This window comes from Rhizobium sp. BK529, assembly GCF_014194105.1.
In the GTDB taxonomy this organism is placed as follows: domain Bacteria; phylum Pseudomonadota; class Alphaproteobacteria; order Rhizobiales; family Rhizobiaceae; genus Rhizobium.
Window position 1 is genome coordinate 1,449,851 of sequence record NZ_JACIAU010000001.1, and the last position, 113,971, is coordinate 1,563,821.

Here is a 113,971-nt window from a genome sequence, read left to right on the forward strand (position 1 = left end):
GTCGAAAACCGCAAATATCCTGTTCGCAGTCGAACTCGACCGGCGCCTCAAGGAGCGCGGCATCCGTGCGACGGCACTGCATCCCGGCGGCATCCATACCGAACTCGGCCGCCACCTTGACCCCACCATGATCGAGGGCATGATGGCACAGATCAACGCGGCCCTTGCCGCCGAAGGCAAGCCGCCTTTCGAGTGGAAGACGGTACCGCAGGGCGCGGCAACTTCGGTCTGGGCCGGTTTTGTTGCCCCGGCAGACGAGGTCGGCGGCAAATATTGCGAGAACTGCCACGTCTCTGAAGTAACGGACGCGGAAATCAGCCCGATTTCCGAGGGCGTGCGTCCCTATGCGCTCGATCCCGAGACGGCGAAGGCATTGTGGGTCAAGAGCGAAAATATGGTCGGCGAGCGCTTCTAAGTTGCGAACCGGCATGCTTCAGCGTTGAAGAAGAGCAGGGGGACCGGAAAACTGGTGCCCCTGCCGAGGAATTGAACCTGGATCGGCTGCAAACCAGACAGCTGCTCTTGCGTTGAGCTACGAGGGGCGTGATGTCTCTATGGCAGAAATGACGCTCGCAAGCGAGCGAAGCTTCGATCGACGGTTAGGGGGTAAGGTTAACCTCTGCTGCAACAAGGCTGATGAAGGAGAAGGGCGCCCAGTACAGGGGCAGGCAACCCTTCTCCATGCTGGCTGTGCAGCATCCAGCAAAGCTACTTACGCGGCGGAGCCGAAATAGTTCACCGGCCCTCGTAGAATCTCGAAAAAATCTGCCTGCATTCCGTCATTGCCACCATTGCGGGCGTGTGGCCATTCAGCTCTTGATATCGAGGCCTGCTTCAACTGCTGCCGCGATGAATGCCCTGCGTGCATCTTCGCCGGTGCGCTTGCCCTTGATGACATCGGCGCAGACCAGCAGCGCCTGGTCGAGCGCGGCGCCATCCTCGATCGGCCAATCCTCGATCATCGCCCAAGACGCAGCCTGGGTGGTATCGATTGTCACATACCGGCCGGGCTCGTCGAGGGCAACGAGCACAGGTTTCGACCAGGGCGCCTGCATTCTTGCTTCGCTTTGATCCTGGGTCATGGGGTTTCCTCTTGCATTCTCTATCAGAATTAGAAAGCCCCTCCCATGATGGAAGGGGCTCGGATTGCTCAGCCGTTGGGCTTGGCCCGATGGTTACTCGGCAGCCTCGGCATAAGCCTCGACCGGCGGGCAGGTGCAGATCAGGTTGCGGTCGCCATAGACGTTGTCAACGCGGTTGACCGGCGACCAGTACTTGTCCACACGGAAAGCGCCGGGCGGGAAGCAGGCCTGCTCGCGCGAATAGGGGCGATCCCATTCGCCGACGAGGTCTTCGACCGTATGCGGGGCGTTCTTCAGCGGGTTGTTCAGCTTGTCCGAACGGCCTTCCTCGATGTCGCGGGCTTCCTGACGGATCGCCAGCATCGCCTCGCAGAAGCGGTCGAGTTCGGCCTTGGTTTCGGACTCGGTCGGCTCGATCATCAGCGTCCCCGCAACCGGCCAGCTCATGGTCGGCGCATGGAACCCGCAGTCGATCAGACGCTTGGCGACGTCATCGACGGTGACGCCGGCGCTGTCGACCAGCGGGCGGGTATCGATGATGCATTCATGTGCCACGCGGCCGGCAGCCGACTTGTAGAGCACGTCGTAGGCGCCCTTGAGGCGGGCAGCGATGTAGTTGGCATTCAGGATCGCCACCTTCGTTGCCTGCGTCAGGCCTTCGCCGCCCATCATCAGGCAGTAGCTCCAGGAGATCGGCAGGATGGAAGCCGAGCCGAAGGCTGCCGCGGAAACCGCACCCGAACGGCCGTCCGTTTCCGGATGGCCGGGCAGGTAAGGTGCCAGATGCGACTTGACGCCGATCGGGCCCATGCCGGGACCGCCTCCGCCATGCGGGATGCAGAAAGTCTTGTGCAGGTTGAGGTGCGAGACGTCGGAGCCAATGTCACCGGGGCGAGACAGGCCAACCATGGCGTTCATGTTGGCGCCGTCGAGATAGACCTGGCCACCATGCTTATGCACGAGGTCGCAGATTTCCTTGACCGTTTCCTCGAACACGCCGTGCGTCGAGGGATAGGTGATCATGCAACAGGAGAGATTATCCGCATACTGCTCGGACTTGGCGCGGAAATCGTCGAGGTCGATATCACCGTTTTCACGCACCTTGACGACAACCACCTTCATGCCGACCATCTGAGCAGACGCCGGGTTGGTGCCATGCGCCGAGGTCGGAATGAGGCAAACGTCGCGGTGCCCCTGGCCGTTGGCAATGTGGTAATTGCGGATGGTCAAGAGGCCAGCATATTCGCCCTGCGCGCCGGAGTTCGGCTGCATCGAGAAAGCGTCGTAGCCGGTGACGGCGCAGAGCTTTTCCGTGAGATCATCGATCATTTCACGGTAGCCGAGCGCTTGGTCGGCTGGCACGAACGGATGGATGTCGGAAAATTCCGGCCAGGTGATCGGCAGCATTTCGGCTGTCGCGTTCAGCTTCATCGTGCAGGAGCCGAGCGGGATCATGGAGCGGTCGAGCGCCAGATCGCGGTCGGAGAGCCGGCGGATGTAGCGGGTCATTTCGCTTTCGGCGCGGTTCATATGGAAGATCGGATGCGTCAGGTATTCGCTGGTGCGCAGCAGATCCTTCGGCAGACGATAGGACGGTTCGAAATCGGCGATCTGGAAATTGCCGCCGAAGGCGCGCCAGACGGCTTCCAGCGTTGCCGGACGCGTACGCTCGTCGAGCGACATGCCGATCTTCGTCTCGCCCACCTTGCGCAGGTTCACACCTTCGGCGACGGCCGCGCGCAGGATCAGGCCCTGCATGTGGCCAACATCGACGGTGATCGTGTCGAAGAAGGTTTCCGGCTCGACCTTGTAGCCAAGCTTTTCCAGTCCCTTGGCCATCAGCACGGCCTTCTGGTGGACCTGCTGAGCGATCGCCTTGATGCCCTTGGGACCATGGAAGACGGCGTACATAGAGGCCATGACGGCGAGCAGGACCTGCGCGGTGCAGATGTTCGACGTCGCTTTTTCGCGGCGGATATGCTGCTCGCGCGTCTGCAGCGACAGGCGGTAGGCACGGTTGCCGCGGGCATCGACAGAGACGCCGACGAGACGGCCGGGCATGGAGCGCTTGATAGCATCCTTGACCGACATATAGGCCGCATGCGGGCCACCGTAGCCGACCGGAACGCCGAAGCGCTGCGAGGAACCGATGGCGATATCGGCGCCCATTTCGCCCGGCGACTTCAGCAGCGTGAGCGACAGGATATCGGCAGCGACAACGGCGATCGCACCCGTCTGGTGCAGGCGGGAAATCAGGCCAGTATAATCATGCACATGACCGTGCGTGCCCGGATACTGGAAGATCGCGCCGAAGACGTCGACAGGATCAAGATCGGTGAAGGGATTGCCGACGATAACCGTCCAGCCGAGCGGTTCGGCGCGGGTGCGGATCAGCGCAATCGTCTGCGGATGACAGTCGGCGTCGACAAAGAAGGACTTTGCCTTCGACTTGGCGACGCGTTCCGCCATGGCCATCGCTTCGGCAGCAGCCGTCGCCTCATCGAGCAGCGAGGCGTTCGCGACATCGAGGCCCGTCAGGTCGCAGATCATCGTCTGGTAGTTCAGGAGCGCTTCGAGACGCCCCTGCGAGATTTCCGGCTGGTAGGGCGTGTAGGCCGTGTACCAGGCCGGGTTTTCCAGGATGTTGCGCTGGATGACCGGCGGCGTGATCGTGCCGTAATAGCCCTGGCCGATCAGCGAGGTCAGAACCTTGTTCTTGTTGGCAGTTTCCCGCAGCTTGTCGAGCGCCTCGCGCTCCGTCATCGGCGCGCCCCAGAGGAGCGGCGCCTTCTGGCGGATGGCAGGCGGCACAGTTGCATCGATCAGCGCATCGAGGCTCTTGTAGCCGATGACACCGAGCATATCCGACATTTCAGACGGCGAGGGGCCGATATGACGACGGTTGGCGAAGTCATAGGGCTGATAGTCGGTGAACTGGAATTCGGTAGGCGTCGTCATTACGCAGTGAGCTCCTTATAGGCCGCTTCATCGAGCAGGCCGTCGATATCGGAGAGGTTCTTCAGCTTGAGCTTGAAGAACCAGCCGGCGCCCTGCGGATCCGAATTGACGAGCGAGGGATCGGCAACGATCGCCGGATTGACTTCGACGATCTCGCCGTCGAGCGGGCAGTAAACTTCCGAGGCAGCCTTGACGGATTCGACGGTCGCCGCATCGTCATTCTTGGAGAAGGTGGCGCCGACCTCAGGCAATTCCACGAAAACGAGGTCGCCGAGCTGCTCGACAGCGTAGGTGGTGATGCCGACGGTCGCGACGTCGCCTTCGAGCTTCAGCCATTCATGTTCCTGGGTAAACTTCAGCATGGAAAAATCCTCTCGCAATTAAGGTCAGCGTTTGTAGGTCGGCGTGATGAACGGAAGGGCAGAGACCGTCACGGGCAGGTACTTGCCGCGCACTTCGGCATAGATCTGCGTTCCGGGTGCGGCGTGAGAAACCGGCACATAGCCCATGGCGACGGGACCTTCGACGGAGGGACCGAAACCGCCCGAGGTGACTTCGCCGATCTCGGTCTTGCCCTCGGCGTCGGCATAGAGCTTGGCGTGGCCGCGCACCGGCGCCTTACCCTCGGGCTTCAGGCCGACACGCTTGCGGGAAGCGCCCTTGTCCAGTTCGCCAAGAATGCGTTCGGCACCCGGAAAACCACCGGCGCGGGCACCGCCGGTGCGGCGAGCCTTCTGCATGCCCCATTCGATGGCGGCTTCAACCGGCGAGGTCGTCGTATCGATATCATTTCCATAGAGGCAGAGGCCGGCTTCGAGGCGCAGCGAATCACGGGCGCCGAGGCCGATCGGCTCGACATCGGGATGCTCGAGCAACCGGTTGGTGACATCTACGGCCTTGTCGGCGGGAATGGAGATTTCAAAACCATCTTCGCCGGAATAGCCCGAGCGCGAGACGAGACAGGAAACATCGTGCAGGCGGCAGTGGCGCACATCCATGAATTTCATGGCAGCGACATCGGCCCAGAGTTCGGCCAGCGCTTCCACCGCGCGCGGCCCCTGAAGGGCGATCAGCGCGCGGTCGAGGACGGTGATATCGCAGGTGTCGGAGATATGCTTCTGCAGATGCGCGACGTCCTGCTCTTTGCAGGCGGCGTTGACGACGACGAAAAGATGCTCGTCGAGATGGGTGATCATCAGATCGTCGAGGATGCCGCCATTCTCGTCCGTGAAGTAACCGTAGCGCTGACGGCCTTCGGCAAGACCCAGGATATCGACCGGCACAAGGCTCTCAAGCGCAAGAGCTGCATCTTCATACTTACCGGACTTCGCCTTGATGACGACCTGACCCATATGGGAGACATCGAAAAGACCAGCAGCGTTGCGGGTCTGCAGGTGCTCCTTCATGACGCCGGCCGGATATTGTACCGGCATGTCGTAACCTGCGAACGGCACCATGCGGGCGCCGAGCGACAGGTGAAGCGCATGAAGCGGGGTTTTCTTAAGGGCAGCAGTATCGTCCAAACGACGCCTCCGGGGTTTGCGCCGGAAATCCGGCGCGGGCTCAAAACTGAAGGCGCGGCTGCGCCTTGTCTCCTTGAGCCCCCTCTGTCCCTGTGCCTGAGATTGTTATCCCTTCGGCGGACGTTCCGAGAACGTCTCTCTCCAGAGTTCCGTCTGCCCCTTGTGGTCCTTTTGCCTGAGAGTTTCCGGGGCGGTTGCTCCTTCGGCACCGGTATCGCGAACCGGCTTCTCCCAACAAGGTTGCGGCAATTATCCGGGGGCAGCGGGCCTTGGCAAGCGAAATGTCGCGACCGTACAAATTTTTGTCGCGGCTCAAAGAAGCCGGTTGCGATCAGCGGCAAATGGGCTTTTGCATTTGCGGGCAAAATTGGCTAACGCGGCGCAGAGCGAGGAGATATTTGGATGAAGATTGCCAGAACGTTCGGTTTTACTGCCCTATTTTGCGTTTGCGGCTTTGCCGGATCCGCGCTTGCCCAGGACCATCACAACATGCAGGGCATGGACATGGGCAATATGGGCTCCATGAACATACCCATGGGTGGCGACGTGGTGAAGCTCGGCGATCTCGAAATCTCCGGCGGTTTCGCCAAGGCGATGCTGCCCGGCCAGCCCGTTGGCGGTGGCGGCTTCACGGTAAAGAACAACGGTTCGGCCGATGACCATCTGGTTTCGGTCACGTCGCCTATGTCAGGCGAAGTGCAGATCCATGAAATGGCGATGCAGGACAATGTGATGAAGATGCGCCAGTTGAAGGACGGTATCGTCGTTCCCGCCGGCCAGACCGTCGAACTTGCGTCCGGAAACCTGCATTTGATGTTCCTCCAGGTAAAATCGCCCTTCAAGCAGGGCGACAAGGTGCCGGTTACGCTGACTTTCGAAAAGGCGGGCAAGGTCGATCTGGTGCTGAACGTGCTGTCGGCGCAGGGCAAATAAAAGCGCCAGACAAAAAGCCCGCGGCATCGCGCGGCTTTGCTCCTCTGAGCAGGAACTAGCTCTCAGACGTCTTCGTAGGACTGAAGGGCCTGCTTCAAGCCCGCCTGCGGCTGGTGAAAGCCCTTGGTCATGAGATCGAGTGCCACTTCGGTATTCTGGATGACGCTGGTAGGTTCTTCCGGATCTTCGCCGCTCTGATTGAGCTGGCGGTCCGCCAGCTTGCGGGCCTCGCGCGCAGCCGTGCCGGTCGCCACACGCTGAGGAATGCGCAGGGACTCGAAAGCGAGGGCGGCAGTGCTCGCGGATATGGAAGCAAGTTGTGTCATGGGGCTGTCATACCGCCACAACCCTCGTGTTCCGCTTAAGAAAATCCTTCATATTTTACTGGATGGTAAGAATTCCACAGACGCGATTCTCGGCGGTTTCACCACCTTCTCCGCTTTCTCGCTGGATGCGATCTCGCTCTTCGAGCGCGGCGATGTTTTTGCCGGCGGTACCTATTGCCATAGGCGTTGGGTTTTCGATGGCGGCCGTCATGGCCGGCCTCGACCTGATGCGCGTATTGCTCTGAATTCGATTCCGATTTCCGTTTTCTGAAAAATGCTCTAAAGGCAGCGGCAAGAGAGGCGCTGGCTTTGATCGCGCCCGTATTTTCCGAAAGTATTCCATGGCAGGCATAGAACACATCAAGGTGGATCCCGACGAAGCGGGCATGCGGCTCGACCGCTGGTTCAAGATCCATTATCCGGGTCTGGGCTTCGGCCAGCTTCAGAAGCTCTTGCGCTCCGGCCAGGTTCGCGTCGACGGCGGACGGGTCAAAACCGATGCGCGCGTCCAGCCCGGCCAGATGGTGCGCGTGCCGCCGCTCGATGTCGACTCCAAGGTCAAATCCGGCCCGATCGCCGGCAGGGATCTCAAACATTCCGGTGATGCCGAACTTCTCGCGCGCATGGTGCTGCATGAGGATGCCAAGGTGATCGTGCTCAACAAGCCGGCCGGCCTTGCGGTGCAGGGCGGCTCAGGCGTGGCGCGCCATATCGACCAGATGCTGGAAGCATGGACCAGCCCCAAGGGCGAGAAGCCCCGGCTCGTTCACCGCCTCGACCGCGATACGTCGGGAGTGCTCGTCATTGCCCGCACACGCGGTGCGGCCCAGAAACTGACCGCCGCCTTCCGTGAGCGCGACACCAAGAAGACCTATTGGTCGCTGGTGAAGGGCGTGCCACGCAAGCGTGAAGACAAGATCTCGACCTGGCTCGTCAAGGAACAGACGGCTGACGGCGACCGCATGCGGATTGCCAAACACGGTGAGGACGGCGCTGATCATGCGGTGTCCTATTACCGCATTATCGAGACGGCGGCCCAGCGTCTCGCCTGGCTGGAGATGGAGCCCTATACGGGCCGCACGCACCAGCTGCGCGTCCATGCGCTGCATATCGGCCATCCGATTATCGGCGATCCCAAATATTTCGACGAGGATCCGAACTGGGATTTTCCCGGCGGCATCCAAAAGCGGCTGCATCTGCACGCCCGCCATATCGACATCCCCCATCCCTCCGGCGGGCGCCTGCGCGTCACCGCGCCTCTGCCGCCGCATATGGTGCAGAGCTGGAACCTGCTCGGTTTCGATGAGAATTCCGCCCCGATCCTGGATGACGAAGAATGAAACTTGCGCTTTTTGATTGCGACGGCACGCTGGTCGACAGTGCCGGGCTGATCCACGAAACCATGCGCCGCACGTTTGCGAAATTCGGGAAAGCGGAACCGCGGTTCGAAGACACAAAGGCGATTATCGGCCTGACGCTCGATATCGCGATTGCCCGCATGCAGGGCAGGCCACATGTCGAGCAAGAAGATATCGACATGACGGCACATTACAAATCGCTGTTCACGGTCGTGCGTCAGGATCTCGATTACCGGGAACCGCTGTTTCCCGGCATCCGCGAGATGATCGACGCGATCAGCGGGCGTGAGGATCTGCTGATCGGCGCCGTGACCGGCAAATCCCGGCGAGGGCTGAAGCTGGTGATGGAGACGCACGGTTTCGACAAGCATTTCATCGTCGCGCGCACCGCCGACGATTGCCCCTCCAAGCCCCATCCGGCCATGGTGAGGGAATGCTGCGACGAAACCGGCATGAATGCGGTCGATGCCATTGTCATTGGCGACGCGGTTTACGATATGCAAATGGCAAAGGCTGCCGGCGCCAAGGCGATCGGCGTTGCCTGGGGCTATGCCAGCGTGGATGAGCTGATCGCCAACGGCGCCGATGCGATCGCCTACCATCCAAATGAGATATTGCGCCATTTTTCCTGAGGTGAGCCCATGCGCGACCTGCTGAACGACCTTTCCGAAGATCTGAGCCATCCCGATCCTGTGCGCCGCGCGCAGATCCAGATGAAGAAACCGCTGCCGAAGCGTTTCTATCAGACGGTTTCCGTGGCTCCGCACGAGGAAGGCTTCGCCATTGCGCTCGATGGCAAGGCCGTGCGCACGCCCGCAAGGCAAGTGCTGGCCGTGCCGAATGAGGCACTGGCAAAGCTTATCGCCACCGAATGGGATGCGCAGGCTGAGGTGATCGACCCGACGCTGATGCCGGTCACGCGCCTCGTCAATACGGCGATCGACGGCGTGGCGACCGACACGCAGGCCGTGTTCGAAGACATCCTGCGCTTCTCCTCGAGCGATCTGCTCTGCTACCGCGCCGATAGTCCGCAAGAGCTGGTAGAGCGGCAGACCGAGCGCTGGGATCCGGTGCTCGACTGGGCGGCAGCCGATCTCGGTGCGCGCTTCATCCTCGTCGAAGGCGTCATGCATCACGAGCAGCCGCGTGAGGCGATCGCCGCCTTCGGCTCAGCGCTGCGCAGGCATGATAGCGCCCTCGAGCTTGCATCTCTCCATACGGTGACAACGCTGACCGGTTCGGCACTTCTGGCGCTCGCGATCGCCGAAGGGCAGATCACGCCTGCAGAAGCCTGGTCGCTCGCTCATCTCGACGAAGACTGGACCATCGAGCACTGGGGAAGCGACGAAGAAGCCGAGCAGCGCCGCGCCAAGCGTTTTGAAGATTTCAAAGCAGCAACGGATGTTTTTTTCGCGCTAAGGGCCTGAATCATATTGCTTTGATGGGCTTTATGACGAAATCTGCGATTCCAGACGGGATATGCAGGAATTTGGAATGAACTGGCCGAGGTCGAGATTTTGCCTGATAGCGCTTGTTTGCGTGGCGCTGACGGCCTGCGCCAACCTTATGCCGAAGAAGCAGGAAAAGCCCGTATATGACGTGCGCAGCGCCGTCGTGCTATCCAGCACGACGATGTCGGCAGAGTTGCTCTCCGGCATCAGCGACCGCGTCAACGCCGCCATCCGTGCCACAGTCCGCACGACCGAATTGCCGCGGGTGGTGCTGACCATCCGCATTGTTTCCGTCCAGAAGGGGCTCGGCTTCCAGAAAGACCGCAACGTCGCGAAGGTCAGCATCGATGCCGCTTCCGTGGAGGACGGATCCGTCATCGCCGTCACCTCCTTCGAAGTCACAAGCTTGACCGCCGATCCTAATCTGGCAGATGAGATTCTGGCGGAAGATATCGCAGCGCGCATACGCTCCGCCTTCGCACTCAGCGGACGGTAGCTTTATTCTTCCGGACGCGAAAACCGCTGCACACTTTGCCGGAATTGCTACATACCGCGGAAAGCGGCGAGGGGAGATCATGAAGGACATTCTGGAAGAGCTCGAACGCCGCCGTGATATCGCCCGTCTCGGTGGCGGGCAGGCACGTATCGACGCGCAACACCAGCGCGGCAAGCTGACGGCGCGCGAACGCATCGATCTCTTCCTCGACGAAGGCTCCTTTGAGGAGTTCGACATGTTCGTCGAGCACCGCTCCACCGATTTCGGCATGGACAAGAGCCGCATTGCCGGCGATGGCGTGGTGACCGGCTGGGGCACCGTCAACGGCCGCACCGTCTTCGTCTTCGCCAAGGATTTCACCGTCTTCGGCGGTTCGCTCTCGGAAGCTCATGCCGAGAAGATCATCAAGGTGCAGGATATGGCGCTGAAGAACCGTGCGCCGATCATCGGCATTTACGATGCGGGCGGGGCGCGTATTCAGGAAGGTGTGGCGGCGCTTGGCGGTTATGCAGAAGTCTTCCAGCGCAATGTGCTGGCCTCAGGTGTTGTTCCGCAGATCTCCGTGATCATGGGGCCGTGTGCCGGCGGCGACGTCTATTCACCCGCGATGACGGATTTCATCTTCATGGTGCGTGATACGTCCTACATGTTCGTCACCGGTCCCGACGTGGTGAAGACCGTCACCAACGAGACGGTGACCTCAGAGGAGCTTGGCGGCGCGGTGGTTCATACAACGCGTTCGTCGATCGCCGACGGCGCCTATGACAATGATGTCGATACGCTCCTGCAGGTGCGCCGGCTTGTGGATTTCCTGCCGCAATCCAACACGTCGCCGGTGCCCGAGATCGAATGTTACCAGTCGGTGACTGACGCCGATAATTCGCTGGATACGCTGATCCCGGCCAATGCCAACAAGCCTTACGACATCAAGGAACTGATCCAGAAGGTTGCGGACGAGGGGGATTTCTTCGAGATCCAGGCGAGCTTTGCCAAGAATATCGTCTGCGGCTTCGGGCGCATCGAAGGCTCCACGGTCGGTTTCGTCGCCAACCAACCGATGGTGCTCGCTGGCGTGCTCGACAGCGACGCTTCCCGGAAAGCTGCACGCTTCGTGCGCTTCTGCGACTGCTTCAACATTCCGATCGTCACCTTCGTCGATGTGCCGGGCTTCTTGCCGGGTACGGCGCAGGAATATGGCGGCCTTATCAAGCATGGGGCCAAGCTGCTGTTTGCTTATGCAGAGGCGACGGTGCCGAAGCTGACAGTCATCACCCGCAAGGCCTTCGGCGGCGCCTATGACGTGATGGCCTCGAAACATCTGCGCGGTGACCTGAATTATGCTTGGCCGACGGCGCAGATCGCCGTCATGGGCGCCAAAGGTGCGGTCGAGATCATCTTCCGCAAGGACATTGCCGATCCCGAGAAGATTGCCGCTCACACGAAAATGTACGAGGACCGCTTCCTGTCGCCCTTTGTGGCCGCCGAACGCGGTTATGTCGATGAAGTGATCATGCCGCATTCGACGCGCCGGCGACTGGCGCGTGGCCTGAAGATGCTGAAGAACAAGGATCTCAGCAATCCCTGGAAGAAGCACGACAACATTCCGCTCTGAGCGAATAACTGTCTCTTCAGGTGTTTGCCCACTGTCGAAGTTGTGAACACCTGTCAGCAATCCGTGTCTTCAATCCCCCCTGGAGACGCGGTAACGCTCGGCAGTACATCCTTAAGGAGAGTCTTAATGTCCACTTTCGAGCGTCTTTCTGCCTACCGCCCCTATGGTCTGGCCGCTCTCAGAATCATGACCGCGCTTCTGTTCATCGAGCACGGTATGATGAAGCTTTTCGGCTTTCCGGCCGCCCAGGGCGATGGTCCGCTGCCCACACTGTTCGTGGTTGCGGGATTACTGGAACTCGTCGGCGGCCTTCTGGTGCTGATCGGTTTCGCAACGCGACCGGTGGCCTTCCTGCTGGCCGGTGAAATGGCGATAGCCTATTTCATGGCACATATGCCACGCAGCTTCTTCCCGGCGATCAACCAGGGCGATGCCGCCATCCTGTTCTGCTTCGTCTTCCTCTACATATTCTTTGCGGGCGCAGGTGCATGGTCTGTCGACAATAGAAACGCGGCGGCCTAAAGCATCTCAGAGACAAAAGGGGCTGCGGGTTCAGCGCCCGCAGCCTTTTCATTCAGATTGCGCCTTGTCAGGCCGTCAGTTTGAGGCCGGCAATACCGGCGACGATCAGCGTTATGCAGATCAGGCGGGAGGCGCTCGTTGCGTCCCCCAGAAGCCAGACGCCAAGCAGCACGGTACCGACCGTGCCGATACCGGTCCAAATCGCATAAGCGGTGCCAATCGGCAGGGTTTTGACGGCAAGACCAAGCAGCACGACACTCACCACCATCGAAACGACCGTGAGGATCGTCGGCATCGGGCGGGTGAAACCATCGGTATATTTCAGACCGATTGCCCAACCGCATTCAAAAAGGCCAGCGAGAAAAAGCAGGAACCAGGCCATCATACTCTCCTTGTTAAGAGCGAGGCCGTCCCCGCGACTTTTGCGACCCGGAACGCCCGAGCGCCGCAGTCGTCTGCGTCACAGCTCATATGGACGAGGGAACGGCTCACTTCAAGCTAGGAATTGGCATGGCTGCCATGCCACCCGATTTCCGCTTGAGGCTCAGGCGCTTTTCGCCCTGCGGCAGAGACGATCGAAGGTTTCGAGGAAACGTGAGCGATCCTTCGGGCTGAAGGCGGCATTGTAGCCCTTGCTCTCGCCGGTTTCGCGCAGGTGCGCACCGAGATCGCGCATGGCACTTGCCATGCCGATAGTAGTCTCATCGAAGACGCGACCAGTCGGACCTGTGACGAAGGAGCCCTTGGCGACGCAGCGAACCGCGAGGGGCACGTCGGCGGTTACGACCACGTCTGTCGGGCCGGTATGTTCGGCAATCCAGTTGTCGGCGGCGTCGAAAGCGTTAGAGACGATAACGTTGTGCACCATCGGATCGCGGGAGGGACGCAGGCCTGAATTGGCGACGAAAGTCACTTCCATGCCGAGACGTTCGGCCACTTTCAGGATTTCAGGCTTTACAGGGCAGGCGTCGGCATCGACATAGATCATGGCGATATCCTCACGCTGGCTGGGTAGCCAGCTGGCGAACCATGTCGATATGGGGAATGCCGTCTTCCAGATATTCCTCCGAGGTTTTGACGAAGCCGAAAGATTCGTAGAAGCGGCGCAGATGCGCCTGTGCCGACAACGCAATGGAATTGGCCGGGAAGAACTTTTCGCAGGCTGCGATCGATTCCTTCATCAACGCCTCGCCGAGCCGCTTGCCGCGATGGGCAGGTGAGACGACGACGCGGCCGATCTTTACCGGATGCTCGACGCTGTAGGGCTTCAGGAGCCGCGTCGAGCCGATCAGTTCGTCACCGTCCATGAGCCGCAGATGCAGGGCATCGATATCCTTGCCGTCGAGTTCCGGATAGGGGCAGTTCTGCTCGACGACGAAGACGTCCACGCGCATCCGCAAGAGATCGTAGAGCTCCCGTGCGGAGAGCTCATCGAGGCTTTTGAGATCGGCCGTGTAGGCAACAGCAGCCATCAATAGAGGACCACACTGCGGATGCTCTTGCCGGAATGCATGAGTTCGAAGCCTTCGTTGATCTTTTCGAGCGGCATGGTGTGGGTGATCATCGGATCGATCTGGATCTTGCCCTCCATGTACCAGTCGACGATCTTCGGCACATCGGTGCGGCCGCGCGCACCGCCGAAGGCCGTGCCCATCCAGGTGCGGCCGGTGACGAGCTGGAACGGACGGGTGGAGATTTCCTGGCCGGCGCCGGCGACGCCGATGATGACCGACTTGCCCCAGCCGCGGTGGCTGGCTTCCAGCGCCTGGCGCATGACCTTGGTATTGCCCGTGCAGTCGAACGTGTAATCGGCGCCGCCGATCTGGTCGGCACCACGCTTGGTCATGTTGACGAGATAGGGGACGATATCGGCACCGACTTCGGACGGATTGACGAAATGCGTCATGCCAAAACGTTCGCCCCAAGCCTTCTTGTCGTTGTTGAGATCGACGCCGATGATCATATCGGCGCCTGCAAGCTTCAGGCCCTGAATGACGTTGAGGCCGATGCCGCCGAGACCGAAGACGATCGCCGTCGCGCCCATTTCGACCTTGGCCGTATTGATGACGGCGCCGATACCGGTCGTGACACCACAGCCGATGTAGCAAATCTTGTCGAACGGCGCGTCCGGATTGACCTTAGCGACGGCAATCTCCGGCAGAACCGTGAAATTGGCGAAAGTCGAGCAGCCCATATAGTGGTGGATCTTGTCCTTGCCGATCGAGAATCGCGAGGTGCCGTCCGGCATGACGCCTTGGCCCTGGGTCGAGCGAATGGCGGTGCAGAGATTGGTTTTGCGCGACAGGCAGGAGGGGCATTCGCGGCATTCCGGCGTGTAGAGCGGAATGACATGGTCGCCCTTCTTCACCGACGTGACGCCCGGGCCGACATCGACGACGATGCCCGCGCCCTCATGACCAAGGATCGCCGGAAAGAGACCTTCGGGATCGGCACCGGAGAGGGTGAAATCATCGGTGTGGCAGATGCCGGTCGCCTTGACCTCGATCAGCACTTCGCCGGCCTTGGGGCCGTCAAGCTGAACGGTCATAACCTCGAGCGGTTTTCCTGCCTGAACGGCAACGGCGGCGCGAACATCCATCTTCGATCTCCTCATGATTTGTGAGCGCGACTTTTGCACGCTCCGCGAGGACGGCTCAAGGGGAAAAAGCCTCAGGCAAATTCCATGATGACGGCATCGACGGCGAGGCTCTCGCCGGGAGCGGCCTTGATCTTCCCGACAACGAGGTCGCGCTCGGCGCGCAGCACGTTTTCCATCTTCATGGCTTCAACGACGGCGAGCGTTTCGCCCGCTTTGACCTCCTGGCCTTCTCCGACCGCAATCGAGACGACGAGGCCGGGCATGGGGCAGAGCAAGAGCTTGGACGTATCGGGTGGCAGCTTGACGGGCATCAGGCGATCAAGCTCGGCATGACGGGGCGTAAAGACGCGCGCCTTGACAGAGAGGCCCTGCCAGTCAATGCGCAGACCGTTCAGGATCGGACGGATCTGCGCCGTTACCTGTCGGCTGGCGATTCTGCCGTGCCAGACCGCATCCCCCGGTCTCCAGTCGGTGATAACGGTTTCCGTGCGGCCGCCGACTTCCATTTCCATCTCGAAAGGAATGGTGACGAGGCCATCGACCAGCTTCACCGGAACATAGTCGCTGCCGAGCTTAACGACCCATTCTTCGCGTAGGGGGCCGTTCGGATGGCGCAGGCGATCGGCGAAGCCTTCACGCCTGATGGTATCGATCAGGGAGCAGGACAGCGCGATGGCAGCAAGGGCTGCTTCTTCCGAGGCGTCAGGCGCCATCGGGGCGAAACCGTCTGGATATTCCTCTGATATGAAGCCGGTGGAGAGACGACCTTCGCGCCAGCGCGGATGTTTCATCAGTGCTGCGAGGAAGGGAACATTGTGCTCAATGCCATCGACGACGAAAGCGTCGAGCGCCTGTCCCATGGCCTCCACTGCCTGCAACCGGCTCGGAGCCCAGGTGCAGAGTTTGGCGATCATCGGGTCGTAATACATGGAGATTTCCGCACCTTCGAAGACGCCGGTATCGTTGCGGATGACCACATCGCCGTTGCGGCCTTCCGCCGGCGGGCGGTAACGCGTCAGACGGCCGATCGAGGGCAGAAAGTTGCGGTAGGGATCTTCCGCATAGAGACGGCTCTCGATCGCCCAGCCGTTCAGCCTGATATCCTTCTGAGCGAAGGGTAGCGGCTCGCCGGCGGCGACGCGGATCATCTGCTCAACGAGATCGATGCCGGTCACGAGTTCCGTCACCGGGTGCTCGACCTGCAGGCGGGTGTTCATTTCGAGGAAATAGAAATTGCGGTCGCGGTCGACGATGAACTCCACCGTGCCGGCGCTCTGATAGTCGACGGCCTTCGCCAGCGCCACGGACTGTTCGCCCATGGCGGCGCGCGTCTTCTCGTCGAGGAAGGGCGAGGGTGCTTCTTCTGCCACCTTTTGGTTCCGGCGCTGTATGGAGCATTCGCGCTCGCCAAGATAGACGACATTGCCGTGAGCATCCGCCAGCACCTGGATTTCGATATGGCGCGGATCGACGATATATTTCTCGATAAAGACGCGGTCGTCGCCAAAGGAGCTTTTCGCTTCCGAGCGGGCCCGGTCAAAACCATCACGCACTTCCGCTTCGTTCCAGGCAATGCGCATGCCCTTGCCGCCGCCGCCGGCAGATGCCTTGATCATCACGGGATAGCCGATCTCGGCGGCGATCTTTTCGGCATGAATGGCATCTTCGATCACACCGAGATAGCCGGGCACGGTCGAAACCTTGGCAGCGTTGGCGAATTTCTTCGATTCGATCTTGTCGCCCATCGCCGTGATCGCCTTGGGCTTCGGGCCGATGAAGATGATTCCTTCCTTCTCGAGCGCCTCACAGAAGGAAGCACGCTCGGACAGGAAGCCATAGCCGGGATGAACGGCTTCGGCGCCGGTCTGCTTGCAGGCGGCAATGATCTTGTCGGCAACGAGATAGCTTTCGGCAGCAGGCGCTGGACCGATATGGACGGCCTCATCGGCCATTTCGACATGCAGGGCATCCCGATCCGCATCAGAATAGACCGCAACGGTGGCAATGCCCATGCGGCGCGCGGTTTTGATCACGCGACAGGCAATCTCGCCGCGATTTGCGATCAGGATTTTCTTGAACATCGAGACTCCACCCAGGAAATGCGTTCCGGAGTTTTACGCATAAAAAGCCGGAACGTACAATTGGCTTGAAGAATCAGAGGGGTCTGGAGGCTCGACCGGTCAGGCAACAGCTGCAGCGACGACCGGCTCTTCGTCAATGATGCGCAGCCAGCGGCTCCGCCTCGGCTGGGCATAATCCCGGAGTTCGACCGCAGCCATGATCTCGCCCCAGCGCTGATGATTGGCGCCGGGCTGGGTTTCTGCCTCGATGCGCTGCAGGACGCCGTATTCGACCGGCGATACGCCGATAATGCCGCCTTCGCTGACGCTTCTCAAAACCCGCATGACGTAATCCACGTCCTGCCGCGTAATGTTCTTGCGGTCGGTGGCGCGGGTCAGCCTGTAACCGCCGATATTCTCCGATAGCGCCAGGCGGAGCTGGTCGAGTGCCAGTGCCCGGAGTTCGTCGGGAACATGGGCGGACAGCTCCATGACGTGCAGGATGAGCTCGAGTTCGAGGACGGAGTTGACGACGCCGTCAGTCGTGAACATGCGCATGATCCACGCGACATTGATCTCGTCCAGCGAGCCCTGCGGATAGGTGTAATCGACGATGAAGCCTGCCAGTTGTTCGACGAAGAACGTGTTCCATTCGGAGCATTTTTCGGGGCAGGAATTATTGAGCGCCAACATCACCACGACATGATCGGAAGTCCGGATTCCCTCCGGGAAGGTGTGTTTGCGCAAAAGCACGATGTCTTCGGCCGTCAGCCGATGCTTCCCGGCAATGACACACGCCGGAAACGCGAGACGGAACTCACTCATGTTTTATCTCCAGACTTCATCATGAAGCCGGAAATGGCTTTATCGGCGCCGAATTGAATATCCGTCAAGAAGCAGGGTTAACTGTCGATGCGCCGTTTTGTGTGGATTTTAGCAATCGCGCCTGCAGCCGCTCGCGCCAGATGATGAAAAGGCCGGACGCGACGATGATCGCGATGCCGATCCATTTGGAAACATTTGGAAAATCTCCGAAGAGGGCGTAACCGAGAACGGTTGCCGAGATAATTTCGAAATATTGGAAAGGAGCCAGCAGCGAGAGTGGTGCCAACCGGAAAGCCTTAACAACCAGCATATGTGCATAGCCGGAAATCGTGCCGAGGATCAGCAGCAGGACGAGGCCGAGCCAAGAGGCGGGCAGGGAGGGGGTGAAGTCCGCACTGCCGAGGCTGTTTCCGACGAAAAGCGCTCCGGCCATGAAGATCGTGCCGCCGATGCCCGACATCGTTTGCATCGTCAGCGGCGAATCCGCCTCACCGATCGCGCGGTTCAGAAAGAGATAGAGCGAGAAGAGGAAGGCGCAGAAGACCGGCAGCAGCGCCTTCAGGCCGAAGATCTCGTAGCTCGGCTGAATGACGATCATGGCGCCGCCGAAGCCGACGACGATTGCCATCCAGCGCCGCCAGCCGACCCTGTCACCCAGGAACAGCGCCGAGAGCGCCGTCAGCATGAAGGGCTCGACGAAATAGATGGCGAAAACATCGGCGAGCGGCATGTATTTGACGGCGACGAAGAAGAGCAGGCTGGCTGCGCCATGCAGCGCGCCGCGCAGCAGGTTCATCCACGGGCGCCTAGCCGAGAGCGCCTGCATACCGAACATCGCAAAGAGGATCGGCAGGGTACAGACGAGCTGAAAGAAAAAGCGGTAAAAAGTTACCTGTCCGGGCGACATGCCCTCGAAGGTCGCCATATATTTGGCGATTGCGTCCATCGTTGGCAGGATCGCCATGGCGCCAGCCATGATGGCCATGCCCTGGAGCGGATTCTGGGTGGAGGGAGATTCGGACATGACGGCTGCTTCCCGCGGATGATGTCATCAATCACAGGACGTTCAGCGGATCAAGGCCAGCAATCAGGGACAGTGCGCTCTATCGTTGACGGTTTGCCCGAAGACTTCTTCGAAGGCGGCACGCAGGCGGATATCGGCATCGGCCATCGTCACCAGCAGACCAAGATCGACGAGGCTGGTGACGCCATAGGCCGAGATGCCGCAAGGCACGATGCCGTTGAAATGATCGAGATCAGGATCGACGTTCAGCGACAGGCCGTGGAAGGTCACCCATTTGCGCAAGCGAATGCCAAGAGCAGCGATCTTGTCTTCGGCCATCGTGCCATCAGGCAGCAAGGGCCTTTCCGGCCGACGGACCCAGACACCGACGCGATCCTCACGCCGCTCGCCGCGCACATTCATCGAATCGAGCGTGCGGATGATGACTTCTTCAAGGGCGGCCACGAAGGCACGCACATCTTGCCTTCGGCGCTTCAGATCGAGCATAACATAGGCAACACGCTGGCCGGGACCATGATAGGTATATTCGCCGCCGCGGCCGGTGGCGAAGACCGGGAAACGATCCGGCTGGACGAGATCCTTGGCGTCTGCGCTGGTGCCGGCCGTGTAAAGCGGCGGATGTTCCAGCAGCCAGACGAGCTCATCGCCGCCTTCGGCAATATTGGCGACCTCCCGTTCCATAGTCTCCACCGCTTCCGCATAAGGAATGAGCCCATCGGAGATTCGCCAGCGAACGGGGCGCGAGCCAAGTTTCGGGAGCATGGAGAAATCGAGATCGGTGCGTAGCATGGCAGTCCTTGGCGCCATCATGCGGAGAGGAGGGCCGGGCGCGGGCTTCTATATGGACTTGGGCGAAGAGCGATTCAATCGCTCTTTGCGGCGGGCAGCCATCTCAGATATGCAATCAATCCATGATGAAATGCGGGACGAAGCGGGAGAGGTCCTGCGTGATGGGCGATTTGTCCTCGCGGATGCAGATGCCGCAGGCCTCTCCTGCCACCACCCAGGAACCGACGACGGCATAATCGTCGCCGAATTGCGGAAGCAGACAGGCTTCCTGCACGATATAACCTTCTTCGCCGTATTCACCGTCCACCGCGATCGTCTTTCCCTCCGATGTCAGCGTGACGTTCGCGCCTTCGCGAGACAGGAGCGGTTTTCTTACGGAGTTTTCCAGGCGCTGTGACCGGTGATCGTCAGCGAAATAGGCCGGCAGCAGGTTCGGATGGTTGGGCGCCATTTCCCAGAGGACGGGCAGGAGACCCTTGTTCGACAGTGTCATCTTCCACAGGGGCTCGTGGATCTTCGTGCCCGTGGAGATGAGATGTGCGCCAAAATCCTCGTGGACCATGAATTCCAGCGGATAGAGCTTGAAAAGGTTCTCCATCCGGCGGTCTTCCAGATCGGTGAACCATTTTTCCGGATCGATACCGATCTCTTCCATGTCGAGCAGCACTACTTCGAAGCCCGCCTGGAAGGCGACATCGGCCAGATATTTGGTCGTCAGATAATCTTCCTCGTTGTCGGTGATGCAGCCGAAATGGAAGACGCCGCTGTCGCTGGCATTCTTGAAATACTGGAAGGCACCGATAAGCTTCTCGTGGATGGAGTTGAACTGATCGGTATCGGCGCTAAACCGCCCCAATCGTTTCATGTCCTGAAGCCATTCCCACTGGATCACAGCGCTTTCGAAGAGGGAGGTCGGCGTATCGGCGTTGAATTCGAAAAGCTTCGCCGGGCTCTTGCCATCGTAACGCAGGTCGAAACGACCGTAGATGTCACGGTCGGACCATTTCCAGGATTTCCTGACAGCCTCGTGGAATTCGGTCGGGATCGCCATGCGCGTCATCAATGCGGAATCAGCGCAAATGCGATCGACTGCCTTGTAGCAGAGCTCCAGGATCTCATTGGTCGGATCTTCCAGATCGTCTTCGATCTGAGTGAGCGTGAACTGGTAGGCGTTACACTCGTCCCAATAGAGTTCGCCATACATATGGTGAATGGTGAAATCCAGCGCTTCGAGCTTCTGGATCCAGTCCGGCCTTTCGCCAGTCGCGATACGCTTCATCTTGGAGCCCTCAGGACGCGGAAGAGTGGCGCGTGCCGAAGCCAGAGCGGGCAAGTGTCGTCGTAGTGGCATCAGGCCTGACGAGCGCTCCATTGCCATAAGTCATCTTAAAGCCGCCGACCTTGTTGGTGACCAATACGCCAGCAGCATTGACGAAGCCCGAGACGTGGCTGCTTTCGTAAAGTGCCGATGCCGGTACAGCCGGGTAGTAGACGCCATTGACGTCCTTTTCGGGCTGGCCGATGAGATAGCCTGATTGATAGGGGACGTAATGTCCTCCACCGGCACCATGCATTGAACTTGTCTGCTCACAGTGGCCGGTGCCGAACTCCTCCTCGCAATCCTCGCGGTTCTGATAGGAAGGTGCGTTTTTTAGATGCTCGGCACGGGCAGTCTCGAAGCTGCTCTTGCAATCGTCCGGACCGAACTTGCTATCCTTCAGACACTCGTCAAGCGTCCTATAGGCGGCCGTCTCGGTCTCGCCCATGGAACGCTCGACGAGATAAATCGCGAAAATAAACGTTCCGAGAATGGCGAGCTTCACACCTCCCTTTGTGTATCGGTAGCGATCTTCCGGTGTCATGCGATCCCCAATCGTTAGATGCCATGCAAGTGCGCAGGTAGAGATGAGCGCCAGGCCAAGACGTCCGGCTTGTGTTCGAGTGCGTGAGGAGACTGGATGCCGGCGCGCGTTAGCCGCACAGACCGATGTGGCAGCCGATAGTTCTTCTACCGACCCATCAAAAATTGCTGATCAAAATTATCTTCATGAAAATGAACACCCCTGAACCCTTAACTGTTCCAGTTATGTTCTCAATTCCAGATGCAAGTCAAGCAGGAGATTGCGCATCAGACTTGTGGTCGTTGCGGGAAGGTAACGCTCTGTCATCCGCGATCGACGAAATGAGCGGCAAGGGGGCGCCAAGCGCGTTACGGCTTATGGCAGACAGATCAAGGCCAGAGAACTAAGCGTTTGGCCGAAAAAGAAAAAACCCGCCGAAGCGGGTTTCTTGGTGCGGTCGAGAAGACTCGAACTTCCACGGGTTGCCCCACAGCGACCTCAACGCTGCGCGTCTACCAATTCCGCCACGACCGCATCGTGGTAGGGCCGATTTGCGTCGGCGAGGCAGCATGTAGCAAAAGCCTCAGACGGACACAAGCACGATGTGACAGTTTTTTTTAAATGCTTGATCGAGGTGTGGATTACGCCGTGCGAAGCGTTGAATTTAAAGAGGAAAACCGGAAATCCGAAAAAAGAAAAGGGCCGGAAACCGGCCCTTTCTCAAGGCATGTCAGTGCGTTTCGCGGCAAGCTTCGGTGCGAGTGGCACCGCTGTCGGCACCTTTCTGGCGAGAACCCTTCGGGCCAACCATGCTGTGGCAATCCGGAAGCGGCTTGATGCTGCCGGTTGCGGCGGTGTCGACCTTCGCCGGCTTCGCCATCGCCGTCGGCGCGAAACCATCACTGTCATTCGTATAGTCGCTGGAATAGGCCGGACGTGTCACATGGGTCGGATAGTGAACGGACTTGGATGGTGCGACCGGAGTTTGGTAGAGGCCATCACCGCCGTTGGAATAGTCATCCGAGTATTTCGGCGCGGCAAAAGCAGCACTTGCCATGCTGGCGGCAAATAGGGTGGCAGCGACTGCGAATTTCATGCGCATGGATCTATCTCCTCAATCTGTTGTTGAATTCAACAACGCAGAACCGACCCCCGGCAAGATTGAGTCCGCGCCCCAATTAGGGCAATTTTGAGAGAAAGATGACGGGCAGCGTGCGACGTTTCGTCCGAATAAAATCACATATTTGTCAATGATCTTGAGGGGTTCGTTACCTTAGCCGGCATAGTTAATTGCCTGAGGTTCCGACGCTTTCGCCAAGATTACACATCTGCAATCTTTAATTGATTAACTATTTGTAATTTTACACACTTGGAAACCGGAAAGCAGACGCTTCCCGGGTTTCAAATGTGGCGATTTCGTGTTTTTTGCCTCAATCCTCGTTGGGGATATGGGCGTCGACGCCGGTCACCTCTAGGCGGTTTCGAACATGATGGACCCCGTCCACCGACAGCGCACCGAGTTCGACCTTGCGGGCGATGCCGATCGTCTCTACGGACCCCTCCAGCGTCACGATATGCCCATCGGCATGAACCTCCACACTGTCGATATCGACGTCGGGAATATTTTCCAGATTGTCATGCACGCGCGCTTCGAGCTCGTCGCTGTCATCGCGGTCGATCGTATCCGGCTCGAGTGAATCCTTCAGGCGGTTTTCATTGCCGTCCTCGTCGGTCCCGTCAATGCGAAAACCGCTGTTGCGGTCGCGGTCGAAATTGGCGGCGGTTTCGCCATATGGGCGGTTTTCGCTGCCCGCAGACTTGGCGCCGCTATCATCGGCATAGGGCCAGCCATCGTCCAGATTGCGTTCCTCGAAGTCGCGATAATCCTCTTCGCGAGAGCGCGAGGACTTGTCTTTATTCCCAGGCATTGCGGTCTCCTTCCGGGTTACCGTTCTGCAAGACAAACGCCCGAAGGGTGCTGTTGGTTCGCCCGACGGTGGCCAGGCCTCAGCTTTTCGCCTTTTCCCATTTCCTGATCAGCCGGTCGCGCTTCAGTCGTGACAGGCGCTGCAGCCAGAAAATCCCGTCGAGCTGATCGACCTCGTGCTGGACGCAGATGGCGAGGAAACCGGAAGCCTCTTCCTCGTGCTGTTGGCCGTCGAGGTCCTGATAGCGGAAGCGGATCGCGTTTGGGCGCGTGACCTCGCCCGTGGCGCCCGGCATGGAGACGCTGCCTTCCATATGAACCATCGTCTCGTCCGAAAACCATGTGATCTGCGGATTGACGTAGGTGCGTACGCCGTCCGCCTTGTCGAGCTCCAGCACCGTCAGGCGTTCAAAGACGCCGATATGAGCCGCAGTGATGCCGACGCCGGGCGCTGCACGCATCGTCTGCAGCAGGTCGTCCGCCAGTCGTGACAGAACCGAATCGAATGCCGTCACCGGCGCGCAGAGCGTCTTCAGGCCGGGATGCGGGTAGCGGAGAATCGGGCGGATCGGCACGGGTGAAGTTCCTTTCGACTGATGGCGGCGGAAACTATAGCCGACCACAGACATTGTCATCAGAAAGCACGGGTTTGCGCTTTACGGCAGTAGTGCTTTCGGCTAGCTGGTCGGTGCGGATTCCGGCGGCGCAGGGCAGGGCGGAGTTCGCGTATCCGCTTGTTGACAATGCATTTTCAGCCGACATTCTCGAATGCAGCTCGATAGTCTAAATCAAACTGGGATGCGAGGGCGGCAGATGACGACGACCGACACCGAAGACCGCAATCGCAAACGTCCATCCGACGAAGACGTCGATATCTATAACGAAGACGGCAATGTGCGCAGCGACTTCCTGGCACGGCTCGGTGCAGCCATTGCCGATCGCGACACGCTGTTTCTTCGCCAGAACGTCGCGCGCCTGCACGAATCGGAAATAGGCGACCTGCTCGAATCGATCCAGCCGGATCAACGCCTGGCGCTGGTGCGCCTGCTCGGCGACGATTTCGACATGACGGCGCTGACGGAGGTCGACGAAACGATCCGCCGCGAGATCGTCGACCAGCTGCCGAACGAGCAGATTGCGGCTGCCATCGGCGAACTGGATTCGGACGACGCCGTCTACATTCTCGAAGACCTCGACAAGGAAGACCGGGAAGAGATTCTCGCGCAGCTGCCGTTTACGGAGCGGGTGCGCCTCCGCCGTGCGCTGGATTATCCCGAAAGCTCGGCCGGCCGACGCATGCAAACGGAATTCGTCGCCGTGCCGCCATTCTGGACGGTCGGGCAGACGATCGATTACATGCGCGAGGAAGAGGATCTGCCCTATTCCTTCTCGCGGATCTTCGTCATCGACCCGACCTTCAAGTTGCTCGGCGCTGTCGATCTCGACCAGATCCTGCGCACCAAGCGGCAGACGAAGATCGAAACCATCATGCGGGAAACGAACCATCCGATCCCTGCCGAGATGGACCAGGAAGAGGCCGCCCAGCTCTTCGAACAATACGACCTTCTATCCGCCGCCGTCGTCGACGAGAACGAGCGGCTCGTCGGCGTGCTCACCATCGACGACGTGGTCGACGTGATCCATGAAGAAGCGGATGAGGATATCAAGCGCCTCGGCGGTGTTGGCGACGAAGAACTTTCCGATAACGTCATTTCGACGGTGCGCTCGCGCTTTCTCTGGCTCTTGATCAATCTCGGCACGGCAATGTTATCTGCCAGCGTCATCGGCCTGTTCGACGGCTCTATCGAGAAGATGATCGCGCTTGCGGTGTTGATGCCGATCGTCGCCTCGATGGGCGGCAATGCCGGCACGCAAACGATGACCGTGACGGTGCGCGCGCTCGCGACCCGCGACCTCGACATTTACAACGCTGGCCGCATCATTCGAAGGGAGGCGGGCGTCGGCATTCTGAACGGGATACTCTTCGCCATCCTCCTCGGCGCAATCGCCGGCATCTGGTTCCACAATTACCAGCTTGGTGCGGTCATCGGGGCGGCCATGATCATCAACCTGATGGCGGCAGCGCTTGCCGGCATCCTGCTGCCACTGCTGCTCGATAAGATGGGCGCGGACCCGGCGATCGCCTCGTCTGTCTTCGTCACGACCGTAACAGACTGCACCGGCTTCTTCGCCTTCCTGGGTCTCGCAACCTGGTGGTTCGGCATATGACGGATGGCGAAATTGACTATTACGTAAAAGTCAATATTATGTCAGGCCGATGACGGGGATGAGATACTGGTGAACAAATACTATACCATAACGGAGCTGACGCGCGAATTCGGAGTGTCGACGCGCACGCTTCGCTTCTATGAAGACGAGGGATTGATCCAACCGGAGCGCCGCGGGCGCACACGCCTGTTCCGCCCTGCCGACAGGCGCCTCATTCAGGAAATCCTGCGCGGCCGGCGCATCGGCTTTACCATCGCCGAAATCCGCGAAATCATTCAGGTCTACAAGGAGCCGCCGGGCGAGCTCGGCCAGCTCAAATTGTTGATGAAGCGTGTAGACGAAAAACGCGAAGACCTGCGCCAGAAGCGCAAAGATATCGACGAAACGATCACCGAGCTCGACAATATTGAGGAGGCCTGCCTCGGACGCCTCGCCGAAATCGGTGTTACCACCTGATCATTGCTGGGGCCGCGGTTCAGACTGCGGCGCCGGCTCAGGCTCTATTTGAGCGCTGCACTGGCTGGCAAGCGCCATGATCCGCTCATCATCCGCCTTCACCTGTCCCGCCTGGAACTGCGTGAAGAGCTGCTGCGCCTGCAATTGATCGAGCGTGCACTGGCAGAAGCTGCGGCAGACCGCTTCGCCCTGTTCGACCGTGCAGGACGTGTTGCACTGGCGCAGATAGGTCGCGACCGGATCGGGCTTCGGCGGCGCCACCACGAAGGTCAGGCCATAGGCGACCGTGATCAGCACCGGCTGATGGATAAGATAGAAGGCGAGGCTGTGGCGGCCGAGCCACGCAAGCCATGTGCCACCCGTACCCAATGCGGCGAGACGTTGCGGCAGGCTCGTGAGAAAGGTCAGCCGCGTAAGGACTATGCCGAGGAAGAAGGGCGTCGCCCACGGAAAAAGCGGCACGAAGTCGTTCGACCGGTCGGGCGTCGCCGCAAAACCGAGCCAGGCGAGATATTTCGGATCGAACAGATGAGAATCGAGCACGCCCGGCATCACGAACGTATCGGCGATCCAGCCGACAAGCAGTGCCAGCGTGACGAGCAGCGTCACCGGCAACGGCAGGCGCAGGAAGACCACGCCGATCAGGCTCAGAACCGCGATGGAATGGAGAATGCCGAAATAAATCCATTCGCCGGGCACGAAATACATGGTGGCGGCTGATATCAGCACGGCGGCGCCCGCGATCATCCCGAAACGCTTCCAGAAGGCACGCCAGCGGATTTCCGGCCGGCTTGATAGCACGAGACTGACGCCGACGATGAACAGGAAGGTGGTGGCGATCGCCCGGGCGTAGATCTTCAGCCAGCCGGTCTCGGCCGTTCCGGGCGCGAGGTAGCCCATGAATTCAAGATCCCAGCTGAAATGGTAGGTGGCCATGGCAATGAGGGCCGCGCCGCGCGCCGTATCCACGAGCCCGATACGCGGTGGTTTTGCGTAAGCCGTCGCTTGCGTTGTCGGCGATGTCATTCAAAGTCCCCCCGACAGTTCGTCACCGTCGCTCACCGACGGCTTATCGGGCAGGACAGGAGAAAGATGGAGATTTGGTGGCAGCTGGGGTTCCATGATCGCCAGGCGCTCTGCCGAAAAGAACTGTCTGCGGGTGAGCACGAAGACGACGATCGATGTCGTTCCAATGAAAAAATAGGGATTGATGAACCAGCCGAGATAGCCGATCGACAGGAAGATCGCCCTGAGACCTTCATTGAAATGGCTTCCGGCAAGGACATTCATGCGGATGACACGTTCTGCGGCGCGCTCGGCGGCGATGATGTCCTTGTCAGTATCGTGCATCATCGGTATCGCGCCGAACAGGATGGTGCAATAATTGAACAGACGGTAGGACCAGCCGAATTTGAAGAAGGCATAGCCAAAGAGGGCAGCAAGCCCGCCGACCTTCATTTCGAAGGCGGCATGGCCGCTGTGAAAGACGAAAGGCAGGTCTGCAAAGACCGCATCCACCTTTTCCGTCGCACCGAGCAGGGCAAAACAGCTGCCGATCGCGAAGATGGATGTCGAGGCGAAAAACGCCGTGCCATTCTGCAGCCCGGCCATGATCTGGGTGTCGATCATCTTCAAATCGCGGCGCAGGGAATTATATATCCATTCACGCCGCCGCTGCGCCATGGCATGCGTGAGACTCGTGCGGCCGAAAAAGGTTTGTCCGTGCAGCAGCCACGAATAGCCCATCCAGATAAAGATAAAGAAGGCAAGCGCGATATAGTCCGCCGTCGTCATCATCAGCGAGTCAGTTCCCGTATAAATGCGGCCACTCTACAGATGCGTTCGAATGCTGCAATGACCGGCAAGACGAGAATTGCTGGCAAGACGGGCCGCGTCCAACTAGTGTCCAGCGCTATGTCGCACCGGTTCAAGGTGATGTCGGTCCGCCACGCGGATGCCGAACCGGGTTCGCATAATCTGCATCATCAAGTTTAGAAGGCGCCTCCATGTTTCTTTCGGTATTCGATGTGTTCAAGATCGGTGTCGGGCCGTCGAGCTCGCATACGATGGGGCCGATGACAGCTGCCAACCGGTTCCTCGAGCTCATCCTGTCCAACGAATGGCCGCGCCCTTCCACCGGCGCGCAGGTGGCGGCCATCAACGTCAGCCTGCACGGTTCGCTCGCCCATACGGGTATCGGCCACGGGACGGGCAGGGCGGTCATCCTGGGCCTGATGGGCGAGGCGCCCGATACAGTCGATCCGGATCGCATGGATGCCATTATCGACGAGGTGGAGAAAAGCGGCCGTATCGCACCCGAGGGACATCCGGCCTATCAATTTCAGCCGAAGACGGACCTGTTCTTCGACAAGAAGCAGCCGCTGCCCGGCCATGCGAACGGCATGACCTTCTCCGCCTATGACAAGGACGGCCGGCTGCTCGTCAAGCGCATCTATTATTCCGTCGGCGGAGGCTTCGTCGTCACCGATACGGAACTGGAGCAGATGCGGGCGCGCAAGAAGACGGCGCAGGGCAATTACAAGGTGCCTTACCCCTTCGCCACCGCCAGACAGATGCTTGAAATGGCCGAACGTTCGGGCTTGTCGATCGCGCAGATGAAGCGCGCCAATGAGGAAAGCCAGCGCAGCCGCGAAGAGCTTGATGCCGGTCTCGACCGCATCTGGGAAGCGATGCGGTCGTGTATCGAGCGCGGGCTGAAGGTCGAGGGCATCATGCCTGGCGGTCTCAACGTCAGGCGCCGCGCCAAGCATATTCACGACAAGCTGCAGGAGGAGTGGCGCAGCAACCGCATCAATCCGCTGCTCGCCAATGACTGGCTGAGCGTCTACGCGATGGCCGTCAACGAGGAGAATGCCGCTGGCGGGCGTGTTGTGACGGCGCCGACCAATGGTGCAGCAGGCGTCATTCCGGCGACGATCCGCTATTACGAGCATTTCCATGAGGATTGGGATCAGAAAGGCATCCACGACTATCTGCTGACCGCAGCGGCGATCGGCGGCATTATCAAACACAATGCCTCGATCTCAGGCGCGGAAGTCGGCTGTCAGGGCGAAGTCGGCTCGGCCGCCGCCATGGCAGCCGCCGGCCTTGCAGCCGTCATGGGCGGCACACCGGCGCAGATCGAGAATGCCGCCGAAATCGCACTCGAACACCATCTCGGCATGACCTGCGACCCGGTCGCCGGCCTGGTGCAGGTTCCCTGCATCGAGCGCAATGCGCTGGGGGCGGTCAAGGCAGTCACGGCGGCCTCGCTCGCTGTGAAGGGCGACGGCCAGCATTTCGTGCCGCTCGACGCCTGCATCGAGACGATGCGCCAGACGGGTTATGACATGAGCGAGAAGTACAAGGAAACCTCGACCGGGGGCCTTGCCGTCAACGTCGTCGAATGCTGAGTTTGTGGAAGTATAAAGCTTCTTGCTTGACGCTGCCGGCCAAAAGGATTTCAACGGCAGCATGGCACTAAATCTCATCAAACTCTGCGTCGGCTGCGATTCGATCGAAGACCTGCGTGAATGGGTGGCCGAACGCTCGCTGCGCGCCATTGCCGCCGGACTGGAACCGCACTCGGTCCATACGACGCGCATGGTGCCGAAGCGCGTGGAAGAACTGCTCGACGGCGGTTCGCTCTATTGGGTCATCAAGGGGCAGGTGCAGGCCCGCCAGAAGATTCTCGATATCCAGACATTTACGGATGGAGAGGGGATCGGCCGCTGCCATCTGGTGCTCGGTCCGGAGGTGATCGAAACCTCAGTCCAGCCCAAGCGCGCCTTCCAGGGCTGGCGCTATTATCCCGATGAAGACGTGCCACGTGACCTCGACAGTCTCGGCGCTGGCATTGCAGAAATGCCCGCGGATCTTCGCCGCGAGCTTTCGGAATTGGGATTGCTCTAAAGCCTTTCCTTCACTCTATCGCAGGCGCAGCACGACCGGGGAATTGCCGTCGGGCGACGTGATGTGCAAATGGATATGCGCTTCCGGCTGGGAATAGCGCCAGGCACGTGCGCCGTGGCAAAGCAACAGATTGATGAGATCACGGGTCTTCGGCGATTTCGCCTTCGGGCGCTGCAGGCCGATTTCGGCAAGGCGAAGTGCCGCTTCGTGCAGCGGATGCAGGCCGGAGCGGCCCTTGTTGACCGCCCGGCGCCCGGCAGGCGCATTTGGGACATTCTCGTTGATCGACATCATCTTCCTCGTACGCAATACAAATCGAACTAGGATCGACTGCCGGCGGCGCGAACACCGCAACCGGCAGGCAGGGGCGCCGCCAAATCAGTCATAGGCAGCGCCGGATATCTCATTGGGCAGCCGCCCAGCACTTGACGCCGGCCTTCTTGAGCGCCTTGCACGCGTTGACTGCATCACGCTGGTCCTCAAACCCGCCGAATCGGGCGCGGAAGACCTGGTCGCCGCCATTGGCAAAGGCGACGGCGAAAGGCTTGGCAGCACTCAGTGCTTTGCCGCCCTTGGCCTTGGCGCTCTGCAGAAGATCCATCGCCGATTCACGGCTGGAAGAGACGCCGATCTGGACAACCCAGCCGGATGGCTGCGGCACCTCTCTGGCGGCAACTTCCTTGGCAGGAGCCGGCTTGGTGGAAGCTGTGGTCAGGTCGTCAACCGAGGTGTCGCCCTGTTCCGGCGGCACGTAGGCAGATGCCGACTTCTGAACGGATGCCTGTTCCTGCTGCTTGATCGCCACGGTCTTGACCTTGCTCGGAGACGGCATTGGCTGCGTCAGGAGAGGATTGTCGGTCTTCGGTGCCGCGGTTTCCGCATAGGCAACCTCGGTGTTCGCCGCCTGATAGCGGCGGTCCGGAAGCGGCCCCTTGTGCGGCAGGCCGACATCGGTTGCTGCTGCGGCCGCGACGGGCTGCTGATCGGACGTGATCGTCTTCTTTTCCGCCACTTGGGCAACCTTGGCGGGGGAGACCGGGGCAGGCGTTTCGATCATATCAGGCATCGGCTTCGACTGGGCAACGAGCGTGCCGCCGCTGGTGGAAGCCTTGGGCAGATAGGCGTCGAGCAGCCGGCGCATCTGTGCGTCGCGGGCAGGAGTGGAAGCGCCACCCAGAACCACACCGACGATCGATTTGCCATCGATCTGCAGGGAGCTGACCAGATTGAAGCCGGCAGCGCGTGTATAACCGGTCTTGATGCCATCGACGCCGCGCACGGAGCCGACGAGACGGTTGTGGCTGCGGATCACGCGGTTACCAAACTTGAAGGCACGCGCCGAGAAATAACCGTAATACTGCGGGAAATGCTGACGAAGGGCGATGCCGAGGCGAGCCTGATCGCGTGCCGTCGTCATCTGCGCGGTGTTCGGCAGGCCATTGGCATTGCGATAGGTGGTGCGTGTCATGCCGAGCGCATGCGCCTTTGCGGTCATCATCTGGGCGAAGCGATCTTCCGAGCCGCCGAGCAGTTCACCGAGCGCGGTCGCAGCATCATTGGCCGACAGCGTCACGAGCCCGAGGATACCCTGTTCGACGGTGATCGTGCCGCCGGCGCGAACGCCGAGTTTGGTCGGTGCCTGGGCTGCGGCGTGAGCGGAGAAGGGGACGGGTGTATCAAGACGGATACGACCCTGCTCAAGGGCCTCAAAGGTCATGTAGAGCGTCATCATCTTCGTGAGTGACGCCGGGTATTGAAGACGGTCGGCATTCTCGCTGTAGAGAACATTTCCCGTTCGGGCATCGACGACGATACCGGCATATTTCGGATTCGCCGCTTCCGCTTCGGCATTGACCGAGTCGACCGCGACGATCGCGATAGCCATCGAGAGGATCGTCAGCACCTTTGCGAGGAAACCGGCAGACCACGGCGATGATACGGAGGAAATTGACCTTGACACTATTCCACTCTTCGCTTGCATTTCAGATGTTCGACGGGCTACGCACCCCCTACCGCGTAACCGGCTGTCCCGGAAAACTACAGGTTGGGCGTTACCAATCCGTTTATGATGAATCGTTTCTTCAGACATTGGGCGGGATTTTAGCGGCTGTCGCAGACCGGCTCACGAGCCGGGTTTCCACAAAGGTCCTGATCGCGGCATCAATATGGTCCCAGTCGGCCAAATGACGGCTTGAGAACCGGTAAAGCACACTTAAATCCTTCCCGACCTTGATATCGCGCTGGCAATCTCCGCTGGTCGCCGTTTCCACCGACGAGGGCAGCACGCAGCGCACGACATAATCGACGGCACCTTGACGTGAGGCCGTCAGCAGAACCTCGCCGTTGTAGCCGGCATCGGCACGCAGACGGTGCAGCGTCAGGTCATGCGCAAACGGTTGCGGCGCGCCATCCATGAGATGCGAATAGATCGGCTCGAGCCGGCCCGACATGTCGCGTGACATCGTGCCTTGGGTAATCTGCAGGAAAATCAGATCCGACGATTGGGAGATGTCGTCGAAACGCTGACGCATGTCCTTGCTATAGCCCTGCATTTCCGGCCAGGCGAGGTAAAGATCGACCCGCTCGGCCGCGCCGTCATGCCGTTCGCTGGGGAAGCGAATCGTATTGGCGGGCAGGCCGAGCGTATCGCGGCCGATGATCACCGTGATCCCGGTGGTGTTTTCCGTATTGCCGGCGAGTGAGATGTGACGGCCGAACCATCGCCCGGCAACGCTGATCGCAACCGTCAGCAAAGCCAGAACAGCAATCGTCGCGGTAACACGAAGCAGGAAGCGAGTCGAAAGAAGGGGCTGCTCACCAGGATGGCCCACGGCGGAATGGCTCATCGTCGTCCTCGAATATCGGGCCGCCGTAAGAAAAACGCGAGTCGTCGGTGCCGGTGATGAATCTGGTGAGTATGATGAGATAGCGAGAGTTAATGGGCCGTTAACTCAACCAAAAGGACGTGCCAGAAAAGAAGCGAGCCGTTCCCGGGACAGCGGGAACGGCTCTGGGCACCGGTCGGGACGGGGATGCGGGACGGACCGGGGCCGGTATGCCTGTTACTTGACGCTACCGACAGCGACGGCGCGGCCATCCTGCAGTTTGGTCCAGCGGGCCGGATCGTCGGCGGACTGGCGCTTCAGGTAGGTATATTCGGTATCCGACCACAGCAGCACCTTGTTGCGCATGTTGTCGAGCACGAAGTCGCCATGATCAGTGCGAACCGTCAGTACGGCATGACCTTCGCCATTCGGCTGCAGCACGACGGTCATCAGCGTATCGGACGGCGAGAAGCCGGCATCGATCAGCATCTTGCGCTTCAGAAGCGCGAAATCCTCGCAGTCGCCGGCGGTTTTCGGATAGGCCCAGCGCTCTTCGACACCGTAGATCTCCATGTCCGTCATTGGCTGGATCGTCGAATTGACGGTATAGTTGACCTTGAGAATTTCCTTCCAGCGATCCTCGGTCAGGATAGCCGGGCCGGCATCGCCGCCGGCAAAGGCGCATTCACGCGGATTGGCCTGACAGAATTCATAGTGTCCGATCGGTGGGCTCGCATTGCCGGCAAGCGTCATGCTGGCGGCGGGTGATGCCTGTCCTGCGCCCGCCATTGCCGCTGTCATGCCGAGGGCCAGAAGGCCGCCCTTCAGAAGGTTTCGAATTGACATTATCGTCTCCCCGTTGTGAGGGCGACAATGACACGGACGTTTTTATCTCACGCAAAATTACGCAATCAAATTAATGGCTTAGTTTATTCAAACGCACGATAAACTTGAATCAAATGCATCTCGAATACGCGTTAAATTAAAGACGTATTCGTCTCGAATTCGATTAAAATTGGAGGAACTGGAAAAAGGCTTTCGGGCCGGAAATGGCCAGAAAACGGACAGGCCGTTAACGATTTTCGATAAGTCGTCTAAATTTCGACGATGACCGGCAGCGGGAATGGCAGCTGGGGCAAATCTGACCGAGGCTCACAAGAGCACGGAATCGCTGCTCTGAAAGCCGATTCCGGCTCATGTCCGGATTGGCGGCCGAAAAAATAATTTCGTCACAGATCGCGAAATCTGTTCGTCGCTGCGACAATCGCGGCGGCAATATCGGCATTTGCAGTGGAATGAGCCGCTTTTGGCAGCACCACAAGCTCCGCGCCCGGCCACGCGCGGTCAAGTTCCCATGCGGTGACAAGAGGGGCCTCTATATCGAAACGTCCGTGGATGAGGATCCCCGGAATGCTGGCGAGGCGACCGGCATTCTTCAGCAGTATCCCGTCCTCCAGCCATGCATCCTCCCGGAAATAATGAGTGATGATGCGAGCGCGCGTCAGAAGGTAGCGCGGATCGGACCAGCGCCGCGGCAGGCCGGCAGGATCGGCAAGGAGGATCGTGGCCGCTTCCCATTCATGCCAATCGCGCGCCGCCTTCAGCCGTACCTGCTCATCGGGATCGTTGAGCAGCTGATGGTAGGCGTTCACCCGGTCGAGGTCGCGGAGTTCTGATGGCAGCGCCTCGCCGAAACGATGCCATTCCTCTGGAAAGAGCGGCGCCATGCCACGATAGAGCCAGTCGATTTCGGAGCGCCGTGTCGTGGTGACACCGGCAATGACAATGCCGCTGACATGATCAGGATGGGATTGCGCATAGGCAAGCGCCAGCGTCGAGCCCCAGGAATTGCCGAAGATGGTCCACTTCTCAACGCCGAAGAGGGTTCGCAGTCTCTCAATATCCGCGACGAGATGGTCAGTCGTGTTGCGGGAGAGGTCGGTCGCGGCGTCGGCGGCGTTCGGCAGGCTGCGACCGCAATTGCGCTGATCGAAGAGGACGGTGCGATAGACAGACGGATCGAAGTAACGGCGTGATGCGGTGGAACAGCCGGAACCCGGTCCGCCATGCAGGACGAGCGCAGGCTTGCCCGCGGGATTGCCGCAAGCTTCCCAATAGATGAGGTTGCCGTCCCCGGTATCGAGCAGGCCGTGATCGTAAGGTTCGATTTCAGGAAACAGGACTGACATTGACCGCGCCATTCGTTGAGGCGCGCTGTATCTTTCGAGTTTGTGACGGAGAAATGACGGACGTAGGATTTCAGGTCTCTGCCGTACAGGATGCATGGGCGGCAGGGGCCGATTCCGACCTCCGCGCGGAAATCTCAGGCGAAATGAAATTGACATTTGCCAGGGCGTGTCTGAACTGGCTATGCAGCCTATTCATCCTATGCAGGCCACACAGTATCGGCCGGAAGATCGGCTCCGCTTTCCACGCAAGGGGCGCCTGGAACGATGAAAGCGGCGTTTGTGAATCCGAACGGGCGCACGGCGCTCTGACCGGGAAAGGTGCTGGACTAGAGGAATTCGCGCAATGTTTCGCGCGACTGGACCGACAGGAACTCGATCGCAACGCCTTCCGAGAAGTGGCGGACGACGCGGCCACGCATGTTGCCGAGACGAACGGGCGTGCCGAGCGGCGGACGTACCTCGCAATCGATGGCTGCGCCCGAGAGCGAAAGGTCCATGATGCGGCAGGCATAGCGTGTGCCGTCATCGAGGGTGAGTTCGGTCTTGGTCTCGCGTGGCGTCAGACGATCATGACGGCGATCTTCCGGCAGGCCGAGCTCGTGTTTGTTGGCGAGCCAGGTAAGCTGGGCCGCGAGCTTCTCGCGCTTACGCTCCGTGGCGTTGATCGACATTGTGAAACCACGCATGTCGACCGTCTGCACATGACCTTCGACGCGGCCGAGATGGTCGATATAGGCGACGACGCGTTCGTTGGCGCGCGGGCGGCCGGAGCAGGTGACATACATGTCGCCGGGCGACATATCGATCACCATGCACTCGAATTCCTCGTAGTTCGCAAGCATCAGGCGGCCCTGCATGTTGATGGGCACGCGCTGGAACACTCCCTGTTCAGGGCGCTGCGCAGGTCGGTGCGTCTGAGCGGTCTGGAACGAGTGCATCAAAGGGCTTCTTCATGAAATCGCTATATCCAATCCTTATCCGCAATCCATTAACAGAAGGTTGTAGAAGCCAACCGCGGTATAACCCTAAAGTACTATGGGATACCCAGGCAATTGACCCGAAACGGGACAATCAGCGGGCGTCCGTGCCATGCAGGAAATGCGACATGGCACGCACGACCCGACTGAAAGTACCATGTTTTTCGGCAGTGATTTCGACTGGGCCACGAGGCTCGGCCTGGACCGCGCGGGCGAACATGTCGTGCAGCAGGCGGCTGCGGTCGAGGGCGAGAAGCTCCAGCGGCACGACCTCCAGCCAACTCGCGGCAACGGCAGGCGCGATGGCGCCAAGCAGTCGACCGCAGCCGCCTTCGGGCGAGCGCAACGGCATTAGAATGATCTCGAAGGCCGCGTGATGGCCGGCGATGCTGTAGCCGGTCGCATTGAAAAGCGTCGGGATGGCGTGATCCATGACGCCCGCTGCCGTCCTTTCAATATCCTCCTGCTGACCGTTGGCCCACAAGGCGGAAAAGCGCTCGCTGCCTAGGTCGCGGCCGAAGAGATCGCAGATCTTCGTTCCGGCGAGGCGGAATCGGATATGCCGGTCTGCCTTGGTCTCCAGCATGAAGAGGCTCGACAGGAGATGACGGATCGCGCGGGGCTCGATCTGCGTTTTCAAGGGCGCATCATGTTCACCGCGCAGAGCATTCCAGTAGTCGAAAATATCGATCGTGGTCTGAAGGCGCATGACACTGTCTCATTTCGGTTCATTGGCGGGCGGTTTTCGCCCCTTCACCTTCTACCTTGCGGATTTCATGCCAAATCCGGTGGGTTAAGGTTAAGAAACGGTTCCGCTTGAGCGGAGAGGCCCATCATGAGACTGTCTATTCATGACTTCGAACAGTGAAGTTCTGCACAAGACTGCCAGAGGAAGGATCATCCCTAGAGCGCCGTGCGTCCATTCGGACGCACAAAGGACGCTCTAACTCTCTAAACGGGAGCATCGTGCTTTCCGAAAATCGATTTCGATTTTCGGACCGATGCGGGGGGGAGCCCAGGCACGCCGTCCGGCCAAGTCCGGACGGCTTTTTTTTTGAAGCCCGCTCCTGTATGGCTGAGGCCTCCAACGAGGCGAGAAGCGCATGAACGAAAAGATGTCCGGGCCTGATCAGGCAGTTGAGCCTTCGCGGCCCGAACCGCCGGCCCGGCCGCCGCGCCAGCCGGTCTTCAATCTTCCGCCGCCACTCGTGGCCACGCTGTTGCTTCTGATCCTGATTTATGCCGTGCAATCGCTTCTGCCGGTCGATTGGTTCAACTGGTTCCTGTTCAGCTTCGGCTTCATTCCGCTGCGTTATGCGGTTTCGCTCGCAGAGCAGGGGCCAGAACTCTATTGGACGCCCGTCACCTACTCGCTGCTGCATGGAAGCATCGAGCATATCGTCTTCAACGGGCTCTGGCTGATGGCTTTCGGAGCGCCGGTCGTGCGCCGCATCGGCACGGCGCGTTATATCATCTTCTGGATCCTTTCCTCTGTCGCCTCGGCGGCACTGCATGCGGCCCTGAACTGGGGAAGCGAGGGGCTGCTCATCGGGGCTTCGGGTGTGGTGTCCGGCCTGATGGGTGCGGCCTGCCGCTTTGCCTTCCCCTCCGGCCGTCAGATGTTCGGTCCCGCGCATCTCAATCCACGGCTATCCGTGCTGCAGGCGATGCAGAGCCGCACGGTGATCATCTTCATGCTGTTCTGGCTGGTCGGCAACGCGTTGATCGCCGTCGGCATCCCGCTTGTCGGCGACGGCAGCCAGGAAATCGCCTGGGATGCGCATATCGGTGGTTTCGCCTTCGGCTTCCTCCTCTTTGCGCTCTTCGACCGGAAGCCGCCGGAGGAGCATTTCGAGGTGCCTTTGCCCGGCGACGAGTTGCAATCCTGAGCCAAGAAGTGCACCATTGACCTATTCCGCGATGGGAGGAGAGACCGCCGCGGAGCCTGTGTTTCCGAAGTGCTTCATTTCGCCATGGGAGGTCCAAATGGCCAGTTCCGTCAAAGCAATACTCGATCTGAAAGGTCGCAACGTCGTTACCACCGAGCCGAACACCACGGTCTCGGAAGCGGCAGCGATTCTCAGCAAGAAGAAGATCGGCGCGATCGTCGTTGTCGGCATGGAAAACAAGATTTCCGGCATGTTCACCGAGCGCGATCTCGTGCATGTCATTGCAAAATACGGCAAGGACGGGCTTGACCAGACGCTTTCCTCCGTCATGACCTCGAAGGTGTTGCGCTGCAATGAACAGACCTCGGTCAACGAGCTCATGGAGCTGATGACGAGCAAGCGCTTCCGCCACGTACCGGTCGAAGCCAACGGCAAGCTCGTCGGAATCGTCTCAATCGGTGACGTCGTGAAGTCGCGCATCGCCGAAGTCGAGCGCGAGGCTGAAGATATCAAGGCCTATATCGCAAGCTGAATAACTCGTTGTTCTACGCAATTCCGGACGCAAAACCGCTACACACTTTTGCTGGAATTGCTTGGGCGTCAGGGATGCCTGGCGTAGATTTCCTGCATGCGCTGCAGTTCGGGCAGCCTTGCCCGAGCCTCTTCATAGCCACGTTCGATGGCTTCCCCGGCGCGGTGGAATTCCGACAGGCCGATATCCGACAGGCGCGGCTGCAGCGAAACGTCAGGCGGATCGCCGGCAAGGCGGGCACGCGCAATACGATCCTGAATGATGTTGAAAGCCTGCACCATGACGCCGGTCATGCCGAGCCTTGCAGCATAGGGCGCGTTCTTCTGCTGCTGCACCTCGGCAGGCGAGAGGCTGGCATTGTGGCGCACGACGGCGGAACGGCCGTAGAGATCATAGTTGAGATTGACGGCGACGACGAGCGGCTGTTCGTAGCTGCGGCAGACCGAAACCGGCACGGGATTGACGAGCGCGCCATCGACCAGCGTGCGATTATTGCTGCGGACCGGCTCGAAGATGCCGGGCAGGGCATAGGATGCGCGGATGGCCGTGATCAGCGAGCCGTTGGCGATCCAGACCTCGTGCCCAGTGTTGACTTCGGCGGCGACAGCGACGAAGGGCTGGTCGAGATCCTCGATCGTCAGGCCTTCCAGATGTTCCTGCATGCGCTTGGTCAGCCGCATTCCGCCGAAGAGGCCGGAACCGCCGATCGTCAGATCGAGAAGGCTTGCGATGCGGCGCATGGTGAGCGAACGGGCGAAATCTTCCAGCTCGTCCAGCTTGCCGGCCAGATAACAACCGCCGACGAGCGCGCCGATCGAGGTGCCGGCAATCATGCCGATTTCGATTTTGGCCTCATCGAGCGCGCGCAGCACGCCAATATGTGCCCAGCCGCGTGCAGCCCCGCCGCCGAGCGCCAATGCGAGCTTTGCTTTCTTTTCGGATGGGGATTGAACTGGGGGAATGGCCGTATCCTGAAGCGCTGCCGTGCCGGAACTACCGCCTTCGGCGCTTTGACGGTGCATATTCCAGCCCAGCATGGCGTTCCTCCCTCCCGGCAGAACACTCGGATTGCTAATTAGTCGCCCCGAACCCTTACTAAATTGTACATAGAGGCGACTTGTGTCGCAATAAGGGGCAGGCGGCCGGGATTCGGGCTATTTATCGTAGACATCCTTGGGGTCGAAGTGCAGATCGTCATCGATGATGGTCAGCATCGGCTTTCCATCTTCGAGCGTAATTGTGCGGTAGAAGCAGGAGCGGCGGCCGGTATGACAGGTGGCGTCGTGGCCGGCAACCTCCACCTTGAGCCAGATGGCGTCCTGATCGCAATCCGTACGGATTTCCTTGACGGTCTGGAGATTGCCGGAGGTTTCGCCTTTCTTCCAGATCTTGCCGCGCGAGCGGCTGAAATAGTGGGCGATGCCGGTCTGGATGGTGAGCGCCAAAGCCTGCGCATTCATGTGGGCGACCATAAGGAGTTCGCCGTCGCCGGCATCGGTGACGATAGCCGTAATTAGGCCGCGATCGTCAAAGCGCGGCGTAAAATCGCCGGCATCCTCCAGCTCGGATTTGTCTTCCGACGGCTGATTGAAAATCAATTCACTCATGGCGGCCTTCCTGAGGGAGCCGGTATCAGCGGCCCCTTACCATTGTCATGAATCGGACTTGATCGGCCGGTTCACTCTTGAACGTTCCTGTAAAGGTTGTCGTCAATGTGGTCGAGCCCTGCTTCTGAACGCCGCGCATGGCCATGCACATATGTTCGGCTTCGATCATGACGGCGACGCCGCGCGGACGCAGCGTTTCGTCGATGGCCTTGGCGATCTGCGAAGTCATCGTCTCCTGCGTCTGCAGGCGGCGACCATAGATTTCAACGACGCGGGCAATCTTGGAAAGGCCGAGAACACGACCGTCAGGCATATAGGCGACATGCGCCTTGCCGATGATCGGCACCATGTGATGTTCGCAATGGGAGAAGAAGGGGATATCCTTCACCAGCACCATGTCGTCATAGCCGGCAACCTCTTCGAAGGTCCGGCCGAGCACATCTTCGGGGCTCATTTCGTAACCGGCAAAGAGCTCGCGATAGGCCTTGGCGACACGGGCAGGCGTATCCAGCAGGCCTTCACGTTCCGGATCGTCGCCAGCCCAGCGTAGCAGGACGCGAACGGCATCCTCTGCCTCCTGCTGGGAGGGGCGATTGGTTTCACGGGCGGTCTGCGGAAAATTCTTGACGATGGCGTCCATATTCAATGGTCTCCTGGCCCGCAACGCGGACCGTATTCGGACTAGCCACTGGTACCCCAAGAGGGAATTCTTGCACCTGGCAGGCTCCGGGGCTTTCCAGGCTCCTTCCTCGAACCCTTCCGGCACGGTTTCCCAATCAATCTCATCAGAGGCCATTGCATTTTCATGGCCCTCGAACGACATACATATAGGAAGACGACCCGGCTATGTAAGTATTCTGTCGTGAGACTGTGTGTTTTTTGTTTACACGACAATCACATAGGAATTAGCGTCGTTTCAGGCGTTTTGGAGCCAAATCCGTCATGGATGATATCTATAACAGCAAAATTCTCGAATTTGCCGGCAATATTCCGCTGACTGGAACGCTTGAAGACGCCGATGCGAGCGCACAGGCACATTCCCGTCTCTGCGGCTCGAAAGTACGCATCTGGCTGAAGATGGACGGCGATACGATCAGCGCCTTTTCACATGATGTGAAGGCTTGCGCGCTCGGCCAGGCCTCCTCCTCGATCATGGCCCGCCACGTCGTCGGCGCGACATCAGGCGAAGTGCGCAAGGCGCGCGAAGATATGCTCGCCATGCTGAAAGCAGACGGCGAGGGGCCGGATGGACGATTTGCCGATATGCGCTATCTTCTCCCCGTGCGTGATTACAAGGCGCGTCACGCCTCCACCATGCTGACTTTCGACGCGGTCGTCGACGCCATCGGCCAGATCGAGGCTCGCCGCGCCGAAGCCGTCGAGGCGTGAACCATGTGCGAATTCTGCTTGCTGCGTGAAGAGGAAGAAGAGGGTGGGGCGGCGGCACCAAAGCCTCGTCCAGCGCCGCGGCAGAAATTTTCCCGCAATTACCGCGGACCTTTCCGCAAGACACCGGACCGCCTTTTCGGAATGGGGCTGATTCGTCTCTATCAGCTGACGCTTTCCGGCTTCGTCGGCAACTCCTGCCGGCATATCCCCACCTGTTCCGAATATGGCTATGAGGCTATCGCCCGCCACGGGCTCTGGGCCGGCGGCTGGATGACGCTCTTTCGCGTCGGCCGCTGCTGGCCGGGAGGGACGAGCGGTCTTGACCCAGTTCCTGACAGTCTCGACTTGCGCTTCCGCTGGTTTACGCCCTGGCGCTATTTTGCACTCGGGCGCAAAGCGGGGTAGGTGCCATGACGATACCCGGCGAATACAGGCGTGCCTCCGAAGATTTCGAGCGCTATCTCGACGACGTCAGAAGGCACACGCTGATCGAAAGCCGGAATGTCGTCTATACGATGACGCAGGGTGTCTTCCAAACATTCCGGCGCCGGCTCGATACTGCCGATGCCCTGCGGTTCGCCGACATATTACCTCCGGTGCTGCGTGCAATCTTCGTCGCCGACTGGAATCCTGACGAGACTAAGCATTCCTTTGAAGACCGCGAAATCATGACGCGCGAAGCACAGTCACTGCGCGGTGACCACAACTTTTCTCCCGATACCGCGATACGCGATGTGGCAACGGTTCTACGCAAACATATTGATGCAGCGGCACTGGAACGCCTGCTGAAAACCCTTCCTGAGGGAGCGGAGGAATTCTGGCGGCCATGAGCACCTTTATCGCACTTCTGCACAGTATTGTCCTGACATCCGAGCGTCGCGTGATCATGGAGGATCTGCGAAAGCTTGCCGAAGGACTCGGCTATCGTGAGCCGCGCACGCTGGTCTCGACCGGCAATCTCGTCTTCGAGGCGGATGAGGTGCGGCCACATGAAGTCGAAGAACGCCTCGAGGAGGCCTTCGAGGAAAAGTTCGGCAAGCATGTCGATATCATCGTGCGCAGCGAATGCACATGGATGGCCCTATGCAGCGCCAATCCGTTCAAGGACGGCAAGGGCGACCAGGTGATCGTGCGCGTCAACAGACTGCCGATCGATCCGCAAAAAGTCGAAGCGCTGAAGCCGCTTCTTTCCGAAGGGCAGCGGATGGAGTTGATCGGCTGCGATCTCTGGATTGATTTCCACGGCAAACCGAGCCAATCGAAGCTGCTGTCAGCACTTAGCACCAAACGCATGGGTGTCGGCACGCTGCGCAACTGGAACACGGTGCGCGGGCTTTTCGAAATGGTGGTCTAGCGCCTTTTCCTTTACTCAGGCACCAAATATCAGTATCAGGCGGCAGCGCATTCCCGAGCGGATGACGCTTCCGTTTCAACCACCCGCATTCGTTGGCGGGACTGGACAAGGAGAATTTCGATGTCCCAATCCGTTTCCCTGACATTTCCCGATGGTTCGGTCCGCAGCTTCCCGGCTGGCGCGACCGGCAAGGATGTCGCCGAATCCATTTCAAAGTCGCTTGCCAAGAGTGCCGTCGCCATTGCGATCGACGGCACCGTGCGCGACCTTTCCGATGCCGTCACCGACGGCAAGATCGAGATCATCACGCGCAAGGACCCACGCGCTCTGGAACTCATCCGCCATGACGCCGCACACGTGATGGCCGAAGCCGTGCAGGAACTGTGGCCCGGCACGCAGGTGACGATCGGCCCCGTGATCGAGAACGGCTTCTATTACGACTTTGCCAAGAACGAGCCTTTCACGCCGGACGATCTGCCGAAGATCGAAAAGAAGATGAAGGAGATCATTGCTCGCAATGCTCCCTTCACCAAGCAGATCTGGTCGCGCGAGAAGGCCAAGGAAGTTTTTGCCTCCAAGGGCGAGCAATACAAGGTCGAGCTCGTCGACGCCATTCCCGAAGGGCAGGATCTGAAGATCTACAATCAGGGCGAATGGTTCGACCTTTGCCGCGGCCCGCACATGGCCTCCACCGGCCAGATCGGTACCGCCTTCAAGCTGATGAAGGTTGCCGGCGCCTATTGGCGCGGCGACAGCAACAACGCCATGCTGTCGCGCATCTATGGCACGGCATGGGCTGATCAGGCCGATCTCGACAACTACCTGCACATGCTGGCGGAAGCCGAAAAGCGCGACCACCGCAAGCTCGGCCGCGAAATGGACCTGTTCCATTTCCAGGAAGAGGGCCCGGGCGTCGTGTTCTGGCATGGCAAGGGCTGGCGTATTTTCCAGACTCTCGTCGCCTACATGCGCCGGCGGCTCGCCGTCGACTATCAGGAAGTCAACGCGCCGCAGGTGCTCGACACCGCACTCTGGGAAACCTCCGGTCACTGGGGCTGGTATCAGGAAAACATGTTCGCCGTGAAATCGGCACATGCCATGACGCATCCGGAAGACAAGGAAGCGGATAACCGCGTATTTGCGCTGAAGCCGATGAACTGCCCCGGCCACGTGCAGATCTTCAAGCATGGCCTGAAGTCTTATCGCGAGTTGCCGATCCGTCTCGCCGAATTCGGTCTCGTGCATCGCTACGAGCCGTCGGGCGCGCTGCATGGGCTGATGCGCGTACGCGGCTTCACCCAGGACGATGCGCACATCTTCTGCACCGACGAGCAGATGGCTGCCGAATGCCTGAAAATCAATGACCTGATCCTGTCGGTCTACGAAGACTTCGGCTTCAAGGAAATCGTCGTCAAGCTTTCCACTCGTCCGGACAAGCGCGTCGGCACGGACGCTCTCTGGGATCGGGCGGAATCAGTCATGACCGATGTGCTGAAGACGATCGAGGCGCAATCCGAAGGCCGTATCAAGACCGGCATTCTGCCGGGCGAGGGCGCTTTCTACGGGCCGAAGTTCGAATATACGCTGAAGGATGCCATCGGCCGCGAATGGCAGTGTGGCACGACGCAGGTCGACTTCAACCTGCCGGAACGTTTCGGTGCCTTCTATATCGATAGCAATTCCGAGAAGACGCAGCCTGTCATGATCCATCGCGCCATCTGCGGCTCGATGGAGCGCTTCCTCGGCATCCTGATCGAGAACTTCGCCGGCCATCTGCCGCTGTGGGTTTCGCCGCTGCAGGTCGTCGTCGCCACCATCACGTCCGAAGCTGATAGCTACGGCCAGGAAGTGGCGGACGCGCTGCGAGACGCCGGCCTCCATGTCGAGACCGACTTCCGCAACGAGAAGATCAATTACAAGATCCGCGAACATTCCGTTACGAAAGTTCCCGTCATCATCGTCTGCGGCAAGAAGGAAGCGGAAGAGCGCACGGTCAATATCCGCCGCCTCGGCAGCCAGGAACAGACGTCGATGTCGCTCGATTCGGCGATCGAAAGCCTTGCCCTGGAGGCAACACCGCCCGATATCCGTCGCAAGCTCGAGGCAAAGAAGGCGAAAGCTGCCTGATCGATCGCTTCTGAACAATGACAGCGCCGGCCGGGCGCTGTCAGAAATGCGACATGTAACCGTTATATAGCCGCCACAAACAGGGACGGGTTCATCCCGACAAGCATTCAGTGCGCTTCAAAGAGCTTTCCTACGCGAACGAACGGGATCCACGGTTGAAGCGATGGCTCATCCGCTCCATCGAGGGGCTTTCGGGCCGTGACCGTTACGTGCGGCTCTATGACATCTGGCGCTCTGATATCGTCGGTAAGAGCGACCGCGTCTTCGGCAAGATGCTCGACCTCATCGATGTCGAGATCAGCGTGAAGGGCAATTGGCCGCTGGAGCCGGTGCCGGCCGAGCCGATCGTCATCGTTGCCAATCATCCTTTCGGCATCGGCGATGGCATTGCGGTGCTGGCGCTTGCCGAACAGCTCGGCCGCCCGTTCCGCGTGCTGATCCATAACGATCTTCTCAAGGTGCCAGAAATGGCGCCTTACTCGCTACCGATCTCCTTCGAGGAGACCAAGGAAGCGATGGCGATGAACATGAAGAGCCGGCACGAGGCGGTTCGCCTCCTGAAGGAAGGCACGACGATCGTCGTTTTTCCAGCTGGTGGTGTCGCCACCGCCAAGAAAGGCTTCGGCCGTGCCGAAGACCTGCCGTGGAAGATGTTCCCGGCAAAGCTCATCCAGGCGGCGCGTGCCAGTGTGTTGCCGATCTATTTCGAGGGCCAGAACGGTCGTCTCTTCCATCTTGCCAGCCGCGTCTCGATGACGTTGCGCCTGTCGCTGCTCATCCGCGAGTTCCGCCGCCTTTCCGGCACGACGATAACGGCGCATGTCGGCAAGGTCCTGTCCTTCGAAGAATTGAGCAGCGGCAGCGACCGCAAGGATCTGCTCGCCCGTCTCTTTGACGCCGTCTTCTCGATGGCGCCGAGGAAGAAGGCCTTCCTCAAGCGCGCAAGCTGAAATTTCCCGATATTGCAGAGGCGGTGTCAGTCGAGGCTGTCGCCGTCGCTGTTGTTCTGAAGATCGTCGTATGAGGGCAGGGATTGCTGCGGTGGGATGGTGCCGCCCGGCTGGGGCACGCCCTTGGGTGCCGCCGCAGTCTGTCCCGACGGCAGGGCCGTGGCAGCAGGGGCAATCGGCTGCTGAGCCTGCTGGTCCTTCATCAGCACTTCGACATCAGTATTGACGCCGGCAGCGACCGTGAAGTCACGCTGGTAGATCTTGTCCTTGTTGCGGGCGACAGCCGTATACTCGCCTTCAGACAGGACCATGGTCGGAAAGGCGCTGACACTTTCGCCGACGCTATCGCCTGCCGCCGTCAGGATCGACCAGGCGGTATCGGCAATCGCTTCGCCGCCCGTTTCCGACACGAGCTTGAAATTGATCTGTGCAGCCCTGTGCTGGATGGTCGCTTCGGTGAGCTTGCCGGCCTCGACCTGGATATCGGCGCGGATGCTGGCGTTGACATTGCCGTATTCGGAAACGATGTGGTAGGTGCCGGCATTGAGGCGAACCACGGTATTCGGCGGCACGTCGGCCATGACGAGGCCGCGCTCGCCGTCGTCACGCACCTCGGCAGAATAGATCGAGAAGCTCAGCTGATCCGGGCGAATGCGGACATCGGAACCGGAAACCGCATTGAGCAGCAGGCCACCGGCATCGAGCACCATCACCTGCTTGTCGACCCGGCCATCATCCGGCACCGTCAGCTTCTTCGTCACGCCGGCGCGGCCGAAGGAGACGTTGACGAAATAATCGCCGGCAGCGAGCTGGAAGGCTGCCGAGCCGCCCTTGGAGCTGGCGATAAGCGGCAGCTTGCCATCGGTTCCGGCGACTGGGCTGAATACATACCAGGTAAGCCCGTCCTCGACAGGCGCACCATCGGCCGTGAGCTTGGCTTCCAACGAAACGTCGCGGAGGCGGACACCTTCCTGTGTCGAACCCGGCGCGATGAACGCGTTGAGCTTCGGCATTTTCGGCGTCGATTCAAGCTGCTTGAATTCCTTGAATGCATCCTGAGCAGCAGCGCCAAACGGCGTCAGCATGAGAAGCGCAATAGCAAGGCCGATCCGTGCAAAAGGCAAAATGCCAAACATCCTGTTCGTGAACCGATTGACTTCTGAAATCGCAGAGTCCACTTCAAGACCAATGCCATGGCAAATTCAAGACCTATGGCCACCCTCTGCATACAAATGAGAGTTTCTCCCGTATGAAATCCGACATCAAGCTGATCGATTATCTCGCCGTGCGCCGCTCCATCCCCGCGTTCCAGATGTGTGAGCCGGGACCGGAAAGAGCTGAAATCGAAGAAATCCTGCGCCTTGCTTCGCGCGTTCCCGATCACGGCAAGCTCGCCCCCTGGCGCTTCATCGTCTATCGCGGCGAAGAGCGCGTACGGCTCGGCGGAGAGCTGCTGAAGCTCGCACTCGAAGCCAAGCCAGACCTTTCCGAGGAAATGATCCAGGTGGAGCGCACCCGCTTTACCCGTGCGCCCGTCGTCGTCGGCATCGTCAGCAAGGCCGGCCCGCATATCAAGATCCCCGAATGGGAGCAGATCATGTCGGCTGGCGCGCTCTGCCTCAACGTCATCCTGGCTGCCAATGCGCATGGCTATGTCGCCAACTGGCTGACGGAATGGTTTGCCTATGACGAGCGCGCCTATCCGCTGCTCGGCGTCCAGCCGGGTGAGAAGGTTGCCGGCTTCATCCATATCGGCTCCAGCACGTTCCCGCCCGTCGAGCGTCCACGCCCCGAGCTGACCGAGACGGTCACCTGGGTCGGCGGCGAAGTGTGATGTTCTATACGACGGATACTAACCAGCACGGACTGGCGCACGATCCCTTCAAGGCGATTGTCGCGCCGCGCCCGATCGGCTGGATCGGCAGCAAGGGCAGGGACGGGTCGATCAATCTCGCACCCTATTCCTTCTTCAACGCGGTCGCCGACAAGCCGAAGCTGGTGATGTTTTCGTCGAGCGGGCACAAGCACAGCCAGCGAAACGCCAGGGAAACCGGCGTCTTCACCTGCAATTTCGTCAGCCGCAATCTGGCGGAAAAGATGAACCTTACCTCAGCCGCCCTGCCTTATGGCACGAGCGAATTCGAATTCGCCGGATTGACGCCAAAGCGGGCGGAATTGATCGATGCGCCCTATGTGGCCGAGGCTTTCGCCGTGCTGGAATGCAGGGTGACCGAGATCATTGAGCCGAAGACGTTGTCTGGTGAGGCGACCGAAAATGTCTTCGTTTTCGGGCAGGTCATCGGCATCCATATCGATGAAGCCATCATCAGAGATGGCCGGTTCGATGCGGCATTGGCGCGGCCGGTCGCACGCATGGGCTATATGGATTATTGCGAGGGCAGCGACGTCTTCGAAATGTTCAGGCCGAAAGTCTGACAGCTGCCACGTAAGGGCGGATAAATCCTAACGGATATGGTGAACCAATCATAAACTTTTTCCGGCTACCGTCCTCGTATTGAGTAGGACGCGAGGGAATCGCGTCCAGTGCTGGGGCGTGGTCGTGATCATTGAGGCATTTCTTCGTTGGGCCGAAACGGCCAAGGCCGCTGATAGGGCGGCCGCTGCAAATGCTCTTGGACGAGTCTATCTCAGATCCGAAATGTCAGACGAGCGGCGCGAGGCGGCTGAAAAGGCGATGACCTATCTGCTCGATGACCCGTCGCCGCGTGTGCGACTTGCGCTCGCCGAAGCGATCGCCTGGGCGCCGCAGGCGCCACGCAACATCATCCTTTCACTCGCCGAGGATCAGCCTGAGATCGCCTGCCATGCGGTGACCTGCTCGCCACTGCTGACGGATGCCGATCTCGTCGACCTCGCAGCACGCGGCAGCGGCGCAACGCGCATGCTGATTGCGGCGCGCGCCCAGGTGAACCGTCCGGTCTCGGCAGCTCTTGCGGAAGTCGGTGACGAAGATGAAGTTCTCTGCCTGCTGGAAAATGATGGTGCTGCGATCTCCGCCCAATCGCTGAAGCGCATCGCCGAACGGCTTGGCGATGTCAGCGATATCAGAAACCTGCTTCTCGACCGCAACGACCTGCCGGCCGATGCACGCCAGCTTCTGACCCAGCATGTCAGCAATGCACTCGTCGGCCTGCCGCTGGCACAGGCTGCGATCGGCCTGCAGAGGCTGCAGCGCATCAGCCGTGAGGCGACGGAAGCGGCAATCGTTTCCATTGCGGGCGACATCGCGCCGATCGAGGTTCCTGACCTCGTCGAACATCTCCGCCTGAACGACCGGCTGACGCCATCCTTTCTTATGCATGCGCTCTGCAGCGGCAAGGTGGAGTTCTTCGCCTGCGCCATCGTCAATCTGTCGGGCTGCAGCGATCGCCGCGTGCGGGCCATTCTGGCAACCGGCCGTATGCACGCGGTGCGCGCGCTCTATGAATCCGCCGGCCTGCCGCGCGATATCAGCATCATATTCGTGGAAGCGACGCTCCTATGGCGTGATGCGTCGCGTAGAACACCGGCCTCGGTGCTCGGCAGCATATGTGGGCGTCTGCTCCAGAGATTCGATAGCCGGATAGGGCAGCACGATGCCGTTGGCGAACTGCTCGACATCGTGGAGAAGCTGCATGTGGCCGAGCAACGCCGTTCGGCTCGCGTCTATGCGTCGCTTGCGGCCGCCTAATCGGCAAACCGCGCTGCGGCCCAGGAATAGCTTGCGGAGACGAAATGCAGCGGCTTGGTCAGCGTGTTTTTCACATCCTGGCCGGACGGAAAATTGGCGCGAACGCGCCCAGCAATATTGTCCACAAAACCGCCGAGACCATTCCGCTGTTTCGTCAACTCGGGCGCTCCGACAAGTTCCAGGCTAGGAGCCGGCTTAGGCGGTTCGGCAGCGGCCAGCGACTTCGGCGCTTCGCAGACGGCGATGACTGTCGGATAGCTGGCATTGGCATAGGTCTTCAGCCGCTGCTCGGCCTCGGCATCGCAGGCGACGACGGTTTCCCAGTGTTTGTCCACCGTGGCGACGTAATTGCATTGGCTGACGGAATCGTCGCAACCGAGGATCGTCATGGCGATGAGGACGGCTTGCATATTCTGCCTCCATGGCTATTGAGCGTGCCATCATCTTCGAAAGCTGAATTTCAACGGAATGAAGGCAAGGCCACCAACTCATCGTCAGCCAAACAAAAATTGCGTGGCCTTCACAGGAACTGGAGTGAAAATGTCCGTCACCATTGCCCTCGAACCGCCGCGTCAGGATGGCGTCATCCGCCTTCTCGATCTCTCGGATGCCTATGCTCAGTCACTGTATCCGCCTGAAAGCAATCACCTTGTCGATATTTCCACGCTCGAGAAGCCATCCGTGAGCTTCCTCGTGGCGCGTAATGGCGGCGAGATCGTCGGCTGCTGCGCGCTGGTCGAGGCGGGCGACGGAACGGCCGAGATCAAGCGCATGTTCGTCGATCCGGAGGCGAGGGGACTGAAGGTCGCAAGCCGGCTGATGGACCGGCTGGAAGAGATTGGCAGGGAAAAAGGGCTCGTGGCAATCCGTCTGGAAACAGGCATCTACCAGCCGGAGGCGATCGGCCTCTACAGGAAGTATGGATATCTTGAGATCGAGCCTTTCGGCTCGTATCAGCCGGACCCGCTGAGCCTTTTCATGGAAAAGCGCCTGATCGCGTAACGGCCTTCGACTGGCGGGAGATCATTCGGCAGCGCGATGCACCGGCGGCGCCTGTTCGTCGAGGACGATTTGCGGGCCTGCATCGGCGGTACGGACTTCATGTATCCATTCGCGCCAGATCGCGACCAGCAGGGCCATCAGCACCGGGCCGATGAACAGGCCGAGAAAGCCCATCGTCTTCACACCGCCAACGAGGCCGAAAAAGGTTGGCAGGAAAGGCAGTTTGATCGGTCCGCCGACGAGCTTCGGACGCAGTGTCTTATCGACGACGAAGAGTTCGACGGTGCCCCAGACGAACAGGCCGATGCCGGCGACATGCGCGCCGCTCGCGAGTAGATAAACAGAGACGAGCGTGAAGCAGAGCGGTGCTCCGCCGGGGATCAGCGCCATGACGCCGGTCAGCACGCCAAGGGTGACCGGCGAGGGAACACCGGCAATCCAGTAGGCGAGGCCGAGCACGATGCCTTCGCCGATGGCAATCAATGTCATGCCCATGACCGTCGAGCTGATTGTGGCAGGCACGACACGGGAAATCCGCTCCCAGCGGTTCGGCAGGATACGCTCGCCGAGCATGTCGATCTGCTTGGAGAAGGAGAAGCCGTCGCGATAGACGAAAAACAGCGCGATCAGCATGAAGAGCAGCGTCAGAAACAGGTGGAAGGCGCCGCCGCCGGCAGCCAGGACCGCGCGGTAGATACCGCCGATATTGGCGCCGCTGACGGCCTGGATGAGCTCTCCCATCGTACCGGGGCTGCCGATATATTTCGTCCAGAGCTCGTCGAGATAGGGACCAGCGAGCGGCAGCGCGATAATCCATTGCGGCGTTTCAGCGCCGAAGCGATTGGCATGGATCGCCCATGCGACCCAGGTGCGTACTTCGCCGGTCGTATAGGCGACCGCAAGGCTGATAGGAATGACGAGAAAGGTGATGATGAGGATGATCGCGATCGTGGCGGCGACCGTCGTATTGCCGCCGACGCGGGCAAGGAGCTTGCGGTAAAGCGGCCAGCTCGCAAAACCGATGACGAGGGCTGCCAGTATCGGCACGACAAAGCCGTAGAAGAAATAGACGCCGGCGGCAGCGACGAGTACGAGCAGCCAGCGGGCAGCCGAAATCGAGGGGATCAGCGGCGTACGTATCGTCGCCGACGGCCCCAGCCATCGCGGCTCGATATTGGTTTTCTGACGATCAAACACACCCACGCGCGCCTCTTTTTATTGTTGTCCTGTTTTATGGGCTATGAACCGGGCGGATTCAAGGTCCGCCCGGATAAAGCGTATACAGAGCGTGGTTGTCTCAGCCTCTGATCGCCTCGTGATTATTAGGGCCGACGGTTGATCTTGAAGGCATAGAACTGCGTCTTCTGGCCAGTCGAAAAGTTATTGTCCGAGCCAAGGACCAGGACGCCGGTGCCGTCCTTCGCCTTGCCAATCGCCATGGCCTCGATGTTATCGGGCGTCAGGCCGATGGCGCGGAGATCCAGCACTTGGCTCTTGCGTACTGGGACAACGCGCTGGTCGGTCTTGACAAGCGATGTGATGCCGGAAACATCGGTTGCACCGTCAAGGTCCATCATGAACAGTTTGACGTTGTTGCCGAAGCCCTGCGCATAGCTGCGTTCGACGGCGAGCAGGCGGTGATCGTCAAGAGCGATCATTTCCGAGATGCCGTTGTCGTTGCCGCCGTCGGGTTTGCTGGCAGCCTGCGGGATCGGCGACACCGTGTAGACATATTGTGCCTTCGGTTCGCCGGTTGCGCCGTCATAGCGAATAATGCGCGACAGGCTACCGGTGGTCAGGTTCGGGTTCGGGCCATCCTGATAGAGGGCTGCTTCGACGCCCACGAAAACGTCACCGGACGGAGACACGGCGAGATCCTCGAAAGCGAGGTTGTCGCGGATGCCGGTCGACCTGTCGGCGGTCGGTGCAAGTCCGTCAGGCAGCTTGAACTCGCGCACGAAGGCGCCGTCCGGCGAGGTGACCCGGACGAAGGGGGCGATCAACGCCTTGCCGTCGCCTTCGCTGCCCCAATAGATGCCGTCCTTGCCGAGGCGGATGGATTCCGGATCGACGGTGCGGATGGCGAAGGGCTGGCCGTTCTTGTCCTGGAAGATGGTGTGCTTGACGATGGTGACGCCTTTCAAGCCGGCGGCGCTGACATCGATATCGAGATCGTAGAAGCGGGCGGGGGCCTTTTCGGAGCGGTCATCGCTGATGGCGATATAGTGGCCGGTGGCAGCATCGAAATCGAGGCCGGAAATGCCGCCGAATTCGACACCATTTTCCATCTGGCCGGTCGGGATGACGAATTCACCAAGATAGGACAGCGAAATAGCCGCTGCGCAATCACCGAAGGGGCAGGCGGTCTCGACTGTCGCACCAAGATCGGTGGCATAGACGGAGGCGGTGCTGGACAGGAGAACAAGTGCGACAGTCGCAAGAAAACGCTTGGTCATGGCAAATATCCGGCAAAGGGTTGAAACAAAACGGCCGGCGCCTACGAAACCCTCGGGAGAGGCCTCAAGCGCCGGCCGTTCTATTGCGCCGGTAATTTGACGGACTTGTAACGGTTCTTCGTCAGTTCGATGAATTCGCTGTGGCTTAAATATCCAAATCTTCCGCGAAAGCCGCACGTTCCTGGATGAAGCGGAAACGGGCTTCGGCCTTGGTTCCCATGAGGTCGTCGACGGCATTGCGCGTGCCCTCGAAATCCACCTCGTCAATTAGTACCCGCAGCAGCGTGCGCTTGGCCGGATCCATGGTGGTTTCCTTGAGCTGGGCAGGCAGCATTTCGCCGAGACCTTTGAAGCGACTAATCTCGATCTTGCCCTTGCCCTTGAATTCCGTCTCCATGAGCTCGGCGCGGTGATCGTCGTCGCGGGCATAGGCGGACTTTGCGCCCTGCGTGATCTTGTAGAGGGGCGGCACGGCGAGGAAGAGGTGGCCGCCGCGCACCAGCTCCGGCATTTCCTGATAGAAGAAGGTGATGAGCAGCGAGGCGATGTGCGCACCGTCCACGTCGGCATCGGTCATGACGATGATGCGTTCGTAGCGCAGGTCCTCTTCCCGGTATTTCGAGCGCGTGCCGCAGCCGAGCGCCTGGATGAGATCTGATATCTGTTGGTTGGCCGACAGCTTTTCGCGGCCAGCGCTGGCAACGTTGAGGATCTTGCCGCGCAGCGGCAGGATCGCCTGGTTGGCGCGGTTTCGCGCCTGTTTGGCGGAGCCACCTGCCGAGTCACCCTCGACCAGGAAGAGCTCGGCGCCTTCGGCGGTGTTCTGCGAGCAGTCTGCAAGCTTGCCGGGCAGGCGCAGCTTGCGAACCGCAGTCTTGCGGTTGACTTCCTTTTCCTTGCGGCGACGCAGGCGCTCTTCGGCGCGCTCGATCACCCAGTCGAGAAGTTTTTCGGCTTCGGCCGGATTGTCGGCGAGATAATGGTCGAAGGGGTCGCGCAGCGCGTTTTCGACGAGGCGCTGAGCTTCGACGGTCGCAAGGCGATCCTTAGTCTGGCCAACGAATTCCGGCTCGCGGATGAAGACCGAAAGCATGCCGACCGCGGAGATCATCACGTCATCGGTGGTGATCTGCGCGGCGCGCTTGTTCTGCGTCAGCTCTGCATAGCTCTTCAGGCCCTTGGTGAGCGCGACGCGCAGACCCGCTTCATGCGTGCCGCCTTCGGGCGTCGGAATCGTATTGCAATAGGAGTGGACCTGCGGATCGCCGCCATACCAGGTGATCGCCCATTCCAGCGCGCCGTGGCCGGCGACCTTCTCGCTCTTGCCGGCGAAGATTTCGCGGGTGACCGTGAACTCCTTGCCCATCGTCGCCTGCAGATAATCCTTCAAGCCACCCGGGAAGTGGAAGACGGCCTTGTCGGGCACGTCAGATCCTTCCGGAAGCACGCCTGGATCGCAGCTCCAGCGGATTTCGACACCGCCGAAGAGATAGGCCTTGGAGCGAGCCATGCGGAACACACGGCCCGCATCGAACTTCGCATGCTCGCCAAAGATCTGCGGGTCGGGATGGAAGCGAACCTTGGTGCCGCGGCGGTTATGCACGTCACCCAGATCTTCGATCCCGCCCTGCGGCAGGCCGCGCGAGAAGCGCTGACGATAGAGCTTGCGGTTTCGCGCCACCTCGACTTCGAGATAATCCGACAGCGCATTGACGACGGAGACACCGACGCCGTGCAGACCGCCCGAGGTCTCGTAGGCCTTGCCGTCGAATTTGCCGCCGGCATGCAGCTTGGTCATGATGACTTCGAGTGTCGACTTGCCGGGAACCTGCGGATGGTTTTCGACTGGAATGCCACGGCCGTTATCTGTCACCGTGAGATAGCCCTGGATGTCGAGATGGACATCAATGAAATCGGCATGGCCGGCCACTGCTTCGTCCATCGAGTTGTCGATGACTTCGGCAAAGAGGTGGTGCAGCGCCTTTTCGTCGGTGCCGCCAATATACATGCCCGGGCGCATGCGCACCGGTTCCAGACCTTCCAGCACGCGGATCGAGGATGCGCCGTAATCATCGCCGTTCGAAGCCGCAGGCGCCGGGCGAGGGGTGGCGGGTGCCGCGGGCGCAGCAGGCTTCGCAGCCTCCTCCTGCTTCTGCGTCAGGGGCATTCCGGAAAAGAGGTCGTTGCTATCTTCCATGGAACCGTTCAGATCTTATTCTCGTGAAGGGCCGCTGGCCCACAATATCAGCATTCGGCATCGCGTTTGCGAATCAGGGGGATTCTGACAGAAAGCGCCCCGATACGCGACGCGCCCCGTATTTGCGGAGCTTTTCAAGATGTGATTTGCGTTGCCGGGCGACGAATGGCAAGTCGCGGCAGCTCTCTGGGAACCATCTCGATGCCGATGTCCACAAGTCATTGCACCATAATCACAGCAATTGCGGCCTTTTTCCTGTCCGCGGCCGTCGCCGCTGCCGATGCGCTTCCGCCCTACAAGGACGATCTGTTTTCGAAGCAGACGGTGTTGCAGACGGGCGATGACGGTGCCTTCGAAGTCGTTGATTACGACGAGATGCGCGACATCAACGGGCGCGACCAGATCCCTGAAAAGCGGGTGCAGCAGAAATATGTCACTCTCGGTGTGAAGAAGCTGCAGGCGGATGAGACACTCTCCCTCGATGGCGTCAGGCTCGATGTCACCAGGGTGGGACCGGCGCAGAATGCCGCCTTCACGGTCATCTTCATCCACGGCCGCGACGGCGACCGGCGGCTCGGCGCCAACGATTATACGTTCGGCGGCAATTTCAACCGGCTGAAGAATCTCGCAGCCGGCAATGGCGGCGTCTATTATTCGCCGAGCGTCAAAACCTTCGACGCCAATGGCGTCGCGGCGATTGCCGGATTGATCCGCTATGCGAGCGTCCAGTCTCCCGGCCGCCCCGTCATTCTGAGCTGTGCTTCGATGGGCAGCCAGATCTGCTGGGGCATCACGCGCGATGCAGAAAGCGTCAAGCGGCTGAAGGGCATGCTGGTCATGAGCGGTGTCTCGGACCCGGATTTCGTGAAAAGCCCCTTCTACAAAGCAAAGCTGCCGCTCTGGTTTGCGCATGGCAGCCGCGATCCAGTCTATGCTGCAACCGATCAGCAGTCGCTGTTCGACAAGCTCTACAAGACAAAATACCCCACGCATTTCACGCTTTTTGAGAGCGGCAATCACGGCACGCCGATCCGCATGATCGACTGGCGCAAGGTGCTGAACTGGATATTGGCGTCCTGAACGAGCAAATTCGACGCTGTCTGGAACTTTCAAACGATCATATTTCCCCGACGTTACGTGGGCGCTTTCCTTTGCTGCAGGCTTTTGCTAAGGCCGCCCGAATATGCGGATTTGGAGGAGCAGCATGACACCTGACATACGCCCGCTCGTGGCGGGGAACTGGAAGATGAACGGCACGCGCGCCTCATTGGACCAGATCAAGGCGATTGCCCAAGGCGTCAGTTCCCCCTTGTCGGAAAAAGTCGAAGCTCTGATCTGCCCGCCGGCGACGCTGCTTTATGTGGCAACCGCACTCGCCACCGACAGCCCGCTCGCGATCGGCGCGCAGGATTGCCACCAGAAAGAATGCGGCGCGCATACCGGCGATATTTCAGCTGAGATGATTGCCGATTGCTTCGGCACCTACGTGATCGTCGGCCATTCGGAGCGGCGCATCGACCATGCCGAGACCGACCATATGATCCGAGCCAAGGCGCAGGCCGCCTACAAGGCGGATCTGACTGCAATCGTCTGCATCGGTGAAACCGGTGACGAGCGCGACGGCTATCAGACACTCGAGGTGCTCAAGCGCCAGCTTTTCGGTTCGTTGCCGGAAGAGGCAACGGCTGGCAATACGGTCATTGCCTACGAACCCGTTTGGGCGATTGGCACCGGACTCACACCGACCGCAAAGGATGTGGAAATCGTCCACGCCTTCATCCGCGACGAACTCATCTTGCGCTTCGGCGACGAGGGCAAGGGTATGCGCGTCCTCTATGGCGGTTCCGTCAAGCCCGGCAATGCCAGCGAGTTGCTCGCCGTCGACAACGTGGATGGCGCGCTGATCGGCGGGGCGAGCTTGAAAGCCACCGACTTCCTCGCCATCTACGGCGCATACGAAGCGCTGCTCGCCTGAGGCGATTGCATATTCCTGGCCGAAGGGCTTGGAATAGCAGATGACCTCATGTAAAGAGCCGCCAGATTTCTATTTTATGTCCGTCCTGCGACGGGCAGGACTGGACCCATGCAGACAGTATTGATTGTCATCCATCTCATGATCGTGCTCGCGCTCGTTGGCGTCGTGCTCATCCAGCGCTCCGAAGGCGGCGGCCTCGGCATCGGCGGCGGATCGGGCTTCATGTCGGCCCGCGGCACGGCCAATGCGCTGACGCGCACGACCGCGATTCTCGCGACGTTGTTTTTCCTCACCTCGCTCGGCCTCGGTATCCTGACCCGTTACGAAAGCCGCCCGACGGATATTCTCAACCGTATTCCGGCAACGAGCGGCCAGGGCAACGGTATTCTCGATTCGCTGGGCGGCGGTAGCACGCAGGCCCCGGCTCAGCCTGCTGACAACAGCGGCATTCCGAATAGCGGCGCTGCTGCTCCGGCTCCGGCCGCTCCGCAGGCACCGGCTGCTCAGGCTCCGGCAACACCTGCGCCTGCTGCACCGGCAACGCAGGCACCCGCAACACCGGCTCCAGCTGCAAGCGCCCCTGCGGCGACTGCGCCGGCAGCTCCGTCGACGACTGCTCCGGCTCAGCCCGAGGCCCCGGCCACAACCCAGCCGGCCCAGCCTTCCGGCGTCCCCACGGGACAATAAGCCGGGCCATAAGATCAACCGCCGGCAGGCCCTCGGGTCTGCCGGTTTTCTTTTGTTCAGATTCCTGCGCCACGCGCCAAAAATTCCGGAAAAGAATTTTTGGGCTGGTGGAATCGTTTTTGAAAAGGTATCCGGTGACTCCCATGGCGCGATACGTATTCATCACTGGCGGCGTGGTTTCCTCCCTCGGAAAAGGAATTGCGGCCGCAGCTCTCGGAGCGTTGTTGCAGGCCCGTGGTTATCGGGTGCGGCTTCGCAAACTCGACCCCTATCTGAACGTGGATCCGGGCACTATGAGCCCGACCCAGCACGGCGAAGTCTTCGTCACCGACGACGGCGCGGAAACCGATCTCGATCTTGGACACTATGAGCGCTTCACCGGACGCTCGGCGACCAAGACCGACAACATCACCACCGGCCGCATCTACAAGAACATCATCGACAAAGAACGCCGCGGCGACTATCTCGGCGCGACCGTTCAGGTCATTCCGCATGTGACCAACGAGATCAAGGATTTCGTCACCGAAGGCAATGACGACTATGATTTCGTCATCTGCGAGATCGGCGGCACGGTCGGCGACATCGAGGCGATGCCCTTCATGGAAGCGATCCGCCAGCTCGGCAACGACCTGCCGCGCGGCACCGCCATCTACGTCCATCTGACGCTGATGCCCTATATCCCGGCCGCCGGAGAATTGAAGACTAAGCCGACGCAGCATTCGGTCAAGGAGCTGCAGGCGCTCGGCATTCATCCCGACATCCTGCTGGTACGTGCCGACCGGGAAATCCCGGAAGCCGAACGCCGTAAGCTCTCGCTGTTCTGTAACGTGCGTCCGTCCGCTGTCATCCAGGCACTCGACGTTGCCAATATCTATGACGTGCCGATGGCCTATCACAAGGAAGGCCTCGACGACGAAGTGCTGGCCGCCTTCGGCATCGAGCCGGCGCCGAAGCCGCGCCTGGACCAGTGGGAAGAGGTCTGCAACCGTATCCGCACGCCGGAAGGCGAGGTGACGATCGCGATTGTCGGCAAATATACCGGCCTCAAGGATGCCTATAAGTCGCTGATCGAAGCGCTGCATCATGGCGGCATCGCCAACCGCGTCAAGGTCAAGCTCGAATGGATCGAGTCCGAGATCTTCGAGAAGGAAGATCCGGCGCCGTATCTCGAGAAGGTTCACGGTATCTTGGTACCGGGCGGTTTCGGCGAGCGCGGCTCGGAAGGCAAGATCCATGCGGCCCGCTTCGCCCGCGAGCGCAAGGTGCCGTATTTCGGCATCTGTTTCGGCATGCAGATGGCGGTCATCGAGGCTGCCCGTAACCTCGCCGATGTTGCGAATGCTTCCTCGACCGAATTCGGCCCGACGCCGGAACCGGTCGTCGGCCTGATGACCGAATGGGTGAAGGGCAACGAGCTGCAGAAGCGCACGGCATCGGGCGATCTCGGCGGCACGATGCGTCTTGGCGCCTATAAGGCAGCGCTCAAGAAGGGGACGAAGATTTCAGAAATCTACGGCTCCACCGATATTTCCGAACGTCACCGGCACCGCTATGAAGTCAATGTCGACTACAAGGACCGGCTGGAAGATTGTGGCCTCGTCTTCTCGGGCATGTCGCCAGATGGTGTGCTGCCGGAGACGATTGAATATCCCGACCATCCGTGGTTCATCGGCGTCCAATACCATCCGGAACTGAAGTCCCGTCCGCTCGACCCGCATCCGCTCTTTGCGAGCTTCATCGAAGCGGCAACGGAACAGAGCCGACTGGTCTAAAATATGGGCCGCTTCTTCAGGACGAGGAAGCGGCCTTTCTCTTTACGTCATGCTGCTTCGGGCAACGGCCCGACATAGACCGAGCGCGGACGGATGAGGCGGCCTTCCAGCGCCTGCTCGCGGGCGTGCGCAATCCAGCCGACGGTGCGGCCGATCGCGAAGACGCCGGTGAAGGCCTCACGTGGGAAGCCGAGGCTTTCCAAGAGAAGCGCCGTATAGAATTCCACATTCACATCCAGCGGTCGGTCCGGTTTGCGTTCCCTGAGGATGGCAAGTGCTGCCTGCTCCACGGCTTCGGCAAGCGCGATTCTGGCGGCATCGATCTGGCCGGCGGCAACGAGAGGCTTTAGAGCGTTTTTCAAGGCATCAGCGCGCGGATCACGGACACGGTAGACGCGGTGGCCGAAGCCCATCAGCCGTTCGCCGCGATCGAGCGCGGAACGCAGCCACAGGCCGGCATTGTCTTCGCTGCCAATACCATCGAGCATATCGAGCACCGGCCCGGGTGCACCGCCGTGCAGCGGCCCCTTGAGCGCACTGACTGCCGCCAGCACCGAGGAGGTGAGGCCGGCACGCGTCGAGGCGATGACGCGCGAGGCGAAGGTCGAAGCGTTCAGGCCGTGATCCGAGATCGTTACAAGATAGGTGTCGAGTGCACCGATCTGCTCCGTGCTCGGCAGCACACGTGAAAGCATCCGTAGGATATCGGCTGACTGCGAAAGGCCTGCATCAGGCTTCACCGGCTTTTTGCCGCCCTGCAGGCGCAGTACCGCCGGCAGGAAGACGGCAGGTGCGGCAAGCAGGCGAAGCACGGTATCGATATCCTCTCCATCAGGCAGTCGGGCGACAAGAGCGCGCATGGCATCGACCGGCGGCAGCGCCAGCAAGCGGGAATCAGCGGCTTCGATTTCCGCGAAGACCTCCCTTCGCGCCCGGCCAAGCCGGCGGCGCAGTTCCTGCGCGTCGAGATGCGGCTCGATCAGGCCGTCCAGCAGCAGGGCAGCAACATCCTCGTAGGTGCTGCGTCCTGCCAGATGATCCAGCGACACACCGCGGATGATCAGCCGGCCGGCTTCGCCGTCGACATCCGAGAGCTGTGTTTCAGCGGCAATGACATCTTCCAAACCATTTTTCATGGGTCTTTCTCCTTTACCGGACGAAAGATCGGACCTAGTTTAGTTGACGTCAATCTTGACGCAATCGATCAATGTGAGGCTGATGTGACCTGGCTAACGGCAGAGGAAGCACTGGCAGAGCTCGGTACCAAGCCGCAGACCCTTTATGCAAATGTCAGTCGCGGGCGGATCCGCGCCAAAGCGGACCCAGCCGATCCGCGCCGCAGCCTCTATCAGGAAAGTGACGTCAAACGGCTTGCCGAACGACATGCGGGTCGGCGCAAGAGCGAGACAGTCGCGGCCGAAGCGATCAGTTGGGGCGACCCGGTGCTGACATCGTCCATCTCCACCATCTCCGCCGGACGTTTGCTCTATCGGGGGCAGGATGCGGCGAAGCTTTCAACTCATGCGACGCTGGAGGAGACTGCTCTGCTACTGTGGAATGCGGAGAATTTTGCCTGCGCACAGGCCTCTGCTCCGGAGCCGGCATCACCTTCCATTCAGGCGGTGCTTCTGGCGCTGGCAGGACGGGCGGGCACTGATCTGCCATCTCTCGGACGCGCGCGCCCCGCCTTGCAGATGGAGGCATGCAGCGTGCTTTCCACCGTTGCCGATGCGCTGGCGCCGGGACCTCCGAACCATCCACTGCATTACCGTCTCGCCGCATGCTGGGGCAGACCGGAGGCTGCCGATTGCCTACGGCGGGCGCTTGTCATGTTTGCCGATCATGAGCTCAATGCCTCCACCTTCGCCGTACGTGTCACGGTTTCTACGGGGGCGGCACTTTCTGCCGCCGTGCTCTCTGGCCTCGCAACCCTGACGGGCCCGCTGCATGGTTCGGCGTGGCGGAGTGTCGATGCCCTTGCCGAAGCCGCCTCCGAAGCCGGGGCGGAACATGCGATCCGCCGCCTGCTGCTGCGGGGAGGCCAACCAGTGGCTTTCGGACATCCGCTTTATCCTAATGGCGATGTGCGGGCGCACGTGCTGCTGTCCTCCTTCGACGTGCCGCCGGTTTTTCTCGATGTGCAGCAAGTTGGCGAGGAGATGGTAGGCGAGAAGGTCAATGCCGACTTCGCGCTTGCCGCCATGACCGCCGCCTTCGGTCTGCCTGAGGAGGCACCAATCATCATCTTCGCGCTGGCACGGACGACCGGCTGGCTGGCGCATGCCATGGAGCAGATCGAAAGCGGCCATCTGATCCGCCCGCGCGCCCGCTATGTCGGACCTTCGCCTGCCGATTTGTGACTGTCGCGCGTCTTGCCGAACAGCTTGCACAGTCTCACGTTTTTGCATAGGGAAACGGGCGAGTTCAGCTAGTATGGGGCTAGCCGACGCATTCGAGGATGCCCGGCGAGTCACGAGGGGCGGACCATGAAAGCCATGTCAGCAATCTCCTGCAGCCTGTTTTCCGCCGTGCTGATCATCGGCATGCTGCCGGATGGCGCAGCCCACGCCCAGTCGGCCGGCTGCGCCATTTCGCGCGCCTCAGACGGCAATCAGATTTTCCGTTGCCCCGGCGGCGTCAACATCACCGCCGAACGTGGCGCATCTTTCACGCTCACCGACCGCAATCGCGACGGCAGTCCGGATTCGCTGTCGCTGCGCAGAAAGGCTGCCCTCGTTGACGTCGACAGTAACCAGCATCGCGGCGGATTCCAGGTGGTGACACCGCAGGCGATCGCCGCTGTCCGCGGTACGCAATGGGCCGTCGATGTCAAAGGCGACACGACTTCCGTGCTGGTCACCCGCGGTCGTGTCGGGGTGCGCCGTCCAACAGGCTCGGCCGTCGTGCTGGGACCGGGCGAGGGCGTGGATGTCACGAGCGGAACCGCAGCACTCATCGTCCGCACATGGCCGGCACCCCGCGTCGCGGCCCTTCTCTCACGTCTCGGTCAATAAGTCGTCTCATGAACCATCGCCTCCAGACCGTGATCGCGCTACTGCTCGCCGGTCTGTGGGGCGCGGCACTCGGCTATTTCCATCTGCAGTCGAATTCGGACCTCTTGGAGCGCATGGAGGCCACGCTTGCCGATCTGCGCAGCACGATCGTCGGCGTCCGGCCTCCGCCCGACATCGTTTCCATTATCGCGATCGACGACCGTACCGCCGCAGCGCATGGCTATCCGCTCAAGCGGGATATCCTTGCGCAACTCGTCACGTCCATCGGGGCTATGAGGCCGAGGGCACTGGCGCTGGATATCCTGCTTGTCGACGCCGCCACGGAAGAGGGCGATGCAGCCCTTGAAGCGGCCCTCAAGGCCACGCCCAGCATCATCGCAGGTGCAGCGACCTTCCCGAAAAGTCTCCAAGTGGTGAAAGAAAATGCAGAAGATCCGCTTGCCGGAATTCCCGAAGCGCAGCAGCTTCTTCTGCCACAGCCGCGCTTCGCAGAGGCTGCAGCGCTCGGCATCGTCAATGTCGCGACGGACCAGAGCGGTGTGCCGCGTTTCATTCCGCTGTTTTCGCGCGCCGCCGAACGTCTGGATGCCGCCTTTCCACTGCGGGTCGCCTCGATTGCGCTCGACGCCGAACCCTTGATCGAAAACGATGGCATCCGGCTCAGCACCCGGCGCATCCCAACTGATACGGGCCAGCGCCTGCCGCTGACCTTCTACGGACCTGCAGGCAGTATTCGCACCTTCAGCGCTACCGATGCGCTTGATGGCAAACTGCCGACGGATGCCATCACCGGAAAGGTGGTGGTGATCGGCGCCACCGTGGCCGGCGGCGGCGATGTCTTTCCCACACCGTTTGATCCCATCCTGCCAGGTGTCGAAGTGATGTCTACGGCAATCACGCATCTGATCGCCGGCGACGGCATGGTGCGCGACACCAGGACACGACAGGCGGATGCCGGTATCGCGATAGCCTTGCCTATTCTCCTGGTCGCACTGATCGCATGGCGCCGCAGTGCGCTCGGTTTCGCCGTCATCGGTCTGACGGTCATCGTCTGGGCGATGCTCAACCTTGCCGCCTTCGCCAACGGCTACTGGCTGAGTGCCGCATTGCCGATTGCGGCCGCCCTTCCGCCCGCGCTCATTTTCGGTGCTGCAGAACTCAGGCGGGACCGTACCCGTGCGCGGCATTTCGCCGATCAGTCCGACCGGCTGCAGCGCATCGAGGCGCCTGGCCTCGGGGAGTGGCTGGCGCGCGACCCGGCATTCCTGGCCGAGCCGGTGCGGCAGAATGCATCCGTCGTCTTCATCGACCTCTCGGGTTTCACCGGCCTCAGCGAAGCCGTCGGACCGGCGGCCGTCAGGGAAATCCTCAGCGGCTTCTTCGAACTGATCGACGACGAGACGCGCCAGCATGGCGGAGCGATCACCAGCTTCATGGGCGATGGCGCCATGATCCTCTTCGGGCTGCCTGAACCGGCCGACGACGATGCCGCGCGTGCGGCAGCCTGCGCCGTGCGGCTTGCCGACCGCACCCGCAGCTTCCTTGCAGGCCATCCGGAGCTTCGCCGCAGGAAGATAGGATTCAAGCTCGGTGCCCATTGCGGGCCGATCGTCGCTTCCCGTCTCGGCAGCGGCGACCGCCAGCAGATCTCCGCGACGGGCGATACCGTCAATGTCGCCCAGCGGCTCATGGAGGTGGCGGCAAGCCGCCGCGCTGAACTGGCGCTCAGCGCCGATCTGTTGCGAGAGGCCGGAGCAGATGCCGCACCATCGCAGGCAGGCCAATTGACCGGTCCCTTCGAAACGAAACTGCGCGGACGCTCCCACGGCATCACTATCTATGCCTGGCGCGGCGAGGGGCTTTGACATTCGCAGCCAGAGCGAGTAGGAACTCCGCGACTCTCCGGCCGGAAAATTCCGGCTCCGGCGCGTGACGCGCCTGAACGCTCCGAAAGATCGAACAAAAATGACTGAATATAACGGCGTCGTTCCGGCGATCGCTAAGGCGTTGCAGAAGCGCGGCTACACCGAGCTCACTCCCGTCCAGAAAGCAATGCTCGATCCGGCGCTCGCAGCGTCGGATGCTCTCGTTTCCGCGCAGACCGGCTCGGGCAAGACCGTCGCCTTCGGTCTGGCGCTTGCGCCGACGCTTCTTGACGGCGTCGAACGTTTTGCGCCGGCAGCCGCACCCCTGGCTCTGGTGATAGCGCCAACGCGCGAACTGGCGCTGCAGGTCAAGCGCGAGCTGGAATGGCTCTATGAAATGGCAGGCGCAACCATCGTCAGCTGTGTCGGCGGCATGGATATCCGCAGCGAACGCCGGGCGCTGGAGCGCGGCGCTCATATCGTCGTCGGTACACCTGGACGTCTCTGCGACCACATCCGCCGCAACGCACTGGATATGAGCGAACTCAAGGCAGCAGTACTGGATGAGGCGGACGAGATGCTCGATCTCGGTTTCCGAGAGGATCTGGAATTTATCCTCGAATCGGCGCCCGACGATCGCCGGACGCTGATGTTTTCTGCAACCGTACCCGCCGCAATTGCGAAGCTGGCGAAAAGCTATCAGCGCGACGCCGTGCGAATCAGCACACAGGCGGAAGAAAAGCAGCATATCGACATTGAATATCGCGCACTCGTCGTCTCACCGAGCGACCGCGAAAATGCGATCATCAACGTGCTGCGCTATTACGAGGCGCGCAACGCGATCGTCTTCTGTTCGACGCGAGCAGCCGTCAATCACCTGACGGCGCGGTTCCACAATCGCAATTTCAATGTCGTGGCACTGTCAGGCGAGTTGACCCAGAACGAGCGCAGCCACGCGCTGCAGGCGATGCGCGACGGACGCGCCCGCGTCTGCATCGCAACCGATGTCGCTGCCCGCGGCATCGACCTGCCGGGACTCGACCTCGTCGTGCATGCCGATCTGCCGACCAATCCGGAAACGCTGCTGCACCGCAGCGGCCGTACCGGGCGTGCCGGACGCAAGGGGGTTAGCGCCCTCATCGTGCCGCTCAACGTTCGCCGCAAGGCCGAACGCCTGCTCGACAATGCCGGCATCGCCGCTACCTGGGCGCGGCCGCCCTCGGTCGAGGAAGTAACGGAGCGTGATGACGAGCGGCTTTTGGCCGACCCGATCTTCGCGGACAAGCCCCAGGAAGAAGAGCAGGGGCTGGTGCAGAAGCTCATCGCAAGCCATGGCGCCGAGACACTCGCCGCCGCTTTCGTTCGTCTCTACCGCGCCAACCAGTCGGCCCCGGAAGACCTTATCGAGGTTTCGGTGCAGGACGATCGCGCCCGCAAGCGCCGCGACGGCGAGTTGCGCGAATTTGCGCCGGCGCAGAAGGGACCACGCGACGATTTCGGCCCCAGCGTCTGGTTCTCGGTCTCCGTCGGTCGCAAGCAGAATGCCGAACCGCGCTGGCTGATCCCGATGCTCTGCCGCAATGGCAACCTGACCAAGCGGGAAATCGGCGCGATCAAGATGCAGCCGGACGAAACTTTCGTGGAAATCGCCGCCGACAGCGCCGACGGTTTTCTCGGTGCCCTCGGTCCGAACAAGACGATGGAGCGCGGTATCCGCGTGGCCAGGCTGAACGGCACGCCCGATTTCAGCAAGCCGGCCGCCAAGCCGTATGCGAAGAAGTCGTTCGAAGATCGCGGTGATGATCGTTTCCGCGGTGACAAGCCGAAGGGCAAGTTCGGCAAGGACAGGGCCGCCGGCGCCGAACGTCAAGACGACAGGCCCTGGACGAAGAAAGGTCCGAAGCCGAAAGTTGAAGGCGCTAGGTTCGAGGGTGGCAAGAACAGGTTCGAAAGCGGCAACAAGTTCGACGGCCCTAAAGTTGATGGCCCCAAGGGCAAGTTCGGCAAGAAGAAGGACCGCTGAAACGGTCTGCCGGCCGCACCGGTAAGGCGATGCGGCCGGCGCACACCAAAGGTCTCAGCTGCGATCGCTGTGGCCGGCTGCTGCGAGGATGAGATTGGCAACGGCGCGGGGCTGAGAGATCAGCGAAACGTGGCTGGCGTCGAGTTCCACCGTCGTTGCGTTCATGCGTTTTGCCATGAAACGTTCAAGATCGGGATTGATGGTGCGGTCGTTCTTTGAGACCGCGTACCATGACGGCTTGGAGCGCCAGGCAGCGACCGTCGTCTTGGCATTAAACAACATATCGGAAATCCGCCCCTGGACGGCATAGAGCGCCTTGGCACGGGGCACCGGCAGGTCGCCGGCAAAATCTCTCACGAAAGCTTCTTCACTCAATTGAGCGTAACCGCCGTTGTGAACGAGGCCGGCGCTGGCTGGTGGCGTCGGATACTGTTTGGCGAGTGCTGTATAATCCTCGCCGGCATCAGGTGCGCGGGCGGCGATATAGACCAACGCCGTTACTTTCGGATCGACGCCGGCTTCGGTGACGAGCATGCCGGAATAGGAATGGCCGGCAAGCACAGTCGGGCCGTCCATCAGTGCCAGAACGCGCTTGGTGGCTTCGACATCGTCGGCAAAGGAGGTGAGGGGGTTCTGGACCGCCATGACATTCAGGCCGGCGGACTGGAGATGGGGGATGACATCCAGCCAGCAGGATGCATCTGCATAGGCGCCATGGACGAGAACGACATTATTTGCCTTGGCGACGGCGGCGGCCCGGCCGGCGGCCGGAAATATGCTGAGTGTGGCCCCTGCAACGAGCGCGGCCGAGAATGAACGTCTGGTGATCGATTACATCATGGAGTCCTCCAGCTTCTAGGAAATTGGAGCGAACCCCTCCGGGGTCGCTAGGGAAAAGTTACGCCGAGACCCGGGCCTCGATAACTATACAAAAGTCCAGCGAGGTATTATGCCGTGCCAAAGGCCGGATGCCTGTCGCAACGAGGGCAATCGTTACCAGATGAGTGCGGATTCCGCAGATGATCGTCTCGACCTGAAGGCCTTCATCGAGGCAAACCTGCCGCTCGCCAGCGCGCCTTCCATCCCCAACGTAAGGCTGCATATGGCGACACCGCAAAGCGGCCTCTATCGCCTTGCAATGGCTGATGATTCCGATCTTGTGCCGCCGTACTGGGCCTACCCTTGGGCGGGCGGCGCGGTGCTCGCGCGCTATCTTTTCGACCATCCCGAAATGATCTCGGGCAAGCGTGTCCTCGACCTCGGCACCGGCTCCGGTCTCGTCGCCATCGTGGCGATGAAATGCGGTGCGCGCCACGTGCTGGCCGTCGATATCGATGCGAAGGCGATCGCCGCGGCACAGCTGAATGCTGCGGCCAATGATGTGGTGATCGAGACGCGGCTCGGCGACATCATCGAGGACGCACCACCGGCCGCCGATATGATCCTGGCCGGTGATGTATTCTATGACGAGACGCTGGCGGAGCGTATTTTGCCTTTCCTGCAACGGTGCCGTAGCGCCGGCCTCGATGTGCTTATCGGCGATCCGGGGAGGGCACCTCTTCCGACGGATTTCCTGCTGCAGGTTGCGGACTATCCGGTGCCGGATTTCGGCGGAGGCAACGGCAGCGCCAACAGTGCCGTTTTCCGGTTGAAATAAGCTACGCAAATCCCTCTGCTCAGGCTATCTGCCGATTATCTTTTCGGCTTGCGCTGAAATAGATGACATGTCATTTATTGTTATCCCATCGATGTTCCCATGACCGACGACAAGATCACAACCTCGTTCGGGAGCCTTGTCTCCCAGACCGCGCGCTACTGGCGCCGCGTCGCCAATCTGCGCCTGCAGCCTTTCGGGCTGACGGAAGCCACATGGCTGCCGCTGCTGCGCATCGCCCGCTCGCCAACACCGATGCATCAGAAGGAGTTGGCAGCCTCGCTCTCGCTCGACAATTCCTCGGTCGTACGCCTGATCGACAATCTGGAGAAGGCAGGGCTGGTCGAGCGGCGCGAGGGCGAGGATAGGCGCGCAAAGGAGATCCTGCTGACGGAGGAGGGCAGGAAGACCGTGGAGGAGGTCGAGCGCGTGGCACAGGGTATCCGCGAGGAGGCGCTTGCTCTTATCCCGCGCGAGGACATCGAAACTACATGGCGCGTGCTCAACCACGTCAGCGACGTTCTTGCCCGACAGCTCGAGGAGCCTGAACAGTGAATCCGCATCCCGGCCCGATGACCGAAGCCCGACGGTTCGGTACCAAGCTTCATATACCGATCTGGCTGCTCGGGCTCATCACTTTCAGCGGCACGCTCGCCATGCACATCTTCGTGCCGGCACTACCGGCGGCGGCAACCGATCTCGGCGCATCGATCGGCGAGATGCAGCTGACCGTCAGCCTCTACATTTTCGGCCTCGCCGTCGGCCAGCTGATCTACGGACCGCTTTCAGACCGTTACGGACGGCGGCCGGTGCTGATGAGCGGCCTTGTGCTCTATACGATCGCCGGCGTGGCAGCGCTAATCTCGCCCGGTGTACATGCGCTTATCGTGGCCCGGCTCTTCCAGGCCTTCGGCGGCTGCGCCGGCCTGGTGATTGCCCGCGCCATCGTGCGCGACACCTCCAGTCCCGATGAAACGGCCAAACGGCTTGCCATCATGAACCTGATGGTGACGGTCGGGCCGGGACTTGCACCGATCGTCGGCGGGGCGCTTGCTTCCACGCTCGGCTGGCGCTCGATCTTTGCGGCGCTGTGCGCCCTCGGTGTCGCCAACCTGCTGCTGACTTGGCGCAAGGTGCCGGAGACCGGCACACGCAACATAGAGACTTCGCTGAAGTCACTGAGCCGTGACTATCTTGGCCTCCTCGCATCCCGCTCTTTTGTTGGCTATTCGATCGGCGGCGGTTGCGCGACGACGTCGATGTACGCCTTCACCGCGTCTGCGCCCTTCATCGTGATCAACGAGCTGGGCCGGCCGGCGACGGAAGTCGGTATCTGTCTGGCCCTGCTTATCTTCGGCTACTGGATCGGCAGCATGATCGCCACCCGGCTGATCGGCCGGATTGCGATGAAACGGCTGATGGTGATTTCCAACCTCGTGAGCATCGCAGCCGCGCTCGTCTTCTTCGGTTTTGCCGCCACCGATCATCTGACGCTGCTGCCGATGATGGCCTCGATCATGATCTATACGATCGGTGCGGGCGTGGCCTCGCCCAATGCACTGACGCTCGCCGTCAGCGTCAATCCGAAGGTTACCGGTTCGGCGTCCGGGCTCTACGGCTCGACGCAGATGGCTATCGGGGCCGTCTGCAGCGCTCTGTCAGGCATTGGCGGCGATCCGGGCCTTGCGGCAGCAACCGTCATTCTCGGCGCAAGCGTGCTGGCACAGATCTGCTTTTGGATCGCCGTGGCCGCGGGAAACGTCAGGCGAGAAGGTCTGGCCGCAGAAGCATGACCGGGCAGGTCGCCCCTGCCGGCAGTTCGGGCGCATGCGGCGGGCGGATGATGAGGCAATCCGCACGGGCGAAAATCTTCATCATCGATGAATCCTGTTTATCGAAGGGTTCGACAAGCCAGTTGCCAGCAGCGGATTTCGAAAGCTTGGCGCGGACATAGTCCTGACGCTGGTCATTGGCGCGCAGCGTGACGGCGGCTTCCACCGTCGCCTCGCGCTGGACCGGCGGCAAGGAAGCGAGTTTGCGGATCAACGGCTCGAGGAAGAGAAGCGAACAGACGAGGCTCGAGACCGGATTGCCAGGAAGGCCGAGCACATGGATTTCGCCGAAGCTGCCGACCATCAACGGCTTGCCGGGACGCATGGCGATGCGCCAGAAATCGAGCTCCATGCCCGCTTCAATCAACGTGGCCTGCACCAGATCATGATCGCCGACCGAAGCGCCGCCGAGCGTGACGATAACATCGGCGTTGGCGCTGCGCGCCTTATCGATCGCCGCGGTGATCCTGGCCTTATCGTCGGGCACGATGCCGAGATCGAGTACATCGGCGCCAGCTTTGCGGGCAAGGGCGGCAACACCGAATGTGTTGGATGCAATGATCTGCGATGGACCGGGCGTGCTTCCCGGCGGCAATAATTCATCGCCGGTTGCCAGGATTGCAATCAGCGGACGGCGCAGTACCTTCACATCAGGCCGGTTCATGCCGGCAGCAACCGTCAACCGCGAGAAATCGAGTACGGTGCCGGCCGGCAGCACGGCTTCGCCTTCGGCAAAATCCTGGCCGCGGGGACGTATATGCTGGCCCTGACGGACTGCGAATTTGGTTCGGATGCCGCCCTCAATCTTTTCGGCGTCCTCCTGCAGCAGCACGCTATCGGCGCCTGACGGAACAGGCGCTCCAGTGAAGATGCGCACAGCCTCTCCGCGGCCGACGGTTCCTTCGAAGCCGTGGCCAGCTGAAGACGCGCCGATGACTTTCAGCACGGCACCCGGTTCCGGCGCGTCTTGGCGGCGCAGCGCATAACCGTCCATGGCGGAGGAATTGAAGGGCGGCTGAGTAAGGCCTGCCGTCAGATCGCCAGCAAGCACGCGACCTTCGGCCTCGGCCAGCGGCAACATTTCGGATGCCGTGATGGGCTTTGCACGAGACAGCAATCGGCTCAGGGCCTCAGCAACCGGAAGAAGATTCATTTCGCCTCCGGATGACGGAAATCGCCGGATTTGCCGCCGGATTTTTCGAGCAGTCTGACGCCACCGATCTCCATTGCCTTATCGACTGCCTTGGCCATGTCGTAGATCGTCAGGCATGCGACGGAAACGGCAGTCAGCGCTTCCATCTCCACACCGGTCTTTCCGGTGAGCTTGACGGTCGCGGTGACACGCAGGCCGGGCAGGGCGACATCTTCCTCGATCTCGACCGTGATCTTCGTCAGCATCAACGGATGGCAGAGCGGGATGAGATCCGCGGTGCGTTTGGCGGCCATGATACCAGCAAGGCGGGCCGTGCCGATCACATCGCCCTTCTTCGCATTGCCTTCCCGAATGAGATCAAGCGTTTCCGCCGCCATTTTCACGTGACCTTCGGCAGTGGCGATGCGAACGGTCTCAGCTTTGTCGGCGACATCGACCATATGCGCCTCTCCGGAGGCGCCGATATGAGTGAGGCTTGGCTTATCGCCACTCATATCATTCGGCCGCGATGGCGGCTTCGCCGAAGAGCAGCGCGCGGGTGGCGGCCGTCACATCGTCCTTGCGCATCAGGCTCTCGCCGACGAGGAAGGTGTTGATGTCGGCAGCCTGCAGACGCTTGCAGTCTTCGTTGGTGAAGATGCCACTTTCGCCGACCAGCAACCGGTCTGCCGGAACCATTGATGCCAGCGTCTCGCTCACAGTAAGGCTGACCTCGAAGGTACGCAGATTGCGGTTGTTGATGCCGACGAGCGGCGACGACAGCTTCAGCGCGCGTTCCATTTCCGGCGCATCATGGACCTCCACCAGCACGTCCATGCCAAGCGAGAAAGCTTCGTCCTGCAGGCGTTCCGCATCGTCATCACTGAGCGAGGCCATGATGATCAAAATGCAGTCGGCGCCCCAGGCGCGCGCCTCATGGACCTGATAGGTCTCGAACATGAAATCCTTGCGCAGGGCGGGCAGGGTGCAAGCAGCGCGGGCTGCCGTCAGGAACTCCGGCGCGCCCTGGAAGCTCGGTGCATCAGTCAGCACCGAAAGGCAGGCGGCGCCACCGGCTTCGTATGCCCTAGCGAGCGCAGGCGGATCAAAATCCGGACGGATCAGGCCTTTGGATGGGCTTGCCTTTTTGATCTCGGCAATCAGGCCGATCTCTCCGGCATCGCGCTTGGCAACGAGCGCCTTGTGAAAGCCGCGCGGCGCAGACTGACCGGCCTGCATGGCCTTCAGATCCGCAAGCGAAGTCTTCGCCTTGGCGGCGGCGATTTCCTTACGCTTATAGGTTTCGATCTTCTTCAGGATATCGGTCATGAGGCGATCCTAGTCGATATCGTTGGAAACGGCGATCAGTTTGTCGAGAGCAGATGCCGTGGCGCCGCTATCGAGCGATTGGGCTGCGAGCTTCATACCGTCGCGGATCGTTTCGGCCTTGCCGGCAATCACGAGCGAAGCAGCGGCGTTGGCGAGCGCAATATCGCGATAGGCGTTCTTTGCGCCGGCAAGCACCTCACGAAGTGCGGCGGCGTTCGCAGTGCCGTCACCACCCTTGATGTCGGCAAGCACGCAGGGCGCCACGCCGAAATCGGCGGGCGACAGTTCGAAGGTGCGGATCTGGCCGTTTTCGAGGGCTGCGACGCTGGTCTTGCCCGTCGTAGTGATTTCATCGAGGCCGTCGCCGTGAACGACCCAGACACTTTCGGAGCCGAGATCACGCATGACTTCGGCTAGCGGCACGACCCATTGCGGCGCGAAGACGCCGAGAAGCTGGCGCTTGACGCCAGCCGGATTGGAGAGCGGGCCAAGCAGGTTGAAGATCGTGCGCGTGCCGAGCTCGACGCGCGAGGCGCCGACGTGGCGCATGGCCGAATGATGCTGTTGCGCAAACATGAAGCCGACACCGGCCTCGGCGATGCAGCGGGATATCATTTCCGGGCTGACTTCGAGATTGACGCCAAGTGCGGCAAGGCTATCGGCCGCACCCGATTTCGAACTCAGTGCGCGGTTGCCGTGTTTGGCGACAGGAACACCTGCACCGGCGACGATCAGCGCCGCCAGCGTCGAAATATTGTAAGTGCCGCTGGCATCGCCGCCGGTGCCGACGATATCGATCGCGTCTTCAGGCGCTTCCACCCGCAGCATCTTGGAGCGCATCGTCGTGACGGCGCCGACAATCTCGTCGACCGTCTCGCCACGAACGCGCAGCGCCATCAGGAAACCGCCGATCTGAGAAGGCGTTGCCTGGCCGGACATCAGGATATCGAAGGCCTGACGGGCCTCGTCACGGGTCAGCGGCTCACGGCTTGCTGCCTTGGCCAAAAGCGGCTTCAGATCGGTCATGGCGTCGCTTCCCCCTAGCGGACGGTCGCCTGCTCGGCGAGTTTCTGGTTGACCTGCATGCCATACTGGGCCTGCAGCACGTTGACCATCTGATCCAGAATATCGTCGCCGGCAGCATTTGCCATGGCAGTGATCTGCTGGTCACGATTGTTCAAGGCATCGGTCGTTGGCTGGTCGTTGACCTCGGTCACCTTCAGCAGGATCTGTGTGCTCGGGTCGGCGCCAACGGCGGTTGCAACAGTATCGACAGGGCCGGAGAAGGCGGCATTGATGCCTGCGCGGCCGAGAACAGGGTCGTCGGTGGAGCGGGTAATGCCGCTCTTGCTTTCGACAGCGATGCCGAGCGGGGTGGCGATATCGGCAAGCGAAGTGCCCTTTTGCGCCTGGGCCTTCAGCTCGTCTGCCTTCTTGGCAAGTTCGGCCTTCTGCTGCTCGGCGGTCCAGTCCTGCACGGCCTTGTCACGCACTTCGGCGAGCGGGCGATCACGCTCCGGCATGATATCGCGGACATCAAACCAGACATAGCCGTCATTGCCGACGGAAATGGCGACCGCATCGGCGCCGACATCGGTCTTGAAGGCTTCCGGCAGAAGCTGCTGCTGGGCTGGGATATCCTTGACCGGATTGCCATCCTTGTCCGCGCCCGCCATGTCGATGGCGTCGATGACGACGGCCTTCAGCTTGAGCTGATTGGCAATCTCTTCGAGAGACGTGCCGCCGGCGCGCATATCCTCGATGCGGTCATGAACGTTGATGACTTCCTGCGAGGCATTGGCAACCGAAAGCTGCTTGCGCAGTTCTTCCTTGACCTCGTCGAAGCTCTTGGTGGTTTCCGGCTTGATATTGGTCACGCGCAGGATGACAGGTCCGAAGGTGCCGTCGATGACCCCGGTCGTGCCGCCATCCGTCTTCACTGCGAAAGCGGCATCGGCGACGGCCTGATCCGGAACTTTATCCTTGGTGAATTCACCGAGAAGCACGTCGCTTGCAGTCTTGCCCTGATCGGTGACGAGCTGATCGAAGCTCGTTCCGCTCTTCAGCGCAGTCTCCGCCGCATTGGCTAGGTCCTTGCTGGCGAAGGTGAGCTGTTCCAGCGTGCGGCTTTCCGGCGTCGTGTAGGTCGCCTTGGCCTTGTCGAAGGCTTCCTTGATCTGCTCGTCGGTAACGGTCGCGGGATCGGCAATGTCGTCCGGCTGAAGCTTGAGATAGGCGATCTTGCGGTATTCCGGCGCGCGGTAGCGCTGTTTGACACCTTCAAACCACTTGGCGAGCACGTCGTCGGCCGGCGCCTTGATCGGCTCGATATTGGCGTTGGTCAGCAGCAGGTAATCGACGCTGCGGCTTTCATTGCCGTAGAGCTTGAGTGCGTCGATGAGCGTTGCCGGAGCCTGGAAGCCATTGGCAACGGCATCGACGATCTGGCCGCGAACGGCCTCCTTGCTGCGTTCCTTGATATAATCGTCTTCGCGGATGCCGGCATTGCGCAGGCGCGAAGTGAAGAGCTGGCGGTCGAACTGGCCGTTGATTGCCTTGAAGGCCGGATCGTCACCGATCAACCGTGCGAGGCGGTCTTCGGAAAGTCCGAGCCCCATATCATCGGCGAGCTGATCGAGCGAGGCACCAGCCACGAGCTGGGCGAGAACCTGCTGTTCGACACCGAAGGCGCGGGCCTGTTCGGGCGTCAGGCGCATGCCGAACTGCTGGCTCAAAGCTGCAATCCGACGCTGATAGGCGAGGCGGAACTCGTTGACGTCCACGTGCTGATTGCCGACGGTGACGACCGTCGTGCTGCTGCCGCCGTTTACAAGCTCACGCGACACACCCCAGATACCGAAGGAGGCGACGAGCAGGAGCAGGAGCAACTTGGCAACCCAGGTCTGAGCAGCTCTTCTCAGAAAATGGAACATGGAAAGGCAAACCTCACATTATCATTGGCCCAGAGGGCAGACATTCGTCGTTCCATAAAACAAAGCTGCAAGGAAATGAAGGCTTGTCGCGCGAAAAGCGTATAGGCCTTGCACGCGCTTTCGCTAACCTGCCCTGAGCGACAAAAGATGCTTGATTGCGGAACCTTTCCAGCCTTCATTTCGTTGATGCGGCATTCCATCTAAACAGGAGCAGACCATGGCCGAACTGAAACCCGCTTCCGCCGAATCCGCCGCTGCGCGCGTCAAGGCTGAAGCTGCCGCCGACGATCTGTCCGCGCAGGTTGCCGCGCTTCGCGAAGATCTGGCCCGCCTTTCGGAAAGCGTGATCGCGCTGGGGCAGGGCGCCAAGACGGCAGTTGCCGACGAGGCTTCGGTCATGACCGAACGCTTCCGTGACAGGGTGCGCGAAGAACCGCTGACCGCGGTCGCTATTACCGCGGGTATCGCTTATCTCTTCGGCCTCCTCAGCCGTCGCTAGGTGAAAAGAAGCCGGACGCGTGACATCCGGCTTTCAACCTTTCCCCGCAATCTTTCCGTGTTAGGTCAGCGGCGGACAAGGCGTCCGAGCGCTATCAGTATGCATGCGCCGACAAAGCCCGTGATCAGGTATCCGAGCCAGCCGCTGAGTGGCTGGATGTGAAGGATACTAAGAATCCAGTTGGCGACAATCGCGCCCACGATACCGAGCACTATGTTCATGAACACGCCCATATTGCTGTTCATGAATTTCTCCGCCAGCCAGCCGGCGATGCCGCCGATAATGATGGCTGCAATCCAACCTACGCCTGCACTTTCCATGGCAATCTCCCCTCCTGGGCAAAACGTGAGATGAAACGCGCACAATCGAAATAAGTTCCGCCCTAGCAGCGGCTTAGCGCGGTCAGGAACGAAGCTGTCCTGAAAACGCCACCGCGGCAAAGCCGGCGGGCATCGGCAAACTCCTCTTGAAGATCAGATTTCCCCTTTGCCGGACTAACCATAGTTTATCGCCTCAACTGCGCAAGCCCTGCCGGAATGGCTGACAGCGGGACGTCATGACCTCGCATCGATGGCTGTAGCTTTACTGACGGTCCGCAGATAAGACATGTTCTGCGATGAGCCTCGCGATAGAGACTCCCCATCGCAAAGTCAGGCGCTGCGAGGTTTGGATGAATTCCGAAAAAGTCGAATCACGGCCGCTGGCAGGCATAGCGCTCGCCTGCGCCGGTTACGCCTGCTTTGCCATGCAGGATGCCTTGGTCAAGTGGCTCGTGGCCGACTATGAAGTTCCTGAAATCCTGTTCATGCGCAGCCTGGTCATCGTTGTCGTCACCGGCGTTCTCGTGCATTACCGGCGCCATCCTTCGATCCTCAAAAGCCCCTATAGAGGCACGGTCGTCCTTCGCGCGATGCTGATGCTGATCGCCTGGCTGCTATTCTACAATGCCGCGCGATATCTGGGTCTTGCCGAGCTGACCACGCTCTACTTCTCGGCGCCCATCATCGTCATGTTCCTGTCAATCCTGGTTCTCAAGGAAGCAATCGGAACGGGGCGCTGGATTGCCTGTATCGGCGGCTTCATCGGCGTTGCCATCGCTGCCAACCCCACGCATTCACCCAATCTCGTGCCGGCTGTCATGTGTCTCATCGCTGGTTTCTGCTGGGCCTGGAGCACGATCCTCATCCGGCTTGTCAGTCGCAGCGAGACAACGCTGACGCAGATGTTCGCAACCAGCCTGCTGTTCGGGATTGCCTGCACCTTGTCGTTCCCCTGGATCTGGAAGACGCCCGACGTCATCGGCTGGGCCTTGATGATCGGCCTCGGGCTCGTCTCCACGCTCGGGCAATTCCTTCTCTATGAGGGATTCCGATACGCGCCGGCCTCGGCGCTCGCACCCGTCGAATACAGTGGGCTCATCTGGGCCTTCGTTTACGGCTATGCCATTTGGGCGGAAGTCCCTGAGATAAATGTCTTCGTCGGTGCGCTCATCATCATTGCCTCAAGTTTGGTACTGGTCGCCTGGGAACGCCAGGGCGTACTCGTCCGAAAGAAGCGTGCGCCCTGCTGACGCGACGTGATCAGGCGGGTAACCGGCCGCTATCGGGGCGGACTTCCACCGAAAACGCTTTGTCTCACCCCGCAAGTCGCGCAACCTTCTGCCCGATCGCCAGCGAAGCGGTGAGGCCAGGGCTTTCAATTCCATAGAGCGCTACATAGCCAGGGTGACGGGTTTGCTCCGGCCCCTGGATCACGAAGTCACCGCCGCCGCCCGCAGCCGGGCCGGCGATTTTCGGACGTATGCCCGAATAGGCAGGCTGCAGCGCGCCATCGACCAGATCGGGCCAATAGCGGCGGATTGCGGAATAGAATTTATCGGCGCGGCTCGGATCGACGTCATAATCGATTGCCTCCACCCATTCGACATCAGGACCGAAGCGCGCCTGGCCCGCCAGGTCGAGCGTCAGGTGCACACCGAGACCGCCGGGTTCAGGGACCGGATAGATCAGCTGCTTTGCCGGCGCACGGCCAGCCAATGCAAAATAGCATCCCTTGGCGTAGTAACGTGGCGGGATGGTGCTTGCATCTAGGCCCGACAATCTCTCGGAAAGGGTCCAGGCATTCAAACCGGCAGCATTTACGACGAGGCCTGCTTCAATTCTGACCGGATCGCGGCCACCAACGGACAGACGGATCTTGTCCGCAGTGAATTCACCTTCGATGACAGGCGAATTGCAGACGATGGTTCCGCCGTCGGCCTCTACGTCCGTAATGTATGCCTGCATGAGGCTGTGGCTGTCGACGATACCTGTCGACGGAGAGACAAGAGCGGCCACGCCCCGGATCTCGGGCTCCCGGCGAAAGAGTTCCGCCGCATCGATCAGATAGCAGTCCTCTACTCCATTTGCTTCAGCCTGCCTCGACAGCTTTTCGAGATAGCCAAGCTCCTGCTCGCTGGTGGCGACGACGAGTTTGCCACAGGCTCTGTGGGGGACGCGTCGCTCTCGGCAATATTCGTAGAGCTTGTGTTTTCCGACAACGCACAGCTGCGCCTTCAAACTGCCGGTGGCATAGTAGAGCCCGGCATGGATGACCTCGCTATTGCGGGCCGAGGTAATGCTGCCGGTCATAGGCTCCGCCTCGAGAAGAACCACCTGGCGGCCCTTCATGGTAAGTTCGCGCGCCACCGCGAGCCCCACGACGCCTCCACCCACGACTACGCAGTCGAGGTCCAGTACCTCCGCCATGCGATTCCCCTCTCGTTGTCCAACTGCGCAGTGAGGGGCTTCCAATCTTTTGGTGCCCCGAAACGCAATTTAGCTTCGGGTATCGTCGGGTGAACCTATCTTCAAATCAAGAGGGTGATGGGGTCGTGGCAGGCTGAGGATGGCGGAAGAGGTGGGATTCGAACCCACGGTACGGTTTCCCGCACGCCGGTTTTCAAGACCGGTTCCTTAAACCACTCGGACACTCTTCCATCCAATTGGCCTGGCTCGACTTTGCTGGAAGGCGCTCGTGCGTGACGAAAGCTACTTCCGCCGATGGCCAAATCGCGGTTTCGCAGGCTTTATAGCGGTTCGCACTTCAGCGTCAACGTGCTCTGATCGATCGAGCAACAATTGAGCAGATTAAACTGCTTTAATGTGTCTCGCCGCGGGGCAAGGCGGCGGCGGCCGCCGGCAGGGCTGTCACGATCCGAAACGGTCCAAAAATGGGAAAATACATTTGGGATTTCATTCCTGCACAGGTTAAAATCAACCAAGCATTAACCATAATCATTAGAATTCGCGCTATCGCCCCGAAATCGTTCGCAAATTCGCCACGATATCCACAAGATTAAAGTCTCGTTAGGCAGGCAGGGCATAAGGCAACTCCAACTCATTCACGAGTGAGTTCCTTAACCATAACGGTCTTGAGTGGCGTGGGGCATATGAAACTGATTTACGGGGCGACGTCTTTCGCAACGGCAGCACGGTGGCTGGCGATATCGGCTATGTGCGCAACAGTGGCGGCCTGCGGCACGACACAGGCAGTTCCCAAGAAGAAATCCCACGGCAAGGAATATTTCTCCGAAAGCGAATATGGCGTCAAAGCCAGCCCGCGCGTTGCCAACGGCAACAATATTCCCAAGGGCGGTGGCCGCTACATGGTAGGCGATCCCTATGTGGTGAAGGGGAAGATGTATTACCCCAGGGAAGACTATTCCTATAACAAGGTGGGCATTGCTTCCTGGTACGGTTCGGCCTTCCACGGCCGCCTGACGGCCAATGGCGAAGTCTACGATCAGATGCATCTGTCCGCGGCGCACCCGACCTTCCCGCTTCCGAGCTATGCGCGGGTGACCAATATCGAAAATGGCTCTTCCGTCATCGTGCGCGTCAATGACCGCGGTCCGTATCATGAAGGCCGTATCATCGACCTCTCCAACAAGACCGCCTCCATGCTCGACCTGCAGCACAGCGGCACCGGCAAGGTTCGGGTGCAATATGTCGGCAAGGCGCCGCTCGACGGTCATGACATGCCCTATCTGATGGCCTCCTACATTCCGAAGGGCAGCCGCCTTCCGGGCATCAATCCGGGTGAAGGTCAGATCGCAACCGGCGTGATGGTGGCTTCCAACAGTAAGAAGATTACCGGCGACCAACTCCAGAGCCTCGGCGACTATTCCAGCCCGTCGCCTGACAGCGTTCCGGTACCATTCTCTTCGACCGCCTATGCGGGCTCGACGCCAAGCGCCAAGTATCCAGGCTCCTCTGTGCAGACCGCAAGGTATAACGCGGCGCCGGCTCGGCAGCTGGCGCCCGTACCGATGCAGGCGCCGGCAGGCGGCCATTTCCTGACGCCGCCGCCGGCTTTCACCAATGGCGGGCAGGCGATGGAGCAGATGGTCGTTTTGCCGGAAATCGGTCCCATTCCCTATGAGCGCCCGAACGGCTGGTCGAAAGGTACATCGCTTGCGATGAATTATCAGGAGGCAGTGACTGTGAAGGTTCCGCTCGCTTTCGATGCGGTGATGGTGCGCAATGACGGCCTGACGCAGGAATCGATCCTCGCATCCTTCAAGCGCCAGAATGGCGGCAGCGCAAAGGCACGATAAAAGCGTACAACAAAGTATAATTGCATCGGCTTACGGCTCGCTTTACCCTCCTGAATCAACCCGCACGATCAATGGGATTAGCGATGTTGAAGCCGTTGCTTCGCCTCCTTGCATGCCTCCTTTTGCCTGCTTCCGCAGCCGCTGCCGCCGAAGGCACCGAGGCTGGTTTCGTCACCAAGGCCGCACAGGCCTATATGATTGAAGCCTCAACCGGCACAGTGCTTCTCGCCAAGAACGAGAACCAGGTCTTTGCCCCAGCCTCGCTTGCCAAGCTGATGACGATGGACCTCGTTTTCGATGCCGTCAGCAAGGGGCAGATTTCACTCGATACCGAATATCCCGTCTCCGAATATGCCTGGCGTACCGGCGGCGCACCTTCACGCGCGGCGACCATGTTTGCGGCGCTGAAATCGAGGGTTCGCGTCGAGGATCTCATCAAGGGTGTAGCGATCCAGGGGGCCAATGACGGCTGCATCATCCTTGCCGAAGGCATGGCCGGCAGCGAGGACCAGTTCGCCGCATCCATGACAAGAAGAGCACGCGATCTGGGTATGGATAAAGCCGTTTTCGGCAATTCCACCGGCCTTCCTGATGGCAAGAGTAAGGTGACGGCCAAAGAGCTAGTGACGCTGGCGACCGACCTGCAGACATCCTACCCCAATCTCTATTCCTATTTCGCCCAGCCCGACTTCGAGTGGAATAAGATCTTCCAGCGCAACCGTAATCCGCTGCTCGGCATGGACCTCGGCGCCGACGGCCTGGCGACGGGCTTTACGGAAGGCGAGGGCTATTCGATCGTCGCCTCTGTACAGCGGGATGGACGGCGGCTCTTCGTGGCACTTGCCGGCATAGCCTCCGACAAGGAGCGCACGGAGGAGGCCAAGCGGGTACTGGAATGGGGATTGACGGCCTTCGAGAGCCATCAGGTCTTTGCCGACAATGAAGTGATCGGCGCTGCCAGCGTCTATGGCGGCACAGCACGCACGGTCGATCTCATCGCCAAAACACCGGTCAGCGTCTATGTTCCGATCAACAATCCGGACCGGCTCGCAGCCCGCATTGTCTATCACTGGCCGCTGAAGGCTCCTGTGAAGGCCGATACGGAAGTCGGGACGCTGCGCATTGTTTCCGGCAACAGGATGCTGCGTGAAGTACCGCTCTATACGGTGCAATCCGTCGATGTGGGATCGCTCAGCAGCCGGGCGGTGGATGCGCTACTGGAGCTTGGCGAATCGCTGTTCTTCTCCTGGCTTTGGGACACATCCGAACAGAGCTAAGCCTCTTGTCAGGATCGAATTTTCCGGCAATTTGCCGGGGAAGGTGAATATGTCGCCGCGGCAAAAGGTTTCGCTCCGCACTATCTTCGGATAGATAGAGGAAGAGCGTGTCGCTCAGAATGCGGGAAAGTATCATTGTCGTCCGGTACGGGATTGTTCGTTACGTTTGAAGGCGGAGAAGGCGCTGGGAAGTCCACGCAAATCCGCCGCCTTGCCGAGGCCCTGAAGGCCGAAGGTCATGACGTGTTGCTGACCCGAGAACCCGGCGGCTCACCGGGAGCCGAAGCGGTGCGCCATGTGCTTCTTTCGGGTGCCGCGGAAGCCTTCGGCACGCGCATGGAGGCGATCCTCTTTGCCGCCGCCCGCAACGATCACGTGGAAGAGGTCATTCGGCCGGCGCTTCACAAGGGCAAGATCGTACTCTGCGACCGCTTCATCGATTCCTCCCGCGTCTATCAGGGCGTCACCGGCAATCTGGAGCCGGAATTCATCGAGACGCTGCAGCGCATCGCCATCAACGGAGTCATGCCTGACTGTACGGTGATCCTCGATATTCCCGCAAAGCTGGGGCTGGAGCGTGTTATCAAGCGAAATGCCGGCGGCCCTGACCGTTTCGAGAAGGAAACGCTGGAAACGCACGAGAAGCGCCGCGAAGCTTATCTCGATATCGCCGCGCGCGAGCCGGAGCGCTGCAATATCGTCAACGCCACGCAGCCGGAAGAGGCGATTGCCGCGGAAATTCTAGGCATCGTCAGGCAATTGCTGAAGCCAACGACCGAAGAGCGGATGCCGGAAGCGGCGCATCATGAGTGAGGACAGGCATGGACTGCTCGACGGAGCCATATGGCCAGCCGAGAACACGAAGCTCTTCGGCCATGAAGGGGCCGAGGATTTCCTCGCGCAGTTCTACCGTTCTGGTAAAGGCCATCATGCGATCCTGATCGAAGGCCCCGAGGGTATCGGCAAGGCGACGCTCGCCTTCCGCTTCGCCAATCATGTGTTGTCGCATCCCGATCCGGCGAGCGCGCCGTCCCAGATTGGAGATCCGGACCCCAACTCTGCGGTCAGCCGGCAGATAGCGTCAGGCGCCTCGCATAATCTCCTGCATCTGTCGCGGCCGATCGATGAAAAGACCGGGAAAGTGAAATCGGCGATCACCGTCGATGAGGTGCGCCGTGCCGGCAAGTTCTTCTCTCAGACCTCGGGCACCGGCAACTGGCGTATCGTCATCATCGATCCGGCTGACGATATGAACCGGAACGCGGCAAACGCCATCTTGAAGATCCTGGAGGAGCCGCCGAAGCGTGCGATGTTCCTCGTTCTCTCGCATGCGCCGGGCAAACTGCTGCCGACGATCCGTTCACGCTGCCTGCCGCTGAAGCTTGCGCCGCTCGACGATCAGGCGCTGGTTTCCGCTCTCGCTCATCTCGGCATTCAGGGGGAGGGGCAGGCCCTGCTCTCCGCCGCCAAGGGCAGTGTCGGCGAGGCGCTGAAATTGCTGAATTATGGCGGCGGCGAGATCATCGAAGCTTATAACGCGGTTCTGTCCTCCGAAGGGCCTGCGGCGCGCAAGGCCATGCACAGGCTTGCGGATGCACTTTCCGGCAAAGAGAGCGATACGATCTTCGATTTCTTCGTGAGCCATGTCGGCGACGACGTGATGAACCGCGCACGCATTGCTGCGGGCGAGGGGCAGATCGCAGCCGCCGAGCGACTGGCGCGGCTCTATTCCGAAATCACCGAGAAGCTGACCGTCTCCGCCGCTTACAATCTCGACCGCAAGCAGACGATCATGGAAGTGCTTTCCGAGATCAAGCAGCCGCGCGCCTGATCAACCGGCCAGCAGTTTCCAGGCGACGATCGCAAGTGTGACGGCCAGCACGATGCGGATGGTGCGCTCGTGCAGTCTCGGCGCAAGAAGGCTGCCGATAATGATGCCAGGAATGGAGCCGACGAGCAGGGCGAGCAACATCGCCCAGTCGATCTCTCCGATAAGCCAGTATCCCATGCCACCGATCAGCGTCAGGGGAACGGCATGGACGATATCGGAGCCGACGATTTCGCGCACATCGAGCCGCGGATAGAGGACCAGCAGAATCGTGACGCCCATGGCGCCGGCGCCGACCGAAGTCAGGGTCACCAGCACGCCGAGCACGATGCCGAGAATGACGGTAAAGACGGCGATAGTCGCCGGTTTCGGCGGCATGCGTTCGCCGATCGCCCGGCGAGCAAATTGAAGGATCTGGCTACGGAAGACTAACATTATCGCGGTCATAACCAGAAGCCAGCCAAGCGCTATTGTGATGGAACTCGTGACGCCGATACTCTTGCGATCGACACCAGCCATCACCCAGAGCATCAGGAGCGCAGCTGGTACGCTGCCGGTGGCAAGGCTGCCGACGATCTTCCAGTTGACGCGTCCGTGCATGCCGTGAACTGCCGTACCCGCCGTCTTGGTGATCGCCGCATAGAGAAGATCGGTTCCGACCGCGGTTGCCGGATGGACGCCAAAGAGGAGCACGAGCAGCGGCGTCATGAGCGAACCGCCGCCGACGCCAGTGATGCCGACCAGCGCTCCCACCATAAGACCGGACAAGGAATAAAGAGGCTCGAACGTCAAATATGCGCCCCCAATGGCGCGCGGCCCCGACGATTCAAGATCAAGAAAAATGGCACTTCGCTTCTGTCCCGCCCTGTTGCCGGACAAGAGGTAGATTGCGTCAGAACGCGAGTCAAGTTCACGACCGATGTCCGCGAAATCGTAGGCGGTTGGCAAACTTGATGTTTCGCTTACCCGAGACATGCGCTAATAGCGGCTGACGATTTTTATAGAGTAAGCCGGAATTGGCCGCCATGACAGACAAGACCCCCTTCTACATCACAACCGCGATCTCCTATCCCAATGGCAAGCCGCATATCGGCCATGCCTATGAGCTGATTGCGACCGATGCCATGGCGCGCTACCAGCGCCTCGACGGCAGGGATGTCTTCTTCCTGACGGGTACGGACGAACACGGCCAGAAGATGCAGCAGACGGCACGCGCCGAAGGCATCACGCCGCAGGCACTTGCCGACCGCAATTCCGGTGAATTCCAGGCGATGGCGAAGCTGCTCAACGCGTCGAACGACGATTTCATCCGCACCACGCAGGAGCGCCATCACGAAACCTCGCGCAATATCTGGAACCTGATGGCCGACAATGGCGACATCTACAAAGATTCCTACGCCGGCTGGTATTCCGTGCGCGACGAGGCCTATTATCAGGAAAACGAAACGGAGCTGCGCGCCGATGGCGTGCGCTACGGGCCGCAGGGCACGCCTGTCGAATGGGTGGAAGAGGCGAGCTATTTCTTCAAGCTCTCGGAATATCAGGACCGTCTGCTGAAGCATTACGAGGAAAATCCTGATTTCATCGGCCCCGCCGAACGTCGCAACGAGGTGATCTCCTTCGTCAAGTCGGGCCTGAAGGACCTGTCGATCTCGCGCACCACCTTCGACTGGGGCATCAAGGTACCGAACGATCCCTCGCATGTCATGTATGTCTGGGTCGACGCGCTGACGAACTACATCACCGCGACCGGCTATATCGAAGACCGCAACGGGCCGCGTGCCAAATACTGGCCGGCCGATGTGCATATCATCGGCAAGGACATCATCCGCTTCCACGCAGTCTACTGGCCGGCCTTCCTGATGTCGGCAAAGCTGCCGCTGCCGAAGCGCGTCTTTGCCCATGGCTTCCTGCTCAACAAGGGCGAGAAGATGTCGAAGTCGCTCGGCAACGTCGTCGATCCGGTCAACCTGGTGAACCATTTCGGCCTCGACCAAGTGCGCTACTTCTTCCTGCGCGAAGTCTCCTTCGGCCAGGACGGCAGCTATAGCGAAGAGGCGATCGGCACGCGCATCAATTCCGACCTTGCTAACGGCATCGGCAACCTCGCCAGCCGCTCGCTGTCGATGATCGTCAAGAATTGCGACGGCAAGATACCGGACTGCGGGCCGCTGACCGACGAGGACAAGGCGATGCTGGCGCAGGCCGATGCACTGCATGCCTCGACACGCGAAGACATGGGCAAGCAGATGATCCACCGCGCTCTGGCTTCCATCATCGCCGTGGTGTCCGAAACCGACCGCTATTTCGCCGGCCAGGAGCCTTGGGCGCTAAAGAAGACCGATCCGGCGCGGATGGGCACGGTGCTCTATGTGACCGCAGAAGTTGTTCGCCAGATCGCCATTCTGCTGCAGCCGTTCATGCCGGAATCGGCTGGTAAACTGCTCGATCTCGTGGCCGCGCGTGCCGACAAACGCAATTTCGCCGCACTCGGCGAAGCCGGTCGTCTGGTGCCGGGAACGCCGCTCGAAGCGCCGAAGCCGGTCTTCCCGCGTTACGTGGCCCCTGGGGAGGCTTGAGGACGTGCTGATCGATACGCATTGTCATCTGGATTTCGCCGATTTCGATGCGGAACGCGACGAAATCGTGGCACGCGCCCATGAGGTTGGCGTGGCACAGATGGTGACCATCTGCACCCGCGTGCGGAAGCTCGACGGGCTGCTCGCGATCACCAAGAGATATCCTTCGGTCTTCTGTTCCGTCGGTACGCATCCGAATAATGCAGGTGACGAACTGGATATTCAGACAGAAGATCTGGTGCGGCTCGCCGATGCTCATCAGAAAGTAGTTGCGATCGGCGAGGCTGGTCTCGACTATTTCTACGACACGCAGACGCCGGAGGACCAGCAGACCGGTTTTCGGCGCCATATCGCCGCTGCACGGGAAACGCAGCTTCCGCTCGTCATTCATAGCCGCAGCGCCGATGCCGATATGGCTGCGATCCTGACCGAGGAAACAGGGAAGGGGGCCTTCCCCTTCATCCTGCACTGCTTCTCGGCCGGCCCGGAGCTGGCAAAGACCGGCGTGGAGCTCGGCGGCTACATTTCCTTCTCGGGAATCCTGACCTTCCCCAAGTCGGAGGAGCTGCGCGAGATCGCCAAGACCATTCCACATGACAGGCTGCTCGTCGAGACGGATGCGCCATATCTGGCGCCGAAGCGCTGGCGCGGCAAGCGCAACGAGCCGTCTTACGTGGTGAATACCGCTGAGGTCCTGGCCGATACGATCGGCCTTCCTTACGAGGAGGTTGCGCGGATCACCACTGAGAATGCTTTCAGGCTGTTTTCCAAGATGCCAAGGATCTAGCGGCGTGGCACGACGGCAGCGGTTCACTATTCTCGGCTGCTCGTCGTCACCCGGCGTGCCGCGCATCACCGGTGACTGGGGCGCCTGCAATCCGGACAACCCGAAAAACCGCCGGACGCGCGCTTCCTTCATGATCCAGCAATTCGCCGATGATGGCGCTTCGACGACTGTTGTCGTCGATACCGGTCCGGATTTCCGCGAACAGATGATCAGGGCAGGGGTGGACCATGTCGATGCGGTCCTCTACACCCATCCGCATGCCGACCATATTCACGGCATCGACGATCTTCGTGGCTATTTCCACAATACCCGCCGGCGCGTACCGATCTTCGCCGAGCCGTTCACCATGGACAGGTTGCGGGAGGCCTTCAGCTACTGCCTAGAGACGCCGCCGGGCAGCAACTATCCGCCGATTGCGCTGCCGATCGTGATCGAGGATCTGGAAAAGCCCGTCGAAATCCACGGACCCGGCGGAACGATCGCTTGCGTGCCGCATCTGCAACAGCACGGCGACATCCATTCGCTCGGCTTCCGCATCGGGAATGTGGCTTATTGCAGCGATGTCAGCGACTTTCCGCCGCAAACGGTGGAGAAGTTGCAAGGTCTCGACATGCTCATCATCGATGCCCTGCAATATGCTTATCATCCCAGCCATCTTTCGCTGGAACAGTCGCTGGACTGGATCGATCGCCTCAAGCCCCGGCGAGCGATCCTGACGCATATGCATACGCCGCTCGACTACGATGTGGTCATGGCGCAAACGCCGGACCATGTGGTTCCGGCGTTCGACCAGATGAGCTTCGAAGTCGAGGTTTAGGCGCCGATGAACGGCGCGACCTCGAGATATCCGCGATGGATCATGTCGATTGCGACATAGAGAATGATAGCAAGGCCGACATAGGCGATCCAACGATGCTTGTTGAGCAGGCGGGCGATGAAGTTTGCAGCGATGCCCATCAGCGCGATGGAAAGGCCGAGGCCAAGGACCAGGACGCTCGGATGCTCTCGCGCTGCCCCCGCAACGGCAAGAACATTGTCCAGCGACATGGAAACGTCAGCAATGACGATCTGCGTCGCCGCCTGGAGGAAGGTCTTTCTCGGCGCCGATGCACCGGCCTCGGTCGCGTGTTCTTCGCTGTTGTGACCGGCGCGCAGCTCACGCCACATCTTCCAGCAGACCCAGAGCAGCAGCAGGCCGCCGGCGAGCAGCAGCCCGACGATTGCCAGAAGATAAACAGCGACAGACGCGAAGAGAATACGAAGCACCGTTGCCGCCAGAATGCCGACAATGATCGCCTTGCGGCGCTGCGCGGCTTCCAGGCCAGCAGCAGCGAGGCCGATGACGACGGCGTTATCGCCGGCGAGAACAAGGTCAATAGCAATGACCTGCAGCAAGGCCGTCAAGCCGGCCGCTGTGAAAATATCCATATTGCATTACCCCCAATAAGCTCCGAGGGTGCTACCGTCTTGAGCCTTTTCCGTCAACCGGCGAAGGGATGCATTTGCGGCCGCTTCCACGGCCATTTCGCGCAATCTGGGCCGTGCAAATCCGGCACGCTACACTAGATGCGGTGTCGCGCGGCGGCGGATCCATGTAGATTATGGAACGATTCTTTTTCTATCCGCAGGCTCATGGAAACGTCGCTTTATCTGCCCGTCAAAGGCTTCCTCGAAAAGGCAGGTTACGTCGTCAAAGGCGAAGTCGGCGGCTGCGATCTCGTGGGCCTAAGTGATGGTGATCCGCCTGTGGTCGTGGTCTGCGAGTTGAAGATGAGCTTCAATCTCGAGCTGATCCTGCAGGCCGTCGATCGCGCAGCTGTCTCAGACGAAGTCTGGATCGCAGCCAGGATATCGGCCAAGGGCAAGGGTCGCGAGGCCGATAAGCGCTACCGGGATCTCTGCCGCAGGCTCGGCATCGGAATGCTCGGCATTTCGGACGCCGGCGATGTCAGCGTCATCGTCGGCTCCGTATCACCAATGCCACGCACCAATCCGAAGCGCCGTTCGAGGCTGATGCGCGAACACCAGAAACGGCGCGGTGATCCGGCGCTCGGCGGCAGCACGCGCGCGCCGGTCATGACGGCATACCGCCAGCAGGCGCTCAGCTGTGCCGCTGCGCTGGCATCAGGACCGCTGCGGATGCGCGATGTCAGATCCTACGTACCGGAGGCCGGGAAGATCCTGCAGTCGAATGTCTACGGCTGGTTCGAGCGGCACGACAGAGGCATCTACGGCTTGACGGATGCTGGACGAGAAGCGCTGCAGCGATGGCCGCAGCCGGAAATGCAGGCGGCACAATAGCTTATCGGGCATGCGTTTAAGTTCCATAATCTATCTTATGCGATCTGCGTGTGTAGCCGCAAAGTTGAAGTGTCCTGTTTCTGCAAAGTAAGAGTGTCACTCTCCCCGGGTTTTGATGACCTGGGAGATTGCGGATGGGACTGATTGCGATGAGCGAGCGTGATCTGCAGCGGATCGAGATTTTGTCGAAGGTGATCGCCGGTCGCATGACGCTGGTGTCGGCGGCGCATGTGCTTGATCTGAGCGAGCGTCAGGTGCGTCGGCTGCTGGAGCGGATCAAGACTGACGGCGCAGCGTCGATCCGGCACCGGGCGATCGGTCGGCCGTCGAACAACCGGATTAGTGATGGTGTTCGCGATTATGCGGTGACACTGGTTCGCGAGCGTTATGCGGACTTCGGGCCGACGCTGGCCGCCGAGAAGCTTGCCGAGCGCGATGGATTGCGTGTGTCGCGCGAGACGTTGCGCAGCTGGATGGTGGATGCTGGTCTTTGGCTATCACGCAAGCAACGGCGGACGTTTCATCAGCCGCGGCTGCGGCGTGAAGCCTATGGCGAGTTGGTGCAAATCGACGGCTCCGAGCACCGCTGGTTTGAAGATCGTGGCGATCCGTGTTCGCTGCTTGTGTTTGTCGATGATGCGACCGGCAGGTTGATGCAGTTGCGCTTTGTGCGCTCGGAAAGCGCCTTCAGCTATTTCGAGGCGCTGGCGATGTATCTCAAGCATCACGGCGCGCCTGTAGCCTTCTACTCCGACAAGCATTCGGTGTTTCGGGTGGCGAAGAAGGACGCCAAGGGCGGTCAGGGTATGACCCAGTTCGGCCGTGCACTCTCGGAACTAAACATCGAGATTCTTTGCGCAAATTCGAGCCAGGCCAAAGGTCGTGTCGAGCGGATGAACCGGACGCTGCAGGATCGGCTGGTCAAGGAATTAAGGCTGGCTGGCATCGACAATATGGAGGCCGGCAATGCTTTTTTGCCGGGCTTCATGAAGGACTACAATGCGCGCTTTGCGATCATCCCTGCCCGGCCAGACGATCTGCATCGGCCGATAAACCTGGCGCCGGATCGATTGATGGAGATCCTGTGTAAGCGCGAGCAGCGCTATGTCGGATCGCAGCTGACGTTTTCGTATGAACGCAAGCGGATCATGCTGGAGGAGACCGAGGTGACGCGCGGTCTGGTTGGTCGCTATGTCGAGACCTATGCCTATGCGGACGGTCGACTGGACGTGCGTTGGAAAGGTTATTCCCTGCCCTATAAGACGTTCGACAAGGACCAGCGGGTGACGCACGCCGCGATCACCGACAACAAGCGGCTCGGCGAACTCTTGGCCTATATCAAGGAGCGCCAGGACGAGCGACCGGCGCCGAAGGTGAAGACCAACAGCGAGAAGATCAGCTACAAGCCGCGAGGTCGCAAGCCGGGCCGGAAGACGGACTTCACGAGCGATCCTGCGGTTATTACCCGGCGTCAGCAGGCGCTCTCCAAGCTTGAAGCTGCGGAGTAAGGCTTCGATCGGATAGTCTCAAAGCTAAAGCCGAAGGGGTGTCCCTCACCCGCCCCGATCTGATCTTGCAACCGGATCAGCCGGTCAGATCGGGGCTGATCGTCGTGCCGCCTGGCGGCCAAGCGGACATTTCTACTTTGCGGAAAACCGGACATTCCAACTTCCCCGCCACAGCGTGTGTAACGGGGGTACATTCTATTTCCAAGTGCGACATGCCAATGATTTCAATGGCTTCACTTTGGAGATTTTGGCATGTCCCGATGCTATACGCAGCTTGCTCTCGCCGACCGACGACGCCTACAGCAGCTGATGGCGGCAAATGTTCCCGTCCACGAAATGGCCCGCCAACTTGGCCGTCACCGCTCCACCATTTACCGCGAGATCAAGCGCAACACGTTTCATGATCGCGAACTGCCGGACTATGACGGCTACTACAGTACGGTCGCGCACGATATCTCTAAGGACCGACGACGCCGGCTGAGAAAGCTGCGGCGGCACCCGAATTTGCGCCAGGAGATCATCACCTAGTTGGAGGCACGCTGGTCTCCTGAGCAGATCGCTGGTCGCCTGTTGTTGGAGGGGCGCAGCCTCGTGCGCGTCTGTAAAGAGACAATCTACCGGTTCATTTACAGCAAGGAAGATTACGGGCTTGGCCTCTATCAGTATCTCCCGGAAGCGCGCCGCAAACGTCGTCCACTGCGCTCCAGGAAGCCGCGCGACGGTGTGTTTCCGGCCTCGCATCGTATATCTCAACGTCCTGATTTTATTGGAGATCGATCGCAATTCGGGCATTGGGAAGGCGACCTCCTCATCTTCGAACGTCCACTCGGCCATGCCAATGTGACATCTCTGGTGGAGCGCAAGAGCCGCTATACCGTTCTCATCAAGAACCAAGCCGGCATTCTCGCCCGATCATGGACAAGATCATCAGAGCTTTTTCTCCTCTGCCAGCCTTTGCGCGTCAAAGCTTCACCTTTGATCGCGGTACCGAGTTTGCCGGATTCAGGGCTTTGGAAGAAGGGATCGGCGCGCGTAGCTGGTTCTGCGACCCGAGTGCACCGTGGCAAAAGGGAACTGTCGAAAACGCCAACAACGGCGCGGTCTGATCGCCCTGACTTTAGTTCGCTGCACCACAGGCGACTCCCTCGCCCCTCTGCCGATGGCAGCCAGTCTAGTCAGCGCGTACGGCAATCGCTGGGTCGTCTTTCAGTCTTGGAAACGCCGCGCCCGACTGTGTGTCGAATACATGGACGCGATGTTGCTCGACGACGAGTTCTAGAATTGACCGATCTGCGATCGCTACATGATCGGGAAGATGGACGACCGCGGCGGTTTCGCTGGATTCGACGGTCCCGTAAACATAGGTTTCCGTTCCGATGCTTTCGGCATAGTCGACGTGAAAGCGAACGCGAAGACCGTCGCGGGCTCGATCACGTGCCAGGCCGAAATGACTTGGGCGAACGCCGAGCGTGACCGTCTGGCCGATCTTGGCGTCCGGAGCCTCCATCTGCACGTTAAGCGCACCGAAACCGGGTACCTGCAAGGCTACCCCACCCGGGCCGCAGGAAATTAACTCGCCTTCGAAAAAATTCATCTGAGGAGATCCGATGAACCCCGCGACAAACCGATTGGCCGGCGTCTCGAAGAGTTCGAGCGGCGTGCCAATCTGTTCGACGCGGCCGGCGTTCAGCACGACGATGCGGTCCGCCATCGTCATCGCCTCGATCTGATCGTGCGTGACGTAGATCATCGTTGCGCCCAGGCGCTTGTGGAGACGGCTGATCTCGCCTCTCGTCTGGACACGAAGCGCTGCATCAAGGTTGGAGAGCGGTTCGTCGAAAAGAAACAACTTGGGGTTTCGAACGATGGCGCGTCCGATCGCGACGCGTTGCCTCTGCCCCCCCGACAGCTGTTTTGGACGCCGGTCAAGAAGCGGTTCGATCGCCAGCATTCGTGCCGCTTCCATGACACGGGCATCGATTTCAGCCCGCGTCATTTTGAGGTTTTCGAGGCCGAATGACAGGTTTCTTGCGACTGTCATATGCGGATAGAGTGCATAGGACTGAAACACCATCGCAATTTCCCGCTCGCCCGGGGCTGCCTGCGTAACATCCTTGTCGCCGATCAGAACACTTCCGCCTGTCACGCTCTCAAGTCCTGCGATCAATCGCAGAAGTGTCGACTTCCCGCAGCCGGACGGGCCGACCAGAACGACGAATTCACCCTCGTTCACTTCGAGATCGATGCCATGCAAGATATCGAGGTGACCGAAGCTTTTTCTGACATCGTTCAATCTCAAGCCCGCCATGTCCACGTTCTCCTAGTAAGCTATTTCGAGCGAAGGTCGCTGATCGAGGTGTAATCCAGCTGGCACTTTGCGGGGATTGAATTAGTTCGTCAAGATGACGAACATGAACTTTGCGTTGATATGTGCTCTCCGTGCGGGGTGCATTCGCTCCAAACGCCTAGAAGTTCCAGTATATTTGCATCCGGAACGGCTGGCCTTTGTGGCTGCTCGGGAATCGAATGTCGGCCCTAGATGGGCGGACGCGCTACTGCGCATTCGTTCAGACCGGCGGCGGGAGGCGCCGTTGCTCGGGAAGAGCTTGCGGAGAAAAGAGAAGGTTGTGCAGGTGGTTGAGACCGATCGCGAGCGCCCCGACCAGTGTTGCGCGATTGCCAAGGGCGCTTGCTTCGACCGCTATCCTGCGCCGGCTGGCCTTGGCGATGCCTTCGCGAATGCGCTCGACCATCAAAGGGTGGCTGCCGATGCTGCCGCCAATGATGACAATGGTGGGATCGACGATGGCATTCACGGACACGACCAGTAGTGCCGCAATATCCCCCACCCTCCGGATAACTTCGGTGGCAATCGGATCTTTCTCTTCGGCAAGCCTCAGAATGTCTCGAACGGACGTATCCTTTGCACCGCCTGAACGGTGGTAGAGGTCGCGGATTCCTTGTGCTGCAATAGCGCATTCCAGCGCGCCGCGTTCCAGGCTGTCCTCGGCATAGGGATCGGCACCGAACGGCAGGTAAGAGATCTCGCCGGCCGCGCCGCTCGCTCCCCGCATCAGTTTGCCATCGTGAAGCACGCCAAGGCCGATACCTGTGCCAAGCGAGATAAATGCCATCGTATCGATCGCGACAGCGTGGCCCTGCCAGGACTCGCCGATAACGGCTGCGTTGACGTCGTTCTCCAGGACTACCGGACAAGCAAGCCGGTCTCCGAGCGTGCGGACGATATCGATGCCGTCGAGATCGACAAGGTTCGGCGCCATCGACAGTGCGCCGGTCGTAGGTTCGACGACGCCAGGAGTAGCAATAGCGGCCACGAGGACATGCTCGCGCGCGACTCCGCTGTCGTCAAGGATCCGAGCAAGTTCTGTCTGAACCTGTTCCAACTGATGATAGCCGCCACGACGATCTGAGGGATACTCCACCTCCCCGACGACGCGGCCCACGATGTTGCCGAGCACGATCCGCGTCGTCGTTGCGCCCATATCGATGCCGACGGCGTAGCCGGCAGCGCCGTTCACCTCGTAGGTAATAGCGCTGCGGCCGATGCGGCCCGTCGTAACGCCTTTTTCCCGAACCCAGCCGGCCTCTTCCAGGTTCCGGATAACCTCGGACATTGTCTGCTTTGAGAGCCCGGTGATTTTCGACAGGTCTGCCCGCGATGTTGGACCGGTATGCAGCAACACGTCCATGACGGCGCGAACCGAAATTTGTCGCAGCACCGGGGGTGCGTTCTCAGTCAATGCCATGGGCCAATATTCCCGGTGATGTACGTTCCGCTTTTCGTCTGCTTCTGCCTTTTCCTCGAATGACCGTCAATTTCAAACTGGTTGTTGACAGACCAGAGGCTCGGCAATAATAAATTCGTCAACCTGCCGAACAAATATATGAAAAGAGCTGCGTTTGTCAAATATTTCAACTATCGCGCCAGATCTGCGGCCGGCGGTTGGCAATCGTCGCACGAAAGCCTTGGGTCTGGTTGCTGGCGTTGATCTTGGTGGCACCAAGGTGCTCGCAGGCCTGTCCGACCTTGACGGTGAGCTCCTGGCAACAATGGAAGAGCCAACCGCACACGGCGAAGGCGCTCCTGTTCTCAAGCAGATTGTGCGCATGATCTTGACGCTCGCGGAGCGACACGACGTTCGCGGCCCCCTGCTCAAGGCAGTCGTTGGCGTGCCAAGCGCCGTTTCGCCTTGCACTGGTCTTGCCTCGTTGTCGCCGAATCTCGCAATCCCCGCGGACCAGCCGCTGGCTCGGCTCCTCGGGGCCGGGTTGCCGTGTGGCGTGATTGTCGAAAATGACGTCAATCTGGCGGCATTTGCCGAGGCTACCCTTGGAAAGGCGCGCGATTGCAGGTCCCTCGCCTTCATCGCCTTCGGAACGGGGGTTGGCATGGGGCTCGTTATCGATGGCCGACTTTTTCGCGGTCACCACGGCCGCGCCGGGGAGCTTGGTCTTCTGCCGCTCGGAGCAAATCCGCACGATGCCGCACCGAAAGCAAGGGCTGGCCTCTTCGAGGACCAGGTCGATTCACCGGCCGTGCGTGCCCTCTATCGGGATGGAACTGTGCCGGTGAGCGAGATCTTCCGCAGAGCAGGATCGGGGGATACCGAGGCGTCCGCCGCCATTGCGATGCTTGCAAAGTCCGCATCGGTCGGCCTCGCGTCCGTTCAGGCGGTATTCGATCCGGCATTGATGGTGCTCGGAGGCGGTATCGGCTCGCGCCCCGAATTTGTCGAACTCGTCTCGCAGCACGTATCGTCCTTGCTGCCGTTTGCGGTCCAGATCGAACCGACTTCTCTCGGCCCGGAGGCAGGAATGCGCGGCGCCCTCATGCTTGGTTTGCACGAACTTTCCATCCGGACAGCCCCATGAACACAGGAAGCTCGCCCATGACGAAGCCAAGTGTAAAGCCGCGTATCCTTACTCCGATTGCCGACGGGCAACTCGTCTCGGAAAAGCCGGTATTGCTGCCGTTCATGGCTCCGCGCCTACAAGGGGACTGCTGGCCCGACGGGAAGATCGAGATTTCCCTCTGGGGCTGTGGAAAGATCGCAAACCTCACCTTCAGCGGTTGGCGTCGGCCGTTCACCTATGCTCCGAACCGCGTCGAGACCGGCGGCGGCGGCCTTTATGTGGCCCAATCGGCGCCGGCGCTGTTTTTGAAGGGAGCGAGACTGCGGACAATCGTAGCCTCGCAGCGCTGTGCCTGGTGGGGAAGCACGACGAAGCGGGAACCGGTCGAGCGGCTCAGTGAACGACGGATTGTCCGAACCGGATGGGGGGTGGTGATCGCCGAACAACGGCCGGACGGAATATTTCTCAGCGCCGGCGCATCGATCGAAGAAGCCACCCGGGCTCTCGACCTCACTCCGGAGGACGTGATCGCCGAAGCGAACGCCTACGTGGCGCGCTGCGACGAGATGCCTGAAGCCCCCCCGCTGATGCGCAGCATGATCTCGCAGAGCCTTCATGCCGCCCTTTCAAGCATTCGTCAGGACCAGCATGGTGATTTTGGCGGCCTTGCTGCCGGCCAAGCCTACAGCGCACCAGCACGAACCTATTATCGCGACGGATACTGGACACTTCAGGCCTTGCTGGAACGGGCGCCCGAGGCCATACGCTCGCAGATCGAGCTGCTTGCGCGTGGCATTCAGCCAGATGGGGAAGCCCCGAGCGGTGTCATCCTCACCGGCCCGGGTCAAGCCGAAGAATGGGAAAAGGTTCGCCGAACGGATCCTCGCATCAAGGAGGAGCATCTGCGACCCGGCGATTGGTGGAGCGACCATTTTGATAGCCCCCTATTCTTCATTCTGACAATCGGTGATTATGTCCGCGCGACTGGAGACTGTGCCCCGTTGTCGGCCCATTGGGACAAGGTCGTCGCAATCTTCAACCGCTATCGCGATTTGGCCGTGAACGGAAACGGCCTGCCGGTCAAACCGAACCACGACCGCGATTGGGCCGACAACGTCTATCGGCACGGCTACGTCTCGTACGATATCGGCCTTTGGATCGGCGCGCTCGATGTCATCGTCGAATATGGCGCTGCAATCGATAGCGAAATTGCCGCAAAGGCGGCAGCGACGGTTGCGACGGCGCGAGCTTCGGTCGATGAAGCCCTTCTTCAGCCAGCCGGAACTTATGCAGATTACGGCATGAAGGATGATTTCGTGGAGGACCACCTGACGTTGGACAGCCTCACCCTGCTTCGCTATCGCGCCGTTTCGCCCGAGCGCGCGCGAACTGTTCTTGGCAAGGTGGAGGCATTGCTGGAAAGCCGCAACAATAGCGAGCAGCCCTACGGCGACTGGGGCGTGATGTGCGCCTTCCCGCCCTTCAAGCGGTCCAAAGACACCCGCTCGAAGTCGGCCTTCGCCTATCGCTATCACAATGGATCGGATTGGCCCTACCTGTCCGGTCTTTATGCGGAACAGCGCCTGACGCATGGCCTTGCAGGTGCGGAATACCCGTTGCTGCGCTGGTGGGAAACCTGCCTGGAAGAAGGGTGGATGGGCGCTGTCGAATATTTTGCGCCGCCATGGGGCCGTGGCTCGCTGCTTCAGGGATGGAGCAGCATGCCTGCCATGGCCGCCCTCGCCCACAAGGACAAGCTCCGCTCGGCGGCGCTGACCTAAAGGCCAGACAATCAATGAAAAAGCCGCCCGGAGGCGGCTTTTTCATTGATCTGGATGCTCTCTTTATTCCTTGGTCGCTCCGGCCATCAGCCCGCTCATCAGCATCCGCTGAAGCGCCGTGAACATGACAAGCACCGGTAGAACCGAGAGGACCGACATCGATAACAGCCGGGGCCAGTTGATGCCGAATCGTCCAACCGTATTGGCGAGCGCGACCTGGACAGTCCATTTGTCCTGATCGGTGATGATTAGGAACGGCCAGAGATAGTCGTTCCAGCGCCAAACGAGATTGAAAGCCAGAAGCGTGCCGATCGCCGGTATGGAGAGCGGCACTATGATCCTCAGCAGGATGCGCCACTCCGGCGTCCCATCGATCCGGGCAGCCTCCAAAAGGCTATCGGGAATGTTGGTGATGTATTGCCGCATCAGGAATACCCCTGTGGGCGTGGCGGCTGGAGCGATGATAATGCCCGCGAGCGTATCGAGAAGGTGCAGATCGCGTAGAACAAGAAATACCGGGATCATGACGATCTGCAGCGGCACCATCAGAGACGACATGATCAGCAGGAAAAACAGGGTGTCGCCTTTGAACCTGAATTTCGCGAGCGCATAACCCGCCATGACACTGATCGTGACGGACAGCAGCGCCGAGAGCACAGAAACGATTGCCGAATTGCGGAAGAAGACGAGAAATTTCGCCCGCGACACTGTTTCAATAAAGTTCTGCAGCGTTACTTGGGCCGGAAAAATGGTCGGCGGCCACTGGAATATTTCCTGTTGCGATTTCAGCGATGACAGGAAGAGCCACACCGGCGGCATGAGAAAAATGAAGAGTGTCAGTGCCACGAAGACAAGCCGCCAGGGCGAATAAATCCGTGTCATTTCTCGCTCCTCGACAAGCGCAACTGGACAATCGTCAGCAGCAGAAGAATGACGAAGAGAACCATCGACTGGGCAGCGGCGACTCCGGCCTGCATCGGCTTTTGAAATGCCGTGTCATAGATCGTCTGAATGAGATACACGGTCGCCTTGCCGGGCCCTCCCCCGGTCAATGACACGACGAGTTCGTAAACCTTGAAGGCTTCGATCGACGACAGAACCAGAACCACCGCCATCGTCGGCTTGAGAAGCGGCAATGTGATATGCGTGAACTGCCGCCATTTGCTGGTGCCGTCGATCGAGGCGGCTTCATAATAGTCCGACGAAATCGCAGTCAGGCCGGCGATGAAGATCATCATATTGAAGCCGGCTTGAGCCCAAACCCAGGCGATGATCATTGCAATCTGAGCCATGGTATCTTGTTCCAGCCACGGAACCGGAGCAATTCCCACTAGTGACAGCAGATAATTGACGAGGCCGTTGTTCAGGCCGAAGAGCCAGCGCCATGAGACTCCGATGATCAACAGGCTGATCATCGAGGGGAAAAAGACGATCGTCCGGACAACCGCGAAGAACCTCGTCTGAGGCGACAGAAGCAGCGCCAGCCCCAGGGAGGCGACGATGTTCAGCGGCACGGCAATGACGACGAAGAGCACCGTCTTTACGAGCGACGTCTGAAAGTCGGCATTGCTCAAGAGCCCCAGAAAGTTATCAAAGCCCACATATTGCGGCAGGGTGCTTGGCACCTGCGGAACCACCACCACGCCTCGCCTGAAGAATGCCATCAGGAGGCCTTGCACCAGTGGGTAAAGCGTGAAGGTGACCAGCAATACGATCGTCGGCAGCATGAGCAGATACGGCCAACTGACATTGAAAAGGCTATTGCGTCGGCCTTTCGGCACCGGGTGAAAACCCAGTGCCGAACTGCCTTGCTGCGGGATCACCGCCGTCACTTGCTCGCCTCGAGCGAGTCGTCGGCAGCCTTCTTGATCTGCGCGATGGCATCGGCTGATGAAATCTGGCCGGCGACGGCTTGAGTGACGGCTGACTTCACCGTGCCCCAAACCGACTGCATCTGCGGCCAGGCCTGGTCCGTTGCCGCATAGGCCGGGCTCGCGTTCAGTTCATTCTGCATCGCGGTGATCGCGGCTGTCGCAGCCGGATTGTCAGACTTGACCGGCGGCGCCTTGAGGTTGGCGGGGATCATGCCGAAGGTCTTGGCATATTGGGCCTGGATCTCCGGCGACGTGATCCACTTTATGAATTCCACGGCTTCCGGCAGATGCTGGCTGGTGTTGAAGGCGACGATATAATCACCCCCGTAGATCGATGAGGCGACGGTCCCGCGGGGCGTCGGTCCGGCCTGCCAGGCGAACTGCGCATTGGTTGCCAGCCCGGCGATCTGCCAGCTGCCGGACATGTAGGCCACCGCCTGACCGGCCGTGAACAACTCTTTCGGATTGTCCGAGCTTGCCCCGCTCCATAGGCCCGGCGGCATGGCTGCCTTGGTGATGTCGATGAATTTGTCGAGGGTGGCAGTCCACGCCGCCTCGTCCATCACGACCTTCACGGGTTCCTTCTCGGTGTAGATGTGATTGCCGTATTGATATTCATGAACGATCCAGCGGCTCGCAGAAACGTCCCAGACCAACGGATAACGGGTGCCGGATTTCTCTGCGACTTCCTTGATTTTCGGAATGAACTCTTCCCATGTCCAACCGGTCGCCGCATCAGGGATAGCAACGCCTGCCTTTTTGAAGGCGTCAGCGTTCAGGAAGATGCCCGTCGAGGTGACGCGCAGAGGGGCGGCGATCACCTTGTCGCCGAGCTTGGCCCCATCGCCCCACCCCTTGACGAAGTCGTTGATCCACTCCGGTCCGATCTCCTTGCCGAGGTCAACTAGGAAGGGCCTGATGACTGGCTCCATCGAGGAGGTCAGCGACAGGTCCGGCATGATTCCGGATGCAGCGTATTGCTGGAATTTCTGGACCATCCCGTCATAGGGCGTGATTTCCAGATCAAAAGTCGTTTCGGGATGCAGCTTCGTGTACTGATCGAGCAGAGCGCGCGTATTCGCCTCTTCCTGATCGTTATCGACATACCAAACGAGCTTGAGTTCAGAGGCTGCGGCGAGCGACATCGTCATCGCCATGGCGCTAGCGGCCATTAGAATTGTCTTTAACGTTTTCATAGTTCTCCCTCTCTGGTTTGTCTTTCCGACATTCTACATGAACCGCCTGTAACCATTACTCCCGCAGGCTTTGTTCGTAACCATGACGAATTAAATACGAGTTTTACCGACTGTCAACATAACACATTCGGTTCGATGCTATTTAGTTCGTCCTGTTGACGAATAAATTTCGCACGCCTATGAAATGTGGAAAATAGACGGGAGGCGCGTGATGGAAATATTCGTTGAAGCGATGGACGGCGGTATCCAGACGGCGCTCGACAGGATCGCTTCCGCAGGCGGCGGAACGGTCTTCCTGCGACCCGGCCGCCACTCGGCAGGTGCGCTCCGATTGAGAAGCGATGTTACCTTGCATATCGAGGAAGGTGCTATCCTCACATTCATCGCTGATTATGAACGCTATTCCGAAAACACCGTCAGCGTGCTCGCAGAGTCCTCAAACTGTGCCTATATCGTCGCGCAGAACGCCACGAACATATCCATTGTCGGCAAAGGCACAATCGACGGACATGGCGATGCCTACCACACTGGCTTTAACGATAAAGTCGGTACCTTCACTCCGGTAGCCGCACGCCCACGTGTGATCGTTTTTGAGGATTGCACGAACATTCGTTTGGAAGACATCCATATCGCGGATTCACCGATGTGGACGATCCACCTCGTGCGTTGCCGCCATATCGTCGCACGACGATTTCGGGTCGCCAATAACCGCCAGCTGCCCAATACGGACGGGATCGTCATCGACAGTTGCAGCGATGTCGCTATTTCCGAGGCGGTCATTCGCACCGCCGATGACGGTGTGTGCCTGAAGACGAGCTTGAGCGACAAAGGAATTGGGCGCTGCGAGCGGATCGAGATCTCCGACAGCGTGATCGAGAGCAAGAGCTGCGCTCTCAAAATCGGCACGGAGAGCTTCGGCGATATATCTCAGGTCCGCTTCCTGCGCTGCAGGATCGAGAATTCCAACCGTGGCCTTGGCATCTTTTCGCGCGATGGCGGCAAGGTTGAAGATGTCGTCTTTCGCGACATCGAGCTCGATTGCAGCGAGACGCCTGACGGGTTCTGGGGCTCTGGCGAACCATTTACAATCACCAAGCTCACGCGCCGTCCGGAGCGTCCTGCAGGAGCGGTCCAAACGGTGTTGGTCGAGAACGTCTCAGGGCGAAGTCACGGTGCCATCAATCTTTTTGCGGAGGAAGCTGGCGGTATCGACGGTATCGTTCTGCACGGTATCGATATCAAAATGGACGAGGGACCGCTTGGAACAGCGAAGCAGTACGACCTGCGACCGACAAATGCTGATCTCGCGCCGCCGAAAGGGGCTGAAGGGCGCGGCAACGCCTGGGTGCGCGGACAGGATGGGAAGATCGTCGGGCTTTTCGACTATCCGGGTGGATTGCCGGGCGTCTTTGCGCAAAATGTGACAGGACTCGAGCTGCAAGACGTGACGATCCGCCGGCCCGAACCGCTGCCTGCAGGATGGAATCCGGCAACAGTCGCGTTGATCTCCTGAAGACGGCCAAGCCTCCGTTCCGCGGCAGGTGGCGCGCGCGCTCATCTCGAAGCCGCGGCTTCATTCTGCCATCAGAGCTAACGCCGATAAGTGTCCCCTCGCCTCGCTTCTGTCAAACGACGTATATTGTTTTACGCAAGCCGGTCTTATAAGCCTTGCACTTTAGGTTTGGTCCAGTGCCCGAGTTGCGGTGATCGCCCGTCAGGGCGGTTGGAATTGACATGATTTCATTTGCGGATACAGGCAAGGCAAAAAGTCTCCATTTTGGAGATCTGACAATCGATGAAGCTTGCATGTTTGCCCATCGCAACGGGCAGACACTCCAGTTCACCAAAAACGAGCGCGCCCTGTTGCTCGCTTTCACCAGCAATCCGCAACGTCTTATGACGCGCAGCCGTCTGCTGGATGAAATCGCTCAACCGGGCTCCGATTCCTCCGATCGCAATATCGATTTTCTGGTCAACAGGTTGCGGCTGAAGCTGGGTGATAATGCAAAATCACCGATCTACATCGCGACCCAATACGGCGAGGGTTATGTCTGGATTGCCACCCCATCTCGGCCCGGTCCAATCGATGCATTCCTGATTATCGGCTCGAGCTTCGAGATTCAGAAACATCCCCTGGGTCAACAGGGCCTGTCCTTGATGAACAAGCTGCGCGACTTGATTGCTGTCGGTATCGGCGGAAGTCGCAAGGTCGCTATTGCCGACAGAAATCTTCTCTCTGCCTACGACAAGTCGCGCTATTTTCTGCAGGTGAGTTTTCACGCCGACACCGACCGGCTCAACTGTGCGGCCACTCTGCGGGAAATGCCGTCGAAGCGCATCGTGAAAGCGTTTCGTCTGCATCTCGATGTCACTGATAATATCTCATTCGTGAACGAGGCGACGCGCGTATCCCAAGGCGTCGTCGATGCGTTGCAACAGGCCCTCGAAGAGGCTTCGAACGGGCTCGGCATACTTTTGGATGAAACGCCTGAAGCCCGGCTCCGAAGCGCCTCAAATCTGCTGTCGACCTCGAATCCGAAATGGCTGGCAAGCGGCGAGCGGCTTGCCGAAGGCCGCTCGCAGGACCCCCTCAATGCCGACGCCGCGATTCAGTGGGGTTTGCATCTCTTTGCACGCCTTGTCCTGACCAGTCCGTTCGATGGCGGCATGAGCCTGGAAGAACGCGATCGCATCGAGGGCGAGATCGAAGCAACCGTCCTGGAGTGCCTGCCTGAAATCGAGGACAAGCCTCTGCTGATGCTGGGGGCTGCCAAGCTTCTCTACTTCATCAACCGGGGCCATCTTGATCTCGCCGAGGAAATTGCCGAGCGCGCCCTCGCCCGCACACTGGATTCCACTGCCGGCCTGCCCATTCTCGGGCAGTTGCGATATGCGCGCGGGCGTTTTGATGAAGCTGTCGGAATCTTCGATCAAGGCATCAGAGCGGCCGAACCGGGTTCGGAGTTTCACCGCCACATGAGAGTTCTTAAGTATATCGCACTGCTGGCTGCGGGCCACAGCGCGTCTTCGGCAGCCCGGGCCACCGACATGGCTGATCTCGGTTCGGATTGCCCGCCTCAGATCCGGCTGATGATCGGCTGGATGGTCGCTGCGCCGGATCAGAAATTGCCGGAAGCGTCGGAGCACGCACTTGCGGCACTTGGTCCAGATCACGCTGCCAGGGCTATCGAATATCTCTACTTCACCTCCGCGCGCCACGTCACCCTGGAACAGGGCCGCGCAAATGTCATGCGCAACATGATTGCGCATGTGTCGCGATTGTACGGCAAACGAGTCATTCCTGATTCTGTGCTTCGCAGCATCGGCTCTGTCGCCGCCCTCTAGGCCACCAACGGCCAAATCAGAAGATCTGTAAAAGCGCTCTGAGAGTCAGCGGCGCCCGCCGCTCGCTCCGGCCAATTACGACACTGTTTTTTCAATTCTCAAATATTGCACAAACAATTGCCTGATAGCGACGACCGCAGTTGCCCATCCGAATATCACGTATTGGCTGAGAACGGGGACGTCCGGGCAACAACTGGTTGAAATCTCACGGGCGCGATGCGTCGAACAAAGTCCGCGCACCAATCTTTTTTGAGGGCCATATCACATGCCAATTCAAGTCGGGCGGATCCGATATATCGTCGTGCTTTCAGCAGTGCTGTTAAGCACAGCAACGCTCCTGCAGGGTTGCGCGCGATTTCAAGAAGAGCTGGATAAGTGGGCGAAGGAAAAATCCCAAAAAGGATCAGCGGACGCAGCATTTGGGCGAAGTGAAGCAAACGGCAGTTCAAGCACATCGCCGAGCGCGAGTACCCCGACTGCTGCGACGACCCCTACCACGCCGACTACTCCGAGCGGCACACCCACTACCGGCACCGGTGGGGTTACGCACTAGAATCCTCACATTTTGGCAACGGCGTCGCCAGTAATATTGAGATAATTGGCCGAATGCTCGATTGAACAAGGGCTCTGATGCAACGCTGCGCGTCTTCAATGGTGCGTTTCTGCTCGGCCTTATTCAATGCCAGGCTTCTTTGCTTTCGCGATCTTGGCTGTCGATTGGCGGCGGTCAAGATTGTCATATTACGATGACAGTATAGTCAGTTTCCTCACTACACCCCGCTCCTCCTCGCAAACCGTACCGAGAGCGGCCTTCAGCACGCCGCCTCCGAGCGGAATCGCCGTCATGTCGAGGTTGGCGAAGGTAATGGACGTGCGCACGGCGATGATTTATGGCGAAGCGCCTATCCGGGAAAATATACGTTGATGTGAGATGCAACCTGTCTGATAGTGTGGCCCACATCACACCCATGCCCACCTGCAGAACAGAATGCTTTAAACCCATGAGATCTCCCAGTTTTCCGCGATTCCTGATGGTAATCGCGCTTGGCGCAACAGTTATGTCGGGGTTGTCGGCCCGTGCTGAGAGCCCGTCGGCACCCTGGCCACAGACGCTGAGCGATCTTCCGGCTGAACCTGGGGTCCGTTTCGGTACGCTCGAAAATGGTATGCGGTTTGCGATCATGCGAAACGCTACGCCGTCGGGCCAGGCCGCAATCCGCTTCCGCATCGGTGCCGGCTCGCTTGATGAGAACGACAATCAGCAAGGGCTGGCGCATTTCCTCGAACATATGGCCTTCAAGGGCTCGACGCATGTCGCGCAGGACGAAATGATCCGTATCCTGCAGCGCAAGGGCCTTGCCTTCGGGCCGGATACCAATGCCAACACATCTTATGACGAGACCGTCTATTCACTCGATCTGCCCGAGGTCGATGCGGATACGCTTTCCACCGGCCTGATGCTGATGCGCGAAACGGCGAGCGAGCTGACGCTCGATGCCGATGCCTTTGAGCGCGAGCGTGGCGTCATTCTATCGGAAGAGCGGCTGCGCGACACACCACAATATCGTGCCGCAATCGGCGTCACCAATTCCCTGCTCGCCGGAAAGCGCGTGGCGTCGCGCACACCGATCGGCAAGGTCGACATCATTAGCCACGCGCCCGTCGATCTGCTGCGCGCCTATTACCATTCCAACTACCGGCCGGAACGCGCCACGTTGATCGTCGTCGGCGATATCGATCCCGCGGCGATCGAGACCCAGATCAGGCAGCGCTTCGGCGATTGGAAAGCCGCAAGCCCTGCCCCGCAGAAACCCGATCTCGGCACGCTAAGAGAAAAAGGCGAAAGCGCCGAGGTCATCGCGGTTCCGGGCAGCACGACGAGTGTGCAGATCGCATGGACACGTCCCTATGACGCCTCGCACGATACGTTCGCCAAGCGCCGCCAGCAGCTCGTTGAAGATCTCGGTCTTCTGGTGCTCAAACGCCGGCTGGGCGCTATGGCAAACAGGCCCAATGCTCCCTTCATCAGCGCTGCTGTCGGCTCGCAGGATCTTTTCGATTCTGCCCACATCGTCGTCGTGATGGCGAATGCCGAGACTGACAAGTGGCAGGCAGCGCTTGCGGCGATCGATCAGGAACAGCGCCGTTTCCAGCAATTCGGGGTTGATCAGGCCGAGCTCGATCGCGAAATCACCGAATATCGCTCGCTTCTCCAGGCAGCGTCTGCCGGGGCTGCGACACGCACCAGCACCGACATCGCATCCATGCTGGCAAACAGCGTCGATGACAATCAGGTCTTCACATCACCAGCGGACGATCTCTCGATGTTCGAGACGATAACTAGGGGACTAACGGCGACAGAGGTCAACAAGACGCTCGCGCGTCTCTTCTCCGGCAATGGCCCGCAACTTGTGCTGCAGACGGCACAAACACCGCAGGGCGGCGCAGATGACGTCCGGCAGGTTTATGACGCATCCCGCGCCGTTCCGGTCACGGCGCCGTCCAGTGCGGCAGCCGTGGTCTGGCCCTATACCCATTTTGGCGAACCCGGCACGGTCTCCGAACGCCGTATCGTCGAGGATCTCGGCCTGACGATGGTGCGCTTTGCCAACGGTGTCAGGCTCACCGTCAAGCCGACCAAGCTGCGTGACAACGAAGTGCTTGTACGCACGGATATCGGCCGTGGCAGACTGGATTTGCCGAACGATCATGCCCTGGCGATCTGGACATCGCCCGCCGTCGTCCTGTCCGGCACCAAGGCGATGGATTATCCGGATTTGCAGAAAGCGCTCGCGGCCAAAATCGCCGGGATAGACTTCTCGGTCGATGACAGTTCGTTCCAGTTCACCGGTCGGACGCGGACCGAGGATTTGGCGACGCAATTGCAGATCATGACCGCCTACACGACCGATCCAGCCTACCGGCCGGAAGTATTCAAGCGCGTCCAGCAGGCCTATCTCAACAACCTCGATCAATATGAGGCGACTCCGGGTGCCGTCATCAGCCGCGATTTTGCCGGCCTTGTCCATTCCGGCGACCCGCGCTGGACCTTCCCCGACCGGGCACAACTCTCCGCTACGAAAAAGGAAGATTTCGAAGCGCTGTTCGGGCCGCAAGTTTCCACCGGGCCGATCGATGTCACAGTTGTCGGCGACATAACGGCGGATGAGGCAATCCGCCTGACAGCCGAAACCTTCGGCAGCTTGCCGGCCCGCGCGGACATGACTCAAGCCACGGCAACAGACGACATACGTTTCCCCGCTCCCACCGAAAAACCTGTCATGCGAACCCACAGCGGCCGAGCCGATAACGCCGCAGCCATCGTCGCGGCTCCCGTCGGCGATATGCTTTCGGACATCCAGCGGGGCTTTGTCGCAAATGTCGTCGGTCAGATCTTCGAAAACCGGCTGATCGACCAGTTCCGTATCGCTGAAGGCGCGACCTACAGTCCGCAGGGCGATATGGATCTGTCGTGGGACATCCCAGGCTATGGCTACTATTATCTCTATGTCGAAACGACGCCGGCCAAGATCGAGAATTTCTATGCGCTCGTTGACAAGATCGCTGCCGATCTCAGGTCGAACGACGTCTCGTCTGACGAACTCGTGCGTGCCCGCGCGCCGATTATCGAGACATTGAAGCGCCAGCAGCAGAGCAACGAATATTGGGTGCAGTATCTCAAAGGCGCCCAAACGGACCCTCGCCGTCTTGAGCGGATACGCGACAATCTAAGCGGCTATGACAAGGTCACCGCCGAGGACATTCGCCGGTTCGCCACGACCTATTTCCAGCCGGACAAATTCTGGAAATTCGAGGTGTTGCCGGCAGCGATAAGATAGGTTTCAGACTGGATCCCGAAGCGATTGCACGCTTCAGGATCTGCTTTCAATTTTGTTTCGCCCGTCTGCGTCAAAACGATAGAATCGTTTTGATGGCGGAGCTGGGGTGGGCCGGCTAGATTCGCAAGCAAATTTAACCGGTCTCCACATGCCTTCCGATCGTTCTTATGCCCGCTAGGAATATGCGCGCATCGTGCGCGAGAAAAACCTCCTGAAACTTCGTCTTCTTTCCGTCGATCCAGCGGCGCGCCCTGTCCTTTTGCATGGTTTGCGATTTTCGCCCGCAAGGCGTCGCTTTCGGGACGGCGCATCGATCTTTCTGGTCTACTCTGTAACAGGCGACCGCTGCGGGAGGAGCTGCTAGCGCGTTGGCCCGATTTCAACGGAGGAGACGGAAATGAGCAAGAACCGTGGCGTCGTCTATTTGCGGCCCGGCAAGGTGGAAGTCCGCGACATCGACGATCCGAAACTCGAGGCACCGGATGGGCGCCGTATCGAACATGGCGTCATTCTGAAAGTCATCTCCACTAACATTTGCGGTTCGGACCAGCACATGGTCCGTGGCCGCACGACGGCCATGCCAGGCCTCGTACTTGGTCACGAGATTACCGGCGAGATCATCGAAAAAGGGATCGACGTGGAAATGCTCGATGTCGGCGACATCGTGTCGGTGCCCTTCAACGTGGCCTGCGGCCGCTGCCGCTGCTGCAAATCACAGGACACCGGCGTCTGCCTGACAGTCAATCCATCGCGCGCCGGCGGCGCCTATGGCTATGTCGACATGGGCGGCTGGATCGGCGGGCAAGCCCGCTATGTCACGATCCCCTACGCCGATTTCAACCTCTTGAAACTGCCCGACCGCGACAAGGCGATGGCCAAGATCCGCGATCTCACCATGCTCTCCGATATCCTTCCGACAGGTTTTCATGGCGCCGTCAGAGCCGGGGTTGGCGTCGGATCGACCGTCTATGTCGCAGGGGCCGGGCCCGTCGGCCTTGCCGCCGCGGCCTCCGCGCGCATCCTCGGCGCGGCCGTGGTGATGATCGGTGATTTCAACAAGGATCGCCTCGCCCATGCCAGCCGCGTCGGCTTCGAAGCCATCGACCTGTCCAAGAGCGACCGGCTCGGAGATATGATTGCGCAGGTGATCGGCACCAATGAAGTGGACAGCGCGATCGATGCCGTCGGCTTCGAAGCCCGCGGACATTCGGGCGGCGAGCAGCCGGCGATCGTGCTGAATCAGATGATGGAGATCACCCGCGCCGCCGGTTCCATCGGCATTCCCGGCCTCTATGTCACGGAAGACCCCGGCGCAGTGGACAATGCGGCCAAGCATGGCAGCCTCTCCTTGCGTTTCGGACTAGGCTGGGCGAAGGCACAATCGTTCCACACCGGTCAGACGCCGGTGCTCAAATATAATCGCCAGCTGATGCAGGCGATCCTGCATGACCGTCTTCCGATCGCCGACATCGTCAATGCCAAGGTGATTTCGCTGGAAGACGCTGCCGAAGGCTATGAGAGCTTCGACCAGGGTGCCGCGACGAAATTCGTTCTCGACCCGCATGGCGAGGTCGCCAAGGCAGCCTGATCGGGATTAAGTGCCGGGGCGGTAGTGCCCCGGCACAGCCATTGCGAAGATCCCTGCTCGCGCAGGGAAATTCACTGCTCGCGGAACGTATGGCTGATCTGATCCATCAGCGGCTTCGTCATGTATGAAAGGACGGTGCGATCCGCGACTTTGATAAAGACCTCGGCCGGCATGCCGGGGTAGAGCGCCAAGTTGGTAAGCTTTGCCAGGCTGGCCGGTTCAGGCTTGATGCGCACGGGGTAATAATCGGCGCCGCTGCGCTGATCGGTCACGACGTCGGGCGAAATCGATACGACGTCGCCCTGCACCTCTGGTGTCGTTTTTTGATCGAAGGCGCTGAAACGGATATCGACTTTCCGGCCAATCGTCAGCTGGTCGATATCGCGTGTGGCAATCTTCGCCTCGATGGTGAGGTCGCGCTGATCTGGCGCCAGCAGCATCAACACCTCGCCCGGATTGACGACACCGCCGACAGTATGGACTGTCATCTGATAGATGCGGCCGCTCATCGGTGCGCGCAGCTCCAGCCTATTCATCTGGTCGACGGCTGCGATGCGACGCTCCTGCATTTCGGAGGTCTTGGCGTCGACATCCGTCAAGTCCTTCGAATTCTCGGTCCTGCGGTCTTCGTCGAGCTGCAATATTTGCAGGTTGATCTCGGCGATCTTGCCTTCCGCCTGCGCCCGTGAAGACAACCGCTCGCCACGATTGCCGTCGAGTTCGACGCGCTGGCGTTTGAGGCCGTTAACCTTCTGCATGGTGACGATCTTCTGATCGTAGAGCTTGCTGGCAGCATCATATTCCTGATCGACGAGTTTTGTGGCTTCGTCGATCGATGCGAGCTGCAGCGTATCGCCCTGTATCTCCTGAGAAAGCTGCGCTTTGCGTTCTTCGAGCTGTTTACGCATCCCGACAAGTGATGACTGGCGGGCATTGAAGAGTTGGACCTCGCCGTCGATCAGACTTTTGCTGATGGCGATACCCAGGTCGTTTGCGGGAATATCGTCGGCGGAGAATTTCGTTGCACCGATGCGTTCGGCCTGCAGGCGAGCGCGACGGACATAGAGCTGGGCAAGATTGCTGTCGATAATGGCGAGATTGGCTTTCACAGAGGTGCTGTCGAGACGCAGAAGGACATCGCCGGCCTGGACGTGAGCCCCCTCCATCGCCTTTAATTCCGACACGATACCGCCGGTAAGGTGCTGAATCTTCTTTACGTTCTGGTCGATAATCACGGTACCTTGGCCGACCACGGCGTTGGAAAGCGACGTCGAGGCGGCCCATCCGCCCATGCCGCCGACAAGTGCGATCGACAGGACCCAGACAGACAGGATGTGGCGGTTCAGCGAATGTTGAGATCTCTTCATTATCGACCCTGCTCCTTGCTATCGCCGACGACCTTCAGCGATCCATGTCTTGGCTGCTCTGTCAGATTATCGGCGCGGAGCACCTTGGCGAGCACTTGATCCTTCGGCCCGAACGCGAGCGCCTGCCCCTCGCGCATTGCCAGCACGAGATCGACGCTGGAGAGTGTGCTTGGCCGGTGAGCGACGACAATGACGATGCCGCCGCGCTGGCGGACACTCAGGATCGCGCCGGCGAGCGCCGACTCTCCGTCAATGTCCAGATTGGAATTCGGCTCATCGAGCACGACGAGGAAGGGATCGCGATAAAGCGCACGGGCAAGTGCGATGCGTTGACGCTGGCCGGCCGAAAGCATGGAGCCGCCTGACCCTATTTCCGTCTCGTAGCCCTTCGGTAGCCGCAGGATCAGCTCATGAACCCCGGCCTTTCGGGCTGCCGCGATGATTTCTGCTGCCTGCGCATCGCTGCGAAAGCGCGAAATATTTTGGGCGACGGTGCCGGCGAAGAGTTCCACATCCTGCGGCAGATAGCCGATGTGGCGCCCGATCGAGATATCGTCCCATTGGTCGAGTGCGGCGCCATCAAGGCGCACCGATCCGCGATAGGCCGGCCAAAGGCCGACGATAGCACGCACCAGCGAGGATTTTCCCGAAGCGCTCGGGCCGATGACGCCCAGCGCGTTCCCTGCCCGGAGCGTGAAACTGACACCCTGCACGATAAGTTCCTGCTTGCCGGGCGCGCCACTCGACAACGCCTCGATGGCAAGCTCGCGGGTTGGCGCAGGCAGCTCGAGCGGCGAAACAGTCTCCGGCAGCAGGGCAAGGGTCTGGCGCAGCCGCTTCCAAGATTGCTGGGCTGAAACAAAGCCCTTCCAGCTGGCGATCACCTGCTCGACAGGTGCGAGCGCCCGTGATGTCAGGATCGAAGCAGCAATGATGATGCCACCCGAAGCCAGGTTTTCGATGACCAACACGGCACCGGCGGCGAGTACGCCCGACTGCAGTGCCATGCGGAAGACCTTGGAGACAATCGAGTAGCCATTGACCGTATCGGCGTTGCTGGATTGAACTTCGCGATAGGCATCGTTGCGCGCCGACCAGTTATCCGAGAGCTCGTCGGCCATGCCCATGGCCTGGACCACTTCCGCATTGCGCTGCGCTGCACCTGCGAGCGCATTCCTCTCGGTCGCAAGTTCGTAGGCCTTTTTGGCTGAAGCCTGCGAGCTTCGGTTCGTCAGATAGGTCAGCACCATCAGGATAAGCGCACCGCAGATGGCAATGATGCCGATGATCGGATGGAACAGAAAACAGATGCCGACGTAGAGCGGCACCCAGGGCAAATCGAAAAAGGCTGAGGGGCCGGGGCTGGAAAGGAAGCTGCGAACCTGATCGAAGTCCCGCAGCAGGGAGAGACCGTCACCGGCCACCTTGCCCTTGAGCGGTGCTTTGAGCGTTGCCTTGAAGATGCGGCGACTCATCACCTCGTCGAACACCCCCGATATCCGGACGAGAATGCGCCCACGCACGAGGTCGAACCCGCCTTGAAATGCATAGAGCAGGAGTGCCAGAAGAATGAGCGCGATCAGCGATGGAATGCTGCGGCTCGGTATGATGCGGTCATAAACCTGCAGCATGAAAAACGAGCTGGTAAGATAGAGCACGTTGACCAGCGCACTTGCAGCGCCGACCGCGATTAAGCCTCCGCGGCTGCGTCGCATCGCTTCCGCGCTGAGGTCTTTCCCGCCCTTTTGAGCTGGCGAGATGCCAAGTCCGTTCAATATCAAATCTCCGTGGAATGTTGAGGACTGATTGTACAGACAAATCAGTCACAGCTTCGCGAATATGATGCGCGCACTATGATATGGTAAATGCATCATAACTTTGGCAGAGCCGACTGTATAAAGACAAATTGCATTCGGAGAGAATCGCTATACCATCAAAGTAATAAATTCTACTTCCAGGCGAGGTTCGAGATAATGGCCCAAGCTGCTAGAATTAATGATGTTATTTCCTCTTTCGGGATCGATACACACATCGACTACACCGACGGGAAGTACTCAAATCTCGCGGAAGTTGTTAAAACCTTGGGATACCTCGGCATTGATACAGTTCGCGATCATGCGCCTACCCCGGCCTCCGACTCCTACGGTCAAGGCCATCTTGGGGACGCGGCCGATGCCGGCGTGAAGTTCGTTTTCGTCTCGGGACGCGACGACACTCCCGATATCGTGGTCCAACGGCTGCATGCCTTCCTGGATGCCCACCCCGGTTCGATCGTCGGCATCGAAGGGCCGAACGAGGTCAATAACTGGCCGGTCTCCTATAATGGCCTGTCGGGAGAGGCGGCAGCGCTCGCCTATCAAAAGGATCTGTTCAATGCAGTGAACGCTGATCCGCTATTGAAGAACATTCCGGTTCTCGGCTTTACCGGCTACACGGTCGCCTCTTCCAACGATTACACGACAATCCACACCTATGCGAAGGATGGCGACCAGCCCTTCACCTGGCTCCAGCGCGAATCGGGCGAGCAGATGAATGCCGACACCGGCAAGCCGTTCACGATTACGGAAACCGGCTACCATACGTCCCTGACAGCCGACACCAATGGCGGATGGGAAGGTGTCGACGAGACAACGCAGGCAAAACTGCTCCTCAATACGCTAATGGATGGCGCCTTTCTCGGATCGAAGGGTACGTTCATCTACCAGCTGCTCGACGCCTATTCGGATCCGCAGGGCTCCGACCAGGAAAAGCATTTCGGGCTCTTCCGCCTGGATTACTCCCCCAAGCCGGCCGCGACGGCGATCCATAATCTGACGGAAATTCTGGCCGACGATGGCGCGACGCAGGCGACTTTTGCTCCCGGGGCGCTCAATTATTCGATCAGCGGGCTGCCGTCCACCGCGCGCAGCTATCTGACGGAAAAATCAGATGGCAGCTACCAGATCATCATCTGGAACGAACCCGATATATGGAACCAGACGACCGACAAGGCGATCCAGGTGGCAGCGGCCAGCATCAATGTCAATCTGGGCGCGACGTTCGGGACGGTGCAGGTCCACGATCCGCTGAAGGGCGACACACTGATCAAAAGCTTCAGCAACATATCATCCTTGAATGTTGATGTGATCGATCATCCGATCATTATCAATGTTTCAGGTGGGGGCGGCGCACCACAGGAACCCGGCCATATTTACGGCGGCACCGGAGACGACGTCTTCACCATCACTTCCCCAACCGAGATTGTCGACGAAAGCCGCGGGGGCGGAACCGACACCGTCATCTCCTCCATTTCCTTCAATCTGGCGAATACGTTAGGCACCGTTGAAAATCTGACACTGTCGGGTTCGGCGCAGCTCAACGCCACTGGCAACGATGCGGACAATATCCTCACTGGCAACAGCGGCGC

106 protein-coding genes, 3 tRNA genes, 3 pseudogenes and 1 riboswitch (2 of these 113 cut by a window edge) are annotated in these 113,971 nt (G+C 60.0%); of the genes and pseudogenes, 55 read left to right on the forward strand and 57 right to left on the reverse strand.

Features of this window, described 5'->3' with window-relative positions; translation table 11 throughout:
• Window positions 1-415 carry the 3' portion of an SDR family NAD(P)-dependent oxidoreductase gene (locus FHX08_RS07355; protein ID WP_132651585.1) on the forward strand. 554 nt of this gene lie to the left of the window's left edge, so only the last 415 of its 969 coding nucleotides appear in the window; its start codon lies off the left edge, out of view; the stop codon is at window positions 413-415.
• A 52-nt stretch (window positions 416-467) separates the two neighbouring features.
• On the opposite strand, the gene FHX08_RS07360 is transcribed toward FHX08_RS07355, so the two are convergent.
• The 5 genes from FHX08_RS07360 to gcvT all read right to left on the reverse strand — a co-directional run bounded on the left by FHX08_RS07360 (window position 468) and on the right by gcvT (window position 5,563).
• Window positions 468-543: transfer RNA gene (locus FHX08_RS07360), tRNA-Thr, on the reverse strand.
• A 266-nt stretch (window positions 544-809) separates the two neighbouring features.
• On the reverse strand, window positions 810-1,055 hold the full coding sequence (locus FHX08_RS07365) for a DUF982 domain-containing protein (protein ID WP_165911846.1): 246 nt from the start codon (window positions 1,053-1,055) through the stop codon (window positions 810-812).
• A gap of 120 nt (window positions 1,056-1,175) precedes the next feature.
• On the reverse strand, window positions 1,176-4,040 hold the full coding sequence (gene gcvP, locus FHX08_RS07370) for an aminomethyl-transferring glycine dehydrogenase (RefSeq protein ID WP_132651583.1): 2,865 nt from the start codon (window positions 4,038-4,040) through the stop codon (window positions 1,176-1,178).
• Window positions 4,040-4,402 carry a glycine cleavage system protein GcvH gene (gene gcvH, locus FHX08_RS07375; protein ID WP_132651582.1) on the reverse strand — a complete coding sequence of 121 codons (363 nt, stop codon included), beginning with the start codon at window positions 4,400-4,402 and terminating at the stop codon, window positions 4,040-4,042. Before gcvH ends, gcvP begins: the two co-directional genes overlap by 1 nt.
• 24 nt (window positions 4,403-4,426) lie before the next feature.
• Window positions 4,427-5,563 (reverse strand): glycine cleavage system aminomethyltransferase GcvT, encoded by a 1,137-nt coding sequence (gene gcvT / locus FHX08_RS07380; RefSeq protein ID WP_132651581.1) that lies wholly within the window; start codon window positions 5,561-5,563, stop codon window positions 4,427-4,429.
• 153 nt (window positions 5,564-5,716) lie between these two features.
• Window positions 5,717-5,808, reverse strand: a riboswitch (glycine riboswitch).
• 232 nt (window positions 5,809-6,040) lie between these two features.
• Here gcvT and FHX08_RS07385 point away from each other — a divergent pair.
• Window positions 6,041-6,496, forward strand: a pseudogene (locus tag FHX08_RS07385) (copper chaperone PCu(A)C); the annotation flags it as partial.
• 62 nt (window positions 6,497-6,558) lie between these two features.
• Here FHX08_RS07385 and FHX08_RS07390 read toward each other — a convergent pair.
• Window positions 6,559-6,822: a hypothetical protein gene (locus FHX08_RS07390; RefSeq protein WP_132651579.1), complete on the reverse strand. Its 264-nt coding sequence runs from the start codon at window positions 6,820-6,822 to the stop codon at window positions 6,559-6,561.
• An 88-nt stretch (window positions 6,823-6,910) separates the two neighbouring features.
• Here FHX08_RS07390 and FHX08_RS31375 point away from each other — a divergent pair.
• From FHX08_RS31375 to FHX08_RS07425, 7 genes and pseudogenes are all read left to right on the forward strand, one after another.
• A pseudogene (locus FHX08_RS31375) lies at window positions 6,911-7,067 on the forward strand (CrcB family protein); the annotation flags it as partial.
• A gap of 96 nt (window positions 7,068-7,163) precedes the next feature.
• Window positions 7,164-8,162 (forward strand): RluA family pseudouridine synthase, encoded by a 999-nt coding sequence (locus FHX08_RS07400; RefSeq protein ID WP_132651578.1) that lies wholly within the window; start codon window positions 7,164-7,166, stop codon window positions 8,160-8,162.
• Window positions 8,159-8,812 carry an HAD-IA family hydrolase gene (locus tag FHX08_RS07405; RefSeq protein WP_132651577.1) on the forward strand — a complete coding sequence of 218 codons (654 nt, stop codon included), beginning with the start codon at window positions 8,159-8,161 and terminating at the stop codon, window positions 8,810-8,812. The genes FHX08_RS07400 and FHX08_RS07405 overlap by 4 nt, the downstream gene beginning before the upstream one ends.
• Before the next feature lie 9 nt (window positions 8,813-8,821).
• On the forward strand, window positions 8,822-9,607 hold the full coding sequence (locus tag FHX08_RS07410; RefSeq protein ID WP_132651576.1) for an ATP12 family chaperone protein: 786 nt from the start codon (window positions 8,822-8,824) through the stop codon (window positions 9,605-9,607).
• Window positions 9,608-9,674: 67 nt separating this feature from the next.
• Complete coding sequence (locus FHX08_RS07415; protein WP_132651575.1) at window positions 9,675-10,127, forward strand: hypothetical protein; 453 nt, start codon at window positions 9,675-9,677, stop codon at window positions 10,125-10,127.
• Between the two features lie 79 nt (window positions 10,128-10,206).
• The gene (locus tag FHX08_RS07420; protein WP_132651574.1) at window positions 10,207-11,739 is read left to right on the forward strand and encodes an acyl-CoA carboxylase subunit beta; all 1,533 of its coding nucleotides are present in this window, start codon (window positions 10,207-10,209) and stop codon (window positions 11,737-11,739) included.
• Between the two features lie 126 nt (window positions 11,740-11,865).
• Window positions 11,866-12,261, forward strand: a complete 396-nt coding sequence (locus tag FHX08_RS07425) for a DoxX family protein (RefSeq protein WP_132651573.1) — start codon at window positions 11,866-11,868, stop codon at window positions 12,259-12,261.
• Between the two features lie 67 nt (window positions 12,262-12,328).
• On the opposite strand, the gene sugE is transcribed toward FHX08_RS07425, so the two are convergent.
• From sugE to FHX08_RS07495, 14 genes are all read right to left on the reverse strand, one after another.
• Entirely contained in the window at window positions 12,329-12,643 is a 315-nt protein-coding gene (gene sugE / locus FHX08_RS07430) for a quaternary ammonium compound efflux SMR transporter SugE (RefSeq protein ID WP_132651997.1), read from the reverse strand.
• 162 nt (window positions 12,644-12,805) lie between these two features.
• On the reverse strand, window positions 12,806-13,249 hold the full coding sequence (locus FHX08_RS07435) for a YaiI/YqxD family protein (protein ID WP_132651572.1): 444 nt from the start codon (window positions 13,247-13,249) through the stop codon (window positions 12,806-12,808).
• 10 nt (window positions 13,250-13,259) lie between these two features.
• On the reverse strand, window positions 13,260-13,733 hold the full coding sequence (locus tag FHX08_RS07440; protein ID WP_132651571.1) for a GNAT family N-acetyltransferase: 474 nt from the start codon (window positions 13,731-13,733) through the stop codon (window positions 13,260-13,262).
• Window positions 13,733-14,860 (reverse strand): S-(hydroxymethyl)glutathione dehydrogenase/class III alcohol dehydrogenase, encoded by a 1,128-nt coding sequence (locus tag FHX08_RS07445; RefSeq protein WP_132651570.1) that lies wholly within the window; start codon window positions 14,858-14,860, stop codon window positions 13,733-13,735. The genes FHX08_RS07440 and FHX08_RS07445 overlap by 1 nt, the downstream gene beginning before the upstream one ends.
• Window positions 14,861-14,931: 71 nt before the next feature.
• Window positions 14,932-16,941, reverse strand: coding sequence for an acetyl/propionyl/methylcrotonyl-CoA carboxylase subunit alpha (locus FHX08_RS07450; RefSeq protein ID WP_132651569.1), 2,010 nt, complete (start codon window positions 16,939-16,941; stop codon window positions 14,932-14,934).
• Window positions 16,942-17,040: 99 nt separating this feature from the next.
• Window positions 17,041-17,745, reverse strand: coding sequence for a hypothetical protein (locus FHX08_RS07455; RefSeq protein ID WP_132651568.1), 705 nt, complete (start codon window positions 17,743-17,745; stop codon window positions 17,041-17,043).
• 64 nt (window positions 17,746-17,809) lie between these two features.
• Window positions 17,810-18,769, reverse strand: a complete 960-nt coding sequence (locus FHX08_RS07460; RefSeq protein WP_132651567.1) for a DMT family transporter — start codon at window positions 18,767-18,769, stop codon at window positions 17,810-17,812.
• A 63-nt stretch (window positions 18,770-18,832) separates the two neighbouring features.
• The gene (gene lipB, locus FHX08_RS07465; protein ID WP_132651566.1) at window positions 18,833-19,558 is read right to left on the reverse strand and encodes a lipoyl(octanoyl) transferase LipB; all 726 of its coding nucleotides are present in this window, start codon (window positions 19,556-19,558) and stop codon (window positions 18,833-18,835) included.
• 115 nt (window positions 19,559-19,673) lie between these two features.
• A complete protein-coding gene (locus FHX08_RS07470; protein ID WP_132651565.1) occupies window positions 19,674-20,837 on the reverse strand; it encodes a glutathionylspermidine synthase family protein in 1,164 nt (387 codons plus the stop codon).
• 10 nt (window positions 20,838-20,847) lie between these two features.
• Window positions 20,848-21,420 (reverse strand): DUF1190 domain-containing protein, encoded by a 573-nt coding sequence (locus FHX08_RS07475; protein ID WP_132651564.1) that lies wholly within the window; start codon window positions 21,418-21,420, stop codon window positions 20,848-20,850.
• Between the two features lie 428 nt (window positions 21,421-21,848).
• Window positions 21,849-21,933, reverse strand: a tRNA-Leu gene (locus FHX08_RS07480).
• A gap of 196 nt (window positions 21,934-22,129) precedes the next feature.
• On the reverse strand, window positions 22,130-22,501 hold the full coding sequence (locus FHX08_RS07485) for a hypothetical protein (protein WP_132651563.1): 372 nt from the start codon (window positions 22,499-22,501) through the stop codon (window positions 22,130-22,132).
• Window positions 22,502-22,829: 328 nt separating this feature from the next.
• Window positions 22,830-23,327, reverse strand: coding sequence for a BON domain-containing protein (locus FHX08_RS07490; protein WP_132651562.1), 498 nt, complete (start codon window positions 23,325-23,327; stop codon window positions 22,830-22,832).
• Window positions 23,328-23,406: 79 nt separating this feature from the next.
• Complete coding sequence (locus FHX08_RS07495; RefSeq protein WP_132651996.1) at window positions 23,407-23,901, reverse strand: peptide deformylase; 495 nt, start codon at window positions 23,899-23,901, stop codon at window positions 23,407-23,409.
• 238 nt (window positions 23,902-24,139) lie between these two features.
• Between FHX08_RS07495 and mgtE the strand changes: the two genes are divergently transcribed.
• The gene (mgtE, locus tag FHX08_RS07500) at window positions 24,140-25,555 is read left to right on the forward strand and encodes a magnesium transporter (protein ID WP_132651561.1); all 1,416 of its coding nucleotides are present in this window, start codon (window positions 24,140-24,142) and stop codon (window positions 25,553-25,555) included.
• A gap of 69 nt (window positions 25,556-25,624) precedes the next feature.
• Window positions 25,625-26,011: a MerR family transcriptional regulator gene (locus FHX08_RS07505; RefSeq protein WP_132651560.1), complete on the forward strand. Its 387-nt coding sequence runs from the start codon at window positions 25,625-25,627 to the stop codon at window positions 26,009-26,011.
• Here FHX08_RS07505 and FHX08_RS07510 read toward each other — a convergent pair whose 3' ends face one another.
• Together FHX08_RS07510 and FHX08_RS07515 are read right to left on the reverse strand one after the other, a co-directional pair.
• Window positions 26,012-27,037: a heparan-alpha-glucosaminide N-acetyltransferase gene (locus FHX08_RS07510; protein WP_132651559.1), complete on the reverse strand. Its 1,026-nt coding sequence runs from the start codon at window positions 27,035-27,037 to the stop codon at window positions 26,012-26,014.
• On the reverse strand, window positions 27,038-27,805 hold the full coding sequence (locus FHX08_RS07515) for a DUF599 domain-containing protein (RefSeq protein WP_132651995.1): 768 nt from the start codon (window positions 27,803-27,805) through the stop codon (window positions 27,038-27,040).
• A gap of 212 nt (window positions 27,806-28,017) precedes the next feature.
• Here FHX08_RS07515 and FHX08_RS07520 point away from each other — a divergent pair, with 212 nt between their 5' ends.
• Together FHX08_RS07520 and FHX08_RS07525 are read left to right on the forward strand one after the other, a co-directional pair.
• Complete coding sequence (locus tag FHX08_RS07520; protein ID WP_132651558.1) at window positions 28,018-29,424, forward strand: L-serine ammonia-lyase; 1,407 nt, start codon at window positions 28,018-28,020, stop codon at window positions 29,422-29,424.
• A gap of 61 nt (window positions 29,425-29,485) precedes the next feature.
• Entirely contained in the window at window positions 29,486-29,923 is a 438-nt protein-coding gene (locus FHX08_RS07525; protein WP_132651557.1) for a DUF1489 family protein, read from the forward strand.
• Window positions 29,924-29,938: 15 nt separating this feature from the next.
• Here the strand turns inward: FHX08_RS07525 and FHX08_RS07530 are convergent, their stop codons facing one another.
• The 7 genes from FHX08_RS07530 to FHX08_RS07560 form a co-directional block, all read right to left on the reverse strand.
• Complete coding sequence (locus FHX08_RS07530; protein ID WP_112547680.1) at window positions 29,939-30,214, reverse strand: hypothetical protein; 276 nt, start codon at window positions 30,212-30,214, stop codon at window positions 29,939-29,941.
• A gap of 112 nt (window positions 30,215-30,326) precedes the next feature.
• Entirely contained in the window at window positions 30,327-31,904 is a 1,578-nt protein-coding gene (locus FHX08_RS07535; RefSeq protein WP_132651556.1) for an SPOR domain-containing protein, read from the reverse strand.
• Between the two features lie 100 nt (window positions 31,905-32,004).
• The gene (locus FHX08_RS07540) at window positions 32,005-32,769 is read right to left on the reverse strand and encodes a hypothetical protein (protein ID WP_184327062.1); all 765 of its coding nucleotides are present in this window, start codon (window positions 32,767-32,769) and stop codon (window positions 32,005-32,007) included.
• Between the two features lie 216 nt (window positions 32,770-32,985).
• Window positions 32,986-33,594 carry a transglutaminase-like cysteine peptidase gene (locus FHX08_RS07545; RefSeq protein ID WP_132651554.1) on the reverse strand — a complete coding sequence of 203 codons (609 nt, stop codon included), beginning with the start codon at window positions 33,592-33,594 and terminating at the stop codon, window positions 32,986-32,988.
• 383 nt (window positions 33,595-33,977) lie between these two features.
• Window positions 33,978-34,937, reverse strand: coding sequence for a prolyl aminopeptidase (gene pip, locus FHX08_RS07550; RefSeq protein ID WP_132651553.1), 960 nt, complete (start codon window positions 34,935-34,937; stop codon window positions 33,978-33,980).
• Between the two features lie 326 nt (window positions 34,938-35,263).
• Window positions 35,264-35,875 carry a PilZ domain-containing protein gene (locus FHX08_RS07555; RefSeq protein WP_132651552.1) on the reverse strand — a complete coding sequence of 204 codons (612 nt, stop codon included), beginning with the start codon at window positions 35,873-35,875 and terminating at the stop codon, window positions 35,264-35,266.
• A gap of 133 nt (window positions 35,876-36,008) precedes the next feature.
• Entirely contained in the window at window positions 36,009-36,623 is a 615-nt protein-coding gene (locus FHX08_RS07560; RefSeq protein WP_132651551.1) for a PAS domain-containing protein, read from the reverse strand.
• Window positions 36,624-37,017: 394 nt separating this feature from the next.
• On the opposite strand from FHX08_RS07560, the gene FHX08_RS07565 reads away from it, so the two are divergent.
• On the forward strand, window positions 37,018-37,803 hold the full coding sequence (locus FHX08_RS07565) for a rhomboid family intramembrane serine protease (RefSeq protein ID WP_132651550.1): 786 nt from the start codon (window positions 37,018-37,020) through the stop codon (window positions 37,801-37,803).
• Between the two features lie 97 nt (window positions 37,804-37,900).
• On the forward strand, window positions 37,901-38,335 hold the full coding sequence (locus FHX08_RS07570) for a CBS domain-containing protein (RefSeq protein WP_132651549.1): 435 nt from the start codon (window positions 37,901-37,903) through the stop codon (window positions 38,333-38,335).
• Window positions 38,336-38,403: 68 nt separating this feature from the next.
• Here the strand turns inward: FHX08_RS07570 and FHX08_RS07575 are convergent, their stop codons facing one another.
• From FHX08_RS07575 to folE, 3 genes are all read right to left on the reverse strand, one after another.
• Window positions 38,404-39,372 carry a patatin-like phospholipase family protein gene (locus FHX08_RS07575; protein WP_132651548.1) on the reverse strand — a complete coding sequence of 323 codons (969 nt, stop codon included), beginning with the start codon at window positions 39,370-39,372 and terminating at the stop codon, window positions 38,404-38,406.
• A 117-nt stretch (window positions 39,373-39,489) separates the two neighbouring features.
• A complete protein-coding gene (gene hisI / locus FHX08_RS07580) occupies window positions 39,490-39,942 on the reverse strand; it encodes a phosphoribosyl-AMP cyclohydrolase (protein WP_132651547.1) in 453 nt (150 codons plus the stop codon).
• A gap of 25 nt (window positions 39,943-39,967) precedes the next feature.
• Complete coding sequence (folE, locus tag FHX08_RS07585) at window positions 39,968-40,582, reverse strand: GTP cyclohydrolase I FolE (RefSeq protein WP_132651546.1); 615 nt, start codon at window positions 40,580-40,582, stop codon at window positions 39,968-39,970.
• Between the two features lie 302 nt (window positions 40,583-40,884).
• On the opposite strand from folE, the gene FHX08_RS07590 reads away from it, so the two are divergent.
• The 6 genes from FHX08_RS07590 to FHX08_RS07615 all read left to right on the forward strand — a co-directional run bounded on the left by FHX08_RS07590 (window position 40,885) and on the right by FHX08_RS07615 (window position 45,762).
• On the forward strand, window positions 40,885-41,331 hold the full coding sequence (locus FHX08_RS07590) for an iron-sulfur cluster assembly scaffold protein (protein WP_132651545.1): 447 nt from the start codon (window positions 40,885-40,887) through the stop codon (window positions 41,329-41,331).
• Window positions 41,332-41,334: 3 nt separating this feature from the next.
• Entirely contained in the window at window positions 41,335-41,736 is a 402-nt protein-coding gene (gene yidD / locus FHX08_RS07595; protein ID WP_132651544.1) for a membrane protein insertion efficiency factor YidD, read from the forward strand.
• 5 nt (window positions 41,737-41,741) lie between these two features.
• Window positions 41,742-42,161: a DUF2267 domain-containing protein gene (locus FHX08_RS07600; RefSeq protein WP_132651543.1), complete on the forward strand. Its 420-nt coding sequence runs from the start codon at window positions 41,742-41,744 to the stop codon at window positions 42,159-42,161.
• Window positions 42,158-42,685: a DUF1697 domain-containing protein gene (locus tag FHX08_RS07605; protein WP_132651542.1), complete on the forward strand. Its 528-nt coding sequence runs from the start codon at window positions 42,158-42,160 to the stop codon at window positions 42,683-42,685. The genes FHX08_RS07600 and FHX08_RS07605 overlap by 4 nt, the downstream gene beginning before the upstream one ends.
• Before the next feature lie 120 nt (window positions 42,686-42,805).
• On the forward strand, window positions 42,806-44,812 hold the full coding sequence (gene thrS, locus FHX08_RS07610) for a threonine--tRNA ligase (RefSeq protein ID WP_132651541.1): 2,007 nt from the start codon (window positions 42,806-42,808) through the stop codon (window positions 44,810-44,812).
• A 110-nt stretch (window positions 44,813-44,922) separates the two neighbouring features.
• Window positions 44,923-45,762 (forward strand): lysophospholipid acyltransferase family protein, encoded by an 840-nt coding sequence (locus tag FHX08_RS07615; protein ID WP_132651540.1) that lies wholly within the window; start codon window positions 44,923-44,925, stop codon window positions 45,760-45,762.
• Window positions 45,763-45,788: 26 nt separating this feature from the next.
• Here the strand turns inward: FHX08_RS07615 and FHX08_RS07620 are convergent, their stop codons facing one another.
• Complete coding sequence (locus FHX08_RS07620) at window positions 45,789-46,898, reverse strand: hypothetical protein (protein WP_132651539.1); 1,110 nt, start codon at window positions 46,896-46,898, stop codon at window positions 45,789-45,791.
• Window positions 46,899-47,011: 113 nt separating this feature from the next.
• Here FHX08_RS07620 and FHX08_RS07625 point away from each other — a divergent pair, with 113 nt between their 5' ends.
• The 3 genes from FHX08_RS07625 to FHX08_RS07635 all read left to right on the forward strand — a co-directional run bounded on the left by FHX08_RS07625 (window position 47,012) and on the right by FHX08_RS07635 (window position 49,453).
• Window positions 47,012-47,596 (forward strand): nitroreductase, encoded by a 585-nt coding sequence (locus FHX08_RS07625; RefSeq protein WP_132651538.1) that lies wholly within the window; start codon window positions 47,012-47,014, stop codon window positions 47,594-47,596.
• A complete protein-coding gene (locus FHX08_RS07630) occupies window positions 47,596-48,198 on the forward strand; it encodes a flavin reductase family protein (protein WP_132651537.1) in 603 nt (200 codons plus the stop codon). The genes FHX08_RS07625 and FHX08_RS07630 overlap by 1 nt, the downstream gene beginning before the upstream one ends.
• 124 nt (window positions 48,199-48,322) lie before the next feature.
• Window positions 48,323-49,453: a DUF2336 domain-containing protein gene (locus FHX08_RS07635; protein WP_132651536.1), complete on the forward strand. Its 1,131-nt coding sequence runs from the start codon at window positions 48,323-48,325 to the stop codon at window positions 49,451-49,453.
• Here FHX08_RS07635 and FHX08_RS07640 read toward each other — a convergent pair.
• Entirely contained in the window at window positions 49,450-49,863 is a 414-nt protein-coding gene (locus tag FHX08_RS07640) for a hypothetical protein (protein WP_132651535.1), read from the reverse strand. The two genes, FHX08_RS07635 and FHX08_RS07640, sit on opposite strands and share 4 nt — an antisense overlap.
• 130 nt (window positions 49,864-49,993) lie before the next feature.
• Between FHX08_RS07640 and FHX08_RS07645 the strand changes: the two genes are divergently transcribed.
• Window positions 49,994-50,455, forward strand: a complete 462-nt coding sequence (locus tag FHX08_RS07645; RefSeq protein WP_132651534.1) for a GNAT family N-acetyltransferase — start codon at window positions 49,994-49,996, stop codon at window positions 50,453-50,455.
• A gap of 21 nt (window positions 50,456-50,476) precedes the next feature.
• On the opposite strand, the gene FHX08_RS07650 is transcribed toward FHX08_RS07645, so the two are convergent.
• From FHX08_RS07650 to parE, 3 genes are all read right to left on the reverse strand, one after another.
• Window positions 50,477-51,658 carry an AI-2E family transporter gene (locus FHX08_RS07650; RefSeq protein WP_132651533.1) on the reverse strand — a complete coding sequence of 394 codons (1,182 nt, stop codon included), beginning with the start codon at window positions 51,656-51,658 and terminating at the stop codon, window positions 50,477-50,479.
• A 119-nt stretch (window positions 51,659-51,777) separates the two neighbouring features.
• Entirely contained in the window at window positions 51,778-52,911 is a 1,134-nt protein-coding gene (locus FHX08_RS07655; RefSeq protein WP_132651532.1) for an esterase-like activity of phytase family protein, read from the reverse strand.
• A 145-nt stretch (window positions 52,912-53,056) separates the two neighbouring features.
• A complete protein-coding gene (gene parE / locus FHX08_RS07660) occupies window positions 53,057-55,108 on the reverse strand; it encodes a DNA topoisomerase IV subunit B (protein ID WP_132651531.1) in 2,052 nt (683 codons plus the stop codon).
• A 201-nt stretch (window positions 55,109-55,309) separates the two neighbouring features.
• Between parE and FHX08_RS07665 the strand changes: the two genes are divergently transcribed.
• The 4 genes from FHX08_RS07665 to FHX08_RS07680 all read left to right on the forward strand — a co-directional run bounded on the left by FHX08_RS07665 (window position 55,310) and on the right by FHX08_RS07680 (window position 59,542).
• On the forward strand, window positions 55,310-56,188 hold the full coding sequence (locus FHX08_RS07665) for an alpha/beta hydrolase (RefSeq protein ID WP_132651530.1): 879 nt from the start codon (window positions 55,310-55,312) through the stop codon (window positions 56,186-56,188).
• Between the two features lie 124 nt (window positions 56,189-56,312).
• A complete protein-coding gene (gene tpiA / locus FHX08_RS07670; protein ID WP_132651529.1) occupies window positions 56,313-57,083 on the forward strand; it encodes a triose-phosphate isomerase in 771 nt (256 codons plus the stop codon).
• Window positions 57,084-57,191: 108 nt separating this feature from the next.
• On the forward strand, window positions 57,192-57,770 hold the full coding sequence (gene secG, locus FHX08_RS07675) for a preprotein translocase subunit SecG (protein ID WP_132651528.1): 579 nt from the start codon (window positions 57,192-57,194) through the stop codon (window positions 57,768-57,770).
• Between the two features lie 143 nt (window positions 57,771-57,913).
• Entirely contained in the window at window positions 57,914-59,542 is a 1,629-nt protein-coding gene (locus FHX08_RS07680; protein WP_132651527.1) for a CTP synthase, read from the forward strand.
• A 47-nt stretch (window positions 59,543-59,589) separates the two neighbouring features.
• On the opposite strand, the gene FHX08_RS07685 is transcribed toward FHX08_RS07680, so the two are convergent.
• Complete coding sequence (locus tag FHX08_RS07685) at window positions 59,590-60,678, reverse strand: citrate synthase/methylcitrate synthase (RefSeq protein WP_184327063.1); 1,089 nt, start codon at window positions 60,676-60,678, stop codon at window positions 59,590-59,592.
• A gap of 84 nt (window positions 60,679-60,762) precedes the next feature.
• On the opposite strand from FHX08_RS07685, the gene FHX08_RS07690 reads away from it, so the two are divergent.
• The 4 genes from FHX08_RS07690 to FHX08_RS07705 all read left to right on the forward strand — a co-directional run bounded on the left by FHX08_RS07690 (window position 60,763) and on the right by FHX08_RS07705 (window position 66,444).
• Window positions 60,763-61,902 carry a citrate/2-methylcitrate synthase gene (locus FHX08_RS07690; protein ID WP_132651525.1) on the forward strand — a complete coding sequence of 380 codons (1,140 nt, stop codon included), beginning with the start codon at window positions 60,763-60,765 and terminating at the stop codon, window positions 61,900-61,902.
• Window positions 61,903-62,028: 126 nt separating this feature from the next.
• On the forward strand, window positions 62,029-62,556 hold the full coding sequence (locus FHX08_RS07695; RefSeq protein WP_409527391.1) for a FecR domain-containing protein: 528 nt from the start codon (window positions 62,029-62,031) through the stop codon (window positions 62,554-62,556).
• 8 nt (window positions 62,557-62,564) lie between these two features.
• Window positions 62,565-64,421: a CHASE2 domain-containing protein gene (locus tag FHX08_RS07700; RefSeq protein ID WP_132651524.1), complete on the forward strand. Its 1,857-nt coding sequence runs from the start codon at window positions 62,565-62,567 to the stop codon at window positions 64,419-64,421.
• A 100-nt stretch (window positions 64,422-64,521) separates the two neighbouring features.
• Complete coding sequence (locus FHX08_RS07705) at window positions 64,522-66,444, forward strand: DEAD/DEAH box helicase (protein WP_184327064.1); 1,923 nt, start codon at window positions 64,522-64,524, stop codon at window positions 66,442-66,444.
• 54 nt (window positions 66,445-66,498) lie between these two features.
• On the opposite strand, the gene FHX08_RS07710 is transcribed toward FHX08_RS07705, so the two are convergent.
• Window positions 66,499-67,272, reverse strand: a complete 774-nt coding sequence (locus tag FHX08_RS07710) for an alpha/beta fold hydrolase (protein ID WP_132651522.1) — start codon at window positions 67,270-67,272, stop codon at window positions 66,499-66,501.
• Between the two features lie 172 nt (window positions 67,273-67,444).
• On the opposite strand from FHX08_RS07710, the gene FHX08_RS07715 reads away from it, so the two are divergent.
• From FHX08_RS07715 to FHX08_RS07725, 3 genes are all read left to right on the forward strand, one after another.
• The gene (locus FHX08_RS07715; RefSeq protein ID WP_132651521.1) at window positions 67,445-68,101 is read left to right on the forward strand and encodes a class I SAM-dependent methyltransferase; all 657 of its coding nucleotides are present in this window, start codon (window positions 67,445-67,447) and stop codon (window positions 68,099-68,101) included.
• 99 nt (window positions 68,102-68,200) lie between these two features.
• Window positions 68,201-68,653, forward strand: coding sequence for a MarR family winged helix-turn-helix transcriptional regulator (locus tag FHX08_RS07720; protein ID WP_184327065.1), 453 nt, complete (start codon window positions 68,201-68,203; stop codon window positions 68,651-68,653).
• The gene (locus FHX08_RS07725) at window positions 68,650-69,891 is read left to right on the forward strand and encodes a multidrug effflux MFS transporter (protein ID WP_312862123.1); all 1,242 of its coding nucleotides are present in this window, start codon (window positions 68,650-68,652) and stop codon (window positions 69,889-69,891) included. The genes FHX08_RS07720 and FHX08_RS07725 overlap by 4 nt, the downstream gene beginning before the upstream one ends.
• On the opposite strand, the gene glp is transcribed toward FHX08_RS07725, so the two are convergent.
• From glp to FHX08_RS07750, 5 genes are read right to left on the reverse strand one after another with little or no spacing between them, the layout of a single operon-like run.
• A complete protein-coding gene (gene glp, locus FHX08_RS07730; RefSeq protein WP_184327066.1) occupies window positions 69,860-71,083 on the reverse strand; it encodes a gephyrin-like molybdotransferase Glp in 1,224 nt (407 codons plus the stop codon). The two genes, FHX08_RS07725 and glp, sit on opposite strands and share 32 nt — an antisense overlap.
• Window positions 71,080-71,577: a cyclic pyranopterin monophosphate synthase MoaC gene (gene moaC, locus FHX08_RS07735; protein ID WP_132651518.1), complete on the reverse strand. Its 498-nt coding sequence runs from the start codon at window positions 71,575-71,577 to the stop codon at window positions 71,080-71,082. The genes glp and moaC overlap by 4 nt, the downstream gene beginning before the upstream one ends.
• Before the next feature lies 1 nt (window position 71,578).
• Complete coding sequence (trpC, locus tag FHX08_RS07740) at window positions 71,579-72,391, reverse strand: indole-3-glycerol phosphate synthase TrpC (protein WP_184327067.1); 813 nt, start codon at window positions 72,389-72,391, stop codon at window positions 71,579-71,581.
• 9 nt (window positions 72,392-72,400) lie between these two features.
• Window positions 72,401-73,417, reverse strand: coding sequence for an anthranilate phosphoribosyltransferase (gene trpD / locus FHX08_RS07745; protein ID WP_132651516.1), 1,017 nt, complete (start codon window positions 73,415-73,417; stop codon window positions 72,401-72,403).
• Window positions 73,418-73,431: 14 nt separating this feature from the next.
• Window positions 73,432-75,324: a SurA N-terminal domain-containing protein gene (locus FHX08_RS07750; protein ID WP_132651515.1), complete on the reverse strand. Its 1,893-nt coding sequence runs from the start codon at window positions 75,322-75,324 to the stop codon at window positions 73,432-73,434.
• A gap of 217 nt (window positions 75,325-75,541) precedes the next feature.
• Between FHX08_RS07750 and FHX08_RS07755 the strand changes: the two genes are divergently transcribed.
• Window positions 75,542-75,823 carry a hypothetical protein gene (locus FHX08_RS07755; protein WP_132651514.1) on the forward strand — a complete coding sequence of 94 codons (282 nt, stop codon included), beginning with the start codon at window positions 75,542-75,544 and terminating at the stop codon, window positions 75,821-75,823.
• A gap of 65 nt (window positions 75,824-75,888) precedes the next feature.
• Here FHX08_RS07755 and FHX08_RS07760 read toward each other — a convergent pair whose 3' ends face one another.
• Entirely contained in the window at window positions 75,889-76,143 is a 255-nt protein-coding gene (locus FHX08_RS07760; RefSeq protein ID WP_132651513.1) for a GlsB/YeaQ/YmgE family stress response membrane protein, read from the reverse strand.
• A gap of 350 nt (window positions 76,144-76,493) precedes the next feature.
• Here FHX08_RS07760 and FHX08_RS07765 point away from each other — a divergent pair, with 350 nt between their 5' ends.
• Window positions 76,494-77,393: a DMT family transporter gene (locus tag FHX08_RS07765; protein ID WP_132651512.1), complete on the forward strand. Its 900-nt coding sequence runs from the start codon at window positions 76,494-76,496 to the stop codon at window positions 77,391-77,393.
• A 64-nt stretch (window positions 77,394-77,457) separates the two neighbouring features.
• Here the strand turns inward: FHX08_RS07765 and FHX08_RS07770 are convergent, their stop codons facing one another.
• Together FHX08_RS07770 and FHX08_RS07775 are read right to left on the reverse strand one after the other, a co-directional pair.
• Complete coding sequence (locus FHX08_RS07770; protein WP_132651511.1) at window positions 77,458-78,570, reverse strand: NAD(P)/FAD-dependent oxidoreductase; 1,113 nt, start codon at window positions 78,568-78,570, stop codon at window positions 77,458-77,460.
• A gap of 140 nt (window positions 78,571-78,710) precedes the next feature.
• Window positions 78,711-78,800, reverse strand: a tRNA-Ser gene (locus FHX08_RS07775).
• A gap of 453 nt (window positions 78,801-79,253) precedes the next feature.
• On the opposite strand from FHX08_RS07775, the gene FHX08_RS07780 reads away from it, so the two are divergent.
• The 4 genes from FHX08_RS07780 (at window position 79,254) to FHX08_RS07795 (ending at window position 83,528) form a co-directional block, all read left to right on the forward strand.
• On the forward strand, window positions 79,254-80,420 hold the full coding sequence (locus FHX08_RS07780; protein ID WP_132651510.1) for a septal ring lytic transglycosylase RlpA family protein: 1,167 nt from the start codon (window positions 79,254-79,256) through the stop codon (window positions 80,418-80,420).
• 83 nt (window positions 80,421-80,503) lie between these two features.
• A complete protein-coding gene (locus tag FHX08_RS07785; protein WP_132651509.1) occupies window positions 80,504-81,697 on the forward strand; it encodes a D-alanyl-D-alanine carboxypeptidase family protein in 1,194 nt (397 codons plus the stop codon).
• A gap of 135 nt (window positions 81,698-81,832) precedes the next feature.
• A complete protein-coding gene (gene tmk, locus FHX08_RS07790) occupies window positions 81,833-82,510 on the forward strand; it encodes a dTMP kinase (protein WP_132651508.1) in 678 nt (225 codons plus the stop codon).
• On the forward strand, window positions 82,503-83,528 hold the full coding sequence (locus FHX08_RS07795; RefSeq protein ID WP_132651507.1) for a DNA polymerase III subunit delta': 1,026 nt from the start codon (window positions 82,503-82,505) through the stop codon (window positions 83,526-83,528). Before tmk ends, FHX08_RS07795 begins: the two co-directional genes overlap by 8 nt.
• Here FHX08_RS07795 and FHX08_RS07800 read toward each other — a convergent pair whose 3' ends face one another.
• Window positions 83,529-84,317, reverse strand: a complete 789-nt coding sequence (locus FHX08_RS07800) for a sulfite exporter TauE/SafE family protein (RefSeq protein WP_132651506.1) — start codon at window positions 84,315-84,317, stop codon at window positions 83,529-83,531.
• Window positions 84,318-84,550: 233 nt separating this feature from the next.
• Between FHX08_RS07800 and metG the strand changes: the two genes are divergently transcribed.
• The 3 genes from metG to FHX08_RS07815 are packed head-to-tail and all read left to right on the forward strand — an operon-like array spanning window position 84,551 to window position 87,708.
• On the forward strand, window positions 84,551-86,104 hold the full coding sequence (metG, locus tag FHX08_RS07805) for a methionine--tRNA ligase (RefSeq protein ID WP_132651505.1): 1,554 nt from the start codon (window positions 84,551-84,553) through the stop codon (window positions 86,102-86,104).
• 4 nt (window positions 86,105-86,108) lie between these two features.
• A complete protein-coding gene (locus FHX08_RS07810; protein WP_132651504.1) occupies window positions 86,109-86,891 on the forward strand; it encodes a TatD family hydrolase in 783 nt (260 codons plus the stop codon).
• Window positions 86,892-86,895: 4 nt separating this feature from the next.
• Window positions 86,896-87,708 (forward strand): MBL fold metallo-hydrolase, encoded by an 813-nt coding sequence (locus FHX08_RS07815; RefSeq protein ID WP_132651503.1) that lies wholly within the window; start codon window positions 86,896-86,898, stop codon window positions 87,706-87,708.
• On the opposite strand, the gene FHX08_RS07820 is transcribed toward FHX08_RS07815, so the two are convergent.
• Complete coding sequence (locus FHX08_RS07820; RefSeq protein WP_132651502.1) at window positions 87,705-88,319, reverse strand: TerC family protein; 615 nt, start codon at window positions 88,317-88,319, stop codon at window positions 87,705-87,707. The two genes, FHX08_RS07815 and FHX08_RS07820, sit on opposite strands and share 4 nt — an antisense overlap.
• A gap of 204 nt (window positions 88,320-88,523) precedes the next feature.
• On the opposite strand from FHX08_RS07820, the gene FHX08_RS07825 reads away from it, so the two are divergent.
• The 3 genes and pseudogenes from FHX08_RS07825 to FHX08_RS07835 all read left to right on the forward strand — a co-directional run.
• A complete protein-coding gene (locus FHX08_RS07825; RefSeq protein ID WP_132651501.1) occupies window positions 88,524-89,192 on the forward strand; it encodes a DUF2161 domain-containing phosphodiesterase in 669 nt (222 codons plus the stop codon).
• Between the two features lie 134 nt (window positions 89,193-89,326).
• Complete coding sequence (locus tag FHX08_RS07830; protein WP_184327068.1) at window positions 89,327-90,700, forward strand: ISNCY family transposase; 1,374 nt, start codon at window positions 89,327-89,329, stop codon at window positions 90,698-90,700.
• 252 nt (window positions 90,701-90,952) lie between these two features.
• A pseudogene (locus FHX08_RS07835) lies at window positions 90,953-91,791 on the forward strand (IS30 family transposase); the annotation flags it as partial.
• A gap of 80 nt (window positions 91,792-91,871) precedes the next feature.
• Here the strand turns inward: FHX08_RS07835 and FHX08_RS07840 are convergent.
• Together FHX08_RS07840 and FHX08_RS07845 are read right to left on the reverse strand one after the other, a co-directional pair.
• The gene (locus FHX08_RS07840; protein ID WP_132651500.1) at window positions 91,872-93,008 is read right to left on the reverse strand and encodes an ABC transporter ATP-binding protein; all 1,137 of its coding nucleotides are present in this window, start codon (window positions 93,006-93,008) and stop codon (window positions 91,872-91,874) included.
• Window positions 93,009-93,267: 259 nt separating this feature from the next.
• A complete protein-coding gene (locus tag FHX08_RS07845; protein ID WP_132651499.1) occupies window positions 93,268-94,467 on the reverse strand; it encodes an ROK family transcriptional regulator in 1,200 nt (399 codons plus the stop codon).
• A gap of 154 nt (window positions 94,468-94,621) precedes the next feature.
• Between FHX08_RS07845 and FHX08_RS07850 the strand changes: the two genes are divergently transcribed.
• On the forward strand, window positions 94,622-95,593 hold the full coding sequence (locus FHX08_RS07850) for an ROK family protein (RefSeq protein ID WP_245508208.1): 972 nt from the start codon (window positions 94,622-94,624) through the stop codon (window positions 95,591-95,593).
• 17 nt (window positions 95,594-95,610) lie between these two features.
• Window positions 95,611-97,356 (forward strand): glycogen debranching protein, encoded by a 1,746-nt coding sequence (locus FHX08_RS07855; protein ID WP_184327069.1) that lies wholly within the window; start codon window positions 95,611-95,613, stop codon window positions 97,354-97,356.
• Window positions 97,357-97,419: 63 nt separating this feature from the next.
• Here the strand turns inward: FHX08_RS07855 and FHX08_RS07860 are convergent, their stop codons facing one another.
• Genes FHX08_RS07860 through FHX08_RS07870 form a run of 3 tightly spaced genes read right to left on the reverse strand, consistent with a single transcriptional unit; the run spans window position 97,420 to window position 100,426 of the window.
• On the reverse strand, window positions 97,420-98,238 hold the full coding sequence (locus FHX08_RS07860; RefSeq protein WP_132651498.1) for a carbohydrate ABC transporter permease: 819 nt from the start codon (window positions 98,236-98,238) through the stop codon (window positions 97,420-97,422).
• Window positions 98,235-99,188, reverse strand: a complete 954-nt coding sequence (locus FHX08_RS07865; protein WP_132651497.1) for a carbohydrate ABC transporter permease — start codon at window positions 99,186-99,188, stop codon at window positions 98,235-98,237. Before FHX08_RS07865 ends, FHX08_RS07860 begins: the two co-directional genes overlap by 4 nt.
• Complete coding sequence (locus tag FHX08_RS07870; RefSeq protein WP_184327070.1) at window positions 99,185-100,426, reverse strand: ABC transporter substrate-binding protein; 1,242 nt, start codon at window positions 100,424-100,426, stop codon at window positions 99,185-99,187. The genes FHX08_RS07865 and FHX08_RS07870 overlap by 4 nt, the downstream gene beginning before the upstream one ends.
• Window positions 100,427-100,637: 211 nt before the next feature.
• Between FHX08_RS07870 and FHX08_RS07875 the strand changes: the two genes are divergently transcribed.
• Window positions 100,638-101,939 (forward strand): glycoside hydrolase family 28 protein, encoded by a 1,302-nt coding sequence (locus tag FHX08_RS07875; RefSeq protein ID WP_132651495.1) that lies wholly within the window; start codon window positions 100,638-100,640, stop codon window positions 101,937-101,939.
• A gap of 293 nt (window positions 101,940-102,232) precedes the next feature.
• Window positions 102,233-103,771: a helix-turn-helix domain-containing protein gene (locus tag FHX08_RS07880; protein ID WP_184327071.1), complete on the forward strand. Its 1,539-nt coding sequence runs from the start codon at window positions 102,233-102,235 to the stop codon at window positions 103,769-103,771.
• A gap of 741 nt (window positions 103,772-104,512) precedes the next feature.
• Here the strand turns inward: FHX08_RS07880 and FHX08_RS07885 are convergent.
• Window positions 104,513-104,650, reverse strand: a complete 138-nt coding sequence (locus tag FHX08_RS07885; protein WP_165911829.1) for a hypothetical protein — start codon at window positions 104,648-104,650, stop codon at window positions 104,513-104,515.
• 152 nt (window positions 104,651-104,802) lie between these two features.
• Here FHX08_RS07885 and FHX08_RS07890 point away from each other — a divergent pair, with 152 nt between their 5' ends.
• Together FHX08_RS07890 and fdhA are read left to right on the forward strand one after the other, a co-directional pair.
• Window positions 104,803-107,610 carry a M16 family metallopeptidase gene (locus FHX08_RS07890; protein ID WP_245508207.1) on the forward strand — a complete coding sequence of 936 codons (2,808 nt, stop codon included), beginning with the start codon at window positions 104,803-104,805 and terminating at the stop codon, window positions 107,608-107,610.
• A 397-nt stretch (window positions 107,611-108,007) separates the two neighbouring features.
• The gene (fdhA, locus tag FHX08_RS07895) at window positions 108,008-109,198 is read left to right on the forward strand and encodes a formaldehyde dehydrogenase, glutathione-independent (protein WP_132651492.1); all 1,191 of its coding nucleotides are present in this window, start codon (window positions 108,008-108,010) and stop codon (window positions 109,196-109,198) included.
• 71 nt (window positions 109,199-109,269) lie between these two features.
• On the opposite strand, the gene FHX08_RS07900 is transcribed toward fdhA, so the two are convergent.
• Both FHX08_RS07900 and FHX08_RS07905 read right to left on the reverse strand, forming a co-directional pair.
• Window positions 109,270-110,565: an HlyD family type I secretion periplasmic adaptor subunit gene (locus tag FHX08_RS07900; protein WP_165911828.1), complete on the reverse strand. Its 1,296-nt coding sequence runs from the start codon at window positions 110,563-110,565 to the stop codon at window positions 109,270-109,272.
• A complete protein-coding gene (locus FHX08_RS07905) occupies window positions 110,565-112,280 on the reverse strand; it encodes a type I secretion system permease/ATPase (RefSeq protein ID WP_132651990.1) in 1,716 nt (571 codons plus the stop codon). Before FHX08_RS07905 ends, FHX08_RS07900 begins: the two co-directional genes overlap by 1 nt.
• Window positions 112,281-112,538: 258 nt before the next feature.
• Here FHX08_RS07905 and FHX08_RS07910 point away from each other — a divergent pair, with 258 nt between their 5' ends.
• Window positions 112,539-113,971: the 5' portion of a calcium-binding protein gene (locus FHX08_RS07910; protein WP_132651490.1), read on the forward strand. It continues 394 nt past the right edge of the window; the window shows 1,433 of its 1,827 coding nt (coding positions 1-1,433); the start codon lies at window positions 112,539-112,541; the stop codon falls past the right edge of the window.

Excerpts from the sequence above, each read along its gene's own strand:
- FHX08_RS07365 (WP_165911846.1), bottom strand. The coding sequence starts at position 1,055 with ATGCAGGCGCCCTGGTCGAAACCTGTGCTCGTTGCCCTCGACGAGCCC.
- gcvP (WP_132651583.1), bottom strand. The coding sequence starts at position 4,040 with ATGACGACGCCTACCGAATTCCAGTTCACCGACTATCAGCCCTATGAC.
- gcvH (WP_132651582.1), bottom strand. The coding sequence starts at position 4,402 with ATGCTGAAGTTTACCCAGGAACATGAATGGCTGAAGCTCGAAGGCGAC.
- FHX08_RS07390 (WP_132651579.1), bottom strand. The coding sequence starts at position 6,822 with ATGACACAACTTGCTTCCATATCCGCGAGCACTGCCGCCCTCGCTTTC.
- FHX08_RS07400 (WP_132651578.1), top strand. The coding sequence starts at position 7,164 with ATGGCAGGCATAGAACACATCAAGGTGGATCCCGACGAAGCGGGCATG.
- FHX08_RS07405 (WP_132651577.1), top strand. The coding sequence starts at position 8,159 with ATGAAACTTGCGCTTTTTGATTGCGACGGCACGCTGGTCGACAGTGCC.
- FHX08_RS07410 (WP_132651576.1), top strand. The coding sequence starts at position 8,822 with ATGCGCGACCTGCTGAACGACCTTTCCGAAGATCTGAGCCATCCCGAT.
- FHX08_RS07415 (WP_132651575.1), top strand. The coding sequence starts at position 9,675 with ATGAACTGGCCGAGGTCGAGATTTTGCCTGATAGCGCTTGTTTGCGTG.
- FHX08_RS07420 (WP_132651574.1), top strand. The coding sequence starts at position 10,207 with ATGAAGGACATTCTGGAAGAGCTCGAACGCCGCCGTGATATCGCCCGT.
- FHX08_RS07425 (WP_132651573.1), top strand. The coding sequence starts at position 11,866 with ATGTCCACTTTCGAGCGTCTTTCTGCCTACCGCCCCTATGGTCTGGCC.
- sugE (WP_132651997.1), bottom strand. The coding sequence starts at position 12,643 with ATGGCCTGGTTCCTGCTTTTTCTCGCTGGCCTTTTTGAATGCGGTTGG.
- FHX08_RS07435 (WP_132651572.1), bottom strand. The coding sequence starts at position 13,249 with ATGATCTATGTCGATGCCGACGCCTGCCCTGTAAAGCCTGAAATCCTG.
- FHX08_RS07440 (WP_132651571.1), bottom strand. The coding sequence starts at position 13,733 with ATGGCTGCTGTTGCCTACACGGCCGATCTCAAAAGCCTCGATGAGCTC.
- FHX08_RS07445 (WP_132651570.1), bottom strand. The coding sequence starts at position 14,860 with ATGGATGTTCGCGCCGCCGTTGCCGTTCAGGCAGGAAAACCGCTCGAG.
- FHX08_RS07450 (WP_132651569.1), bottom strand. The coding sequence starts at position 16,941 with ATGTTCAAGAAAATCCTGATCGCAAATCGCGGCGAGATTGCCTGTCGC.
- FHX08_RS07455 (WP_132651568.1), bottom strand. The coding sequence starts at position 17,745 with ATGAGTGAGTTCCGTCTCGCGTTTCCGGCGTGTGTCATTGCCGGGAAG.
- FHX08_RS07460 (WP_132651567.1), bottom strand. The coding sequence starts at position 18,769 with ATGTCCGAATCTCCCTCCACCCAGAATCCGCTCCAGGGCATGGCCATC.
- lipB (WP_132651566.1), bottom strand. The coding sequence starts at position 19,558 with ATGCTACGCACCGATCTCGATTTCTCCATGCTCCCGAAACTTGGCTCG.
- FHX08_RS07470 (WP_132651565.1), bottom strand. The coding sequence starts at position 20,837 with ATGAAGCGTATCGCGACTGGCGAAAGGCCGGACTGGATCCAGAAGCTC.
- FHX08_RS07475 (WP_132651564.1), bottom strand. The coding sequence starts at position 21,420 with ATGACACCGGAAGATCGCTACCGATACACAAAGGGAGGTGTGAAGCTC.
- FHX08_RS07485 (WP_132651563.1), bottom strand. The coding sequence starts at position 22,501 with ATGCGCATGAAATTCGCAGTCGCTGCCACCCTATTTGCCGCCAGCATG.
- FHX08_RS07490 (WP_132651562.1), bottom strand. The coding sequence starts at position 23,327 with ATGCCTGGGAATAAAGACAAGTCCTCGCGCTCTCGCGAAGAGGATTAT.
- mgtE (WP_132651561.1), top strand. The coding sequence starts at position 24,140 with ATGACGACGACCGACACCGAAGACCGCAATCGCAAACGTCCATCCGAC.
- FHX08_RS07510 (WP_132651559.1), bottom strand. The coding sequence starts at position 27,037 with ATGACATCGCCGACAACGCAAGCGACGGCTTACGCAAAACCACCGCGT.
- FHX08_RS07515 (WP_132651995.1), bottom strand. The coding sequence starts at position 27,805 with ATGACGACGGCGGACTATATCGCGCTTGCCTTCTTTATCTTTATCTGG.
- FHX08_RS07520 (WP_132651558.1), top strand. The coding sequence starts at position 28,018 with ATGTTTCTTTCGGTATTCGATGTGTTCAAGATCGGTGTCGGGCCGTCG.
- FHX08_RS07525 (WP_132651557.1), top strand. The coding sequence starts at position 29,486 with ATGGCACTAAATCTCATCAAACTCTGCGTCGGCTGCGATTCGATCGAA.
- FHX08_RS07530 (WP_112547680.1), bottom strand. The coding sequence starts at position 30,214 with ATGTCGATCAACGAGAATGTCCCAAATGCGCCTGCCGGGCGCCGGGCG.
- FHX08_RS07535 (WP_132651556.1), bottom strand. The coding sequence starts at position 31,904 with ATGCAAGCGAAGAGTGGAATAGTGTCAAGGTCAATTTCCTCCGTATCA.
- FHX08_RS07540 (WP_184327062.1), bottom strand. The coding sequence starts at position 32,769 with ATGAGCCATTCCGCCGTGGGCCATCCTGGTGAGCAGCCCCTTCTTTCG.
- FHX08_RS07545 (WP_132651554.1), bottom strand. The coding sequence starts at position 33,594 with ATGTCAATTCGAAACCTTCTGAAGGGCGGCCTTCTGGCCCTCGGCATG.
- pip (WP_132651553.1), bottom strand. The coding sequence starts at position 34,937 with ATGTCAGTCCTGTTTCCTGAAATCGAACCTTACGATCACGGCCTGCTC.
- FHX08_RS07555 (WP_132651552.1), bottom strand. The coding sequence starts at position 35,875 with ATGCACTCGTTCCAGACCGCTCAGACGCACCGACCTGCGCAGCGCCCT.
- FHX08_RS07560 (WP_132651551.1), bottom strand. The coding sequence starts at position 36,623 with ATGCGCCTTCAGACCACGATCGATATTTTCGACTACTGGAATGCTCTG.
- FHX08_RS07565 (WP_132651550.1), top strand. The coding sequence starts at position 37,018 with ATGAACGAAAAGATGTCCGGGCCTGATCAGGCAGTTGAGCCTTCGCGG.
- FHX08_RS07570 (WP_132651549.1), top strand. The coding sequence starts at position 37,901 with ATGGCCAGTTCCGTCAAAGCAATACTCGATCTGAAAGGTCGCAACGTC.
- FHX08_RS07575 (WP_132651548.1), bottom strand. The coding sequence starts at position 39,372 with ATGCTGGGCTGGAATATGCACCGTCAAAGCGCCGAAGGCGGTAGTTCC.
- hisI (WP_132651547.1), bottom strand. The coding sequence starts at position 39,942 with ATGAGTGAATTGATTTTCAATCAGCCGTCGGAAGACAAATCCGAGCTG.
- folE (WP_132651546.1), bottom strand. The coding sequence starts at position 40,582 with ATGGACGCCATCGTCAAGAATTTTCCGCAGACCGCCCGTGAAACCAAT.
- FHX08_RS07590 (WP_132651545.1), top strand. The coding sequence starts at position 40,885 with ATGGATGATATCTATAACAGCAAAATTCTCGAATTTGCCGGCAATATT.
- yidD (WP_132651544.1), top strand. The coding sequence starts at position 41,335 with ATGTGCGAATTCTGCTTGCTGCGTGAAGAGGAAGAAGAGGGTGGGGCG.
- FHX08_RS07600 (WP_132651543.1), top strand. The coding sequence starts at position 41,742 with ATGACGATACCCGGCGAATACAGGCGTGCCTCCGAAGATTTCGAGCGC.
- FHX08_RS07605 (WP_132651542.1), top strand. The coding sequence starts at position 42,158 with ATGAGCACCTTTATCGCACTTCTGCACAGTATTGTCCTGACATCCGAG.
- thrS (WP_132651541.1), top strand. The coding sequence starts at position 42,806 with ATGTCCCAATCCGTTTCCCTGACATTTCCCGATGGTTCGGTCCGCAGC.
- FHX08_RS07620 (WP_132651539.1), bottom strand. The coding sequence starts at position 46,898 with ATGTTTGGCATTTTGCCTTTTGCACGGATCGGCCTTGCTATTGCGCTT.
- FHX08_RS07625 (WP_132651538.1), top strand. The coding sequence starts at position 47,012 with ATGAAATCCGACATCAAGCTGATCGATTATCTCGCCGTGCGCCGCTCC.
- FHX08_RS07630 (WP_132651537.1), top strand. The coding sequence starts at position 47,596 with ATGTTCTATACGACGGATACTAACCAGCACGGACTGGCGCACGATCCC.
- FHX08_RS07640 (WP_132651535.1), bottom strand. The coding sequence starts at position 49,863 with ATGCAAGCCGTCCTCATCGCCATGACGATCCTCGGTTGCGACGATTCC.
- FHX08_RS07645 (WP_132651534.1), top strand. The coding sequence starts at position 49,994 with ATGTCCGTCACCATTGCCCTCGAACCGCCGCGTCAGGATGGCGTCATC.
- FHX08_RS07655 (WP_132651532.1), bottom strand. The coding sequence starts at position 52,911 with ATGACCAAGCGTTTTCTTGCGACTGTCGCACTTGTTCTCCTGTCCAGC.
- parE (WP_132651531.1), bottom strand. The coding sequence starts at position 55,108 with ATGGAAGATAGCAACGACCTCTTTTCCGGAATGCCCCTGACGCAGAAG.
- FHX08_RS07665 (WP_132651530.1), top strand. The coding sequence starts at position 55,310 with ATGCCGATGTCCACAAGTCATTGCACCATAATCACAGCAATTGCGGCC.
- tpiA (WP_132651529.1), top strand. The coding sequence starts at position 56,313 with ATGACACCTGACATACGCCCGCTCGTGGCGGGGAACTGGAAGATGAAC.
- secG (WP_132651528.1), top strand. The coding sequence starts at position 57,192 with ATGCAGACAGTATTGATTGTCATCCATCTCATGATCGTGCTCGCGCTC.
- FHX08_RS07680 (WP_132651527.1), top strand. The coding sequence starts at position 57,914 with ATGGCGCGATACGTATTCATCACTGGCGGCGTGGTTTCCTCCCTCGGA.
- FHX08_RS07685 (WP_184327063.1), bottom strand. The coding sequence starts at position 60,678 with ATGAAAAATGGTTTGGAAGATGTCATTGCCGCTGAAACACAGCTCTCG.
- FHX08_RS07695 (WP_409527391.1), top strand. The coding sequence starts at position 62,029 with ATGAAAGCCATGTCAGCAATCTCCTGCAGCCTGTTTTCCGCCGTGCTG.
- FHX08_RS07700 (WP_132651524.1), top strand. The coding sequence starts at position 62,565 with ATGAACCATCGCCTCCAGACCGTGATCGCGCTACTGCTCGCCGGTCTG.
- FHX08_RS07705 (WP_184327064.1), top strand. The coding sequence starts at position 64,522 with ATGACTGAATATAACGGCGTCGTTCCGGCGATCGCTAAGGCGTTGCAG.
- FHX08_RS07715 (WP_132651521.1), top strand. The coding sequence starts at position 67,445 with ATGAGTGCGGATTCCGCAGATGATCGTCTCGACCTGAAGGCCTTCATC.
- FHX08_RS07720 (WP_184327065.1), top strand. The coding sequence starts at position 68,201 with ATGACCGACGACAAGATCACAACCTCGTTCGGGAGCCTTGTCTCCCAG.
- glp (WP_184327066.1), bottom strand. The coding sequence starts at position 71,083 with ATGAATCTTCTTCCGGTTGCTGAGGCCCTGAGCCGATTGCTGTCTCGT.
- moaC (WP_132651518.1), bottom strand. The coding sequence starts at position 71,577 with ATGAGTGGCGATAAGCCAAGCCTCACTCATATCGGCGCCTCCGGAGAG.
- trpC (WP_184327067.1), bottom strand. The coding sequence starts at position 72,391 with ATGACCGATATCCTGAAGAAGATCGAAACCTATAAGCGTAAGGAAATC.
- trpD (WP_132651516.1), bottom strand. The coding sequence starts at position 73,417 with ATGACCGATCTGAAGCCGCTTTTGGCCAAGGCAGCAAGCCGTGAGCCG.
- FHX08_RS07750 (WP_132651515.1), bottom strand. The coding sequence starts at position 75,324 with ATGTTCCATTTTCTGAGAAGAGCTGCTCAGACCTGGGTTGCCAAGTTG.
- FHX08_RS07755 (WP_132651514.1), top strand. The coding sequence starts at position 75,542 with ATGGCCGAACTGAAACCCGCTTCCGCCGAATCCGCCGCTGCGCGCGTC.
- FHX08_RS07760 (WP_132651513.1), bottom strand. The coding sequence starts at position 76,143 with ATGGAAAGTGCAGGCGTAGGTTGGATTGCAGCCATCATTATCGGCGGC.
- FHX08_RS07765 (WP_132651512.1), top strand. The coding sequence starts at position 76,494 with ATGAATTCCGAAAAAGTCGAATCACGGCCGCTGGCAGGCATAGCGCTC.
- FHX08_RS07770 (WP_132651511.1), bottom strand. The coding sequence starts at position 78,570 with ATGGCGGAGGTACTGGACCTCGACTGCGTAGTCGTGGGTGGAGGCGTC.
- FHX08_RS07780 (WP_132651510.1), top strand. The coding sequence starts at position 79,254 with ATGAAACTGATTTACGGGGCGACGTCTTTCGCAACGGCAGCACGGTGG.
- FHX08_RS07785 (WP_132651509.1), top strand. The coding sequence starts at position 80,504 with ATGTTGAAGCCGTTGCTTCGCCTCCTTGCATGCCTCCTTTTGCCTGCT.
- FHX08_RS07795 (WP_132651507.1), top strand. The coding sequence starts at position 82,503 with ATGAGTGAGGACAGGCATGGACTGCTCGACGGAGCCATATGGCCAGCC.
- metG (WP_132651505.1), top strand. The coding sequence starts at position 84,551 with ATGACAGACAAGACCCCCTTCTACATCACAACCGCGATCTCCTATCCC.
- FHX08_RS07820 (WP_132651502.1), bottom strand. The coding sequence starts at position 88,319 with ATGGATATTTTCACAGCGGCCGGCTTGACGGCCTTGCTGCAGGTCATT.
- FHX08_RS07825 (WP_132651501.1), top strand. The coding sequence starts at position 88,524 with ATGGAAACGTCGCTTTATCTGCCCGTCAAAGGCTTCCTCGAAAAGGCA.
- FHX08_RS07830 (WP_184327068.1), top strand. The coding sequence starts at position 89,327 with ATGGGACTGATTGCGATGAGCGAGCGTGATCTGCAGCGGATCGAGATT.
- FHX08_RS07840 (WP_132651500.1), bottom strand. The coding sequence starts at position 93,008 with ATGGCGGGCTTGAGATTGAACGATGTCAGAAAAAGCTTCGGTCACCTC.
- FHX08_RS07845 (WP_132651499.1), bottom strand. The coding sequence starts at position 94,467 with ATGGCATTGACTGAGAACGCACCCCCGGTGCTGCGACAAATTTCGGTT.
- FHX08_RS07855 (WP_184327069.1), top strand. The coding sequence starts at position 95,611 with ATGACGAAGCCAAGTGTAAAGCCGCGTATCCTTACTCCGATTGCCGAC.
- FHX08_RS07860 (WP_132651498.1), bottom strand. The coding sequence starts at position 98,238 with ATGACACGGATTTATTCGCCCTGGCGGCTTGTCTTCGTGGCACTGACA.
- FHX08_RS07870 (WP_184327070.1), bottom strand. The coding sequence starts at position 100,426 with ATGAAAACGTTAAAGACAATTCTAATGGCCGCTAGCGCCATGGCGATG.
- FHX08_RS07875 (WP_132651495.1), top strand. The coding sequence starts at position 100,638 with ATGGAAATATTCGTTGAAGCGATGGACGGCGGTATCCAGACGGCGCTC.
- FHX08_RS07880 (WP_184327071.1), top strand. The coding sequence starts at position 102,233 with ATGTTTGCCCATCGCAACGGGCAGACACTCCAGTTCACCAAAAACGAG.
- FHX08_RS07890 (WP_245508207.1), top strand. The coding sequence starts at position 104,803 with ATGGTAATCGCGCTTGGCGCAACAGTTATGTCGGGGTTGTCGGCCCGT.
- fdhA (WP_132651492.1), top strand. The coding sequence starts at position 108,008 with ATGAGCAAGAACCGTGGCGTCGTCTATTTGCGGCCCGGCAAGGTGGAA.
- FHX08_RS07900 (WP_165911828.1), bottom strand. The coding sequence starts at position 110,565 with ATGAAGAGATCTCAACATTCGCTGAACCGCCACATCCTGTCTGTCTGG.
- FHX08_RS07905 (WP_132651990.1), bottom strand. The coding sequence starts at position 112,280 with ATGCGACGCAGCCGCGGAGGCTTAATCGCGGTCGGCGCTGCAAGTGCG.